Here is a 115,343-nt window from a genome sequence, read left to right on the forward strand (position 1 = left end):
TTCATAGTGCTGGTGCCAGGGGGCAGCTATCAATACTGCGTCAATATCTTTGCGATCAAGTAATGTTTTGTAAGTATCAGTGTATACGTCCGGACGACTATAACCCGCGTTGCTGAATAATTCCAGACCTTTGCGGACAGCTACCGGATCATTATCACAAATCGCTCTCACATCGAGATCTCTATGTTGTAAAGCATGTGTCAGATATTGTAGTCCCCAGGGGCCAACACCTATAAACGCTATACGTAATCGGGAACCTGTTCCAGCCGACAGATATGAAGGCATTAAAGATAAAACAGGGGCAAGTATTGCGGCATTCTTTAAGAAATGCCTTCTGCTTGATAAATGCATACTAATTAATTCCTAAAGTTGGTATAAGAAAGAAAAGTAGGCTCCAAAAAACAGATAAAATTAGATGAGGTTTTCTCTAAAGATTAGGGTAAAATTGAATACGGGATCAAAGATATATTATCTTTTCATCAAAAAAAGAGCATTTGAGATATGTAGTATTATTACTACATGCTTTATTCTCAAATAAAGAATCTGGAGAACCTTTGCTTGTTAATAAAGTATTGATATACATTAAAAGGCTCCAGGTGGAGCCTTTTAATGTATATCAAGTATTGTCCGGGTAAGCGGGTTTAAAATTGTGGAATTAATAATTAAACGTTAGTAAAACATCCTACGACCTTAAATACCCATCCACAAAAAAATAAAATCTATTTGATTTTTTTAATACCCAACTCTGCTTATTACCAACAGTAGATTTATTTTCGATCAACTTACTATAGTTAACAAAGTTTGAATCGCTAAGACTGGTCCCTTTCTTCGTTACAATAATATTAACATTGTAACCTGTATTCACAAAACCCGCTATATCTACATGGAAATATTGCTTGTCTTTACGCTTAATTATAGAACTTACCGATGACTTAAATAATAGAGACAGATGATTTGAAGGTTCCCTTACAATAGGATCAAAGAAGCCCTGCCCCCTATAATTTGTGTCAATATAATTATAGAAAACACTATTATCCTTTAATCTATACTGATAGAGGAAGCTACAATCAGTCTTTATATTATTATCAATCCAATCAACTAAATCAACAATAGAATTGCCATATGCATCATAATAATCATCCATCTTTTTAGTTAAATCCTCTTTTTCAATAATTGAATGACAGGAAATTAAAAATGTAAAACAACATATTATACCCAGTCTCTTCATCTTGTTCTAATTTAATTTAGTTACTTGTATTCTGACTATTAACTGATGTGTTTTTAATTGTACCTGGTTGATCGTTCCAAAAAATTCATCAATTTAAAAAGAATTACCTTTTTATTTAAGGAAATCCAATTTTCCGCCAAAAATGCCAGTTCTATAAACAATTGATTAAGGGCAATCTCTGCAAGCGGTGTAGAATACCGCTGGATTCAGGTGGGTAATTGCGGGCCTTAGCCATTTGACACACGATGGATATCGCTCAATATATATTCTAAAGCCTATACGCTTGATAATGTCAGATAGAATTAATACCAAATGGGTACAGACCGCAATCCCACCTGAATCCAAAGTAAAGAAAAGAATAAAAAAAATATGTGTAACGAAAAATTTCATTACACATATTCTATGAGGTAAAGTTCTGATAAAATCATCTACTGCACATCCCACCAAATCCTATCCGTTAGTTTAGCGGTTTGCTGCGGCTGTTCATTTGTTAAGATCTCACTCTGCGGGTATAACAGTCTGCGGGGAATTTCAGAGATAGCTCCGTCAACTTTTGTAAGCGTAGGGAACCCTGTTCTCCGCCAGTCAACAAAATTCTCTGCATTCAGGAAATCTGCCACATTCTTCTCTTCCATAATCAATTGCAATGCATTCCCTGTAGTTAAGGTACCACGTGTTGTAAGATAGGTATTGATATTTGCCTGCGTGACTGAGAGCTTTTGCATATGTGAAATAATACCCTCCTGATAAAAAGGTTGCGCGGAAGTTGCACCGGATTTCATAAGGGTAGCTTCTGCTTTTAGGAAAAGTGCTTCTGAATAATTTACAAGGTAATTATCTGCAGATGCACCAGCATAAAAAGCAGTGGGATAAGAATAATCATGCAGGATGCCGGTAGGTGTACCAATTGTGCGACCAGTATATAAACCGGTGCTATCGGCAGGCTTCACTATCTTACTTAAACGCGGATCATTCCTATCCTTTAACCAGTCTACAAACGTTGCATTCATTACGTAAGTAGTTACCTGGCCAAATGTTGTAAACCAGGGATTCTCTGCACCGGATGTACCTTTATATTTAAAAGCAAAATCATCATCATTGGATTCCATACCATTATTCAATGCTTCTAAAACACTGTCTGCCGCCACGCTACCTTGTACTTTGGAAAGATGCATAAAATAACGGGCCTTTAATACATATGCCAGCTTCGTCCATTTACTCATATCTCCTTCATAGAAGAAATCATCTGTACCTGGTACGATTATACTATTCTTTGCAATATCCGCGATCCCTGCAGATAAGAGGGACTGTATCGTTTTATAAATGTCTTCCTGTTTATCATATGCAGGAGTCAGATTATCTATACCGGTAAAGCCCTTTGAATAAGGAATATCTCCCCAAAGGTCTGTAGCAGTACCTAATGTATAAGCAGAAAGGATTTTAGCAATACCTGCGTAATTGTAACTACTGTCTTTTTCACCTTTGTTACTCAGAATACGAAGGTTGTTCAGACAGGTTACATAAACATTAAACCAGTCGCCATCCAGATCTATATTAAACAACTGATAATTCCCAATATTAGGGTTGGGCTGATTGGCAGCAATTGCCTGCACATAGTTCTGTGTAATGATTGGTGCATTACCCGCAGATATAAAGTCGGAAATAGCTACTTCCACCGGCGAAAGGATGAGTGATTCCTGTACATCCTCAGGATTATTTGGATTTTTATTTACATCCAGAAATTTCTTACAGCCACTGCCTGTAAAAAGTATCACAGCAAATAAGCCCCATATATAGTTTTTCATCGTTTATCTTTTTTGTTTAATTAAACATACCCTTATCAGAAACTCAGTTTCAGAGAAAAGGTATAAGAACGGCTGGTAGGTGTTGAGAATGCATAAATTCCCTGATTACCATTCGCACTGCCATAAGAACTTACTTCAGGATCTGCCCCTGTAAAATGCGGACTGTAAATCCAGAGATTACGTCCTGTCACTGATACCAGTGCTGATTTGAAAAAGGTATGCTGCAGGAACTTCGACTTAAGATCATAAGCCAGGCTTACATTCCTCAATTTGATATAAGTACCATCCTGTATAGTAGATTCATACTGTCTGCTCTGGTAATATTTCTGTGCATCCACTACTACCGTATTCGGCTTGTTGTCTACCACACTGATCCCTTTAATCACCATCGGTTGTCTGTTCTCCGTTACTTTGGCGGTGCCATAGAATAATGCCCCTGCTTCCACATCATTCTGTACATCTCCTCCCTTTTTCATATCGAAGAAGAAACTAAGGCTTAATTGTTTGTAACGGAAAGTATTATTTATACCTGCCAGCCAGTCGGGATTCACATTACCTACTATTCCCTGTTTGTCCGCTACTACAGGCATTCCATTGGCATCAATCATCAACTCTCCTTTGTCATTACGCTCGTAACGGGCACCAAAGAATACATTGTAAGGTTGCCCTATTATTAACCGGCCTAATTGATCCAATCCTGGATATAATGCCAGTACTTTGTTGCGGATACGGGTATAATTGAAGGAGAGATCCCAACTGAAATTTTTTGTTCTTACCGGCGATGCATCTAGTAATAATTCAATTCCCCTGTTTTCTACTTTTGCCGTATTAACGGTAGTACCACCAAAACCAGTGGCATTGGAGATAGATACACCAGGAATAATACCATCGTGCAGCTTCTTATAAAAATAAGAACCTTCAAAGCTGATCCTGTTATGGAGGAATTTCATTTCCAGTCCTATTTCCGTTTCATTCAGCCGCTCATTTTTCAGGTGTGGGTTACCCAGTGTTGAATTTAACAGGAAGCCTGACTGATCCTGGAAGGGATAATTCAATCCGTTACGTTGTGCCAGGATGTAAGGAGTGGTTAAGGCATATGGCCCTACCTGTTCATTACCCACATTTGCATAAGAGATTCTTACTTTACCAAAACTGAACTTGTCCGACAATTCTGGTGAGAAAAATTCTGAGAACACAAATCCCATTGCGGCAGATCCATAAGGATAAAAACGTTTGCTGGATTCGAGTACAGAACTACCATCATAACGGCCTGTCAGTGACAGAATCAGGAACCTGTTGTAATCAATATTCGCCTGTGCATAAAAACCTACTTTCCTGTTCTGATAATGAGCTTCACCAGCTACGACATTACCTGTGGCTGATACGTTACCAAAGTCGTCTATTTTTACACCGCTGCCCGTAATATTATGCGTCTGACTATACGTAGATAATAAGTTATTACCCAGCAGGAGGCTTACATCAAATTTATTAAACTCTTTATGGGCATTCACAATCAGATCATGATTGAACTGCCGGAAGCCTGTTGTCTGATCAATGATCTTTCCTTGCAGACTAATGGCTTTACTGGGAGCTTCCGTATATTTAGTCTGCTCGGAATAAATATCAGCTCCTACCCTTTCCGTCACAGTGAGCCATGGAGTGGCTGTATAATTAGCAGTAAATACGGGCAGGAACCTGTTCACCGTTGAATGGTTATTCATATTCTCTACTCCCCATAACGGTGCATTCCTGGAATAGCGGAATAAACGCTGACTACCATCTGGATTCAGATAAGGATAAGGATTCCATGAAACCGGTTGTACCAGCAAAACGAACAAAGGACCATTACTGGCACCTTCAGGCAACCTGTTCTGGTTGGAATTGCTATACTCTATCTGGAAAGTAGTAGTAAGTTGTTTGTAAACCTTTGTTGTATACTTGAAGAAAATAGAATGACGTTTGAATTCATTCTTTGGCACAATCCCTTTCTGATCAAAATAAGAGTACGACATAAAATAACTGGAAGCTCCATTGCCTCCACTTATGCTTAAATTGTTATTAGTACCCACTCCTGTTTTAAAAAAATCGTACGGATTATATTTGGGGGCAGGTTTACCATTTATCTTCAGCGTATCCATTCTTACGCCCCATGATGCATTTGTTTTCTGTGTTTCACCATCAAAGAAAACGCCCTTCTCTCCTTGTGAGTAAGCTGTTTGTTTCTCCGGGAATAATCCTTTGTCAAAAGAAAGATCGGTAGACATTGTGATGACAGGCTGCTTGTTCATACCACCACTTTTTGTAGTGATAATCACCACACCCCTTGCGCCTGCAGAGCCATACAACGCAGTAGCTGCCGCCCCTTTCAACACGTTCATACTTTCTATGATGGAAGGATCTATATCGACCAGCCTGTTACTACCTGAACCCGCAGCGCCTCCGGGCACATTACTGGTTTCGTCATTATTGATAGGTACTCCATCTACTACGAACAAAGCCTGGTTATCTCCTAAAGGAGAGATAGCACCGCGAATCACAATGCGGGAAGATGCTCCCGGTGTTCCGGAAGAACTGGTGATCTGCACCCCGGAAACTTTACCTGCTAAGGCATTGACTAGATTCGGTTCCTTAGTACGGAGCAGGTCTTCTCCTTTTATTTCCTGTGAGCTGAATGTAAGATCCCGCTTGGCTCTTTTAACACCCAGTGCTGTTACAACAACCTCTCCCAATGCTTTCTTTGAGGTTACCACCGTATCTGTTACCGGCACTGAATCTTTCTTTTCCTGCGCATACACTGCTATTCCTCCCACCACGAAGAATAGGGATAATAATGATTTTCTAAATACGGTAAAGCTCGTTAAACCTGTATGCAACGGCTTAACGACGTATTTCTTATATACAATCGAATCCATAAGGGAAATTTTAAATGAGAGCTTAAAAAAGTTTGCTGCTACCAGACTGGTTGATACTTCCTTCGCAATTAAATCATAACGCTGAATTATAGGTTAATTAAAACTATTCAAAAATGGGTTATTTCTTTTTACCAATTTTATGATTTAGTTACCGGATTTTATCCTGATATAATGCGTGTCTTTTAATCGTAATACATTTACAGAATATGGTGCCAGCGAAAGATGAAATGAACCGGATGTGACTGATACCTGTTGCTGAACAGGTGTATATGCTACAGGCTTTTCAAAAGAGTTCTCCGCCGTTTCCTTATCTGACGCCAGCGTGATGAGTGTTGCTGTTTTATTAATCATTGCATTGCCGTCCAGTTCGATATTTGAATTACAGGTTGTTGCTCCTGCATTTACTATCTTCACAATGATATCTCCTGTATTTTCCTCTCTTCCGGAAATGGCAAACACTTTGGCAGGTTCGCGGTAACTCATCAGCATTTCATTATCCAGATAACAATCTACCTGGTCTGCTTTTACTTCCAGACGAATCTCATACCAACGGTCTTTTTCTATTGGATGTTTCAACCGTTTCTGATCACTTACATCCGATACATCATATCCTCCGGTCACTCTTTCAAACACACAATTCTGATTCACATAAGAACCTATATGCGCCCTTAAACAGGTGTTGCTGTCCTTTACTGCAAAAGGAATAATAAATGCGTTAAAGCCGTCCTTTTTGCGCGCCTTTAAAGTGAGCGTGTATGTATCAAATGTTTTCCCTTTCAGGATAGCCATCAGCTGTGCTCCTTCTGCAGTTTGCGCTAATGCGCTGTCCTGTACATTCCATTTGCCTCTCAGCAATTGCCATTCTTCAGGTTTGTGAACAAAGTCACTTTTATATAATAGCTGATCGCCATTACGTACTTCGATATCTTTATATTCGCTTTGTGTATCCCAGGTGCTTAACCCTATTCCGCCTGTAAATGCAGGCGCTGCCGATGGGGTTGCAACCACCGTTGTGGCAAGATTTACATCCGGTCTGTTCTCATTGAACATTTTGATGGTATAATAAGAGATCCTGGCAAAACTATTTGCTGCATCAAAATTAATGAGGTTCACCGGCCAGTCTACATCATGTACATTTACCAGTAAAGGTGCATAACTGGACATCTTCACCAGGTCTGCATTCCTTTCCATAGCCATCATATATACCGCATCACTTAGTGTAGCGGTCATATTACCCGTGCCCACACCGGCATTAGTGGCATACTCTCCCACGTACATTGTCCAGTTTCCTCTTTTGTATTTATCAAAATGATTGTCATGGTTAAATGACCAGTATGCTCCCTTATAAGCGTGTTCATCTGCCATCTCCACATGCTGCATACTGTCCAGTGTTGTTCTGTTCACATCGCCAATTCCCATACTGGCAATAACACTAATATCCGGGTATTGTTTTTTGATGGCATCATAAAAACGGTTGTAACGGAGTGCATACCGTGGGCCATGCTGTTCATTGCCTACCTCTACATATTTAAGCGGAAACGGGGCAGGATGACCGCTGGCGGCTCTTACTTTTCCCCACCGGGAGGTTACGGGTCCTATTGCATATTCTATAGCATCCAGTGCATTTTGAATCACACTGTCCAGTCCTTCGTCCGGAATAAATGTACCACTTCTGTAATCACAGGATACTCCCACATTAAATACATACAATGCCGCCGCTCCTATATCTTCACAATATTGCAGGTATTCATGATAACCGAACCCATCGCCCGACCAGTAACCCCAGGGACTGTAGGTACCCGGACGCTTTTCTATTGGTCCCAATGTGCGCTTCCAGTCGGGCGCACTTTCTATATTAATCCCTTCTACATAACAACCTCCCGGCCAGCGGATGAATGCAGGTTTCAGATCGGCGATGTAATTCGCCAGGTCTGCCCTTAATCCATTAGAACGTTGCTTAAATGTTTGTTGAGGGAAAAGGGAAACAAAATCGAGATACACTATTCCTTTGTTACTGAATGACAATACAAACCTTGCTGCCGGATCGGACTTCGTAGCAGTAAGTGTACCACTATATTTTTTCCAGCCGGTATTCTGTACTCTATTGAAAGTATAACTGGCCAGGATCTCCCCCTTGGCCGATTGCAGGGAAGCTGTAATACTTCCTTTATAATTCCTTGCATAAAATTGCAGGTTATATTTATTTCCGGCAACTGTATTTATCCCCCAGAAGCCTTCATTAATCAGGTCTGCTTTGCCGCTGATATTTACTTCCAGCGAATGCGGTGTAGCACTGTTTAAAGGTTGTTTGTCTGTTAATGCCAGTGTAATACCGGCCGTAGCAGACCAGGCAGGCCAATCACTTTTAATAGGCCATTCCATCTTCCAGTCACTTACCTGACCGGGAGGCATGGAGAAATGCGGCGTTCTTTCCGGTACAATAAATCCATCTTCCAGTTTAGTTCCCTGCGGCAGTTGACTTTCTTCAAACCCTCGGTTCTGAATCAGTTCCGCATATAATCCTCCTTCACCAGCATGACTGATCTCTTCAAAAAATATCCCATGTAAGGTGGGGGCAATCCTTGCACCCTGTTGTTGTGTATTGATATGGATCACCGCCCGATCCTGCGCTTTTGCTGTACTTATACCGAGTATGAAAAGGAAAATATATCTGGTCATGGTATTAATTTTATCAGCATCACGCCATGCGGTGCTATCTGTTTAGTAAAAGATGACTGCAGCGGACCAATGTTCTGCTGACGCCATACATCACGCATCTGCCGGTAATTATTTAATCCCAGTTCTTTCCAGTTCACAGTTATATTACGGTAAGTGGTATCCATATTAAAAATACCTACAGCCCTGCTGCCATCTGCCAGTTCCTTTACCCATACATTTGCAGAAATGCGTTTTGCCTGTTTTCCCAGTTCATCCTGATCAATAGCCAGCACTTCATCATTCGTCAGCAGACTAAGCGTAAAGTCATCTAATTTATCCAGATCACAACCTATAAGCAAAGGAGCGGCCAGCAAACACCATAAACTCACATGGGTATATTGCTCGTCCGGTGTTAATCTGGTAGGATGCAAATTCTCTCCCCAGCCCACTTTACCAACGATCATCATATCGGGATCATTCCAGTGACCGGGACTAACATACTGCTGTAATTTATCCTGACTGAAACCTATATGTTCCAGACTCTCCCAGGTATCTTCTATATCTTCTGTTGTTCTCCAGGATTGTCCACCTACTTCTCCGCCCCATTTCCACACATCTTTCAGTCCGTACTGGCAGATACTGTAAATGATATCTCTCTGTTGCGCACGCAAAGCATGCTGCATGATACGGAAGGGTTCTATATATGCATTCAGCGAAGTATCTTTTCCCACAATAGATTCATAACTGCACCAATCGTATTTAAGATAATCTACTCCCCAGCCGGCATAGGTGCGCGCGTCTTTTTCCTCCGCCTGGTAAGAACCCAGGAAACCGCCACAGGTCAAAGGACCAGGCGATGAATAAATGCCGAACTTTAGTCCATGCAGATGCAACCAGTTGCCCAATCCCTGCATATCCGGGAACTTACTGTTAGTAAGAATACTGCTGTCCGCTGCTCTTGCCGGTGCTTCCCAGCCATCATCCACATTAATATAATTCCAGCCATGATCTGCCAGTCCTTTTTCCAGCATTGCCTTTGCCGAACTTTGTACTTTCGCTGCACTTACATTTATCCCCCAACAATTCCAGCTGTTCCATCCCATTGTAGGTGTAAATGCCAGCGTATCTCCCACTTTAATAGTAAAAGTTTGAGTTGCCGTTCCAATAGCATTACTCACATGGATTACCGTAGCATAATTTCCTTTTTTATTCAGCTGACCGGTAATGATACCTGTTTGTTCATCTAACAGTAATCCTTCGGGAAGCTGATCTATCTTGTATTTCAGCGGTTTTATCCCGGTAGCTGCTATCTTAAATAAAAATGGAGAGCCGGGTTTTACCCCATATACTTTTGCTGTATTAATGCGTGGATGATCGGACACCCGAGGCGTAAGGATATATGGAAATGTTTGTTGCTGTTGTAACTGTAAACCGCTTGATTTTTCTGTAAAACTGTACTTACAGGTTATTCCTTCACGGTTAGGTAAGTCCAGGATAAATGACTGCCGCCCATATGGGGCTAATTGTAATTCTATTTTACGATGGATGAGATCGTTGTGATTATCTGTAACAGTATATGCAAGTGTACCAGTGATGGAAGTATTAAACCCGTTAGATACCATTAAGGGCTGGGTAGCCTTACCATTGGACAAATATTTGATTTCATCCGCAGGCATGCTGATAGTAAGTCCGTCTGTTTTTTCCAGCATATCTATATAGGGCTCACCCATAAAAATACCACCACTACCACCACCATCATAATCACGGATGGCGATTACATTTTCTTCATCCCAATGGATAGCGGGGCTATTGACAGCTACATGATATTCGCGCACAGCCGGCCACTTGCTTACGTAGCCTTCTTTATCATCCGGGAAGTTACCTGTCTGGCCAATCTTTACACCGTTCAGATAAGTAGCATCCACATCATTTACGTGTGCAAGGAAAATTCTCAGGCTGTCTTTCCAGAAGCCCTTATTACGCAGTGCTGAAGGGATCTTTATGTGAATGCGGTACCAGGCATAGCCATGGTAACTGTCGTATCCCTGCTCCTGCCATACTTTCCCTGTCCGGATCTCTTTCCAGCTTTGATCATCAAACGACATTGATGACCAGGCAGGCTGATCACCAGTGATAAAACGGGCAACAGGTAAGGGAATAAAATTTTTGTGTTGCGCGAAGGAAGGCAGGCAAATTGCCAGCGTAATTACTATCAGCCATGGTTTAGTCCACATGATGTAATATTCGAAATCTTATGGCAGAATCCATTAACAGATATTACCCGGCTTTGCTTACATTTTATCATTTACAGCATAGGCACGAATACTCTTTTCCTCTTTGAACAAAATCGCAATCTCTAATCCTTTGTTATTTGTGATATTGAGAGCACCTTCGAGCTGTTCACTCAGTGTTTCTATCAGTGTCATACCCAGAGATCCCTTTTTCTTCAGATCAAAATCTTCCGGCAGGCTTGTTCCATTATCTGCAACACTGAGCAGGATCTCTTTCGTTTCTGTATACAATAATTTAATGGTGATGATACCCGCCTTATTATCCGGGAAAGCGTATTTAATGGCATTGGTAATGGATTCATTCAGGATAAGACCAACAGGGGCCGCCTGTACTGCTTCCAGTTCAATATCATCAATATGCAGATCAAAATGAATGCGGGATCCTGTAACCAGGCTATCTCTCAGATAACTTACCAGTTCACAGACATACTTTCCCATATCAATAAAAGCTATCTCGTCCGACTGATATAATTTCTGATGGATGAGCGACATGGTATACATCCGTCTCTGGCTTTCGCGGATAGCCAGTATTGCAGCATCATTATCCAGGTAGGCAGACTGGATATTGAGCAGGCTGATAATAAATTGCAGGTTATTTTTTACACGATGATGAATTTCTTTCAGTAACCATTCCTTTTCTCTCAGCAGAATATTTTTACCGTCTATTAAGCTTTTTAATGAGAAGTTCTGCCGGTTAATCTCGTCCTGCTGCACCTGGAGTTTAATATTGCTTCGTTGTTTCAAACGGTAACGGTTATATCCCAATCCCAGCATTAATACCAGCATAACCGATCCTCCAATTATTGCATTCCTGGTGGTTCTTTCTTTGTCAAGGAATGTTTGCTGCAGTTCCCCTTTTTTTGTAAGCAGTTGAATGCTCTGTTCCTTTATTCTTATATCCTGATCTTTCTGCTCTGTTTCATAACGTACTTTTAACTGGGAAAGCTGACGGCTTTTTGTCTCACTAAATAATGAATCATTCAGTTTTCTCGTTATCAGGAGATGATCAATAGCAGATAAATATTTACCCTGGGCCGAATCCATTTTATACCAGAGCAAATGGTTCTCCGCAAGGTCTATCGGTGTATTCTGCTTAATACAATATGCCTCATTGATAACAAGATATTTATGGGCCAGATTATACTGCCGGGTATCAAGAAAAAGTGGGATCACTGCTTTATAAACGAAATATTGCACTGCCGCATTCTGAGATTTCAAAGCAGACATTGTCAATACATGATCACAATATCGTTGTGCTTCCGGAAAACGTTTCATTTTCCGGTAAATACCTAAAAAAGTGATCTCTCTTAATATTAGTTGCTGTACATCTTTTGTAGGATATTTTTCTGCTATGGATTTCTCAACAGTAAGTGCCTCCTGCAGCCTGTTTAACCTGGTCAGGGCATTTACTATATTTGCATAAATGATCAGTATGGAAGAGGTATCTTTATATCTTTCTGCAATAGGAAGGGCCAGCCTGTAACAATTCAGGGCATCTTCATACTGGGTCAGCTTTAAATAAGTAAGCCCGAGCCGGTTATAAATGGTGGATAATACCAGGGACGAATCCTTATTTTCTTTTGATGTTTTTACAGCCAGCAATCCATATGTAAGTCCTTCCTGGTAGTCGCCCATCATACTGGCTACAATGCCCATCAGGTCATATAATCCTTCCATAGAAATATCAAACCCAATGCTTTTATAAGCATTCAGTGCTTTTTTAAGATGGATAGATGCCTCCGGGTATTTCCCTAACATACCATAATAGTCTCCTATGCCCTTTTCAACATCTCCCACCCGTCTTCTGTTCCCCGCCTGTTCAAAAAAAGCCACCGCTTTTTCTTTATACTGTATCCTGTTAATAACTCCTTCATCTGTTTCCTGGTCATAATAAGAGGCAGTCTCTTCATATGCTTCGCCTATTCTGTCCTTATAATTATACTTTGTAAACAGGTCCATTGCTTTTTTCAGGTACTGCTTTCCCTTTTCCTGTTGTTGCTGAACACGAAGTATACCAGAAGCCAGCAGTGCTGCATTGCCCTCTCCCAATGGGTAATGCAGTGAAATGCTCAACGCCTCAGCCTCCAGGGCATAAATCCGGCCGCTGTCCAGTTGAGCGGGCGTTCTATCAGACTTACTGAAATAATACTGGCTAAGGTCCAGCAGCAAATGAACACGGGAAGTATCCTTTTTGCTCTTCTGCAGAAGAGAAAGTTGTTGCTGTTGCGAAACAGTTGTTAACGGGAAAAATAAAATGATGAGAGCAAACCTGAACATAGTTGTATTATATAGGAGATGACTCTAAAAATACATTTTTTGATGTCAATATTACAACGAACAATTTTCGTGATAGTTGATCAGTTCTATTGGAGTTTGTGCTATTTCAAAGCCTTTATATGCCACCAGCAGCTCGTCCAGCACCGCTTCTACTTCCAACGGATCATCAGTTGAAACAAGCCTTCTTCTGAATTCCTTAAATTCCGGCAATCCTTTCAGGTAACTGATATAATGCCGGCGCATAGCATACACACCTGATTCAGGACCGCGCCATTCCAGTGATTTACGGAGTTGTTTTTTGCAAACGTCTACCCTCTCTGCCAATGTAGGGGCAGGCAGGAGCTCGCCTGTCTGAATATAATGTTTTACTTCGCGGAAAATCCAGGGATAACCAATAGCTGCACGCCCTATCATAATACCATCTACACCATACCGGTTTTTATATTCCAGCGCTTTCTGCGGACTGTCAATATCTCCATTCCCGAAAACGGGAATATGAATGCGGGGGTTATTTTTCACTCTGGCAATCAGTTCCCAGTCGGCTTCTCCTTTATACATCTGGCAGCGGGTACGGCCATGAATGGCCAGTGCTTTAATACCTGCATCCTGCAGGCGTTCTGCCACTTCTTCTATATTTTTGGTATCATCATCCCACCCTAATCTCGTCTTTACCGTAACGGGCAAATTTGTGGCCTTTACACAGGCTGCCGTGAGCCGAACCATCAGGTCTATATCTTTCAGTACTCCGGAACCGGCACCTTTGCTTACTATACCTTTAATCGGACAACCGAAATTGATATCCAGCAAATCAGGCTGAATCATATCAACAATCGTAGCTGCCATCCCGAGCTTTCCCTCATCACCCCCAAAGATCTGGATCCCTACCGGACGTTCTTCATCAAAAATATCCAGCCTTTTACGGCATTTGGCAGTATCATTTATCAAGCCTTCACTGGAAATAAATTCTGTATATAACAGGTCGGCCCCATTATCCTTACACACCACCCGGAAAGGAGGATCACTTACATCTTCCATTGGCGCAAGCAACAAGGGAAAGTCAGGCAGCACGATGTTTTCTATCTTGATCAAAACGAGTATTTTATGTTATCCCGGAGCTATAAAAAGCTTAAATCCGGGACACAAAAATATCAGTTTTTATCTACAAACTTTAAGTTTGCCTCATTATAGCGGTCGCCCGTATTGGGATATTTAGCCAGCAATGCTTCAATAGCCTGCAGATCTGTGGTATTTAACACCACGTCTACCGCGCCGGCATTATCCAGCAGGTATTTCCGGCGTTTGGTACCGGGAATGGGTATAATGTCATCTCCCTGCGCCAGTACCCAGGCCAGTGCCAGCTGAGCAGGTGTACAATTCTTGCCCGCAGCGATGGCAGCAAAACCTTCGGACAGTTTCCGGTTGTTCTCTGCGTATTCTTCCTGGTAACGGGGTAATGATCTTCTGAAATCATTCGCTGCCAGCTCTGATATGTTGAGTGAATTGGTCACTAACCCACGGGCCAGCGGACTGAAAGGCACAAAAGAGATCCCCAGTTCTTTACATACTGGCAATACATCGGCCTCTACCTCTCTTGTTAACAGGGAATATTCACTCTGTAATGCACTGATTGGATGTACCGCATGCGCTTTACGCAAAGAGGTAGCAGACGCTTCAGACAATCCGATATAACGTACTTTTCCTTCCTTAACAAGATCGGCCATAGCACCCACCATCTCTTCCACCGGCACATTAGGGTCTATACGGTGTGCATAATACAAATCAATCACATCTGTCTGCAAACGTTTTAAACTGGCCTCTACAGCCGTTTTCATATATGCAGGAGAACCGTCAAATGTTGTCAGTTTACCATCTGAGCTGGCACGGAAACCAAACTTGGTAGCAATAAATATCTTATTCCTGTTAGGTTTCAACACTTTAGCTACCAGTTCCTCATTCTTTCCATTAGCGTACACATCTGCTGTGTCCCAGAAATTAATACCCAGTTCCAGCGCTTTTTCCAGTGTGGCAACGGATTCTACATCATCCGGTTCGCCATAGGCATGGCTCATTCCCATACATCCCAGTCCTATAGCAGACAATTCAACTTCTGTAACTCCTAATCTTCTATACTTCATATTTTATATTTTACTTATAAAGATCGGACATTCTGTATTAAAATGACCCGGCGTGGGTACTATCTAAAAAGGAAGGTTGAAAAAGTAACGTGAAAATGTTGGGAATCAAATAGAAGTGGGGGTGTCTCTGCGCGATTGCTTAATGATCATAAATACACCTTGGCTGCCGTGATGCTTAGGTGAAGTTTAATAAAGATCTGATCTAAAATCTTATCCTAAAGCCCAATTAACAAACAAAACAGGCAGGCGCAGTGTATTTACGATCATTAGCAATCTATGAAAATTTATATTTTACTTATAAAGATCGCACATACACCTTGGCTGCCGTAATGCTTAGGTGAAGTTTAATAAAGATCTGATCTAAAATCTTATCCCAAAGCCCAATTAACAAACAAAACAGGCAGGCGCAGTGTATTTACGATCATTAGCAATCTATGAAAACTCAGTTAGAATAACAGTTCTTCCCGTTTGTTCACCACATGGGTAATATCATATTCGATCATCTTTTCAAGTAGTTCATATCCGCCATTGGCTTTACGATGGGCAAACCCCAGTTCAAGCGGAGTGATGGGGCTGGTCCAGTAGAGATTTACTTTATCGCCATATATTTCCGGCAGCGTGATACCTTCTCCGTTATACAAGGCGGCAGACAATACCAGGCTTTCAAAAGGAGCCGGCAGTTTGGAGGAGCCTACGGTATGTCCTTCTCCCAGCCAGCTGATATGCCTCCAGGGGATATCTGCAAGCACAGATAATCCTTCAGCCATCTTCATGATCTCTTCTTCCGAAAAGTCCTTTTTATTGATCGCAATTGCCAGTTCCATCCTCCGGAAAGCAGGTGCACTTTCATTATACAGGTAAGCCACCCAGGGCATAGGACGGATACTTACGCCCATGGTCAGGAAATAGATAACATCATCCTTTTCAAATTTACCCATCGCCATTGGTGGCCATTCATTATTATCGATGGCATAATACTGCTGCATTTTACCGAAATGTTCTTCATATGCATTAATGAACTGCTCCTGGATCACCGGCCACCTTGGTTCTTCCACACTTTCCCAGTCGGTCCGGAAATTAACGGCTTCAGCTACACGCTCATGTTGTACATTTGCTCCCGGTTTTCCCAGCGGGAATACCAGTTGCTGATCATCCACATCAATACAATCGGCAGCATAGGCCGCTGGTTCATCCACATACAGGCTCCATCCGGGAATTACACCCAGTGTTTCTCCATTATACAGTACAGCAGCACCATCATCTTCGGGCATCCATACAATTGACAGCAATTCTGCCTGTAAAGGTTCTTTACCTTCCGGGTGATTACATAATCTGGCAGGTAGCATGGGTGCCATTCCATTCTCCATAGCCGCACTATCCCTGTCCGCAGGCCCCGGTTTAAGGTTGCGTAACCAGCAGGCACGCATGCGGTATTTCTTGCTGATCAGTTCTGCAGTATACAGGTAAAAATAAGCGGTACGGTCGTCCTGCTCTACCGCCGCATACAAGGTATGGCGGCCATTAGGCTGTTCTATCAGTGTTATTGGTTCCTGGCTCATAGTGGAATGCAAGATACTGACTAATCGTTAAACGTGTTATCTTTGAATACACGAAAAAAACATCTATGTCCTCTTTCTATATTTCAGATGATAAAACAAAACTGGATCTTGCCCTGATACATGATTTTCTCAGCAACCGGTCTTACTGGGCCCAGGGCAGAACAATGGAAACAGTAGAAAAATCTATTGCCCACTCAATCTGCCTGGGGGTATACAACCAGGAACACAAACAGGTAGGATTTGCAAGGATAGCAACTGATTATGCCATCTTTGCCTGGCTGATGGATGTATTTATACTGGAAGATTACAGGGGACAGGGACTCAGTAAATTATTGATAAAAGAAGTTATGGCACATCCTGATCTGCAGGGCTTAAAGCGCTGGGGACTGGTAACAGCTGATGCACATTCATTATATCAGCAATTCGGATTTACGCCGCTGGAGAAGCCTGAAAGAATGATGGAAAAACTCTTATGAGGCTTATATCAATTATTTAAGTTACATTTGCATAACTTTTATTCTCTCTCCTCACCAACTTTTGTAGTTACCCTCCAAAAAATGTGCAGGCTTGCGAGTAAGGCAGGTAAAGTATCAACTGCATTTGATAGCCTTACCATATTTTTTCATTAAAAAATCAAATAATTTGTCATTTGAACAATTAGGGCTCATCGAGCCAGTGCTGAAGGCTTTGAAAGATGAAGGATATACGAATCCTACACCTATCCAACAGCAATCAATCCCCTTAGTCCTTGAAAAACGTGACTTACTGGGATGTGCACAAACAGGTACAGGTAAAACAGCTGCTTTTGCTATTCCCCTGCTACAGTTACTCCAACAGGATCAACAGACTGCACCCCGCAAAGGACAACGCACGATCAAAGCACTCATATTAACGCCTACACGTGAACTGGCGATACAGATACAGGAAAGCTTTGCTGCCTATGGTAAATATCTCGATCTTAAACATCTCGTTATTTTCGGAGGCGTGTCCCAGCATGGGCAAACAGAAGCGCTGAGAAGAGGTGTCGATATCCTGGTAGCTACTCCCGGCCGTTTGCTGGATCTTATAAACCAGGCACATATAAGCCTGAAAGACATCAAATTCTTTGTGCTGGACGAAGCAGACAGAATGTTGGACATGGGCTTTGTACATGACGTAAAACGCGTTATTACCAAGTTACCGGACAACAGGCAGACATTATTCTTCTCGGCTACCATGCCACCGGAAATTCAGACCCTGGCAAATGCCATTCTGCGTAATCCGTCTAAAGTAGAAGTAACACCAGTGTCTTCCACTGCCGATACCATCACACAATCTGTTTACTTCGTAGGTAAACAGGATAAACGTGGCCTGCTCCTGCATCTGCTGAAAGAACATGACATTAAAACTGTCCTGGTATTTACCCGTACCAAACACGGTGCGGATAAAGTAGTAAAGGATCTGCAAAAAGTGAATATCACAGCAGAAGCCATTCATGGTAACAAGTCACAGAATGCCCGTCAGCGCGCACTCTCTAACTTCAAGTCCCAGCAAACAAGGGTACTTGTAGCCACTGACATTGCAGCAAGAGGTATTGACATAGATCAACTCACACACGTGATCAACTATGAATTACCAAACGTACCTGAAACCTATGTACACCGTATTGGCCGTACAGGCCGTGCCGGTGCCGATGGTGCAGCGTTCTCCTTCTGCGATGCCGAAGAAAAAACATACCTGCGTGACATTCATAAACTGATAGCACGTAATATCCCTGTAGTGGACTCACATCCATTCCATGACAGCGAAGTTGCTGCTCCTACTTTCCGTGGTATTCCACCAAAACCACAAGGTGGTGGAGGCAGAAGCAACGGTGGTTTCTCTAATAACCGTCCGGGACGCAACAATCAGCAACGCAATAGTAGTAGCGGTCAACAGCGTAGCAGTCAGCCACGTAACAGACAGACTTCTTCAAGATACGAGAACTAAATTACTATTAGGTTCTATTTTCGAAACCGGCTTCTTTAACAGAGGCCGGTTTTTTATTTTTACAATTTCATAACATATAACCAGCAATCCGGAATATATCTTTACACCCGTCATGGAAAGAAGAACACTCCTTAAAGGCCTGGGGCTGGGCGGCCTTGTACTTACATCCCCTTTTTCATTTGCTGCAGAAAAAGAAAAGCCAGTTTTACGGGTAGCACATCTCACAGATATCCATTTAAAAAATAAATTGAATGCACCCACGCATTTTGCAGACTGTCTGCATCATGTACAGCAACAATCTCCCAAAGTAGATATGATCCTTAATGGGGGTGATATAGTCTTCGATATGAATAAGGAAAACCTGGCTACTATTGATGAACAGTGGAAACTGGTAAAAACTATCGCTAAAGCAGAATGTAGTCTTCCTGTTCATTATGCAATAGGTAATCATGATATCTGGTGGGCAGAAAACAATAAAGGACAGGCCGTTTATGGAAAACAATATTCCATGGACCAGCTGCAATTATCTTCTCCTTATTACAGCTTTGTAAAGAATGGCTGGAAGTTTATTATACTCGACAGTGTACACCTGGATATTGATAATACCTGGTACATCGGAAAATTAGGTGATGAGCAATTCAGCTGGCTGGAAAATGAATTGAAAACAACAGAGATGCCTGTATGTGTTATGTCTCACATTCCTATCCTTACAGCCACTCTCATGGTACAAGATAATATCGTAAACAAGTGGGAGATGCTGGGAGGAGAAATGCATACCGATACAGCAAAAATCATCAGCCTGTTTTACCGGCATCCTAATGTAAAATTATGTTTAAGCGGCCATATCCACCTGCGGGATAAAGTGGTGTACAATAATGTTACCTACATCTGCAATGGAGCTGTAAGTGGTGCCTGGTGGGAAGGAAACCTGAGAGAAACAGCACCTGGTTATGGTTTGATAGATTTATTTGCCGATGGAAGTTTCTCAGAGAAATATGTAAACTACTAGAAGTACTCCTATTTTACCGCTCTTCAAATTACATGGTATACTGACAAAAAACTATATACTATCTATCCATCCGCTTTCTATTTTGTAAGTCAAATTAACTTACGATGCGAAAGATTGTATTTATACTGGCGCTGGTCCAGTTAACAGGTCTCAGCCTGCTTGCACAACAGGCGTATGTTTTTAAGGATGGATTGATCAGCGGTCCCTGCCACCAGTACGGCAGAACAGCATTATTTACCGACCAGTTGGCGGGCCTCCTATGTGAGGGGCAGCTGAAAACACCAGTGAATGGTGCAGCTTCTTTTACAGATGATAAAGGCAAAGCCGGTACCTGGCAACCTATTCAGGCAAATAACGAAGGTGCTTTTGCCGGCCGGACTATCAACAACGGATACTTATATGTATCCTATAATTCACCTAAAGAGCAAACGGTAATCTTAAATATTGCCGGTCACCAAATGGTATATGTGAACGGCACACCACATGCCGGCGATATGTACCGCTACGGATGGATGTATATACCGGTAGCACTACATAAAGGGATAAACGATTTTTATATCAGAACCGGCCGCAGTTATGGTAACATGGGGATCAAAGCACAACTCATGTTCCCGAAAAAACCAGTATATATCAGTACTGCAGATTCTACTCTGCCCTTTGTTGTATCCAACAAAAACAATAGTGAACTCTGGGGAGCTGTAGTGATTATCAATACCACTGCCCAGCCACTTAAAAACCTGCAATTACAAGCTACTATTGCAGGTAAAACACTTACGACTACCCTTCCGGACATTGCAGCACAAACCACCCGGAAAGTAGGTTTTAAAATGGATGCTTCCGGTATGCAGGACGGTAACTGCTCCCTCTCCCTACTCAATGCAAAAACTACGCTGGATAATAAAACAATCACGTTAAAACCAGTTAGCGATACCCTTCATTACAGCAATACTTTCATTAGTGATATCGATGGCAGTGTTCAATACTATAGTGTATCTCCACAAGCCAATCCTGATGGGAAAGCCCCTGCCCTGTTCCTCTCCGTACATGGTGCGGAAGTACAGGCTATCAACCAGGCCAGCGCTTACCGTTATAAAGACTGGGGCGTGCTGGTAGCTCCTACTAACCGCCGCCCGCGTGGGTTTAACTGGGAAGACTGGGGCCGCCTGGATGCACTGGAAGTACTCAGCATTGCTACCGAAAAATTCAAGCCTAATCCTGAAAGGATTTATCTGACTGGTCACTCTATGGGAGGCCACGGTACCTGGTACCTGGGGGCCACTTATCCAGGCAAATGGGCTGCAATTGCTCCCTGCTCCGGTTATCCTACATTAATGGGTTATGGCTCTGCCGACGGACTTATTCCGGACTCACCACGAAACAACACTGAGAAAGTATTATTAAGAGCCAGCAATCCAAGCAACGTTTTCAAACTGGCTAATAACTATAAAGCATCCGGTGTTTATATTCTGCATGGCGATAGCGACAAAGTAGTATCTGTAGATTATGCACGGCAGATGAAACAGATCCTGGCCGGCTTCCATGCCGACTACAGCTATTACGAATACCCTGGCGGAGAACACTGGTATGGCGATAAATGTGTAGACTGGGATCCGCTGTTCCAGTTTTTTAAATGGCATACCATCCCGGCAAACAGTGGCGTGAACGTGATAGATTTCTCTACCGCCAATCCTGCTATCTCATCTTCTTATCACTGGGCCCATATTCTGCAACAGCAACATTCACTTGAATACAGCCGCCTGCAGTTGTTCAGAAACAACAATACCATTACCGGTACTACCACCAACATACAAACTCTGGCCTTTGATGTAAAAGAAATTCCCACAGGTACAACTACCAGCATTATACTGGATCATCAACCTGCTATTTCGTATACCCGTAAGGCAGGCGATACTGTGATTTACTTCCACAATGGTACACAATGGGTACAGGGAGCAGCACCGCTTGCCACAGAAAAAGGTATTGCCCGTTATGGTACTTTCAAAGAAGTATTTAAACACCGGATGGTATTTGTATACAGTACCGGCGGACAACCAGCAGAAAATGAATGGTCGTTGAATAAAGCCCGTTATGATGCTGAAACCTGGTATTACAGGGGAAATGGCGCAGTAGATCTCATTGCAGATAAAGATTTTGACGCAACCCAATATCCGGACCGTGGCATTATCATTTACGGAAATGCCAGTACGAATAAAGCATGGAAACAGCTGTTGCAAAACAGTCCAATACAGATAACACGAGGTAAAGTAACCGTAGGTACACAGGAATATACCGGCAATAAACTGGCAGCTTATTTTATGTGGCCAAGAGCTGACAGCAGGATTGCATCTGTTGCAGTAATAGGCGGTACTGGCTTAGCTGGTATGCGTGCTGCCGATGCCAACCAGTACTTTGCCGGTGGCAGTGGATTCCCTGATTATATGATCTTTAGTACGGACTTATTGAAAGGGAATATGAGTGCTGTAAAAACAGCAGGTTTCTATAATAATGAATGGAAGCTGGATAACACAGAAAGTATTCAGAATTAATATTATTCTTTAGTTGTAAACGGCTCCCCGGAAGGAGACTTACGGAGGAGCCGTTTTTATTTTACCACTAAACGAAAAAGCCCGTCCAGGTAAATACCGGACGGGCTTTTTAATACAATATAATTGCTTAGTTATACCAGATAAGATTGATAGTTTTACCGCTCTTTAATTTTAACACACCTTTGTTGTCACCACCGTAGGTGATAGTACCTGAGTAACTGAAGGTCTTACCAGTTATTGATGTACCAGTGTAATTTATAGCAGCAGTACCAGATATGATCTTGCCGGTTTCTTTATTTACCTTCACATCAGTAGCTACATAAGAGAATGTAGTTGCGTAAGAACGGGTGTTGATGATGTCAGTTGAATTAGTGAAAGCCAAAGTACCTGTACGGTTGAAAGTCTGGTTGAATAGCAGATTGCTGCTGTCAGGTTCCAGACCGCTAACACTGAATGATGCTACAGAGCTATCATTAACAGACATTCCTGATGTAATAATCTTTATTCTACCAGCAGCAGAGAAAGACAGCGCCTTTGGTTCCAGAGAATCGGTGCAGGTCAGCTTCCACTTCCAGGCATATGAAAACCTGAGACTGTCGTTTACTCCAAACGAAACGTTTTCTGTTTTTTCAACACCACATTCATCACTTGCTTTTGCTCCTATTCTGGCGCCATATCCATTTGCAATGCCCACAGCACCACTGGTCTGCACCATTACCCCTCCCTGAGAAGTGATAGCTTGTGAAATAACATTTCCTGCTTCATCCTCGGTTACTCCGCCACTTTCAGTAGTACTATCTTTTTTACATGCTGGAATTGCCAGTGAAATACCGCCGGCTATAAGTACCAACAGAATTGCAGATTTACTGCGCAAAATGGGGCTCATTAATTTCTTCATAGAAAGACAATTTAATTGATTAGTGATATAATTGATGCTGATTTAAGAATTTTTCATAAACTTCCACGACAATGCTACGCATGCAAAGCTATAATAATATGTTTTAAAATCATAATATAAACGTGAAATAATTAATTGTATTGTATTGAAAACATAACCCCTTGAAAATAAATACTCCCGGTAGAGAGTTATTTCCTGCCGGGAGCAATTATCTTAAAAAATCATTACCATTCTATGGTATAGGTACCTCCACCTGTTACAACAAGTGTTGCTTTCTCATTGCCCAGGAATGTAATAGTACCTGTATAACTGAATGATTTACCTCCAGAACCGGTACCTGTAATAGTAACTGTTCCGGTACCTGATATAATCTTCAAAGTACTTTTACTGATCCTGATGTCTGAAGAAACAATGCTGATCAAACTGGTGAAAGAGCGTTTCAGATTCACTTTGGAAGTTTGACTCCCATTACGTGTATAGCTCTGGTTAAATACATAATAAGCGCTGTCTGCACCCAGGCCAGTTACCGTAACATTTGCCTTTGAACTGTCGCTGGATGACATTCTTGGAGCATCGTAAGCGGCCTTACCGGCATAGTTAAATACAAACGTCTGAGGCATAACGTTGTTACAGCTAAGCAACCAGTTCCAGCTAAAATTATAGCTGTATGTAATAGCGGCTCCATCAACACTGGCCCCTGCAAAAGTAGTATCGTGCATTATACCGCATTCATCGCTGAGTTTTGCTCCTATCCGTGAAGATGCATTGGTTGATATTATTACAGCAGAAGCAGTAGTTTGAGATACAAGACCACCACTCTCAGTAGAAACTGACTGACTTACCGCTTCTGCCACATCATCCTCAGATACGGCTGTTGTAGTGGAGTCATCATCTTTCTTACATGAAGAGATTGTAAATAACAAACCCGCAGATAAACATAATAATAACAATGCAACTTTACTGCGCAGGAAAATAGTGCTTCCTCCTTTCATAGAATGACAATTTAAATTGGTGATAAATAATTTTACTGCTAGTTAGATCATTAATTGGGGCAGGAGTTCGCGTTTTCCGGTGAAGCAGTAAATATGGGGGGTGAACTCATTATAAATAATACTCACAGACAATTATGCGTTCATCCACTGTTTAAATTCAGGAACACGGGCTTTACTAATCAGAATTTGTTCTTTTGCTGGGGGATCAATTTTAACAGATAACCGCCCGTTAAAATAAAAATCTACTTCCAGTATTGCTTTCCGTTGTATAATAAATTGCCGGTTGGCCCTGAAAAAGATAGCAGGATCCAGTTGCTGCTGCAATTGTTCCATCGTGCCATCTATAACGTACTGTTTATAATCTGTTGTACCTGCGTATACAATCTCATTGGCCGTATAGAACCAGGATATCTGTGCTACTGTTACTGGAATCAGTTTATCCCGTGTATGAACCAGGAAAGATTGTTTGTACGAAGCAGGATTTCCTTTCAGGCTCTCTGCTATCTTTAGTAACTGTGCATAACCATCTGCACCACCAGATTGATTACGAAGCCGGTTAAACTTTACCAGCGCCTGTTTCAGTTCTCCATCATCAAAAGGTTTCAGGATATAATCAATCCCATTTGCTTTAAATGCCTGCAAAGCGTAATCATCAAAAGCAGTAATAAATACTACCGGTAAGGTAATATGTACCTGGCTGAAAATTTCGAATGAAAGTCCGTCGCTTAACCTGATATCCATGAACAAAAGATCACACTGCTGCGCGTTTTGCTGTAACCAGCTTACCGCTTCCGCTACTCCGGGTAAGATCACCAGCACTTCTGCCTCAGGTGCTGCATCCAGTAACATATGTTGCAGGTTCCGGGCTGTAGCCGGTTCATCTTCTATAATTGCTACGCGTAAAGACATACTCATTTTAATGGCAGTTTTACAATAAATTTTCCATCCTCTTTTATAATGATAATCTCCTTCTGCATCAAGATCTTATAACGTTCATTCAGGTTCGCCAATCCTATTCCTGTTCCCGGTTCCGGGAAGGTGACCGGTTGCAGATTATTTTCTATCAACAGCCATCCATCTTTCACCCCGATCCTGATCTGTAAAGGACGGCTAACCGTTATTATATTATGCTTGGATGCATTTTCAATTAATGGTTGCAGAGACATATGTGGTAAAAGAAAATGCAGCTCTTCTTCCTTAACTGCAACATCCATCTGAAATCCTTTTTCATGACGCATCTTCAATAATGCAACATACGACTGTACTGCATTTAATTCCTCTTTCAGGCTCACAAGGTTATTATCATTCTTTTGCAGTGAATAACGGTATACTTTTGATAACTGGTTGATATAGTATTGCGCCTGGGTAGGATCTTCCCTTACCACACCCGATAAACTACTTAATGCATTAAAAAAGAAATGCGGCTGCAACTGCCCTTTAAGTAATCCCAGCTCAGCTTTCAGGTGTGCATTCCGTAACCGGGCATTTTCCATTTCTTTAGACCGGGCATGCCGCAGTATATCCACAATCTTCAGCTCTATGGCTATCAGCAATGTACTGATCAGGAACTTTATACCGATGCCTTTTCCTGGCAATAACCCGATAGTAGTAAATAACCGTCTTTGAATTTTCACCGTAATAAAGGTGAACAGGAGTAGTAAAATAAGGTTGAATAACAGGGCCAGTCCCTCCTGCTTTAAGCGCCAGAGGTTAACCGGTGCACGGAAATATTTCCTGTTTATATAAAAAATGCAGAGACAGAATAAGAAGTTGATACCTGTCTGGAAAATAAGTTCAGACACATCAAAACGTACGTATTGCGACATCACCCCATCGTGCCTGAGTGCCAATAACTTGGGCAGGTTGAGCGCAAACGAGATAAACAGTGAACTGTATATGTAAAACATTTTCCCCATCGCAGCATTCATAAGTACAAAGTAGCGTACTTCTTTACTTAAATGTAGAAAAAATACGGCTGAAGCAGTAAAATAAGGGGATCAAATTAAAAAGGAGCCGTTGGGGGAAGTTATTCAACTCCATCAGGAGTTCTTTATTTATACAAAATTTGAGGCCGGCTAAAAAGTATCCCTCAGAGAGCTAATGGAGGCAAAACAGCTTTTTTGCGGTTCGTAATGCCTTCATTTTACTTTTTAGTCGGCCTCTCCTGTTCTTATAATTTAACAGGGGACTTTTACAGAGTCAGATGATATAGACAGGTTATAATTCCCTGATCCAGATATTTCTAAAGCTAAGAGGTTCACTCTTATCTCCATGTGCCTGCAGTTTAATCGGAGAGGCGCCATGTGCTTTTTCATAAGATGCCTTGCCTATATACTTGGTAGGTCCCTTTAATTCTGTATTATTCTGCACCAGTACACCGTTGAAGAATACAGTTACTATTGCAGGCGATTGCAAAGAACCATCTGAATTAAAGCGGGGGGCTGTCCAGGCAATATCATATGTTTGCCATTCTCCTGGTTTTTTATTCGCATTTACCAATGGCGCAGTTTGTTTATAGATACTACCTGCCTGACCGTTCACATAGGTCTTATTATTATAGTTGTCCAGGATCTGCAGTTCATAACCTTCATCGCCAGGACCGGTAGAAGCAAGGAACAGACCACTGTTACCTCTACCCTGTCCGGTACCGGTAATATTTTTAGGTACACGCCACTCAATATGCAGCTGGTAGTTTGTAAAGGATTTTTTCGTCTGTATGTTTCCGGTAGTTTTATCTACGGTAATTGCTTTGTCTCCCACTTTCCAGCCTGCAGGCTTAGAAGGATCATTCACAGATACCCATTGATCGAGATTTTTCCCGTCAAACAGGATAATAGCATCAGAAGGCGCATCTGTATTGATTTTACCGGGCGTAACTACTGTTGGAACGGGTTCCCATACCTCTGTTTCTTCGGGTTTTGTCTGAGCAAATAACGCGGCTGAAAAAACAACGGCAGTGGCCGTTGCAAGTGTTTTCTTATACATGATCACTTAAATTTAATTCCCTAAGTTAAAAATAGATCCCACAATTAACAATCCGGCCATCATATTTATTCACTATTTTGGTACAACTATATTCAGTTGCCTGCTTTAGAATAATTCTTCTGTTATATATCTGAATCCTATTTCTATACAACTGTACTCAGTTGCCGGCCTGGATCAAGCGGAGAACACGATAGATTGTCCGGTAAAATGCAAACTCAATAAAGAACTGATTTAAGGCAAAGTCGGGCAAGCAGTCTGAGAATAAGAAGAAATACCAGAATAGCGGAGGATTCAGGTGGGCTATTGCGGGCCTTAGCCATTTGCCCCACGATTGATACCGTTCAATAAAGAACTAAACCCCACACGCTTGATAATGTCAAATAGAATTACTACCAAATGGGTACAGCTCGCAATTGTCCACCTGAATCCCAAGTAAATCTCTACGCGCTTATAACAGGTTCAAAAACAATGAACTGGCAAACTCCTTAATTTAGGCTTTTCTTAACACCCCTATTTTCCTCAAAACTGATCATTATCCGGCGATTCTGACGTAAATTTGATATCGCGGTCACCTGCCTATACGCACAGTCCGCTTATAACATCATTCACTTCTTAAATCCCGGAACGATGGACAAAAAACTTATCCGCGAATCATATAAAAACTACTGGCTGGAAAACGGCAAAAGACCCGTTTCTATATATGCTTTCTGTCAACAGCTGGAAATAACTGAAATATCATTTTATGACAGCTATTCTTCTTTTGATGCTGTTGAAAAAGATCTCTGGCTATCCTACTTCCAGGATACCGTTGAAAAGTTGAAAGAAGACGAAATTTACCGTAATTATTCCGCCCAGGAAAAGCTGCTCACCTTCTACTTTATGTGGGTACAGAAACTGAAAGAAAACAGGAGTTATATCCTTCAGCAGAAAGACAATTACAGGATACCAGGCGTTCACCTGGATAAACTGGAAACCTTCCGCACTGCTTTTTATGATTATATAAGAGAACTGGTGAAAGAAGGATATACCAGCAACGAAATCAAAGAACGCAAATTCATTTCAGACCAATATGTACACGGGTTCTGGATGCAGGCATTATTTGTTCTCCGCTACTGGACAAAAGATGACAGCAAGCAGTTTGAAATGACGGATGCCGCTATTGAAAAGGCTGTTAATCTGAGCTTCCAGCTTATCAGTTCCAATACACTTGATAGTTTAGTAGACTTTGGGAAATTTATGTTTACGAAAAAGTAAGCATTATTAAAACGTGCGATGAAAGAACAGACTAATATTCCTACCGGTAAAGTAGAAAGGGCCAGCCGCTTTGTTACAACAGGACTGAAAGTAGGAACTAACTACCTAAAACACTATACGAAGAAATTATTGGATCCTTCCATTACTAAGGAAGAATTACATGCAGACAATGCCGAAGATATTTATGATACTCTGAGCGACTTAAAAGGCAGCGCCCTGAAAGTAACCCAGATGTTAAGTATGGACAAAGGTATGCTGCCTAAAGCCTATACAGACAAGTTTGCCATGTCGCAATACAGCGCCCCTCCCCTTTCCGGTCCGCTGGTGATCAATACCTTCGTTAAAACACTGGGAAAAACTCCTTCGCAGCTATACGATAAATTCGAAATGAAAGCGACAAATGCCGCTTCTATCGGTCAGGTACACAGAGCATGGAAATGGGATAAACCTCTGGCTGTCAAAATCCAGTATCCCGGGGTAGCAAACAGTGTGAAATCCGACCTCCGCATCGTGAAGCCTTTCGCCATCCGCATTGTAGGTATGAACGAAGTGGATATGGATAAGTACTTTGATGAGATAGAGAGCAAATTGCTTGAAGAAACTGACTATAAACTGGAACTACGCCGCTCCGTAGAGTTATCTGCCCTTTGTGCACATATTCCTAACCTGGTATTCCCTTCTTATTACCCGGAACTGTCCAGCGAAAGGATTATTACGATGGACTGGCTGGATGGCTTTCATATGAAAGAGTTCCTGGAACGGAATCCCAGCCAGGAAGTAAGAAATAAAATAGGACAGGCACTGTGGGACTTCTATCAATTCCAGGTACATGAACTGAAAACAGTACATGCAGATCCGCATCCCGGTAACTTCCTCATGCGTGATGATGGTACCGTAGGCATCTTTGATTTCGGTTGTGTCAAAGAAATTCCGGAAGATTTCTACATTAACTACTTCCTCCTGGTAGATAAAAATATATTGCAGGACGAAGTGAAACGCAGACAGATCTATACCAATCTGGAAATGATCCACACATCGGATACAGAAAAAGAGATCCTTTTCTTTTCCGGTCTCTTTCAGAAAATGATAGATATGCTCACGCTTCCTTTTACAAGAGATAGTTTTGATTTCGGAGATGAATCTTACTTTAATGAGATCTACGCCTATATGGACTATATCTCTAATCTCAAAGAAGTACGGGACTCTAAAGTAGCGCGTGGTTCACGTCATTCGTTGTACGTAAACCGTACCTACTTTGGCCTTTATTCTATCCTCAGTGATCTGAAGGCTAATATTAAAACCGGTTACCCTGCAAAGGCAATAGTTTCCAGTGCGCAATAACCAGATTCTGACTTACCTTTGCGTATTCGAAATTATTAAGACATGACACTATCAGAAAGGGATCAACAGGTGATCTGGCATCCGTACACACAGATGCAAACGGCACCGGCACCTGTAGGTATTGTAAGAGGAGAAGGTGCATTATTATTTGATGAGGAAGATAATAGTTACATTGATGCTACTTCCAGCTGGTGGGTAAACATTCACGGGCATGCCCACCCCCATATAGCCAAACAACTGGCAGCACAGGCTACAGAACTTCAGCACTGCATCTTTGCCGGTTATACCCACTCTCCCGCCGTGAACCTGGCAGAAAGGTTATTACCCATACTTCCCGGCAAACAGCAACGGGTGTTTTATTCGGATAACGGTTCTACAGCGGTCGAAGTAGCATTGAAAATGTGCATCCAGTACTGGCATAACAAAGGAGAAAAAAGAACAAAGATCCTGGCATTCAGCAATTCCTATCACGGTGATACTTTCGGTGCCATGAGTGTGAGCAGCAGAAGCGTGTTCACCCGGGTTTTTGACGATTTCCTGTTTGATGTACATTTCATTGATACACCAACAAAAGAAAATATTGCGGCACTAAAAGCCACTATCGATACACTGAATCCCGCTGATATTGCTGCTTTTATCTTTGAACCGCTAATTCAGGGTGCTGGTGGAATGCTGATGTATGAAGCAGGGGTATTTGATGAACTCCTTCAGCATTGCCGGCAACATCAGATCATGCTGATAGCAGATGAGATCATGACCGGCTTTGGCAGAACCGGCCGTAACTTTGCCACGGAAAATGTAAGCTCCCCACCGGATATTATCTGTTTATCCAAAGGACTTACAGGCGGCAGTATAGCATTGGGCATTACTACCTGTACCAGTGAAATCTATGAAGCTTTCCTTTCTGACAGTAAACTGAAAACTCTCTTTCATGGACATTCCTTTACAGCAAATCCGCTGGCTTGTGTAATTGCGCTGGCCAGTCTGGACCTGTTCCTGCTGCCTTCCTGCACGGAACAACGGGTAAGGGTGGAAACAAAGCACCGGCAGTTTTCACAGCAGCTGTATAAAATGGAGAAGGTCAAGAATGTGAGAATCCAGGGCACCATTATCGCATTCGAAATAATTACAGATACGGAAGACAGTTATACGAATCAGCTGGCAGATTATTTAAGCCGTTTCTTCCGCGAAAAGAGAATTATGCTGCGGCCACTAGGTAATACATTATACATCATGCCGCCTTACTGTATCACTGATGAACAGCTGGATACAGTGTATAAAAGTATTGTAGACTGTGTGGAGGGATTATAAAAAGAATTAATACAAGCTTAAGAATAGTATTATTATAGGCTTACTAAACGTTTGTGTTTAGCAAGCCTATAATAATACTATTCTAATAATTAAAATTCCACATTTTTAGAATACTATCAACATCTCTCCGGGAAAGCGTATCTTCTTTATCATATCCTGGAGCAATATAAGTATAACACCAGTGTTGGATACTATCATAATTATAACCTATGGACAAGGTTGCATACCCGCTATTAAGTGTTTTTGCTATATGGTCTTCTTCATATTGTATATGATCATTATTCACCCTTACCAATTTCATGCTTCTGACTACTCCTTCATGCATTTCAGCAGGAGGAGGAAACCAGATTTTTGTTTCATTTGCAAAATCCCTTGTAGTCCAATTAATTGGTAAAGGCAAAATACCACGTTGTTTTCTTTCTACATTATATTTTACGCCATATTTATCAGCCTTTGGAAAAAATCTATAATAGAGGCTTTTCCTGGTATAAAGAAGAAAAAGAAGGCTAATAAAAATAATAATACCTGTTTTCTTTACTATTCTCATATTGTATATGATTAAAAAATTTATTGCCACCATCCAAATACTGCATCAAATAGCATATTACAAAAAAAAGGAAGGCTGCATCATATGGTGCAGCCTTCCTTTTTTAAAATCTTTTCCGGTTTACTTTACAGGTACTTCTACATGTGTTTGATCCCACTCCACTACCAGTTTATCACCAGGTACTGTGATGGTCAGTTTTTCTACCGGAGCAGCGGCTTTAGTTGCAGCTGCTTTTACTTCCAGTACATTTTTAGCTTTGATCTTTTCATACTCATAAGCACCCCATTGTTTCAGTTCGGAGTTCAGTATGAAAGTCCAGCTGCTTGCTTCAGGAATTGTAAATAATGTATAAGTTCCAGCCTTTACAGGTTTGCCACCGAAGCTGCCATCTTTCGCGAAAGTGATTTCTGTAGCTTCGTTAGCACCTAAACGCCATACTTTACCGTAAGGTACCAGTTCGCCGAAAATAACCCTTCCTTTCTTGGATGGTTGTCCGTAAGCAATTTTTACATTTTTTCCTTCAGCAGTTACACGTGGGCTTGCAGGAGCTTTTTTCTCTTGTGCAGAAACGAAGCTACTGGTACCAGCCAGCAGTGCAAAAAATAGGAGAATGTGTTTCATAAATGGTTTTTTTAACAGAATTTAGCAAAAATTACGCCTTTCGCAGACAACAATAATTACCACTCATATAGAATTCTTACTATTTAACTTCTCCTTCACAAATACTTTTCAGCTTGGTTAGTCCGTCTTCCAATTGTGGGCCGGTAAGGCGGTCTGCCAGGAAACCACGGAATTTCCACCAGGGCAGATAACCCAATTGTGTTTCAAGCCGCCACATGATCACAGTCCCCTTACCATCTGAAGAAGGCTTGAAATTGAATGTGCCTTTCACGGACTTCATCCCTTCAAAATCCATGTTATAATAAACACCTTTATCCGGTTCACTATTCGTGATCGTTACTTTGCTGGCTATACGCTTTTCTGCCTGGGTAACCGTCCAGGTACCATAAGCACCTTGTCCGGCAGTAGCAGCATAATTGATTTTTTGTCCGGCCATCCAGGGATTCCATGCCTGCCAGCCTTTGAGATCATTTACCTGGGAATATACAGTGGCAACAGGTGCATCAATCACACCGGAACGTTCTACGATGGCACGGGAAGGAAGCAACAGCGATAAAAGAAAGAGTAGTACCGCAAAAAAGAAAACACTTAATAAAAACAGTTTGATAAATCGCATAAGATTAAATAACAGGCGCAAATTTCGCCTATTTTATGAATTATTTACAGAGTCCGTTTAAACTTCTAAATTACGGGTACATGCCCTTTTCAGGTTTTCCAGTCCTCTTTCAAAATCTTTCCCTACCCATTTATCCATCATCATCCCCATCAGCCTGCGTCCCGGATGCTGCCCCATTTCTGCAAAAAGCCCCCAGGTAACCAATGTGCCATTTCTGGCAGGTTCAAAACGGAAATACCCTTTAACCTTACGTTGCTCCATGAACTGCATGTCGAGCCCAATGTATTCGTACAAACGGATTTCTGTAATAGAAAGCATCCCCTTCCGTACCTGCGGGTGTTTGCTTTTCCAGCGAAAATGAGCACCCACACCGCTTTCAACGTCACTATAGGTAAGCTGCATACCCGGATCCAGCTGATGCCAGGGAGACCATCCTTCCCAGTTTTTTAAGATATTAACTTGTTGAAAAACAGCAGTAACGGAAGCAGGTACTACCCTGGTCCTAACCACTTTTACGGTAGAGGGCAAAAACATGCTGATCACAAACAGGCCGGGAATGAGCACAGCCATTGCCCCCAGAATGATATATAGCGCTTGCATACCCAAAAGTTAGGAAAAAATCCGCTTATTCCCAGCGGAATACCTTTGCCGCCACAATATATACTATAATCCCCCAGAGGGTAATCACCCCCAGTTCAAGACCTACATTCCATAAATGCAGCCCCTCAAAGGCGATTTTCCTGAAAGCATCATTCAGATAAGTAAGTGGCATAATCCTGCAAACAGGCTGTAACCAGGAAGGAAATGCGTCTACAGGAACAAAAGTACCAGCCAGCAGGAACTGCGGCAGGGTGATCACATTGGCTATTGGAGGAATGGTACTTTCGCTGGTAGCAATGCCACTTACCACGAAACCGAAACCCATAAATACTGCTACACCAAAAGCAGTCAGAATCAGCATTTCCAGAAACGTGCTCCAGCCATGTACCAGGGTAAAGCCGAAAGCAAAATAGCCGATTCCAATGATCAGGATTGCACCTGCTACCTGGAATACCAGCCGGGCCAGTGCTTCTCCCAATACTATATAAATACGCCGGATGGGCGTAGCAAAGAAACGTTTTAAAACCAGCGTCTGCCGCAGGTTATAAAAAAGGAACGCGGTACTGAACACAGCTGCACTGAGCAGGGAAAAACTCAGCAGTCCGGGCAGAATAAAATCAATCGTTTTATAACGGCGGCCAGGTAGTACTATCATAGGCTCCACTTTGGCAATGGACGCACGTGGATAAAAATTATCATCTGCCTGATAGATAACGCCTCTGAGAATAGAATTAAATAACTGGATTTTGTCAACTGAAGCAGTGGAAGTACTCACTTTTACATTGCAGGAAGGTGCTGCGCCCTGCCGGGGCAGGCTTGTAATACTGATAATCGCGGTGAGATGTCCTTTTTTCAGATCGTCCTGCATTTCGGTAGTAGACTTATCTGTAATCAGCTTCAGGCTTTTTTCTTTCTTCAGGGCCTGAAACACGTAACTGGAAGTATCGGTTCCTTTTTCTACGCCCACTTTGATGGATATGCCATTGTCTCCTATAAAACCGAATACCAGGATAAATACCAGTGGAAAACCCAGACTGAAGATCACTGCCGAGGGACTTCTTAATATCGCTTTCAAACTTGCTTTCGCCATGGCCAGCAAAGCTGTCCATTGGTTATATTTCACCGCCATACTACTAGATCTGTTGCTTAAAAAATCGCGTAAAACTACTATTTGTTTGGGCATTTCCATAAAAAAACCTGCCGGTGGCGGCAGGTTTAAGTAGATTTTAAGTCGGATGAGCCTATTTAATCTCCACATCGTACGGGATTCTTGCCTGTACTTCCCCGCTCATGTTCTGGATCCTTTTCACCTGCTGATACAGGTCATAATTTGTACCCAGTTCTTTTTTAACAGCTTCCATGCTGGCGTCGTCACTGAAACGCTTCATCAGCTTCTCCATCTTGTTCTTTGGTTCAGGATATTCGCGCAAACGGTAAGAAGATACTTTTGCCATCCTTGCGGCGCAGGCAATCGCGTCTTCTATCCCCCCGATTTTATCTACCAGACCAAGTTCTTTTGCCTGGATACCACTCCATACACGGCCCTGGGCAATACTGTCTACCAATGCTCCATTCAGTTTACGTCCATCCACCACACGGCCTTTAAAAGAACGGTAAATGCTATCCACAGAATTCTGCATGAATTTCTTCTCTGCTTCTGTCAGCGGACGGGAAGCTGTTCCCAGATCGGCATACTGTGCTGTTTTCACACCATCAAACGTTATCCCCAGTTTATTCTTAAAGAAACTTTCCATGTTCGGAACAATGGCAAATACACCAATAGAACCGGTAAGCGTATTCGGCTGTGCAAAAATAGAATCTGCCATGCAGGAGATATAATAACCACCGGAAGCAGCATAATCGCCCATCGATACCACTACAGGTTTAGCTCTCTTAGCCAGTTCCAGTTCCCTCCAGATGGTTTCAGATGCCAGTGCACTACCACCGGGAGAGTTCACCCTGAATACAATTGCTTTAATGGATTTATCCTGCCGTGCCTTGCGGATCAGTTTCAGATAATTACCACTGCTGATAGTAGTTTCGTCATCATCATCACCTCCTTTAATATCTCCCTGCGCATAGATCAGCGCTATTTTACTGTCGCCATCCTTATATTCGGAAGAACCGGTGTTATCATAATCTTTCAGCGAAATAAAGTTCACTTTGTCATCTCCATTCAGTCCCAGCTTTCCTTTTATCTCATCCATTACCTGGTCGTCGTATTTCACTCCGTCTACCAGTTTGTATGTAGCAGCATCATTTGCCGTCTGGATTAATCCCTCATTGGCATAACGGTGTAAGGTAGCCGTATCAATTTTACGGGATGCGCCGATCCCATTCAGGAAGTTGCTGTACAGTTCACTCAGGTAAGCGGTTGTCTGGATACGGTTGGCCACCGTCATCTGTGTTTCACGCAGAGGTTCAGTAGCACTTTTGAAACGGCCATCGTAAAAGATCTGTGGCTGGATCTCCAGTTTTTCCAGTGTTCCCTTCAGGAACATCAGCTGGCTGTAGAAACCACCAAAGTCTATACCTCCTTTTGGATGTACATATACTTTATTTCCGAGAGAAGCCATATAGTAAGCCTGCTGGCTCATTACCTCTCCGTAGGCATAAATGAATTTGCCGGATTCTTTGAATTTCAGCAATGCATTACGTAACTCTTCATTGGTAGCAAAACCATTTACATTGTTATCTGCCTTCAGGTAAATACCCTTTATATTATCATCTTTTGCCGCTTTTTCCAATAAACGGATAACATCAAATAATCCGGGTATTGACTGGGGACCACCACTTAGCAGAGCTATCGGATTCTCACTCTTTACTTCATGATATGGCTGACTGGTTTCAACTACCAGCACCGTATTCGGTTCTATGGTCAGTTGCGGCGTTGTAAGTGCCTTACCTATTAGTGCGGATAAAACAATGAATCCTATAACTATCAGTACAATAAAAGCCAGTAATGTGGCAAAGAATATTTTAAAAAAACTACGCATTGGTTACATATAAATTTAATAGTCAATCAGATAGTAGATAAAAATAAGCAGACTTAGATACCCGTAAAAGGCGATTGTCCACTCACTTTTCCCAAAAATAAAGAATATGTCTACTTTTGGGCTGTTGAAGATACATGAATAAAGCAATATTACTTATAGGCGGTAACCTTGGCGACCGTACCAATCACCTGAAACAGGCGGTAGAACAAATAAATATGCTGGTGGGGAAGGTAGAAAATATTTCTGCTTTGTACGAAACTGCGGCATGGGGTGTTGTGAAACAACCGGATTATCTGAACCAGGGATTATTGGTATCGACAGAAATGGATGCACTCACCCTGTTGCATACCGTATTGGAGATAGAACGCAAAATAGGACGTATCCGTCAGCAGAAATGGGGAGCCCGCGTTATTGATATAGACATCATCTTCTATAATGACGATGTTATGAATCTGCCGGAATTGAAAATTCCACATCCTCAACTGCAGTACAGGCAATTTGTATTGATTCCTTTGCTCGAAATCATACCCGACTGGCAGCATCCGGTGTTACATAAAACCATCCGTACATTATTGGAACAGTGTACAGATCCATTGCCTGCAAAGAAATATACTCCGGAAAAAGTGCATTAAAAGAAAGAATGAACTACAGATACATTACGATAGAAGGGAATATTGGTGCAGGTAAAACTACACTGGCAAACAAGCTGGCGAAACATTACAATGCAAAGATTATACTGGAAGAATTTGCAGAGAATCCCTTTCTGCCCAAGTTCTACGAAAAGCCACAACAATATGCTTTTCCGTTAGAGTTATTCTTCATGGCAGAACGTTATAAACAATTGAAAGATCTGTTACAATCGCAGGATATGTTCCGCAATCTTGTTGTATCTGATTACCTGTTTATTAAAAGCCTGTTATTTGCTAAAATAAATCTGAAGGAAGAAGAATACAGCCTGTACCAGAAATTATTTGAGATCATCAATCCGCAGTTAATGCAGCCGGACCTGCTGATTTTCCTGAATGCTCCAATTAATAAGTTACAACAGAATATCAAAACACGCAACCGCTCCTACGAACAGCAAATTGCCGATGAGTATCTCGTAAGTGTGCATGAAATGTATATGCAGTACATCAGGCAACATCCAATTCGTACATTAATGGTAGATATGACGAAAACAGATTTCCTGAAGAATCCCGGCGATTTTGATTTATTACTCCAGGCACTGGAAAAAGATTATGAACCGGGTATTCACTATCTATAAGGTTTATCTCATTTGGCATGGGCGTAGCGCACGAATCAGGCGTAAATGTAAAAATGGGAGCAAATGCTAATAAATTATATAAGAAAAGGAGCATAAAGGGCGTTTTGTTATTAATATAAAGTAACAAAATGCCCTTTCCCCTATTAACCCTGTTTAGAGCTGATACTATTAGCAGCAATCCACCCGCTGGTCCACGCATGTTGAAAATTAAACCCGCCGGTAATACCATCCACATCCATCACCTCCCCCGCAAAATAAAGGTTTGGAGCCAGTTTGCTTTCCATCGTGGCAGGATCTATCTCCGATAACAGAATACCTCCACAGGTTACAAATTCTTCTTTATAGGTGGTTTTCCCTTTTACGGAGCATTCCATTGCTACCAACTGTTTTACAAGGCGATTCTGTTCTTTTGCCGGCGCATCTGCCCAACGGGTATCTTCTGTAAGACCGGATTGCAGCAACAGGAACTGCCAGAGCCGCTGTGGAAGTCCAAACGGATTCCTGGTGGACATTTTTTGTCCACCCAAAGAGAAGCGCAATTCCTGCATATCTTCCCGCAGGCTGTTCTCATTATAGGTGGGCAGCCAGTTCACCACCACTGTGAAATTATATTGCAATGCCGCCAGTTCTCTAGCGCCCCAGGCTGAGAGTCGCAAAATTCCCGGACCGCTCATACCCCAGTGTGTAATTAGTAATGGGCCACGCTCCTGCAGTTTGGTACCGGCAATTTTTACATGCGCTTCGCCCACACTTACCCCCATCAGTTCTGTAATGGGATTACCAGGCATATTAAAGGTGAACAGCGAAGGCAACGGCGGTACTATCTGATGGCCTGTAGCCTGCAGCCAGGAAAATTTGTCCGCCTGAGCGTATCCACCGGCAGCCACACATACGTAGTCGGTTTCCAGTGTTCTGCCATCCTGCAGATTGATGATCCAACCGGCACTGGTCTGACTCAATGCTGTAACGGCTGTGCTCATCTCGATTTTAACGCGATACCTGTCGGCTTCCCGTAGCAGGCAGTCTATGATGGTTTGGGAGCTATCGGTATCGGGGAACATGCGGCCATCCGGCTCAGCTTTCAGGGTAACTCCTCTTTCTTTGAACCATTCTATGGTATCGGGCACAAAAAAGCGATTAAATGCCTTTTTCACAAAATGCTGCCCTCTGGGATAATGTTTGGACATATATGATATATCCGGGGCATTATGCGTTACATTACAACGCCCTCCACCTGAAATTTTGACTTTAGAGAGTAGTTTGTTGCTTTTCTCTATCAATTTGATTTCCAATGCAGGAAATAATTTTGCAGCATTAATTGCGCAAAAAAAACCGGCTGCGCCACCCCCAATTACAACTAATTTCTTGTTTATCATCGTTTTAACTTCATCAACGCATTCCTGCTATTGCGTAACTCGCATTTTTTCTGTAAAATAATTCAAAGATTTCACACGCTAATTTGTTAATAATTAATAACATTATTTGCATATATTATTTTTTCATACTATTTTGCATATTATATTTTTTGATACTATATTGTCGAAAATAATTGTTCCACATGCAATCTGTGAAATCAAAGAAAAGAAACCGTTTAAAGTGGCTGCTCCCAGTCTGTCTGATGGGTATAACAGCTGCCCTTGCATTTTATCCGGCCGATGAATGGCAGGATAAGATAACTCAAACCCTGGAGCAGTATAGCAAACGCTTCCCCCAGGAGAAAGTTTATCTGCAACTGGACAAGGATTATTATGCCGCCGGAGAGACCTTGTGGTTCAAAGCCTATGTTATGTTACAAGGCCAGCCTTCCCTCTCAGCTACAAATCTGTATGTTGAGCTGGTAGACAAATCTGGAAACGTAGCGTTAAAGAAAATATTGTCTATTGGCGGCGGTACTGCTTCCGGCGCATTCGAAATTCCGGAATTAGTAAAAGCAGGACAATACCAGGTTCGTGCCTACACTGCATGGATGCTGAACTTCGATGCCGAATTTCTGTACTACAAAAACATTGAGATTTTTGATCCGTCAAAAAACGCCGTGCAACCAGGTGGATCTAAAACAGGCAACGACTTTGCCGTACAATTCTTCCCTGAAGGTGGTAACCTCATATCCGGCATAGCTGGCCGTGTGGCATTCAAAGCAATCGATCAGAACGGTTTTCCGCAGGATGTGAACGGTATCGTTCAGAACCTGAAAGGCGAAACTGTAGCACTCGTTAAAACAACACATGATGGCATGGGTATGTTTGACCTGACTCCTATAGCCGGGGAAACATACAAAGCACTTGTACAGACTTCTAAGGGACAAAAAACTGTATTGTTACCGCTGGTAAAAACTGCGGGGGTGGGACTAAAAATATTTAACAAAGGAACACGCGTATTCTATCAGACTATTCCTGCAACTAAAGATAATCCTGTATATAATAACATGATGATTGTTGCACAAATGCAACAGCACATTGTATACAAAGCTAAACTGAATGCCGCTGAAGGCCAGATGAGTGGTTTCGTTCCAACAAAAGATCTTCCTTCCGGTATTATTCAGTTCACCATCTTCAACAGTGAAGGTTTGCCAATGGCTGAAAGGCTGGCATTCGTGAGAAAAGCAGATGCACTTCCGCTTGTTATTCAGAACACTACTATCAACAATCAGCCAAGACAAAGGAATGTACTGGAACTGAAAGTACCTGATACTTTACTTACCAGTTTATCAGTTTCCATTACAGATGCTGACCAGGTAGTAAAAGATGAAGATGAAAACAACATTCTTTCCAACCTGTTACTGACTTCCGATATCAAGGGTTACATTGCGAATCCTTCACAATATTTCAAGGATATGGAACCGGCTACTTTAAGTAACCTGGATCTGATCATGATGACTAACGGATGGAGAAGGTTCAGCTGGGAAAAAATCCTGCATAACTACTTACCGGATATCAAATACCACTACGAACAGGGTCTGTTGCTTAAAGGTGTTGCTACTATCAACAAAGGAACTACACCAATGGCAAACGGTAAAATCGACTTTATCCTGAAACAGCCGATAGATACTTCTACCGCGTTCTCTTCTGTTACTACCAACGATAAAGGTGAGTTTGCTGTAGACCGTCTGCAATTTGTAGATACTATCAACGTATTCTACCGTGCAAATGATCCAAACAAAACATGGAAAGATGTGGATGTGAAGTTTGATCCTCATTTCTTTGATAAGAATACTCCGGTTACACTGCCTTATCCATTCAGGGAGCCAGCTGTGATCGATAATACTGTACTGCGCAGCTTCCTTTCTACTGTAGCAGAAAGCAATGCAGTGAACAAATCTATCGCACAGAAACCTATCTTCCTGCAAGAGGTAAACGTACGTGAAAAACGCCTTAGAAGAGCACAGAACACTCAGGACCGTTATACTACTGGTATGTTCGCTGCGGGTGATGGTTATGGATTTGACCTTACCCACGATGAACCAAGTGCATTCACAATCTTCCAGTACCTGCAGTCAAAAGTTGCCGGCCTGACCATCAATACTACCGACGTAAGCAAACCAGCCCTGCTGTGGCGCGGTGGTTCACCGGTATTATTCCTGAATGAAATGCCTTCAGATATCAATATGCTGAATAACATCAGCATCAGTGATGTGGCTTACATTAAGGTACTCCGTCCTACATTCGTAGGTGGTTTCGGAGGAAGCAGCGGTGCGATAGCGGTTTATTTAAGACGTGGTGGCGACAGCAAAGCTGACGTAGATACCCGCGGCTTCGATAAATACAGAAAGAACGGTTATAACATCGTGAAAGAATTCTATGCACCTGATTACACAGTGCGTAAAGACATTCACATCCTCCAGGATAAAAGGCTTACCCTTTACTGGAATCCAAACCTGATAGCAGATACTCTGACACATACGGCTAAGATCTCCTTCTACAACAATGACTTCACAAGACGTTTCCGCGTAGTGATCGAAGGCATGGGTGAAGATGGTACACTGGGGCATGTAGAACAGCTTTACTAGTTTCACAGACAATAGTAAACACAGATAAGTCCATAGTTAATAGATGTTCATTCAGTATTTTAATTACTGAGCCATCTATCAGCTATGGACTTTTTCTATTGAGCAATTCCTGATAATTAATACCCCGGATCAATCAAACTCCACCATATCCCCGCTTACGCTCCCATCAATATTATATCTTCCTGCCATTATAATGAAAGATTCCGTTATGATGAAAAAACATCTTCATCTTTTATATGTGTGAACCATAAAGTTTAGCAGAAGTCCTTTATAAATATCACGGTTATAACGTTGTCATCTATACGTTTTATTATAATATAGGCCTATAAAAAAAAGCAGGGTCTTTAACATCGGATTAACAATAAAAACATTTTTTACAACTAAGTTTGTATTGATAAAAGCAAAAGCACGTTGTCCTTAACTTCCAGGCCTCTCACAGCATACGTAGGTTGTGAGAGCTTGGGGGTCAGGGTTTTTAATGAACGGGATTTGTTATTTATTTCCTTACCTACAGAAGAAAAATATTCAAGGGGACAGTATTCAAATTCATCAAAACAATCAAAAACCAACCACAAAAAAAGGGCTCTGATTAATATCAGAACCCTTTTTACTTTTCATTTGTTTTTAGTCTTTCAGCTTATGTAGATACGTAGATAACTTAAATAATAATTCATCCTGCAAACCTGCACGCAGTTTAGCTTCTTCCTCTGAGATACCCAGACGGCGCAAACGCTGATAAGAGCCGTAAGAGCTACCTATCAGTTCAAGACACTCCTGGATCTTTTGTTTCACTTCCACTTCTTTACTTCTCTTCTCAAATTCTTTCTTTGAAAGAATCTTTTCTACAAAGAATAAATTGTCTTTATCCTCTACCCATTTCTGTCCATGCCTGTGCTGTGGTTTATATATTTCCAGGTAACAATTATCCAATGTTAGCTGTTGTCCAAACTCTACGCGTAAATCAATTACCGTAGGTTTTTCCCTTCCGGTATCTGCCAGTTTCTTTTTAATGAAATTACTGATCTCTGTTCCCAGTTCGCCTGCACTCATCAATACCTGATTCAGTTCAGAAAATTCAAGGATCACGGTAATATTGTTATATCGTGAGCCTGCTTTTAACTTACCTATCAGGCTGGGAGTATCCTGTTCATCAAACACAATATCTTCTACCTGGATCTTCGTAACCGAACGGAAGTTTGGTGTATACCCTTCAGATGCTGGCGTTGCTTTCTTATTAGGTGCTTTGGAAGCATCCTGCCGGCGGGTATATTGTACAAACTCGTCTACAAAACGGAGATCCTGATCTTTCACCTCCCTATACAGTTCATGCGTGGTGTAATGAATGATCTTACTGAGCAGCAGCACATCGTTCCAGCTATCGGCGTGCTGTACCTTTTTCAGTTCTTCCAGTACATCTGCCGCAGGCATGTTACGGCGGTACAATAATTCACCTACCAGGAAAATGGAATACTCATTAACCGGGTAGCCTAATTCAGGAAGCAGGTCGTACGGACTCCGTTTTTGGTCCCTTGCCTGACCCAATTGGTCTATATCAGACACAACAGGCGCCAACAGGTACTTCCGGGCCGCTTCCTTTAACTTTTTACTTACATAATCCAGCAGATGATCATTTACCTGGCTGTGACTCACAAAATCATGTAAAATCTGCACAAACCGTTTGGATGTTGGCAAGCCAAACTGTAGCAGAATATCATTCTCCATCTCTGGCGCAGCCGCTCTGCCTGCAGCTTTTCTGCCGGTTTTGGTGCGCGTTTCCTGCTGCTGGCAGTGCTGATAGTATTCCTGTAATTTCAGTTTAAGCTTATCCATATATTTATCTGATTAAATTCAACATAGTTACCCCTGCCCCTTTGCAGAGCACGCCAGAGAATTCCATAGAAATCAATGCATGCGCCCGCTTAGCAGATACAATTGCTTGTTTTACAATAAGTTATTTAATGGGAGTAATGTTAGTAATCTAATGGGAAGAATGCAAATCTACACATTTTCGGATAAGGAGCCAAAGGAAAATGCAAAAGATGGGTTTCAGGGCTAAATAAGCTATAAAGGAACAGTCCGGTCGGATTATACCGCCGGACTGTTGTTCTCAATGCATCAGGGCATTATATTCTTTTAACGTCATTACCTTTTTTATCACATACGCAGTATCAAGAAAGAACACACGCTGAGATACTGTCATCTCTCCTGCCTTATTCTTTTCGCGGTATAAATGACTGATATGATAAGGATACCCGGAAATGCTGTCCTTTTCTATCTTCTCAAATTCAATGCCCTCATAAGTATGTGGATTGATTGAATTTGCAAGCATATATGCTTTCACATTGTTCTCTGCTTTTTCCTGTGGTGTAATACCCGTACAGGAGAATAAAGTTGCCAGCAGTAATCCTGAAAAAACCTTTTTCACATGGAAATTTTAGCTGTTACGGTAATTACCATTTTATTTTCTGATCTATAAAGCGGATCAGATCTTTTGCCATGGCAGCCTGTTCGGCTGCACTGGGGTGCCCACCTGTATTTTTATATCCGAAAGAATGGGTATAAATGCGCTTATCCTTTAACCCGGCCACCGCTTTCTCAATATATCCAAACCAGGGGGCTTCTTTCCGGGCTGCATCCATACTGCCCAGCGCACAAATGATCGATGCCTTCGGGTACTTTGCCCGGATGGATTCCACGAGTTTACGGTATGCAGCTATAATCTGGTCCGGTCCGGGGGCCTTATCCCCAAAACGGGCTTTAAATTCAGCATGCTCTGGCTTTAAAACAATCCAGGAGTCATTCTGAAAAAGATTAATAACCACCACATCCGGCGTATATTTCGAAAAGTCCCATTTACTGCTGGAATCCATCGGGTCCAGCCGGTCGTACATCTCAGGCATAATCAGCGGAAACCAGCTCACCAACACCCCGATTCCGCTTTTTGAGATGGAGGAAAATTCTGCATCATAATGCCTTGCTGTAATAGCGGCATAACTAATATACCCATTTTCGTAAGGAGCAGTTCCCCGGTCTTGTCCGGTAGTATCCTCCACTGCATAACCACAGGTAATGGAATTGCCGTAGAATTCAATTTTCCTCTTTTTCACAGCGGGAGCCGGCAGTATCCTGCTATTATCATCCAGGGAAAACTGATAGAACCATGTTTTCCCCATCCCCCATTCAGTACGTTTATACAGTTCCAGGCTGTGTTTACCTGCCGGTAATCCTTTCACCAGCGTATACACCTGTGTGGTAGTATCCGGATGAATAATACCTACCACCTTATTATCGACAATCACATTATATGAATTCTCGCCCCTTTCATCCTTTAGCGTGGCTTTAACACCGGTTCCGCTAAAGTTGATCTTTACAGATGTTCCTGACCAGGAAAGCTCCGCTGCTGCTGCTTTTAATGCCACCCTTCCCATATAATGAATATGCGGATCATCACTTTTTATAACAGGTTGCTGTGCCTTACAGGTTACAACCGCAAATAACAAGAAAATAAAATAAAGCCTTTGCATAATATGAACTTACAAAATTTATCGGGATAATGGTCTCGTTTTTGTGCTAAAAATAATATGGTAAGAGTTTATTTCAACCCTGATTATACACTGGCCTCTCCAATGACAAACGGGGAAGTAAAGATGGAAAATCTACAGCACATTGCTGATGTGGATGCATCAGACCTGAGAACAGCTTTCGAGATCTGCCAGAATACCGATACTCCCTGGACGGAGCAACAGGAAGTAAATCCAGAACCTGCTGTGGCAGAAGGCACCCGTTCAATCGCTCCGGGCGATGTACTGGAACTGGATGGGGAATGGTACCTGGTGGGTGCTAATGACTTCCAGAAGATCTGACCGGGATCATTAATTGAATAGAGAAAAAGTCATCCTTCGTTCATCCTTCGTCTTTTAACGAAGGATGAACGAAGGATGACTTTTTCCCGTCTCCTTTAACGATGATGTTTTTTAAAAAACCTGGCATATCTCTACCAAACAAAAAGAGGCCAACCTGATTACAGGCGACCTCTTCTTTATGCTATAGTTGATATTAATTAATAGTTGACAGCTTTTCCTGCATTTACCTGTCCGTTTCCGAAATAGGCATCTTTACCATGAACTCCATAATCTGTAGATGATTGTTTTAATATCAGATCTACCAATACCGGATGGATCTTATGATGTTTACCATATATCAATGCTATTACACCGCTAGCTGCGGGTGCGGCCATACTGGTTCCTGCAGCCCAGCCATAATAGTATGTATTGGAAGCCTCATCCCAGTAACCGATATTGAAAACGAAATCGAACACATATTCATAGTTTACGATACCTCCTACATCTACAATCGTAGTATTTGGAGGAAGCGCATAATTACCACCGGGAGCACCATAAGAAATGAATGCCTTACCGTAGTTGGTAAAGATAGATGGTATATATAAAGTAGTATCCTGGTTAATACCCCAGCCCAGCGGACCATTAGATGCGATAGATAATACACCGAGAGCGGCAGCAGGGTAAGTAATAAACCTTTTCTCTGTATCATAATTATAACCATCATTACCGGCAGCAGCTACCACGGTGGTACCACGCAATGTAGCATACAGGGTGGTCCTGTTTAAAGCCAGCACCAGGTCTTTTATGTCCCTGTCATATTCTACTACATAATCATCAGAAGGATCATCAGGTGTACCATTATCATCAGTATAAGTTTTGCGTGGTAATTCTCCACCCAAACTCATATTAATAACATCTGCACCGTGATTAACAGCATAGAAAATCCCGTCAATAATACCGCTGAAAGGGCCATTACCTGCATCAGACAATACTTTCACCAGTATTAACTTCGCTTCGGGAGCTATCCCTACTACCCCACGTGCATCATCCAGTGCGGCAATAGTTCCGGCAACATGTGAACCATGACTGAAGCCTGCAGCGCCATGATACTGCGCTTCTTCTCCTTCAATAAAACTGTGGCTCAGAATAATGTTAGGAGCAATATTGGGTTCGTTCAGTAAAAAACCACCATCCAGTACTGCTACTGTGGCACCTTTACCCTTATATCCTTTCTGCCAGGCCTGTGGTGCCTTTACCGAATTAAGCCCCCACTGCAGGAAACTGTAAGGATTATTAACTGCCACAGCTGCTGATTTAGCAGATAAAGGAGTCGTCGTACCAGGGGTATACCGTACGTCTGAACGGTAGGTTTTGCCTGGCAGCCGCCAGTTCATTTTTACATCTACTACTACTGACTGCACACCTGCAACCAGCCTTGCCTTTGCAGGGAAAGTAGGATCCGGGGTCTGTACACGGATTAAACCTAATTCCTGAATGGCTTCTTTAAACTTGAATTTTTTAACGCCTAACTGAGTGAGGCTCTCTGAAATACTCTCCAGTTTAACACCTTCTTTGGCAATAATAACAAATCCTCTGTCCGGGGGCTTGTTCAAAAGAGTGCTTTTTCCTGTAATAGTTCTTGGTTCCTTGCTACAGGATACTAAAATCAGCAGCATCACCAACGGCAACGCGAAGTGGAATAGTCGATTTTTCTTCATAGCGATTCGTATTAAATGATTAACAAAATGAATTATGAAACGGGGTATTATTATTTTACACAGATTGCTTGCTAAGGGTCTTAATAATTCTGTTCTATTGCTACATAAGGGTCAATGAATTTACTCAAATAATTCAGATTTTTCAATATTTTATCAAATACGACAAAAAAAAAGGTCGTCTCTTATGCTTTAAACATAAGAGACGACCTTTCAAGAAACAATAAATTAAATTAATTAACAGCTATTGCCAGCAGGTACCATGCAGCATGCGGTAACCACTGTTCTGCCCAACGCCAGTCGTAGTCTTTTCCAGTACTGGCATATGAGAGATTGAAATCAATATCATCTTCGTTTGCCAGTCCGGAGGTAATACCATTAACAATACCACCTGGTGCATTAGTATATTCAAATGTTCCAAAGAACCCATAGGCGGGATTGTTATGCCCTGTGCCCTGTAACATACAGGCATCATAAGGATTAAGCCCAAGAATCCAGTTCAGTTGGTTCAGCGCAAAATTGTCCAGTTTATCATGCAGCACTTTATCTTCCTTAAATAATTGAGAGGCCATTCTTGCAGCAACGGCTACTGATCCAAGCCTTGCATTCTCTCCCTGCCACCAGGGCGATGCTTCACTGCCATGAGGAAAGAAAAAGGTACTTTTCCTGTTGCCAGCAGTATCTTCTGTGTATTGCCTGCTGTATCCAAACGGGTTATTTACTTCTGCAGTAAGAGCAAGTTCATACTGCATGCTCTTTCTCACAGTCTCCTTTACTTTCAGTTGCAGATCCGCAGATGCTATTGTATAAAAATTCAAAAGGCTGATGACAGGTAAACCGGCATCTGATGGATGAAAGAATGGCCTGTCTTTGTCATCTGCCCTGAAGTAACCCCTCACAGTAAGTCTACCCATCAGTTGATTGGCTCGCTTATTAGCGGCCTTCAGATATTCACTTTTTTTTGTGGCTTTATACAATTCTGTAGCAGCACTCAAAGCACAATAATCATCTACAATATTCTCTTTTTTATCATTCGTCATCAGCACATTTTCTTTTTCAAGGAAAACAAAGGCTTCTTCCGCTGCTTTCAGATAAGCAGCATTACTGAATTCACCGGATGTATCATAGGTGGAAGCAATAGCCAGTGCGGCAATAGAAAGCCCTGCACCGGAACGGTAGCTGGACTGGTAACTTCTCCAGTTGTTTGCCTCATCCCTGCCACTATAAGATTGATCTTTTGATTGTTTAATCCTGTAACCTTTATCTTCTGCACGGATCACACGGTCCTTAGCCATTTTTCCCGGTCCGGGAGCAGAAACAGAGCGATAAAATGATCCATTGGGTGCTTTGAGGCGAACAAGATAATCAGCGCCATACATCGCTTCATCCTGTACACGTCTTAAATATTGTCGGTAGTCTGTTCCCGGCTTTTGTTTTAAGAGATCATAAGTATGCAGTAAACTCCATACCGTAAGTGAAATCTGCTGAGGATTAAAATAGGTAGAAAAAGAAAGATGCGAAAGGTGTTTTCCATAATCTCCGGTTGCATCATACCAGCCACCATGTGCATCTATAGTATCTGTTGTTTTGCCGGAGAGTAAAAGGTGATGATCTGCCTGATCAAGCAAACCAGAACTTCTTTGTCCTTTAAAATAATAAATAACATCTGAAATTGTAGCCTGTTCCAGCAGATTTTTATTAATACTGAAAGGATAAGAAATAACCTGTTTCCCGGCTACTACCACACTCAGGTAATAATTGCCAAACGTTTTATAATCACTGAAATCAATAGTCCAGAAAAGCCAGTGTTTCCATTTATCTACCGGACCGCTATACGCAACTTTTCCGGTATATACTTTCTTACCTGTTACAGCATCCACTAACTCAAAATTACCAATAGCCTGTTTAGACTCGGCCATCACAATGGCCTGTTTGGATTTGCTGTATTCATACCCCACATGGTTGGTAATTACCTTCACCGATTGGGCTATAAGCATACCCGGTAGTAACAACAGTAAAATTAAGGTCAGCCTTATCGAAAAGTTCATAGTTTGTAATTTTTCCGGTAGACAATAAATATGTACCCTAAAATAAACCAATGAACTGAATGTTTTTAAAATAATGATGAGCGGTCTGTTGAATTAATGTCAACATATCGTCTGGAATACCGGAGGACTCAGGTGGGTAATTGCGGACCGCAGACAATACCCAATGGGTACAGTCCGCAATCCCACCTGAATCTAAAGTGACAACATTCCACTATAAATCTTTCACATAATCTTTCCCGCATTCTTTAATGGCCGTGAGAATATGCCGGATATCATCAATGGTCGTTAATGGATTCAGTATAGTAAACTTCAGGTAGAATGCCTGGTTTACTTTTGTGCTGGCAAGTAAAATTTCGCCACTGAAGAATAACGCCTTTTTGATATACTGATTCACCTCACAGGGATTAGCCGTCATATCAGCCGGATAATAACGGAATACAAGTACTCCAAGGTCTGAATGACTTAACAGCTTAAATGCACCATCCTCTTCTATCATACAGGCGGCTTTCTCCGCAGTTTCTATGATCGTATCGGTATAAGCACCCAGTTGCTGCTTACCCATCAACCGCAAAGTAAACCATAGTTTCAACGCATCAAATCTGCGTGTACTCTGCGTAACGGATTTATTGATCTGCGCTGGCAGCTCGTCATAATCCTGTTCTTTAGGATTCAGATAATCAGCATGATGCTTAATAAGGTTCAGATGCAGTTTATTCTTTACCAGGAAAGCACTGCTGCTGATAGGCTGGAAAAAAGACTTATGATAATCAACCGTCACAGAATCCGCCAGCTCTATCCCATTTAGCAGGTAACGGTATTTATCGGATAACAGCAACCCACAGCCATAAGCGGCATCTATGTGGAACCATAATTTATACTTACCTGCAAGACGGCCAATTTCCTGTAATGGATCCATATTCCCAAAGTCTGTAGTACCAGCAGTAGCAACGATAGCAATAGGAATATTTCCCAACTCCAGCTCTTTTTTAATAGCTGCTTCAAGCTTCACCGCATTCATACGGAAACGGTTATCTGTATCAATCTTTATAATGGCTTGTTCACCCAGTCCCAGTAAAGAAGCATTCTTCTGATTACTGAAATGCGCCTTATCCGACACAAAGATCCTGAACCGGGAAGCCTCTGCCGGGCAGCCATCCATCTTGATATTATGCCCCAGGAATTCGAGTGCATAATAATCCCTTGCCAGCAATAAGCCCATCATATTACTTTGAGATCCACCGCCGGTAAACACGCCATCACAGGCAGTATCAAACCCAATCTGCGCACCTGTCCAGTCAATCAGTTTACGCTCCATAAACGTACCTCCGGCACTCTGATCGTAAGTGTCCTGCGAAGAATTGATTGCACTGATAATTACTTCCGCAGCCAGCGCAGGTATCACTACAGGGCAGTTCAGATGTGCAATGTATTGTGGCAAATGAAAGGCAGTAGCATGTTTGATATAGAGCGTATTCACTTCCTCAAGAAGGCTCTCGTAATCGGGCAGCGGTGTATCAAAATCAATGGTATTAAATTGTGCCAGCAGCGCTGCAGGTGTTATACCACTAAAAGGTTTTTTATTGTTTTGCAGAAAAGATGATACACTTTCTCCCGCAGCAGTAATAGCCGCACGGTACTCCTGTTCTGTTCCTGCGTAAAAGAGATCCTTATAAAAAGTATCATCTGTCTTATCCTGTAAGACTGCCAAAGTTTGTTGTTCTTGCATATTATTTATTTTTTAAACAGGCTACCGTAATGTTCTTCCATAATCAGGTAAGGATCATCTGTATGGGCAACAGACTGTATGTTAATAAGGCTGGTTTTACTCATCATCCTTAACATCATTCTTCTTTCACATTTTACCATTACCCCGTTCTCCTTTCTGAATCCGGCTAAAAAGGCATTGCGGCCATGTGCACATAAATGATTATTGACAAAAATCAGATCTCCTGCATCTGGTACATAATCGTTATAAATCAGCGGTTGAGCTTCTTCCCAGAAGTTAACAAGATGCTCCATCGCTTCAGGCGACTGATCTGCCTGTTCGTTATAGATCTGTTCTGCTGCATCAAATCGTATAAAAGGTCTTGCTTCATTGCCATATAAAACCGATGTAGTCACATCTTCTCCCTGGAAATCTTCCAGCGCATAGTTTGCATCCTTAGGACATTTATAAATAGGTTTGAACAATGCTTTCAGGTTATCATTCATCTCACCGTGAGAACGGATAGAATACAATGAAGAGGGTACTCCTTCTTCATTCCGCAGGAAAAGAAAACTCAAAAAATCTGCCTGGTTAAACAAAAAAGCATCTTCTGTATGTACAAACAGATCTGTTTTTGAACCAGAACCTGTTTGCGTATAACTCATTTTCTCATCCGGGATCACGGCATGTATTAACCCGCCTCCTTTGCGTTGGGCAAAATACTGCACTGGTTTCGATGGCACTACCCCATGCAATAAGGAACTGATAAAGCCATACCGGTATAATTTAGCAGGATCCATCTGCTGCCATGAAGAAGGTGTAGGACCAAGATCTTCCTGATCTACATGGATCAATCCCTTAAAGATGATAGCACCATATTGCGCAGCAGAAAAATCTGTTCCAAAATTACTTAGGATCTTCACTATCCGTTCAGGTAATAACTGAAAAGCATTCAAATGTAATTCCGAAATATAAGCGGGGTTTTCACAGCTGCCAAATTCACGCACCAGCATATCGCCAACAACATTTATTCTATTAGCTTCTCTGGGGGTGATCTGAATAACTAAAGGGCTCAAAGGAGGTGGCACGATCGTATTGACGGCGTGGCCATTCATCTCCATATAAATGGGTTTCATATATCACTATTTTAATGGGGGGATTAATAATTAAATTACATAGTGGCAACCGGCCGGCTGACTTTCTTTTTTAATTTATACTCTTTCCAGGCATCGAATCTATATGCACTTGCCATTTTTCCACCATCAATATGATTCCAGCCCGGGGGCATAATCACATACTTTAATTTATCAGCTAATGTGGGCGCATTTACGATATCCTTCCAGAGATCTTTCCAGAGTTGCACCTGGATCTGCCAGATATTTTTACTATTGATGTTATCATTAAGAATACCATAAACGGGCTTTACATCGTCCAGCTCCGACTGGAAAGTACCGAAGATCTTATCCCAGATAGAAAATGTTTCACCATAGTTCCTGTCCAGGTAAATGAAATTCTTTGCATGATGTACCCTGTGTACTGAAGGCGTTATAAACAACCGCTCCATGAAGGTTTGTTTTCCAACAAGCGTATCGAAATTATCATTGACATGCTCATACAATCCATACAATCTTGCGATGGCCTCCGCAATGAAAATCATGAATGGATCGAACCCTAAAATGGGTAACCAGATCACCGTGAGCGGAATGTGCAGGATCCCAAAGAAGGATCCCCGCACAGCCACTGTCAGCTTCATTTCTTCAGCAGTATGATGTACACCGTGAATGCACCAGAAGAACCGTACTTTATGTCCTAAAAAATGCACAAGCCAGAACATAAAGTCGTACACCAGGTAAGCCAGTATCCATATATACCAGGCATTTCCGAGCGTGAAGAAACGATGTTCATACATCCACATCATGGTTCCGAATATCACTACCTTACTTAAAAAGAAATAGGGAACGCTCTCTAATACGTAACACAAAACATTTACCCATCCTTCTTTATTGCTTTCCATTTTCTTCGTAACCACTAACACGATCCATTCTATAATGACCAATCCAAGTACGATATATCCGAATACGCCCTGTAATTTGCCAAGCAACATCACTAAAGCATTGTTCATTGTTTCCGGTTTATCTTTAATGAATTGGGGTTGGCTTATATACTGCAACCGGGTTCTTTAACGTACCCGCTAATTGCAGGCTACCGGCAGGATCTGCCAGATCTACCATCTGTTTATTATTTCTTAGCTGCAACCTGTTCAAACAGGAAAGTGTAAACTCAGGAGCAAAAAGATCATACTGTTCAAACTTCTCTGCAAGCTGAGGATGATCCTGCTGATAATCCTGGATACATGCTGCCACTAATTCCCAGAATTGCTCATCACTATAGTCGCAATGTTCTTCAAGAATCTCTGTCAAAAATCTAAAGAAACAATCAAACACATCGATGAACAGGGACAGTATCCGTAGTTCCTCCGGAACATCTACACAAATACGCCTTGCTTTTTCGGGCAATTCCAGTTCTGTATTAAACACCGCGATCTCTTCAGTGATATCTTTCATAATCGCTTTCACGGGAATGTTTCCCTCCATCACCAGGATCAGGTTTTCACCATGCGGCATAAATACCAGGTCATGCTGATAGAAACAATGCAACAGCGGTGTTAAATAACATTGTAGGTATTGCTGCAGCCATACACTTGTACTTTTTCCGGAAGCGGCTATTAATGCAGGTAACAGGGCATCTCCGTTATTATCTACGTGCAGCAGGGCAGCCATTGTCATGAGTTGTTGGCCGGGTGCTAAAACAGTTGCCGGACTTTCGCGCCACAATGCAGCAAGCATTTTATTATATGCAGAGTTTCTGCCAAATTCTTCATAATAAAAATTGCGATACCCTACTGTTGCTACTTCACATAACAAAGTGAATCCTAACTGTTTGATATAAGGGTCCTCTCCTATGGCCTGTTTGATCCAGTTGGTGATTGGCGGTGTACTATCCATGTAATAAGGCGTTAATCCGCGCACAAATCCCATATTCAATACAGACAAGGCAGTTTTGGTATAAAACTTTTCCGGGTTACTGATATTATAAAACGTACGAATGGACTGCTGTGGCTTAAATTCATCGGGACCATAACCAAGACACAACAGATTATTAGCTGCAATATCCGGCGCAAATATGATGGACAGTTTATTATACCACTGCCACGGATGTACCGGAATAAAAAAGTAATCCTTCGGACTTAGCCCTTTCTTTTCTATTATCTGATTAAATAAAGAAAGGGTCTGCGGATCCAGTTCTTTTTCCAGTAGTGTTTGATAAGACAACTCATCGATTGCACTATAAGAGGTGTGACTTTTATGTCCCGCCAGCCATATCAGCTGAATTGCCTGATCTGCTTCAGGTGCAAACTCCTGGTAATCGTCCGAATCAAATCCGATACGGCCGTTATTCGCTACGAAACAGGGATGCCCGCTTGTCATGGCATGTTCAAATGTCTGGTAGTCTGCCTGAGCAAGTTCTTTTGCGGTAAGACTTTTCTTCGACAACATATAAGTGCTGCCATAAAGTGTACTCGCAATTTCCTCCATATAACCGGGTAATTGCTCTTTGCTGATATTCAGTCCATCACTAAATTCAAGGATGAAATAAAGACTATCCAGGTCCGTGGTTTTCCTATCAATGCGCTTAGTAACAGTCTGCTTGTCAATATACCAATGGTTAAGGCTTAACTTTTTCGCTTTAAACAGGTATTCAATACCCGGTTTGCCAGGCGGCACCAGGCTATAATGACCCCATCCGTTTTCTTCACTCTGTAATACAGGCTGCAGCAGCAATTCATGTGCAAATTCACTGATGATCTTAGCAACATGTAACCTGTTGGCCTTTGCCCATAATTCGGGCTTTAAATGCGCAATTCCTTGCTGAGGTATTTTCATATTATTTTCTTTGTTTAATGCTTTATAATATTGTGCCCGGGTACAAAATGCCAGACTTGCTATTTTGTTAGGTAATTGAATGTTTCGCTGATATTCGAATCCGGCACGCTTATTCAGTTCATGAATTTTGGTATTGTTCATATCGGGTTCAACAACAATCCTGTTGATACTGCTGTCACTGAACATAAAATCCATGATCGTTGTAAAAACATACCATGTAAAATGAGGAATACGTTTTTCAGGAGGCCCCACCAGAACATGCATCCCCATATCTCCTGGCAATGCTTCGTAATGTTCGCCAACAGGATCTTTAGCAGGATCATAACACTCGCATAAAAAGGAAAACTTTCCATTTAAAATCCCCACAAAGGCATTTGAGTGGCTGGAAGAAATGATACCTTCATACTCCGCGCGAACCTGCTCTATAGATTTGTTATTACATCCCCAGTACTTTGCATATTCCTGGGTTACCCAATTGTAAATAACCGGCAGATCTTTTTCAAGATCCATGTAACGGATGTCTATTCTTCCCAGTCCTGCTATTGCTTTGGAATACACCGTTGTACTATTTTCCATACGCTGGTCTTTTAATTTTACCTGCTGTAATCTGTTCTCTGAATGCATAGTAGTAAAGAGATACCACTATGAAATATCCTCCCAGGGCTACCATAAATGGTATATTAAGCGACCACGCATCTACCAGTATACCGGCAAAAAACGAAGCCATTAATACACCCATGTTCTGAAAGAAATGGATCTTACTATACTCAATAGCATAAGATTCCGGTGCGCTCACATTAAACAGGAGTACATCAAACCGTACAGCTGCCTGGAAAAATGCCCATCCATAAATGAACCTTCCTAATACAACCACTCCGGCCACGGGATATCCCTGCAGGATCAGCCCTGCTAATCCCAGCAATAAAGCAGACACAATGCCCTGATAAACGTTTCCCGAACTTTTTTGCCGTTTATTGATCCATAAAGCAAACACGGCTACTAAAGCAGGTATGGCATAGATACAGCCTGAGATCACTTTACTGTTATATACCGATACAGATTCCCAGTACCGAACAAAAAACGGCCGGGTAATGAAATCACTGAAATAAAGTACAAGTGTGATAATCCCCAGTCTTAATACATTCCCCCTGGGAATCAGGCTCACTTTAGGAGCATTTTCCTTTTTGTATTCCTTATCATGAGATACCCAGTTACTGTTAACCAGGTAAAGGCTCATTCCTGCCTGAATAAAGTCGCCTGCTGCCATACCAAGGAAAATGTATGCAGGGTTTGCCAGATCGATCACAATGCCTCCAAAAACGGCTCCTAATACACTTCCGAAATGTATAATCACAGATAAGAGACCAATTACATTGGTATGATCTTCCTTTTTTGTAATCCGGAGTATGTAAGGATATACCAACAGATAACTTCCCTTGAAAACAATAATGGAAAGCGATACTATCCAGAAGTGGACATAAGATGTAATGAAGAAACAGCATATTGCCAGCATTCCGGCAATCACCTGTGTATACACCAGTATCTTTAATTCAGATCTTCTTTTTGAAATGAGCGCCCATATGGGAAAAGCAATCATCACTGTTCCACATACAGCACTGAAATAAAAACCTACTTCTCTTGGGTCTGTTATTCCAAATCTCGATTCAAAAAAGTGAGGATAAAATGGCATCAGCAGATAATCACTCAGCACTGCTACCATTGTCATAAAAATCAGGAAAAATCGCAGCTTCATCTTACAACAGTTCAGGTATTGTTAGAAAAACCTGTTCTTCCTGCGATACTGAGAATTGCTGAAAAGCAATTCTTTTCTCAATAGCGTAGACATCTTTACCGGTCATTTCTTTAATGATGTATGAATTCCGGTAACATCCCATGCCAAGATCCGGTGTTGAAATTCCATGTGTATGCAATTCCGCATTCTGCACAAATATTTCGTTGCCTTTTGTATCAATAGTATAATTCCGGTTTACATCCAGTCTACCTTTTTCATCCCATTTGATTCGGGATGCAATGCCTTCCATAAAGTCCGGAATCTTGTAATAATAACCAGTTGACATGATCACTCCTTCTGTAGTATGCCTGTAGTATTTCTCCTCTTCCTCCTGATATAACTCAAGTTCAAAACAACCATCATCATATTTTAACTTCTTCATTTCTGAATTAGTACGCAGGGATACTTTAATGTCATGCTGCAATCGCTTTGTATACAACAGGTCGAAGATGTTACCTATGAGATCATTATTGATTCCTTTATAAAGATGCCGCTGGTTTTTAGAGAGAATATCACGTTTAGCCGGAGGCAGGTTAAAGAAATAATCTACATACTCAGGAGATGTCATTTCCAGTGTGAGTTTGCTATACTCCAATGGAAAGAACCTTGGCGATCTTGTTATCCAGTGCAATTCATAACCATATACGTCGATGTCCTGCAACAGGTCATAATATATTTCGGCAGCACTTTGTCCGCTCCCCACAATCGTGATAGATTTCTTAGCCTGCAAGCTTCTCTTATGATCGAGATAAGCAGAAGAATGAACCACTTTATCGGTATGTTCCTTACAGGAAGCAGGCATATAAGGTACGGTACCTGTACCCAGTACCAGTTTACGCGCCTTTACTACTCCAACTTTTCCACTGCATTTCAGCACGTAATATTTACCTTCCTCATCGTATTCGATTTGTTCTACTGCTGTATTGAAATGAATACAGCCCAATTTCTCTATTACCCACTGGCAATATTGATTGTACTCATTTCTCAGGATCTTAAAATTCTCTCTGATATAGAATGAATATATCCGTCCCTGTTCCTTCATATAATTTAAAAAACTGAAGGGACTTGTAGGGTCTGCAAGAGTAACATGATCGGCAAGAAAAGGTACCTGCAAAGTAGTGTCCTGTAACAACATACCTGGATGCCAGTTAAAGTTTGCACGTTTTTCCAGGAAGATGCCGTTTAAATCAGTAAGTGGTTTTGTCAGACAGGCCAATCCAATATTAAAGGGCCCTGCTCCAATAGCAGCAAAGTCATACACTTTGTTATTATCCATAATTATAATTATTCAGTTATTGTCGGGTTGTGGTTTCACCGGATTAATTGTGTCAGTTGGGTTTTCGTTACGAACATTTACAATTGACGGTTTGATTTTACTGATGCCTAAAATTACGCGCGGAAAAAAGAATTAACAATCGCCTATCAATGGTAAAATAAAGGTAGATGGTAACGTGGTATGCTTACCACATTTATGGTAGAAGATTTTCTGTGCACGATTATACAACATGCACATATGAAAACTTAATTAAAAGTTCACATGTAAAAGGTAATAAATAACAACATACTTTGCAGTAATGTTCATTAAAAATGCAAGTTCAATAAACAATTGACTAAAGGAAATGTTAGCAGGCAGTATGGAATGTAGCAGGATTCATGTGGACAATTGCCCACATGAATCCTCCGGTTAGATCATACCATTCTTAACGGCAAAACTATATAGTTCAACAGCAGAATGAAGTTGGAGTTTCTTCATGATATTCCGTCTGTGCGTGTGTATGGTGTGGGGGCTTAGATGCAGCTCATCTGCAATCTCCTTATTGGCTTTACCGGATGCAACGAGCCGGATAATTTCTATTTCGCGCCCTGTCAATCCGTTCGTTAAATCGGGGGGAATAACGGCTGCAGGCTCCGGTGGTCGTTTCCTGTCTTCCAGTAAAATATCAACTATAAATGTACAGAAGAACTTCTCTCCATGAAGAGCAGCGCCGATGGCTTTTTGAATATCAGTTTTCGGACTTTCTTTGGTAAGATAGCAATGCACATTCAGCTCCAGAGATCTCAGGATGTGCCTTTTTTTTTTCTGACTTGAAATAATAATGACTTTACACGAGGGAATCAGTGACAGTATACTGTGTAACTGCGCGTGTTCAAAGAAAGTAGGGTTATAATCAAGAATGAGTATATCGGGTTTAAAAGATATCAATACAGGACTTAGTTCCCTCGTATTTCCTGCCTCCCGGATAATGTAAGGATTTCCCTTACTGGTTAATATACTTTTGATTCCTTCTCTGAAAACAGGTTGTGCATCCGCCAGTATGATGCGGATTTTTTCTGCTTTGTTCATTATTTTGATATACTTAAATAATGACCCGTTTAAAAAGGTTGATCAATCGATAGTCTGGAATGGATATTTAGTTCTATAAATATTTCTCCGATCACACCTTTACGTTCTCTATTACAAGCTTCTTTCTTGCAGGCGTACTTTGTTTTGGTTTGGCTTTCGCAGTTTTTTTATTCTTCCTTCCCCACCAGATATAAAATCCTGTAAGTGGTAGTGAAGCGGCAATAAGAGATGCGAAAAAAACAAGGATTTTACCGGGTAGTCCCAGCACACTTCCTACATGCAAATCATAATTTAAAGCGTGGGCCTTTTCACCATTGTTCATGGTAGCAAAAGAGGTTGTGCTCAATAATCTGGCTGTATGCTGATCGTATTGGCTACGCGTATTGGTATAAAGTGGTTTTTTATCTTTACGCCCAAATACAAACACTGCACTTTTATTATCCTTTGGAATACTGATGAATAACGTATTTGCATGGGGATCCTGTTGTACAGCGGCCTGTAGTATTTTATCAGGCGCGAAAGCATTGGTATTAGTCGTATCTGAAAAAACAGGGGCTGGCTGTTCCATACTTTTCCCGCCATTAGCCATCCACTGCACAGATTTATTCAACCATTCAAAACACCAGATGAGTCCCGTGAATGAAACCACCAGCAGAAGAATCATTGCATAAAAGCCAAGGATATTATGCAGGTCGTAATTCTTCCGTTTCCATTGTGTAGTATCCTTCCACTTAAACGAGAACCTTTGTTTTGCAGCTGCTTTATTCTTAGGCCACCAGAGGATAATGCCGGAGATCAATAATATTACAAATATTACAACGCTCCAGGTAACGATTTGTCCTCCTACTTTAGGGCCAAGCATTAAGCTTACATGCAGGGTAACAACCATCTGGAAAAACTCCCATTTTGTGTTTTCTACTTTTACCACTTTACCTGTATACGGGTTCACATATATACGGTAATAGTATTCCATGTACCTGGAATATAAGATGGCTTCCGGATTCACTTTCAGCGCACGGAAAGAAACTGTACGGTTAGCCCCCAGATTTACTTCAGCCACCTGCACCGGATGATTTTCACCCACTGCAATCTGTGCATTTGCTCTAAGTACATCTAACGGCAATCGTTTGGCAGCAGCAGGTACTTCCACAAACATTCTGTCCCTGTAAACAAGTGGCTTTATTTCTTCTATAAAAGAATACAAACAACCTGTGAGACCCAATATAAAAACCACCAGCCCGGACGAAAGTCCGAGCCAGAGGTGCATTTTTCCTATCAGTTTTTTAGCAGCCATGCAGCTTATTACTTTTCAACGTCCATACAATAAGTTACACAATGCCAAACGCCGGTATATTCTGCGCCTTCATGTTTGCCACTTTCTTTTTCTGCGAAAGTGCCTTCCAGCATATAACGACCTGGCCAGAAAGGAGAGAATGTAACAACTCCGTTTTTGTCCGCAGTAAATTTCTTAGACCATCCTGCCGGAGATTGTACTGTAACAGCACTTTCAGCAGGTTTAGCCTTATTATACAGCAGCTGTACATTTTCAGGTATATTGATTTTGTGAGCTTTGTCTGGAGCAGTTAGCAGTACCAGACCAGCATGCTGTTTCATATTATCTATACCTGTCAGTGAATTACTTACTTTCACCACACCCAAAGCATAATAGCGGATTTTGTTGCCATCATATATATTCTTTATGGTATGATCAATAGAAAGAGTGTAAGTACCGGCAACTTCAGGTGTGAAAGTGGCCTTAAAGTTATTACCGTTCTCAACACAATCCAGCTTCTTTTTGCTTCCATCGGGAGCAATCAGGAATAAGGTAAATTCTTTTGTATTACTAAACCAATGTTGTAATGAGTCTCTCTGGTTATCGCCATATTCGCCCAGGAAAACCTTCACTTCCTGTGCCTGACCTATTTTACCGGTGGTGCTTGTTTCAAGCCAGATAGCATGTGCTGACAGGGTATGAACGCAAAGCATAAGAACGGCTGCAAACAAATATTTTTTCAGTGTCATTTTCTATTATTTAGTGATGATGGGTTATTACTTCAGTTAAAAATCTCCAGCCAGAAAGTATGTTCTGGCTGGAGGTATATTATACCTTCTACTAAAACTTATATCCTACACTCATACGCACATTGCGTCCTGGTTCTGCCTGCCAGTAGTACAATCCACCTGAAGGAGCTCCGGTAAACAGGTATTTATTCAAAACATTGTTCACAGTCAGATTAAGACTTAATTTATTTGTGCTATAACCGATACCACCATCCAGTCTAAAGTAATCCGGTAATGCATTTTCACTCTTATCATACACAAGACCGGCTATACGTCCCACCTGATACTGATAACCAGCGGAGAATCTTAAACCATTCAATGCCCCTTTACTGATCTTGTATGTTAACCAGGTATTCTGAATATGTTTACTGGTTCCTGGTACTTTGTTTCCTACAAATTTCGGATCACTGTCTTTTGATATTTTAGCATCTGTATAAGCATAGTTTATTACCACACCAAGATTATTAACGACATCACCTCTTACATCTACTTCAACTCCTTTTATTTCCTGTTGTCCTGTCTGCTTGCTGTAAGTATACTGGCCATTAGCAGGGTTAGGATGTTCATTATCAGTAGTCAGTACATTATTCTTAGTGATCTGGTAAAGTGAAACGGTAGAATTCCATTTGTCATTTAACCAATTCTTCTTAAATCCGAGCTCAAGATTATCTCCTGTTAAAGGCTTAAAGTCATTTCCTAAATAGTCTCTTCCGGGATTCTGAAGGAAGGCCTGATCATAAATAAAATACAGGGATGTATTTTTATCAACAGAATAACTCAAACCTAAGCGGGGAGTCACTTTATTGTCAGTATAACTACCTTCGTAAGGATTCACGTATTTATTAACAGTATAACGACCCGCAAGTGTAAGACGAAGCGCATTATTAAAGAATCCTAATTCATCCTGAACATACACAGCATTGTAACCGTAGGTGTATTGTACTCCTCTTTCACGTATATCCTTCGATCTGTCCCACTGTGGCACTGCAATATTTCCGTATGTAGGTTTATAAATATTAAAGGTAGTATCTCCTAATTCTGACCACTGATTCCAGTCCGCATAATAATCACTATGTTTCATATCTACTCCCGCCAGTATTGAATGATTAATACTTCCAGTCGTCACTTTCCCATTCAGAAACATCTGCCCTGTTTTATTGATACCTAATGCATCCCAGTTGTTTATTCCCCGTTGTAGCAGACTATCATTACTTGTTGTAAAACCTGAAGGCCACATACTCTGACCAACCTGGTTATAATTGAAATAAGCGCCCTGTGCCGTAAATTTCCATTGAGAATTAAACTGATGTTCAAAAATGACTAAAACGCTTTTGTCATTGATTTTAGTAGGGGCAAGATTGGGTTCTGCAGTAGTAAAATTGATTGGCAGATCTCCATATTTACGCTTGGAAAAAGCATAGTTACTGCCAATCACGTTCATCTCCATATATTGATGCGTGTATTCTACAGTCAATGAGCTTTTATCATCTATTAAATATTTAAGAACCGGTGCAATTGAATAACGGTTATTAAATTCATAGTCCCTGTGAGATCCTCTCAATTCGCCCATCAGGTTTAGACGATACAACAGTTTTCCATTTTTGGATAATTTGCCATCTAAATCTAAAGTAGACCGATAGGTTTCAAAACTACCTAATGAAATGGTCACTTCTTTCTGATCAATCCCGGTAGGCTTTTTTGTTACCACATTATAAATACCGGCAGGTTCACCGTTAGACATCATAAAACCTGCAGGGCCTTTCACAAATTCGATCCTGTCTACCATACTCATATCTTCAGACAGAGGGCTCCATGGACTTATCTGAACATTCATTCCATTCCTGAAGGCTGTTAGCTGAGAACCTCTTGCATTAATCCTTGCATAAATATCCCAGTGTCCAATTCGTTGAGCACCACTGATATTCCTTGTAACACCCTCCATAATATCATAGATCTGCTGATCATTCAACACATCTTTGGTTACCACCTGGATATTCTGAGGTATTTCTACCAAAGGACTCTGGATACGGAGTGATGAGGAAGGACCATTCACCATATATTTATTCTTACCGCCTACTACAATGATTTCCTTCATCTGATTTTGTGAAGCAGTCAGTTGTATGGATATAGCCGTAATTTTGTCTGTTTCAACATCTATCTCTTTCTCTGTTGTTTCATAACCCACCAGTGAAACCTGCAGGGTATAATGACCCGCTTTAATCTTTTTAAAGACAAATTCTCCGTTCTGGTCGGTTAATGTACCGTGATTAGTATTCTTAATCTGCACGGTTACATATGCCGCTGGCTGTCCATCAGAAGTGAGTACTTTTCCCTTAATAGCTGATAATATCTCAGTTGCATTGGAAACACGACCTATTGACAACAATAAAACTGTGAGTAGAAAGATTTTTTTAAACACAGGAAATGTAGAAAATTTCATCATTGAGTCTTTTAATTAGGCCAGCAAAATTAGACCGCTTACAACATATCTGTTTATCAAAAAAGGAAATTGATTTACGCAATCGGGAAAATTGCGTTCCTAATATTCTTAACATCGGATTAACCCTTTCCAATAAACGTTAATGATTATTAAAGAGACTGACTATAAATGAGTAGGAAGTTTTGTCTTTAACAAGGAGACTGTGGTATTGAAAAACAGAGAAAAGGATGTTATGCCTTCTGCTGTATAAAAACAATAAAGTTAAAAGAGCCTGTACCAAAAATTTGATACAGGCTCTTTTAACTTTATACGTTCGGACTTTTCTAAATGATCTTACCGCTGTAATACAAATTTCTTTGAATGACTTCCGTCAGAAATAAGATATACACCATCTTTCAGTGAAGCCGGCAAAACAATTTCCAGTCTGTTATATCCGGCAATTAGCCTGTGTTGTTGTTTATATACCACCTTACCACTTATGTCAGTGACGATGATATATTGCATCTTATTACTTTGACTGGTCAGTTCTGTATACACTTTATCCCTGGCAGGTACAGGATACACATTCATGCCTTTGATTGCAGCTTTACTACTCTTCATGGCAATGGCAGTAGCATTTTTAGGCGTACTACTGATACCAGCTACCAGGTTGTAACATTTTGTAGTACTGAAGGCTCCGTTATACCCCAAAACCTGTATATAATAGGTTCCTACCGTTGCATTATTAAGCACAATCCTTTCTCTGGTTGTATCGCCATTCTCCGAGCTGGCCACTTCCGTACCACTTGCATTGTACAGCACCAAATCGTAATCTCCTGCCAGGTTACCCAACAGGATCTCAATATGTGGCTGACTGCTGGTATTGGAGAAGGAGTACCAGTCTACATCTGTGGAGCTGGCAATTTGAGCTGTTATAGTAGTATTAGTACTAATAGCTGCCGCCGCTGTTCTTGACCCATTAGGTTCATATGCATCCGCACAGGCAGTGACAGGTGTAAGCGAAGTACTTAACCGGTAACATTTTGTAGCACTGAAAGCACCGTTATATCCATACACCTGAATAGAGTAGGTACCTGCAGCTGCGGCACTGTAAGTAATAACTTCTGCCGTGGTACTGCTGTTCTGTGAAACGGCTAACTGGGTACCTGCAGAAGAAAATAGTTTCACATCATAATCTGCCACCAGGCTATCCAGACGAATGGTAATGGTATTAGTACCGGTAGTAGTAAACTTGTAATAATCCACATCTGAAGATGAGGAGATCTGGGCACGGATACTGGTCCCTGTAGAGATGCCTGCGGCTGTCGCCAGTGTATTATTCGGCTCCATCTGATCCGTACAGCCACCAATAGTTGTTACGGCCGCATTCAGCCTGTAACAGATGCTATCGTAAATGGCACCATTGTTACCATATACCTGGATATAATAAGTACCTGCGGGACTGATATAGGTAATGGAATCTGTAGCTGTACCTGTATTTTGAGAAATAGCTACCTGGGCGCCGTTCGCACTCAGCAACCGGAGGTTGAAGTTAGCAGCAAGATTATCCAGATCTATATGAATTCTGCCGCTATCCGTTAACTGTATTTTGAAATAATCGGTATCACTTGCAGTGGCTATCGTAGCCCGGATATCTGTACCGGCAATAATCGTATATGCAGTTGCAAGCGTATTGTTAGGCTCATATGGATCCGGACAAACAGTTGGACCAGTTGTGTCTCCGCATGGATAATTGGTACCGTTTAACTGTAAGATACCTGTATTATCAGGATCGAGCCAGGGTTTCAGTTGATGTAATACATCCGTACCGTTACTCGTCCAGTTCATAGCCATTTTACCATATTGATCATATTTGTTGGCACTGGTAGCAGTACAACTGGAAGGACCACCGGATAGTTGTCCTACAATTTGTCCCACATTATTAAACAATGGAGAACCGGACGAACCACCTTCTGTAATGCTCCAGTTGGTTTGTGTCTGCACCCACACAGCCCTCCAATGGGTATAAGGGCTTGTACCGGTATTGAAATTATCGTTTGTAAGTGGCGCAGTATAGGTAGAAATCTTCTTGATATCACCAGCGGGATGATGAATACCTACTCCACTCGGACTCGCCGTAGTAGCTGCACTCCAGCCGGAATAGAATACATTGTAAGAAGATGGAATTGCCTGGCTGAATTCCAGTAACTGAAAATCTGAACCGTCAACATCTCCACTATCACCCGACCTTGCACGTTGTACGCAACCAGTGATAGTATTACTTGCCGGTTCACTGCTAGGATTACTGCATGAAGGCGATTCATAATTAAAGTAGAAAATCCACTGATTAAAATCAGAAGCGGAAGCATTAGATCCGCAATGGTTTGCAGTCAGGAAGTAAGGTTTACAATCGCTACGGGCGTTGTTTACCACAGCACCTGTGCAGAGATAAGAACTGCTTCCCAGTCTTAATACAATTCTTGCAACAGCCCTTTTCTGATTCTGCCAGTTAGCACCTTCGGGACAGTTTACATTTACATTGCAACTACCGGAAGCGCCTACAGTTTTTACCGTTTTTGATTCGGGGATTTTATCGCTGTAAATATTGTTTACCCCGCTGATAGTAAAACGGCCCTGCCCTTTTACAGCAACAGGTTCATAATATTCTATCACACTAACATTTCCCTTAAGAATTTCCGTGGCAAACAAACCCGTTTCCTGGTTATTAGCACTGGTAAAGCTACCAATCAACTGGGAATGATCTTCATTGTAAACGAACAGCGTTGCTCCTGCCGGCAGGTGAAAATCCTGATAATAAAGAGAGGTAGCAAGGGCGCCTTGTACGTTAATTTTCAGGCGCCAGATGCGATCTCCATTAGGCAGGGTTGTCCAGGTACCTGTATTGTTCAGCGCGTAGGAAACAGGAGATATAATACCAATGCGCAATGGTAATCCCTGTTTTTCATTGAGTTCATCTTCCTGCCTCAACCGGGCCATAGATAATGCAGGAAGTGTTTTTGTACTGATGTCTTGTGTGAGGTTAGCCGCATAACTATAGGGTTTTCCGCCTTTACTTATCTGGGCTTTCAATAGTGGGCATGCGAGTAATAGCCCTAAAAAAAGGAATAACATTTTCTTCATAGTAAACAGATTTGAGTTTTGGGTTTAAAAAAAGGATAACAAGTTTTAAGGGTTACGGATACGATATGGGTTTAATAATCTACGATATAGGTTTTGAGGTAGATACTGAAGTTACGATTATTCTCTTAAAATTAGATTATCAGAGTGAACAATGAAATAAATTAGCTACTAATGACAAGTATTTATAAATAGTAATGTCTGCCTGGAATTAATCAATAATTGGTTTTCAATAAATTAGAAATCAATTGCTGAGAGGAACATTCCAATCTGATCTTGACGACTCCTTAAAATCATGGCTGATGGCATTAAAGATGGAAGCGGAGAATTGAAAATCATCTACGGAAAAAGGCGACTCATAGCTGAATCGCCTTTTTCCGTAAGTGTGTACTTATATCCGGACCTTAAAGTATCCGGACTTACGGAGCTAACAATATTTTAATCCTAACCGGGTAAAGAGCTCGTCAAATTTGTTTACTTGAAAAAGCGCTTGCTAGTAGTTATTTGATTTAATTAAAGATAAGATTTAATCCTGGTAAATACCAGGATTAATAATGTTTTTTATGATACTGGCAAACTGAACAATTACAATTGAATACCAGTAAAAATTAAGCCATTATAACAGGATCAAACTTTCATGATCCTATTATAATGGCTTAATTTCTGTACACAAATATTAATACCCTAAGTTCTGTATCAGGTTGCCATTTTTCTGTATTTCCGTTCTTGGTATAGGAAACAGTGTTCTGTTAATATTGTTTGTAGCAGCGTGAGATAACCATGATTTTGTAGAGAATGCTCCAAATCTGATCATATCTGTACGCCTGTGTCCTTCCTGTTCAAACTCCCATCCTAACTCATCTAAAAATCTGCCATATTGAATATCAGCCCCGCCTTCAGTAGTAAACTGATTGTTTACCGCATCTTTAAGGCCGTAAGCATAAGAGCTGCCCATCTGTAGCTGTGCACCCGTAACAACGGCCTTAGATGGATCTGATATAAAGTCCCGCTGTCTTACCTCAGTAACAATAAGGGCAGCGGCATCTGCCTGTCCTGTGCGAAGAAGACATTCAGCTTTCATCATCCGTACCTCCGCATAGCGAAAAATAGGATAGTCATTACTTAACCTGTTGGTAGCTCCCTTTTTTATTTCAAATTTACCCAAACGAAAACCATGCACGGATTCTCCTTTTTCAAGTCCGGGTAATTCATTGACAAAAGCCAATGGCTTACCTGTGAAATCACCCTGGGCAACATAGAGCATCTGACCTGATGAAGTATATTGCTGGCCTTTAATCCAGTTATTCTGGTACCTTATATCACTTACATCAAAGGTGCTTATAAATTGAGGAATACCGCAGATACCTCCCCAGGGAGTATTTTTAAGATTGTAAGTTGCCTGGTTTTCCTGCTGTAACGTTTGCATATGAAGATCAAATGCATTCCAGTTGTTTGTATAATCTTCATCCATCGGTATTGCAAAAATGATCTCCTTTGAACCCTGATTTTCAGTTACAAATACATTTTTTTGCACAGGTTCTAATATAAAGGCCCCTGATTTTTCAACAGAATCACAGGCAGCGATACATTCGGTCCATCTGGTGGTACCAGTATAAACACCGGCGTTCAGATACATTTTAGCAAGAAGCGTAAAAGCTGCCCATTTATTAAATTTCCCGTAAGTCTCAGTATTATTTTCAGCACTTAATAAAGGGATGTTATCAGTAAGTTCTTTAACAATAAAATCATAGACTTCCACACGGGTATTTTGTTTAGGCAAAAATCCGGATGGCAGATCAAATTGTGTTACAATGGGAACATTACCATAAAAGTCGCACAAAATTGCATAGTAGGAAGCGCGGAGAACTTTCAATTCAGCAAGGGTCGCTTCTTTTCCCTCGGTAATTGGAATCAGGCCGGATTCTATCTGATAAATAATCCTGTTGCAATTTGTAATACCTGCGTATGTTCTGCTCCAGGTTTGATTAACCACATCGTCATCTGTAGTCCAGGTATGTTTATGTAACCTTTGGTAAACACCATCGTCAAACCAGCCCCAGGGACGTTTCGGTATTACAAGTTGATCTCCCGTAACTTCCTGTGCCCGCCATAAACCATTCCAGTCAAGCAATATAAAACGCCATTGAGAATATCCTGCTCCTACCAATGCTACCAGATCGGATTTACCAGGATTAAATTCAGTAGATATAATAGCGGTATAAGGTGTATTCTTTAATTTGGTACAGGCGGATATTGTTATTACAGCAACAAATGCTGCAACAAATAAATGAATCTTTGCTAGCTTTTTCATCGTCTGATTTTTCAATTGTTAAAAATTCAAATTCATTCCTAAAGTAAATGAACGGGTAGTAGGATACTTATCACGATCATCCATACCCGGATTTAAGCCAAGCCTGTTTACTTCCGGATCTAATCCTTTGTATTTGGTAATAATAAACGTATTTAAGGTTGAGGCGTAGAAGCGTGCCCCTTTAATATATTTATTACTTATTTTATTGAATGTGTAACCCAGTGTTATATTATCTACTTTCCAGAAATTTCCATTCTCTACGTAATAACTGTTAAACTCCAGTGCATTTACTTTCAATGCTGTTTTACCAAAAACAGGGTCATAAGCAGATTTTAAAATATTATAGTTCTGAATAGCTGGGTTTTCCATATACATCCTTTGAGAGTTGATGATCTGATAATCAAATGCACCTCTCATGGTAATACTTAAATCAAATTTTTTGTAGGAAAAACTGTTATTCCAACCCGCATAATATTTTGGCAGGCCATTCCCAATTACCTTTTTGTCTTCAAAGCTATGTGCGAAGTCATCATAATTAACAGGCTTGCCATCTTTCCCTTCATAAATCCACTTACCATTGGCATCAATATCAATAACCTTATATCCGTAGAAATCTCCGACTCCCTTGCCAATTGTTACAATATTGGTAAAGGTTTGAATCGGTATACCTGCAAACCCGGTAGTGAAGTATGGAGTAGTTGTCTGGTATAGTTCGTTTGATAAACTAATTAGTTTGTTTGAATTGGTGGAGAAGTTAACACTTGTAGTCCATACAAAATCCTTTGATTTTACCGGTACAAAATTTAACATTATCTCTATGCCTTTATTCTCCATCTTACCCACATTGGCTGTTGTACTGGGGTATAAATTCGGAGGACTTGGTACCGCATAGTTATAAAGTAGTCCTGTGATCCGTCGATTGTAAACATCAACACTACCACTTATTCGGCCTGTTAATAAACTAAAGTCAAGTCCAATATTTGCTTCCGCTTTTTCTTCCCACCTGATATAAGGATTCGCATTTGTAGCAGGAACAAGGATTCTTGTCCATTGGCCATTAGAATATACATAGTCTCCATAGTTTATCAACGGCTTACTGAGAAATCCCGCTAATGGAGGATTTCCTGTTATACCATAACCTGCGCGTAGTTTTATATCATCAAACAATTTCTGATCTTTCATGAAGTTTTCGTTGGAAATTCTCCAACCTCCGGAAACAGCCCAGAAATTACCCCAGGGATTAACAGCTCCATACAACTGACTGGCTCCTTCTCTCCTTAAACTTGCCAACAGCAGATATCTGTCTTTATAGCTATAATTTAATCTTCCGAAAAAACTAATCAGGTTTGTTTCTGTTTTATAGCTACTTACATTGGCCAGTTTATTCTTTATCCCTTCACCTAATCCTATGTTGTTATAACTAAAGAGATCAGTAGGAAAATCCTGGTTATCAGCATACGCACCTGAAGAAACATTTTCCTGGTAAGCATACCCTCCTAAAATTACAAAGTGGTGATCTTTTAAGGATTTAGAATATTCAGCAGTCCATTCTGTAAGCCTGTCAATAGACAGGCTGGAGCTTACGGATGCAAACCCATTCAAACCGCTTTTAATGGTAGAAATATGTTTTTTGCTTTCTGAATACCCTTTATTTTCATTATATCTGGAATACGAAAAAAGGGCAGACAGTTTTAAATTATTAACAGGTTTGTAAGTAAGCGTAGCATTCATACGGGAGTTTACATTTTTTGACTCCCCATCACTTTCAAACAACAGTGCCATAGGATTTTCGTAATCAAAATTCCCCTTTTGTTCGTAGAAATTACCAGCAGAATCGCGTACAGGCTCTGTAGGATTGCGTATTATTGTTTGTCTGTATATCCAGCCATTAAAGCTGTTATCGCCATTATTATTCCTTGTATAATTATTGGTTTGATTAAGTATTCCGATATTAAGCTTTAGCTTATTATCCCACATACTATGGTTCACATCTATTCTTCCTGTAAATGTGTTGTTATCACTCTTTTTAAAGATACCTTCCATTGCACGGTAATTTCCGGAAGCCAGGTAGTTTGTTGTATTGTTTCCACCTCTTATAGTCAGGTTATGCACATGTGTTAACGGTGTGCGGGTTGTTTCTTTCAACCAGTCGGTATTACTTCCTGCATCCCATGAGGCTAGTCTCGTTCCCGCCTTAATCTGGTCGCGATAATCCTGCGCAGTAAGCATATCCAGCTTTTTCGCAATAACCTGGGTAGTTGCATAAACGCTATAATCAACACTGTTAGTCGTCGTTCCTTTTGCTCTCTTGGTGGTTATGATGATTACGCCATTAGAACCTCTCACTCCATAAATAGCGGCAGATGAACCATCCTTCAACACATCTACTGATTCTATGTCTTCAGGAGATACTGTTTTAAGGTCGCCGGGAATCCCGTCAATGATTACTAAGGGATTAGAATTAGCTCCATATAAAGTTGTGTTTCCGCGGAGCAAAATTTGCGATCCGCCAGTAGGGTTACCACTAGGATTTGCAATGGTTAAACCGGCAACTTTACCTTGCAACAACTGACCCGCATCCACTACAGGCCCTTTAACAAAATTCTCTGCCTTTACGGATGCAACGGCACTGGTTACATCAGCCCTTCTTTGTGTTCCATAACCGATCACCACAGCTTCCCGGAGATTTTCTACTGTTACTTTCATCACAACATCCATAGATGATTTGCCTGATGAAGGCACCTCCTGATCCTGAAATCCTATATAAGAAAATATGAGTACTGCAGCTCCATCATTAACAGTAATTGTATATTGTCCGGCAGCATCCGTAGAGGTTCCGGTATGTCCCCCCTTTACTTTAACACTTACACCAATTAATGGTGTCCCATTTTCATCAGTTACTTTACCTTTTATGGTAATTTGCTCAAAGAATTCATTGGAGGTATTGGAGTTTTGAGAAGCAGGTTTTGCTTTCTTTTCAACTATAATGATCAGATTATCTTTTTCCAGGTAATCCAGATTAGTGTCCTTCAGGATCTTATCCAGGATAGTGGTAACAGATTGTTTACTGGCTGAAATAGATACATTCTTGTAATTAGATACCAATTTATCATTGTAAACAAATCCTAAGCCGCTCTTTTTTTGCATTCCGGTTAAAACATCCTGCAAGGTCCTGCTTTCGAATTGCATGTCAATCTTTATATCTTTGGCAGTTTGTCCTATTGAAGAACCTGCAAATAATATCTGGGTTCCTAACGTGATGAATAAAAATATCTTACAACTAATACTTATTGTTTTCTGGAAGGCATAGAGATTATACCAAATGAATTTTTTCATAACATTTGCGTGGTTTGGTTAAATAAATGGCCGTATTTCTTCTAAAATTGGCTGATCAGATCACATGGAAGTGATGCTTGTTTTCATTGTTAATACAGATTATGATGGTTAATTTTCGTGGTTTTCAGTGCATACTTATTTTTATTTGGTTGATAAATGCTTTGTATCAGAATAGAACAATCTTATCTTTAATTGAATAGGTTAGTCCATTTGCTTTAGCAATAGCAAAAAGGATCTTCTCTAATGAATCGGTTGAATCAAAATTTGCGGTGAAACGTATCTCTTTCGTTGCTTCTTTTTTAAATTCTATTTTAACATTATAGCTATTCTGCAAAATCAATGCAACGTTCATCAGTGTTTCATTTCTGAATAGGAATTTTCCCTGAATCCAGCCTATGCTTTCATTTGCATTTATGTGCGTTTTTGCCTGGTATCCGGTAGCTGTATTTACTGTAACCTGCTCATCGGGTAATAGCAGAACAGGAGTTTGCCCCCCTGATACAGCTTCTTTTACAGCCACTTTACCACGTATTACGGTAACCTTTACCTCTTTAAATTCCTTGTACGCCTGTACATTAAAAGCAGTTCCCAATACTTCTGTCTGTGTTCCCGGAGTTTCTACCACGAAAGGTTTTTCATCATTATGCTTCACATCAAAAAAAGCTTCTCCTTCCAATAATGTTACACTCCTTGTGTCCAGGTTAAATTTCTCCGGGTACCGGATCCGGGAGCCGGCATTTAACATTGCTGTAGATCCATCACTCAAAGTCAGTTTCATTTTCTGCCCCTTTGGAACTGTTGTAATTACATATTGCGCAGGGTCTATCCTATTGCTTTTGTAATAAAAGAATGCTGCAACAGATGCTATCAGGAATATAGCAGCAGCAACCCTCAATATAACAGGAAGCCTGATGAGTCTTTCTCTCCTGATCTGCAAATCTATTCGTTCTTTTAACCTTTGCATAACAGCCTCTTTATCAACTATTTTTTCATCAAACTCTCCTTCTGTGGAAAGCTGATCAAATATTGATTCGAGGTACTGTTTTTCATCAACAGTACATTCACCTTTTAAATAAAGGTCCAGCAGATTTTTAAAGTCTTTTTCTTTCATTAGAGCTGACTTGAGTTGTGGAACATCAGACAAGCGGCAATTATACTTTTCATATCAGTTTCACGTGGCTAATAATGAAGTGTATAAAAACAGCGCCTGGTAGTAGATGGAAATAAAATATTTTCCAATTGATTGAACATCAATTGGAAAATATTTTATTTAAGGAGGAATTGGATTCAGGTGGGATTGCGGTCTGTATCCATTTGGTAGTAATCCTTGTTTATTAAGCTTGCATCTTACAGATTCATAGTGATAACAAATATCACTATGGTCGAAATAACTTAATGAGGATAAATACAGAGAGGAATGCTTTCCCGTTTAGCTTTAAGTGTAAATACTTTAAAGCATTATTAATTTGTTTCTTAACCGTTTTATCAGAGATATTAAGTTTATGAGCAATTTCTTTATATGAAAGCTCTCCTTTTCTGCTTAAAATAAAAACTTCCCGCATTTTAACTGGCAGCTTATCAATTTCCTTATTTAACAGCCTTGACAAATCATTTGCGGCGAGTTGCATTTCAAATAAATCATCTTCCTCACGGAAAAGGAAGTTCCATGATTTCCTGAAATCATTCTTTTTAATTTCATTACGAATATATCTGAAGCCACTGTATCGTGCACAGGAGAAAAGATAGGCAGAGAGAGATTCAATACCATCCAGGTTATTACGCCGTTTCCAAAATGAAACAAAGACCTCCTGAAGGATATCTTCTGCTTCTTCGGCATCCTTAATTGCTTTTACAAGATAAAAGTACAACCGCTCCCAGTACCTCATATAAATAACATCAAATGCCTCCTTATTGTCCTCTTTAAGCAAATTTAAAAGGACATCGTCTGCATACTGTTGAAGATGCGCATCATTCATATGTGGAAGTTGACATAAACATGAAATCAAACCTGGAGCCGAATTATTCAAGCTTTCGAACCAATGGCCGATCCTGCCAAGCGATATCTATTATTTACCCTCTTTTGATTTTATCCTGATTACAGATAACGAATGAGGTGCCATACTGTATTTGAATTGTTTTTCCGGCTTCAAAACAGTCGTTACCGGAACTACATTATCTTTTGCCTCATTCTGGCCATTTAAAAAGGTAAGTGTGGCATTACTACTTAAGGACCTGAAGCTGGAAAGATCAGCTTTAGCCAGCACTGTGGCCTCACTGGCATTTACCAGTTTAAGAATAAGATCTCCTGTTTTACTATCCTTCACAAATGATGATGCTACACCGGTATCTTTTTTAAATGAAACGATATCCGGATAATAAACATCCCCCTGATTATTTGAAAACATTTGCTGTACATAATAATTCGGGGTAAGATGAATCTCAGCACCGGTAAAATAAATAAGGTTGGGATTCCAGGATGTATGCCCGATCCTTGCTAAAAGAGGGGCATAAGAAGCCATTCGTACCACATCACCATTACGTTCAAGTGAAGTCATGTAAACAGCCTCAGCAAGCGCATTATAGAATGTATTGCCTCTGGAAGCATACTCCCCTAAGTATATCTTGGATTTTTCGCGGTCATAAGTGTCATACCGACTTGTATTAGCAAGGAACCATTCCGGCTTTTCGTAATAATGTTCATCTACTATCGGCACAGCATTTTCGTTGGCAAATTTCCAGCCCAGTTCGTAATCTTCCCCTGCCGGGAATGGTCCTACTGTTCCTATTACAGTGATTTCAGGATGTTTACTTTTAACAACGTCATAAATCAGTTTGAAACGTTCCCGGAATTCCGGTGTTTGCTTGTCTTCATTGCCAATACCCAGGTATTCCAGGTTAAAGGAAGCTGGATGGCCTGCCGCGGCTCTTTTGGCGCCCCAGGTGGAGGTTACAGGGCCGTTGGCATATTCAATCAGGTCCAGTACTTCCGCAATATAATCAGCCATTTCATCTATAGGTAATCCCCGCTGTCCTGTTCCTCCTATTTGCCAGGTACCTCCGGAATTCTGGCAACTAACAGCAGCTGGAAGAACAGGTAAAGGTTTGGCTCCTATATCTTCGCAAAACTGGAAGTATTCGAAATACCCAAGTCCTGCAGACTGATTATAATTCCAGATATTTCTTTGCTCTTTACGCTGTTCAACTGGTCCAATGGTATTTTTCCAACGATACATATTATCTAACCCATCGCCGTGAACCAGGCAACCACCTGGAAAACGCATGAACTTAGGCTTCAAATCTGCAATTACCTGACCAAGGTCAGACCGTAGTCCATTTACCCTACCATGAAAGGTTTTGTCCGGAATCAACGAAACCATATCAATTGCAAGGGTCCCTTTATTTTTAGCAGTAATGGCTAAAACAGCACTGTCATCGTTATGTGTGGCTTCAATTACAGCTGTATACTTATTCCATTCTTTTGCATTTGCAGTAACAGTAGCCTCTCCATAAACATCTCCCTTTTTACTTCGCAACTGTATGGATAATGGTATGGGATCCGCCGAAACCAGGCGGGTAAAAATTGAAAAATTATACTTCTCACCAGCCCTGATCACTATTCCATCAAAGCCCTTATTAATTAAACCTACACCCTCCTGCCCCACATCTTCTACTTTCAAAACAATATAATGGGGATTGTTTGGATGGATGGGCGTCGTGGTTTCCACAGAAATGGTTCCATACCCATAACCTTTGGTCAGGTATTCCCATGCAGTAAATGGTTGCCAGTCTTTCCTGTCGTTCGGATTATATTCAAAAGACCGGTTCTGAACCAATTCGGCGTAGAGTCCCCCATCTGCCGCATAACTGATATCTTCAAAGAAGATCCCAAACAGGTCCGGGGAAATATGTTTAATTCCAGCCACTATCTTCTGAGCTGAGGACGTGCCTGCAAATAATAAGCAGAGGAGAATTAACAGGGATGCAGTAACCCTGCAAAATGAACTAAGCCTGGCGTATTTAATAAAACCCATTTTAAAATAAGTTTAAACAAAGTATTGCCATAACATACCCTGGCAATGAACTTCAGTTTTGAAATTGGATTGATAAATGTTTTTGCTTTGAAGTCGTGCTATTTTTATATAAGAAAAAATCACAACGTTATATTATCTGTTATCTATACTGTTCTGCTTAAGTTGGCATTCCTTGCGATTTCATGTCCCTGAATTAAGAAAAGTACCTATTGGCAAAAAAGGGAGCCTCTTAGTTTACATAAATATTACCCATGCTTCTGTACATTTCATAACCTGGAATACGATCTTATTATTATGTGGAATGTTTCTGAGGACGAAAACTAAGAAATTTTTTTTATTAATCGTCATTTTGACATCTATTTTAAGAATAAATGATTAAAAATAAGGTGCAACAAGTGTTCGGAGGGTATTTAAAGCCCGTTAAATAGTACTGAAGCAACAAAAAATAAATATTAATTTAATAATTGTTAATTTGACGCTTAATTTAGTATTCCACTTATGATTACAAGCCATAGCGCTTTATAAAGTTCAACGCGATGAAAAAACAAGTCATGTTAAATGTAAAAAGCACATCACTACTTTCCGGGCTTTTGCTGTTTACGATGAGTGCCTGGTCTCAGCAATACCAGCGGACAGATGGGGGGATAAAAGCTACCATCAACTCAATAAACATTGAAATCCGCTTTTTTAATGCAGATATTGTACGGGTACTAAAATATCCCGCAGGTGTTACTGATGAGAAGAAAAGTCTGTCAGTAATAAAAACACCCGTAAGCACTCCATTAAGTGTACATCAAAATGGAAATGTATTATCTGTAAACAGCACTTCACTGAAAACTACCATCAACCTGAAAACAGGACAGATCAGTTTTTACAATGCTGCTGCAGTGGCATTGCTGGAAGAAAAAGAAGCCGGACTTCAATTCACACCAACAAAAGATGGGGCAGAAAATAGCTACCGGGTAAATCAGTCTTTCCTGCTAAAAGAAGAAGAAGCTATTTATGGTCTGGGGCAACATCAGAAAGGGCTGATGAATCAACGCAACCAACAACTGGAACTGAAGCAGCAAAACATGCAGATTGCGGTGCCTTTCTTTCAATCTGTTAAAGGATATGGGTTGTTCTGGGATAACTATTCAACCACTATTTTCAATGATACCTTAAATGTTGCTTCTTTTGCATCTGAAATTGGTAACTGCGCTGATTATTATTTTATTAATGGCGGCAATGCAGATAAGGTAATTGCTCAAATGCGCTGGCTTACCGGTGAGGCTCCTATGTATGCCAGGTGGTTATATGGATTCACCCAAAGCCGGGAACGTTACAAGAGCCAATATGAGCTGATGGAGGTAGTGAAGAAATACCGGGCATTAAAAATACCGCTGGATGGAATTGTGCAGGACTGGCAATACTGGGGTGTCCATGATAATGAATGGAATGCTATGGAATTTGGTAATCCTGCATTTCCAGACCCCAAAGCCATGATTGACAGCGTACATCAGGCAAATGCGCATATTATTATTTCCATATGGCCTTCTTTTGGGAATAAGACGAAGATCTACCAGGAATTAAAAGAGCAGCATATGCTCTATGATTTAACTACCTGGCCAGCGGTTCCGGACGTGCAGGTGTACGACGCATTTAATCCCAAAGCGAGGGATATTTACTGGAAATATCTGAGCAAAAATATCTTTTCTCTCGGCATGGATGGCTGGTGGATGGATGCCACCGAGCCCGACCAGATAGTACCTAAACCTGGTGATGATGATAACCGTACTTACCTGGGCAGCTTCAGAAAAGTTCGTAATGCTTTTCCGCTGATTACTACCGGAGGTGTATATGGACACCAACGGCAGGTAAACGTTGATAAGCGCGTATTTATCCTTACCCGCTCGGCATTTGCTGGTCAGCAACGTAATGCCGCCACTAACTGGTCAGGGGATATTGTATCCGGGTGGGATGTTTTCCACAAACAGATTTCCGGCGGACTTAACCTTTCTTTAAGTGGCATTCCATATTGGAATACCGATATTGGCGGCTTCTTCTCCTGGCGTAATTATCCCAAAGGCGTTAAGGATGCTGCTTTCCAGGAATTATATGTACGCTGGTTACAATTTGCTGCATTTACGCCTATGTTCCGGTCGCATGGTACCGATACACCCAGGGAGATTTATCAGTTTGGGGAGAAAGGTTACTGGGCTTACGATGCGATAGAAAAATTCATTCATCTTCGTTATCGTTTGCTTCCTTATAACTATTCCAATGCCTGGGAGGTAACCTCAAAATCCGGTACCCTGATGCGTGCATTAATAATGGATTTTGCTGCTGATAAAAAAGCCAGGGAAATAAATAATGAATACCTCTTCGGTAAAAATATTCTAGTAGCTCCTGTTACCGATTCCCTTTATACCAGCAGGATTAATGGTGAAACAATTACTGATTTCAGCAAAACAAAAACTCATAAAGTTTATTTGCCTGAAGGTACTGATTGGTTTGACTTCTGGACAGGTGAGAAAACAAAAGGAGGACAGGAAATTGAAAAAGAAGTACCAGTAGACATAATGCCTTTATATGTGAAAGCCGGTTCTATTTTGCCAATGGGCCCCTTTCAGCAATACACAGGTGAAAAAGATGCCAGCAACCTGGAGTTAAGAGTATATGAGGGAGCCAATGGGATCTTTACATTGTATGAGGATGAAAACGATAATTATAATTACGAGCGTAATATTTATTCAACTATTACGATAAAGTGGAATGATCAAACAAAAACACTTACTATAGAAGATCGTAAAGGTAGTTATCCCGGGATGCTTTTGCATAGAACCTTTAATACTATACTTGTAAAGAAGGACCACGGAAATGGAGTTGAGATCGTTGAAAAGGCAGACAAGATTATTAAATATTCAGGTAAAAAGATAGAGGTGCGTTTTTAATGTGAGTATATGATATTGAAGGCCCGGTTACCTGGAATTCTACAAAATGATAAAACCCGTCGACTGACGGGTTTTATCATTTAAAAAAAATCTGAAGTACTAAATCTTTTTACTTTGAAACGGTATTGTTATCCGGCTTGTTCGTCAACAGTTCAATATTATTAATTTTCTCGGGGAACCAGACCATCATTTCACCTTTCCCCCTGTTTGCCCAGGCATAATAAGGGATAGCAGTAAACTTCCTTTGTACAGTGGAAACAGTTTGCCCATTGTCATCAACTACCACAACCGGTACACTGCTATTAATTACCTCTACGCCATTTAACATGCCTGGTTCATATGTTGATGTAAAAACGGCATCGGAAGGGATGATGATATTACTTGCCTTACCATTATTATCCATCCATTCAGCACAATACATAATCGGGCCACGCTGCAATGCCACTTTACCGATGTCATCTTTTATCATTTCATTCGCCTTTACCTTGCGGACTTCCATTGGAAGCTCTACTTCTACCCTATCGTTCTTCTTCCAGGTTCGTGAAAGGGATGCATATCCTTTTTTCATCTCGTATTCCACTGGTTGTCCATTCACTTTTATGACAGGCTTTTTATCAGAATTTGTGGCAAACCTGTACAGATCTGAAGGAACTGCTTCATTTTGTGCCCATCCCGGTATGCGTATCAGGAAATTAAATGCAAGCGGCGCTTTTTCAGGTGAAATGTTGAAGACTAAATCTCCATTCCAGGGATAGCGGTTTTGCTGTTCAATGGTTACAGCCTTGTTTAACAAGGTAAGTGTAGCATTACTGGCAATAAATAGATTTACATATACATTATTATCCTTCTGAGCATATGCATAACCTGGAATGGAAGGTATAAGTCTTGTAAGATTGGTAGGACAACAGGAGCAATCAAACCAGCCAGAGCGTTCAGGCTCCAGGCTCTTATGTGAGAATGAATTTTTGACCTCCATCGCATTGGTATAAAAGAATGATTTCCCATCCAGTCCTAGTCCGGAAATCAGTCCATTATACAATGTCTTTTCAAGGATATCAATATACTTTGAATCACCATGTAACAGGAACATCCGGTAATTCCAATATACACTTGCAATGGAAGCACAGGTTTCATTATAAGCGGTGCCGTTTGGCAATTCATAATTATCTCCAAAACGTTCTCCTGATGGGATAGCGCCTAATCCTCCCTGTACATACATTTTTTTGCTTACCATATTCAGCCAGATGGTATCAATAGCGTGCAGCAGGCTTTCATCTCCTGTCAATGCCGCTACGTCGGCCATGGCAGCATACAGATAACCTGCACGGACTGCGTGGCCCTCTGCTTCATATTGCTCTGTTACCGGTATATTATCCTGCCAGTAAGCCCCGTTCTTCCAGGGATCTGTACTTTTGGTGTCATAATCCGCATAATGACCGCGTTCGTTTATAAAAAACTTTGCTGTTTCCAGGTATTCTTTCTTTCCCGTAATTCGATACAACTTTACCAGGCCCATCTCAACGATTTCGTGACCTGGAGCTACATGCTTTTTACCAGGACCAAACACAGAGCAAACAAGGTCTGCATTTTTTAGTGCGATATCAAGCAGGGACCTTTTACCTGTAGCATAGTAATGGGCAAAAGCAGCTTCATACAAATGTCCTGCATTATATAGTTCATGACTTAATTCCCGCTCTTTTATCCATCTTTCCGTTCCAGCCCATTCATGCGGCAATGCTGGATTGATAGTTCTTGCTGTATACAGGTAGCCGTCCGGCTCCTGGGCTTTCCCGACCTTAATAATGAGCGAGTCAATGTATGCTGACAGCTTCTTATCGGGAAAAAGGCTTAATGAAAAAGAAGCACCTTCGATGGTTTTGTAAATATCTGTATCATCGAACGGGTAAGTGGTGCAAAACTTGCCCGAATGGGCGGCGGCCATTTCAAAATTACTTACTCTGCCAGTGCTTTCGCAACGTGCAAATGAAGCCGGAATAGTAACCAGGTGATTAGTACGCAAACGAGGTAACCAGAAACTGTCTGTTACCCGTACTGCAGTAAAGCTGACTGATTTAACGGGATAATCTTTTACCTGTCCCAATGCAGTAGCCGCCACACAAACCCCCAATAATAAAAGTATTTTTTTCATGTGGAAAAGTTATAATGTTTATTTTTTTTGTTATCAGTAGGCTGTCTTGTGGTCATTTATACAGCCACATACTTGAAAAGTGGAGCCGTTGCTTAGTTCACGGCAAATAATAACCATGTTCCTGAGCATTTCATAACCGGGAATTTGTCTTCTGTTACGTAGATCTTAAATTGTATTAAGATCTTTTCCAGGTGAAAACTAAGAAATTTTTTCCTATTAATCGTCAATATGACATTTATTTTTAGAAGAGATATTATTAGGGGAATGACAACCGGGGAAAAGATTATCCGTCATTGGGGATTCAGGTGAGTAATGGCAGGTTGTACCCATTTGGCACAATTCTATCGCGCTTTATCAGGCGTCAGTATGGAGGGTTTATAGTGGCTCTGTAGTGGCGGGCCTTTTATTCAGACTCTGGTGTTCGCTGTAAATTATATGGCCGGTAACATAAGAGACTAAATTTTTCTTAATTTACCAATACAAACCTGGTAACCCATGGATAGCAAAAATCACAATACTACACCTAAGGAGGATGAAAAGGAAAACCCACGGCGAACCTTTTTAAAGCAGACCTCCCTGCTCACAGCTATTGCAATGGCACCATCTGCCCTGGTGAAAGCCGCTGAAAATCATGTGGATGATAAGATTGCAGATGTTTTTGAGAAGATGCCTTTAAAGATGGAAGTGAACGGTCAGTTGCAAAGTCTGTCTGTTGAGCCAAGAGCTACGCTACTGGATATTTTGCGTGAGCAGCTGGATCTTACCGGTAGCAAAAAAGGCTGTGATTATGGACAATGCGGCGCCTGTACCGTACATATAGACGGGCAACGGGTATTATCCTGCCTTACATTGGGGGTGATGGTAAACGGGAAGAAAGTCACCACTATTGAAGGATTGGCAAAAGGGGATCAACTGCATCCCATGCAGGAAGCATTTATCAAACATGACGGATTTCAATGTGGTTACTGTACACCGGGACAGATCATGTCGGCAGTGGCATGCGTCCGGGAAGGACATGCTGATTCGGAAGCTGAGATCCGTGAGTTTATGAGTGGTAATATCTGCCGCTGCGGGGCTTATCCCAATATTGTAAAAGCAATTCAGGATGTAAAAGAAGGAGGGCTTACAGTATGAAACAGTTTGAATATGTAAAGGCCGGTTCCACTCAGGGCGTTATTAATGCACTGGCACAACCTGGTACTAAAATAATTGCCGGCGGCACAAACCTTGTAGACCTGATGAAACGGGGTGTAACGGCACCGGATAAACTGGTAGATATTACCCATTTGCCATTAAAGGATATTACCGCTACTTCCGGCAGGCTACATATCGGCACTCTTGCTTTAAACAGTATTGTATCTGAGAATAGTCTTGTCCAGAAAAAGCAGCCTTTGCTGTCAATGGCATTGAAAGCAGGTGCATCTCCACAATTACGCAATATGGCCACCGTGGGAGGCAATATGATGCAACGCACCCGTTGCGGATATTTTTATGATACTACTCTGCCATGTAACAAACGCCAACCTGAAAGCGGATGCGGTGCCAAAGAAGGGTATAACCGCATGCATGCTATATTCGGTACCAGCGAAAAATGTATAGCAGTACATCCCAGTGATATGTGCGTAGCCTTAGCAGCGTTGGATACTACTGTTATTATTGCCGGTAAAAAAGGTGAACGGAAACTAGCCTTTACAGATTTCCACAAGCTTCCGGGCGATACACCTGAACTGGATAACCATCTTGCAAAAGACGAAATTATATTGGGTATTGAGATCCCGGACAACAATTTTGCTGATCACAGTTATTATCTGAAAATACGTGACCGGCAGTCGTACGCTTTCGCACTGGTGTCTGTAGCCGTTGCGCTTGATATCAGCAATGGAGTGATCAGGAGTGCAAGGCTGGCTATGGGAGGTGTAGCGCATAAACCGTGGCGCCTGTATGATGCAGAGAAAGCCTTAGCGGGTAAGCAACCATCAGTACCCCTATTTGAACAGATAGCACGGGGAGCCATGCAAGGAGCCAAAGCTTACCAGCATAATGAATTCAAAATAAATCTTGCTTCAAATGCAGTTATACAGGCCCTGAAGGTAGCTTCCGGCTTAGTACCTGCCTGATCAGCATAAATAACATTGTTATGAATAAAGATTTTATCGGAGAATCACTCGACAGAGTTGACGGCAGATTGAAAGTAACCGGGGCAGCCAAATATTCCGGAGAGTATAAACCAGCCGGATTAACCTATGGTGTATTGGTACCGGCAACTATAACCAGTGGTATATTAAACGCTATAGATACCAAAGCTGCATTGCGGGCTTCCGGTGTAATAGCCGTCATTACTCCTTTTAATGCTCCTAAGGTACCAGGATATCAGCCCGATGCCCCAAGGCCTATGAAAGGACTGAAACTATTCAATGATAATAAAATCCATTTTAACGGACAACCTGTAGCATTAGTGATAGCTGATACATTTGAAAGAGCGACACATGCTGCCAGTCTGATTAAATGCAAATACGAACGCCAATCGTTTGCCACCAATTTCCATGAGAATATGGAGACTAATTCCAAACCGGCAGGCGAACAGCATAAGGAGTATGTACGCGGAGAAGCAAATGCATATAAGTCTGCTCCCTTTATAGTGGAGGAATCATACACACTTCCATCAGAGATGCATAATCCTATGGAGCTGCATGTAACGACTGCTATCTGGGACGGGGATGATAAAGTAACCCTTTATACCAAATCCCAGGGTGTAATTAGTTCTCAGAGGGCAATAGCCACTGCGTTTAATCTTGAACAGAAGAATGTACAGATCAATTCACATTTTGTAGGCGGCGCCTTCGGTTCATCGCTCCGTACCTGGCCACATGAGATAGCTGCCGTACAGGCTGCCAGAATGGTAAAACGTCCTGTAAGGGTAACCCTTACCCGTGAACAGATGTTTCTGCTGGTAGGTTACAGACCTTTAACTGTTCAAAAGATAGGGATAGGTGCTACTGCGGATGGTAAACTGGTAGGCATCACACATGAGTCTTTTTCCCAGACAGCTACTTATGAAGATTTCACAGAACGGTCTGTGAATGTATCAAGGTTCCTGTATGCAAGTCCGAATGCCAATACCCGCTATAAGATTGTGCCGCTGAATGTCGGGGTACCTGCACCTATGCGTGGCCCCGGTGAAGCTACCGGCGCTTATGCACTTGAATCAGCACTGGATGAATTATCTTATAAACTGAATATAGATCCCATTGAACTAAGGTTAAAAAATTATGCAGATGTAAACCCGGAAACAAACCTGCCATGGTCCAGTAAGTACCTGAAAGAATGTTATCAGCAGGGAGCTGCACGGATAGGCTGGGATAAACGGGCACAAAAGCCCGGCACCAACCGGGATGGGGAATGGTTGGTAGGATATGGAATGGGAGGAGGCGCATTCGGTGCATACCGGGGTAAAACACAAGCCAGGATTATTCTCTCTGCAGATGGCACTGTTGTGATCAAAAGTGCCACCAGTGATATTGGACCAGGAACAGCAACTGCTATGGTGGTAATCGCCGCAGACAGATTAGGACTTTCTGCCGATAAAATAACTTTTGAACTGGGAAATTCGGCACTTCCGGTTGCACCAACACAAGGAGGTTCATCGACTGTATCTTCTGTAGGATCGGCAGTGAATGATGTATGTGTGGCATTAAAACAAAAACTCTACAACCTATCCGGAAAACCGGAGAATAGCACTGACCCTATTGATTATACCAACGTCTTACAACAGCATAACCTTCCTTCTTTAGAATTAACAACAGAATCTGATGTTAATCCGGATGCGAAAAAATATGCGATGTATTCCTTCTCTGCTCATTTTGTGCAGGTGTATGTACATCCTGTAACAGGTGTTGTAAAAATAAAAAAGGTAGTAGCCGTAGTAGATGGAGGTAAAATCATCAATATGAAAACTGCCAGTAGTCAGATGATCGGCGGTGCTGTAGGTGGTATTGGTATGGCAATGACCGAGGAAGCTGTCATAGACGATCGTTATGGCAAGTATATAAACAGTAATTTCGCAGACTATCATGTTCCTGTAAATGCTGACATCCCACAGATTGAAGCCATCTTCATAGACAAACCTGATCCAGTATTGAATCCTCTGGGAACAAAGGGAATCGGGGAAATTTCACTGATTGGGGTGGCACCGGCAGTAGCTAATGCAGTCTATAATGCTACCGGGAGAAGGATCAGGGAAATGCCTATTACACCCGATAAAATATTAAAAGGTTAAAGACGGTTACAGTAATTGTGACCATCCTTTACCGGTAAGATCTCTGTCAACTTACGCCATATAGCAAATATCTATACAAAGATAAACTGTATCGATTTGCTCTATGTATGTTTTTAGTACATCTTTACGATCCTAAAAACTACATATCAAATGATGAGAAGAAATCAACTGCTCCTATTCCTTTGTTTACTGAACGGATTAGCGATGGCTCAACAGAAACAGTTAACCACTAATACCGGGGCTCCTGTTGGAGACAACCAGGATTCCAAGACTGTGGGGCAAAATGGTCCTGTATTACTGGAAGATATTCACCTGGTAGAAAAACTTGCTGCATTTGACCGTGAAAGGATTCCGGAAAGAGTAGTACATGCAAGAGGTGCTGGCGCTTATGGAGAATTTGTAGCTGCAAATGATTTCTCTCAGTACACCGCAGCCTCTCTCTTCTCAAAAAAAGGAAAAACAACACCTGTATTTGTACGGTTTTCCACTGTGGTACACGGTAATGGCTCACCTGAAACACTCAGAGATCCCAGGGGCTTTGCCACAAAATTTTATACAGATCAGGGTAATTATGACCTGGTAGGCAATAATCTACCGGTATTCTTTATCCGGGATGCCATGAAGTTTCCGGATATGGTACATGCATTCAAGCCCTCTCCTATTTATAATAAACAAGACCCTAACCGGGTATTCAACTTTTTCAGTCACATACCTGAAGCAACACATATGCTTACCAGGGTGTACTCCGATTATGGCATTCCTGCCAACTATCGCCAGATGAACGGATCAGGCGTGCATGCGTTCAAGTGGGTAAATACAAAAGGTGAAGTTACCTATGTAAAATATAGCTGGAAAACCCTGCAGGGAGAAAAAAACCTTACTGCAGAAGAAGCCGCAGCTTTGCAGGCAAAAGACTTCCAACATGCTACTGTAGATCTGTATGATAATATTAAAAAGGGTAATTATCCTTCCTGGGAATTATATGTGCAAATGTTGAAACCGGAAGACCTGGATAAATATGATTTTAATCCACTGGACCCTACTAAAATATGGCCGGAAGCTATCGCCAAACCGGTATTGGTAGGAAAGATGACATTGAATAAAGTGCCTGGAAATTTCTTCGAAGAAGTGGAACAATCAGCCTTCTCACCTGCTACGTTGGTACCGGGAATAGCTCCTTCTGAAGATAAACTGCTTCAGGGACGTTTGTTCTCTTATTTTGATACACAACGTTATCGTATTGGCGCCAACTTCCAGCAACTTCCTGTGAATGCACCTAAAGCAGCTGTAAATAGTTATAGCCAGGATGGTGCCTTCAGCAACCGTGGCAAAAATTCCGATATTAATTTCCAGCCAAATACAGATGAAAACAGTAGCGTAGATAATGCAAAATACGATTATCCCACAACTACGTTTGCTAATGTAAATACTGTACAGGCTAAAATCACAAAACCAAATGACTTTAAACAGGCGGGTGAATTTTATCGCTCTTTAAGTGAAAAAGATAAAGCTGATCTAATCAGTAATCTGAGCGGAGATCTTGCCCAGGTAACCGATAAGGACGTGATGAGGAAAATGGTAGGTTACTTCTATATGGCTGATAGTGATTTCGGGAAGCAGTTAGCTGCAAAATTAAACGTAACGCGTGAAGAAGTAGAACGCCTGTTCATTCACTAATTATGAAAGCACTATTATACATCCTTATGCCACTCGTTTTTCACCTGCATGCAATTGCAGCTGATAACATTTTCGATGCGGCAAGGAACAACGATACCATCTTTATCCGGCAATATATAATCGGGAGGAAGAATATTGATACTACGGATAATAAAGGATTCAGCCCATTAATCCTGGCTTGCTATAATGGAAACATTACCGCGGTAGAACAATTATTGCAGGCAGGTGCCAATACCAATATACAGGATCGTAACGGTAATACTGCCCTGATGGGAGTGGCTTTTAAAGGTTATACGGCTATTGCTGATCTGTTAATAAAGTATAAGGCCGATATCAATCAGCAGAACTATAATCAGGCTACCGCCCTGATGTTTGCTGCCACTTTCGGTCAGGAAGACATCGTGAAATTACTGCTGGTTAATAACACTGATAAAAACATTAAAGACAGATTTGGTAATACAGCATTGGCACAAGCTACCCTTCAGGGAAATGAGAACATCATTAAGCTATTACAGCCATAGTAATGTAATATGACTTACTTTATAGTGCAGTGAATAATGTGAGAAAGGGGGCCTTATGCCCCTTTTCTTATAAATAGCTTTTTTTAGAGCAGTATATAAAATGGAAATTATATACTAATTTCAGGATATTACTAAAACAGTTACCTATGTTATGGACTCTTATAATCGGTGGCATTGCAGGTTGGGCTGCAGGCAAACTTATGCGTGGTGAAGGATATGGTGTGATAATAGATATTATTATTGGTATAGTTGGCGGTTGGCTTGGGGGCTGGGTGCTTGGCCAGTTGGGTGTCCATATAGGACATGGACTTCTGGGGTCGCTGGTCGTTGCCATCATCGGATCAGTAATACTAATCTGGCTTATCAGGTTAATTAATCGAGGGTGACAAGTATTCTATAGAGATTCACAGAATTTATTGTCGTCAGCGGGCGTTGGGAATTACTACCCAACGCCCGTTTCTATAATACAGAAACAGATTGTATTAAAAAGGAAATAAAGTACCTGACAAACATATAAATGATTACATCCGTCTCCATCAGGAGCCCGCATAAAAAAAGGCGTATCAAAGTATGATACGCCCCTATTAGTATTTTATTGAGATACGATATTTAAACCAATACTTCTTTGTCACTCACAATTTTCACTTTTTCTTTCCTTAACATTCTCGAATAAAGCGACAGTTTCGGATTGAAAATAAAACTAAGAAATAGTTTTGTCCACGATTGATGCGATAATAACGAATCATAATAAGCAGGTGCTTTGCTTTTTATCTGTGGTAATTTATTCCATGGAATGGATGGAAAATCATGATGTTCATTATGGAATCCTACATTAAAAGCTACTTTATTAAGTGGACCATAATAACTATAAGTTTCCTGTACAGGATCAAGAGTAAGATAATGTTCCTGAATCCATCTGGCTCCAAGTGGATGAAGTCCAACAGAGAAAAAGAAGCTTGCGAGCATATATACAAAGGCCTTTGGACCAATGAAAACAAAAAGAGCCACATTAAAGCTCAACTGGATTATCCAATTGAGTAAAATCCACCGGTCAAAAAGGGCAATATTCAGTCTGGCGGTTCTTGTTACCTGGAATACCGGGAAAAAGAGAAACCAGATCATTTTGCCTAATGGATTGTTGCTTACAAGTCTAGCTTCCCAGAAATCTGGCAGATCCGCATCAAGATCATGTTCTCCCTGATGAGCATGATGTTTCAGATGATACCGCTGAAAAGAAACGGAACTTGCAAAAATATGTGGAAGATTGGCGAGTATTCCAGCCATCAGGTTAGGGACTTTACCACGAAATATAAGACCATGACTACTTTCATGTATCATTACCCATAAAGCATGACTTATGAAAGCGCCTACAGCATAAGCAACCAGAAAAACCAGCCACCAGGAGGTATCTTTAAGAAAATATGAAATACCAACCTGAGCGGCTACCAGGCCAATAATCATAAATATTGTATACGGATTTTTACCGATCAACTCCTTCATTTCAGGATGTTGTTTCAGTATTTGTCTTACCCGGACATGGTGAGGGTTGGGCTCCTTACTCCACGTAAAGTCAGTTGGTTTAGTTCGCATCTACAAATATATTATTTTCTTTCAATGTTAATGTATCTCAAATTGTTAATTTTAGCGGATAAGTCATTGCTTCAGGTTTGCAAAGTACACACCTGCGCCTATAAACTTCACAATAAACATATTAAGGTCAATTAATTACGCAGAGATGGCATTAGGTACTCCTACTACTATCTGTTTCACCTGAGCATCGAAAATACAAAGTAGTTGGTATTTTCCCACCATAATATTATATCTAAATTACTTCTTATTTTATATTACAAGCGAAACACCCATTTAAGACATATGGTTAATAAAGAAGGTATAAAACATGATACATAACTCTTACGTGACCATTTATATGTGGCAAATGACCCCAAAATACAAATGATGAAAATACTATCATACATCTATTGGCTTGGCTTTGCAGTTGTACTTTATTGTTTTTCGGTCCAATCCTACACTTTATGGACTGAATACCACATAATCCTTCCCATCGTCCGGATTGAACTTAGTCATGCAGTGGAAGGTCGCTGTCTGTTTGCGCAATTATCAGCCACCCCTGTAGGAAGTCATACCATGCTGGATGAGGTTTTATATAATACGCGGGTAGACTGTTTTTTCATTATCTGTTATGTGATACTATTAATGCGTCTGACTTACGGACGTATGCAAAAAGAACCCTCACTATATTTGAATATGCTACTCAGGATTAACATCGTCCTGGCTGTAATAGCAGGATTACTGGATTATGTAGAAAACAACCTGATATTTTACAATCTTGCCCATGCTCTTACTGACAAGAGTTATCTTTCACCGCACTGGTATGCGCTAATCAAATTTATCCTCCTCGTATGGATCCTGCTTGTCTGGTTATTTTCAAAATCAGGTGTATATCCAGGTAAGAAGCGTTCTTAGTTATTTTTCATCTAGTCCTCTGTTACCTGATTAACAGATGCACCCCTAATGCAGATAAGTGCAAAGCGGTAACAGCTCCATTGGTCGCTACTACATTTAAGAGGGGATATTTCTTCTATTGCTATCCGCAATTTGTCAAGCCATCGCTGTATTATAAATCCATTCTTTTTCTTTTCTATCATATTTTCGATAGATACCTGAATGACTTTTTCCACTTCTACATTACCTTTTGCCGCCTGAATCTGTCCAATTATCATAATTACATATTCATCCATTGTCATGTCTCAAATATTTATTTTATGAATTCAGTTGCATCATTTTCCAGATTATAAACTGCTCCAATCACTTTTAATTCCTTCTCCCACAATTACAATCCATTGCTATTTCTTTTTGTAAGGGCTTCAAGTGTTTCTATATTTTATGAGCTATTACTATAACCCAAAGAGAGACTTAAATGTTCGATGTTATGTTGAATGTTATTAAAATTTAAATGATTTTCAGGAGTGTGAATACGCACATCTCTACCCTTACATACAGAAACAGCCATAATATAATAAAGGGGAATTAAATTCTGGATAGTGAGCTAAGAAAGATAGATCTTCTGTTTTTAAAAATGAGACATTTTACTTTACTGATTTAAGTATATAATTTTCTTGCAATTACCTCTTCCAGTTCATTGGGAATAGTAGATGAATCATCTCCTATCGGCAGGAACCTCAGAGCTTCTTCATCCCAGGCAAAAATATATTCGGGACTGTCATTATATCTAACCCGGAAGCGGGGTTCCTGATTGAATGTAAACGGTTCTGCGGTGACGAAGTATGGAACACCTTCAAGCAAAAAATCAAATTTAGTTTTATCCATTGGTTACTGTTTTCTGGTTGTTATCACAAAAACCAGACCTTAAAGTGCAGGCTCTGCAAGAGAAATATTGTACCTGTTTTTTCACAACGAGTTCCTCACATTGTGACGTTTTATATCCGTTAGGTTGAGAACATAATCGCTTATTCGTATAAGAAGTGGCTGGTATGAAAATTGTAGCAAAAGAGATATTGAAAAACCAGAATCCTTGATTGTCGGGTAGTGATATAATTCCTAATTATTAAAAAATAAAACCATCTTCCACATGAAAAATCTTCTCTTTCCTTTTTTCGGAATGCTTACTGTTGCGTCTTTTATGTTTTCAGGTTGCTCCAAGCAGGATTCTAAGTCTGCAGAGACTCCCCAAAATGCAGCCACAGTAGCCTACAACATGACTGCAGTCAATCCCTCAGGTACTGTTACTACAGATGCTGCAGGAGCGGGTCGTCTGAGCACAATCATGAACAACCCATCCATTGCATCAATTCCTTCATTAAGGTTTGATCTCACCTGGGACTCAATACTGGTCAGATTCAGGGAACTGAAGTTCATGGCAAAGAGTGGACCGGACGAGATAAACCTCAGTATTAAAACAGACCGCGTTATCGACATTCTGGACAGCGTTTCTCTTGGCAGTATTATGCTGCCAACTGGCAATTTTGAAAAGGTGAAGGTATATGTCCGTGCAGAAGGTGACTCAATCGTTCCGGCAGTATGGATGAAGGGACGGATAACCTGGCAGGGTACTGATATTCCCCTTGAAATTGTTATGATTGGAAAAATTGAACTATGGGCTAAAGGAACCGATGTGGCAATAAGCCAAACCGGTATCAGCCTGAATGGGGATTTGAAGATAGACCTCAACGTTGTATTAACCAAGCTGCAGATCGGCGACTTTGAAGGCACTTTCGACAAGGGTAAGCTGAAATTAACTATTAACCTGGATAAGGATGGCGACAACCAGATAAAGACGGCATTTGAAAGTAGTATGTCAGTTGAACATAAGAGAAAATAACTGATAAAAAGAACGGCTGGATAACGGCCGTTCTTTTTATGAAATTACTTCAAACATAACTGATGCAGTGGGAGAAAATTCCCGTTTAAGCATGAGCCATTTCAGAGAAAAACATCAATCATCATCTTTATCATCTTTCTTCAATAAATTCACAAAGGCTGCCCGTTTCGGTGCAGGAAAGGGTGTTCCTTTCAATCCACTCCATAATACAATATTGAACTCCAGATCAGGTACGTTATCTTCTTTCGAAAGATCAAACTGCTCTGAACGACGTTGCCACTCATTTACAACAATATTCTTGTCGTGGAGATCCACTTGCGCCGGAACTGACTGAAATGCCGGGTGACTGGCAGTTGCCGAGAAACAATTCCACATAGGTACAGCTGCTGCATCATACTGGCTCATCGGCGGGATTCCTAGTATGAGTTCTATTGTACGAAGCATAGAGGAAGTAGAATACATCGTGTGGTCCACATACCCCTGTTTCACAAAACCTCCTGCCACATACGCGGTGCTACGGTGAGCATCCACATGATCAGCACCATTTTGTGCATCATCTTCAATAATAAATACGGCACTTTCCTTCCATATCGGACTCTTACTCAGGTAGTCCACGAACAAGCCTACTGCCAGGTCATTATCTGCTACATGTGCTTTAGGTGACGACCGGCCTTTGCGCAGCCCTTCCGTATGATCATTTCCCATTCTCAGGGAGTTAAAGTGTGGCACCTCATTTATGATCAGTAACGAATCAAATTCATGTTTCCATTGACTAAAACGGGTGGTGTCACGGATGTTCAGGTCCCAGCCACTGTAATATGGACAAACATGTCCTTTCAACACAGGAATATTCGGCTTGGAATCATCCGCAAATTCTCCGTAAGTACGGTAAGATACTCCTGCCCGCTGACAATGATCCCATATAAAACCTTTAGGTGCATTGGCAATGGCGCGATTCCCTTCTCCGTCATAATCACCTCCACGCCCGCCATAACTGGTAGGCCATGTCTTTTCAAGGTAATCAGTAGCATAAGCTGCAGTGCTCCAGTTGTGACCATCTGCACTCACTTCTGCATCCACATAAAAATTATCCAACAATACAAATTCCCTTGAGAGTTTATGCAAGTTTGGCGTTACCTGCTCACCAAAGAGAACAAGACTGGAATCACCATTCCCTTCTTTCATATCTCCCAACACCTGATCATAAGTACGGTTCTCCTTGATAATATAAAATACATATTTGATAGGAGAAGCTGCTCCCGTTTTCATAGGAATAGGATTCCCGGGTTCTCCTTCTGTAATACTTTCTTTTTCTTTGGTATAAGGCGTATTTTTATACACCTGCTGTGAAAATATTGCCAGCTGTTTTTCAGTTGGTTCGCTCACAATACTAAGTGTGCCTTTAAACAACCCTCCTATATATTGCACTTCCTTTGGCCTGTTGCGATCTCCTGCCTGATATTCCACATCTTCCTTTTTCCGTAAAGGATTAGGACCGTAAGGATTGGCCATGGATGAGAATCCCTTGCCATTAGCTACATATATCTTCTTACCAATCACTTTCACATTTGTAGGATACCATCCCACGGGAATAAATCCTTTACTCCTGCTGAAACCTGGTTTGCTTACATCAAATACTGCCAGACAGTTGTTGTCTGCATTTGCAATGTACAACGTCTTCTGATCCATACTCAATGCCACCCCATTTGTAGTAGATCCATTAGGTGCATTGGGATAAAGTGCAGTATTTAATGTTTCAATTACCTTCTTTTGCGGAAGATCTATCACAGAGACAGAATTATCATTTGCGTTGGCAACATACAGATATTTCCCATTCTTTGACAGGCATAAATCATTAGGATTATCACCCACTTTAATTTCCCCACTGAAACTATTATGCTGAGTGTCGAAGATCATTATCTTATCGCATCCCCAGCAGGTGATATAGAGAGACTTTTTGTCGGATGACAACAAACAATTATATCCTTCTCCGCCCAAAGGCAGTTGTTGCCTGATGTTTTTTGTAACAAGGTCAATGATATAAAGGGTATTGTTCTCCTTTGTCAGTACATACATAATCTGTTTCTTATCATCGATCTCAATACCAGCAGGAGAGATTTTTACCGGCCATTTTTCACCCAGTTTTATACTATCTTTCAATACCAACTTATTCTGCTGCACTGAATATTGCAAGATCCGGTTATCATTGCCTCCGGAAACATAAAGGAATTTTTCATCTGCACTGAACTTTAGCCCGAACCAACTTTTCGGGATCACCACTTCATCTACTACCTGCTGAGTTTTCACATCAATGAGCTGGATACTTTGTACACTTTGCCCGTTATTGGTTACAGCAATATATCTTTTGGAAGATGAAACAGCAATATTCAATGGGAGATCCCCAAGCGGCAGATGTTCACCTGCAGGCGTCAGCGACCATCCATTAGGTAAATGAATACGGCTGGCATCCAACTGTATTGCCGTTTGGGCAAAACTATCAGCAACAGCTAACAATACAATAAGAATAATAAGAATGCTTCTCATAAGTCTTTAATTATCAGTATCCGCAAGTATATAATAAAATAGCGGGTTTCTGTGTTAAATTAATACTATATAGTTAAAGACATAACAATCCAGGGAGTAAAAGTTACTCCAGGATCATATTTTCAGGATATTTTTCTGTTATTACATCAATTATTTTATTAACCCAATCAGGATCATTGCCTAAAACAATCTACTTGATAGAGAAAGAATTACCCTTCGTATTATAGGGTGTTTTAAGATCAGGAGAAAGTGAAATGTGCTCAACAGGAACGGTTCCTCATATTTGCTAAAACAGGGCGGAACATCGGCAAAACCAGCGTCCGCCCCGGTATATAGATCAGATTTCAGGCGCCATTATAATTATGATAAAAGAGACTACTGATTATTGCCCGACAGGGCCGTTTTTCCAGTATTTTACATTTTTCCAGCGGGTTTCAGATTTAGATCCGGATATATTATACACACCGCATTTGAAATAATGTGTGGCATTGCCGCGATCTGCATAGGTTCCTTTAAGTGTCCCGTCCAGGTAAACATAGATCTTACCATTGTCAGCATCATGCTGTACATTTACGTGTATCCATTTATTATAAGCATTTGTCATCAACGTTTCATTATCATATCTTTTTATAGTACCACTGCCGGTCGAATGAATTTTAAGCATGATAGCCGTTGCATTTGTTGCTCCTCCGAATACCTGCATAATATCTGTTCCCGCTGAACCGGAAACAATGTATACATCCCCTTCAAACTGGTGTTTCCCGGAAGTATAGTTATTATTCATACGCAATTCACAACGAGGCCCTGTAGTACAACCTTCAAATTGACAAGCATCGCCCGGGTATATCCAGAAGCGATGTTCTCCTCCGGAATAGCTGTAACGACTAGCCTGGGAAAGATTCCACGGAGATTGAATGTTATAGGTATAAGATGTCTGTGTCCATCCACTGGTGGGATCTACGGCAGCAGCACTTATCAGAGCTGTTTGGTTATCTGAAGCAACTAGTCCGTTTCTCTCCGTTTCTATTGAAGTTTTCCTGCAAGCGCTTAGTAAAAGCACAGAGAGCATAAAAACACATAAAATTCCTTTTGGCTGCAAAACACTGAAGCCGCCTTGGGGAGGTAAGATTTTCATTTGGGAAGTTTTAATGATTAATAAATAATGATTCGCGCAATGCCAGAAACAGCTGATATGGCAGGAAGTCATTAACCGGGCGCCACGGTTGTATTCCTGAGTAGTTGTTTAGGGCTGAAACATCATAATTTAAGGATTCACCAGTGTAAAGGCTCCGCACTTTGGTGTTTTGTCCATTTTAATTACCCTGTTACACCATAATTCAGGATATACATCTTTGTTGTTTACTCTCGTAATACTGCAGTAAGAAAATGAGATCAGTTAATAATCCTGAGTTACAAAACTGTTCGTATCTGAACACACCTGTATCAAAACTGCACACCAGGAATCATTAAAATGGCAATAAATTATTAACTACCAATACATTAAAAATTGGCAACGTATTGGATTGCCTTTTGAATACCGATTAAATATTAATATGAAAAAGATCAGGTGTATAATACTTTCCCTAAGCACATTGATGATGTTCAAGCTAAATTTATCTGCTCAAACTACCACACAAAGACTTGACAGCCTTTTCTCAGCGTTGGATCACGATCATGCTTTCAACGGAAATGTACTTATAGCCGAAAATGGGAAAATCGTATACAAACGTTCTATGGGGTTTGCCAATTTTGAGCAACAAAAACTGAATAATGATTCATCCTGTTTTCAGATTGGCTCAGTCTCCAAAACATTTACTGCTGTCGCTGTTCTTCAGCTTCAGGAAAAAGGGAAACTAAAACTGGAGGACACTTTTGTTAAATATTTTCCCGGTTTCCCTTATCCTGCCGTTACTATTTACCAGTTACTGACTCATACCTCCGGTATCCCGGATAAGGAAGAGTTGTTCTTTCCCATCATCGAAAAGCAACCGGACACTATTTTTAGCAATCAGGACATTATCCCAGCCATAAAAGCCTTAAAAAAGCCCGGTGCCTTTACTGCAGGTACTCAATGGCGCTACTGTAATATGGGTTATGCGCTATTAGCCTTACTGGTTGAAAAAGTAAGTAAAGAATCCTTTCATGATTATCTGAAACAACATATTTTTTTACCGGCAAAAATGGAACACACCTATTTACTTCATCCGCAGATACCTTCCACAAACCAGGTCACCGGGTATTTGGTCCGCGCTCACTATCTTGGCGATCTTGAGACTATAAACAACAGTAAAAAGGTACACCATTGGAGCTATAATATGCGCGGGTTTGAAGGACCTACCAATATTGTCAGTACTACCGGAGATCTATTCAATTATGACAAGGCTTTGCAGAATAACATGTTATTAAAGCCTGCGACTATTTCAAAAATGCTCACACCATCACACTTGTTAAACGAATTACCGACCCAGGCTGATGGTGAGTTTGGACGCGCTTCCTATGGTATCGGCTGGTTCCTTCTGAATGATTCGAGTGCCGGAAAAATTGTAATGCATACGGGAAGAGAACCTGGATTTTTCAGCTTCTATTTACGCGATCTTACCCATCATAGAACCATAATCCTTATCGATAATGCCGAGAGTAGCGGTTTTGGAAAAGCCTGTAAGGAAAGCTTTAATATTTTGAGCCAAACCAACTATTTTCCTGAAATCAGATATAAACAATCTCTTTTTCTCCTTTATGCTAAAACCTTATATACAAAAGGCGCTGATCCTGCCATCACACGTTTTAACCTGTTAAAGTCAGACACTGCTCATTATTTTACGGATGAACGGGAACTCAACGAATTAGGTTTGGAATTGCTGAGTGACAACCATACCGAAGCAGCATTAGAAGCTTTAAAACTATGTACTATCCTGTATCCGGAAAGTTGGAATACTTATGACAGTTATGGCAAGGCCCTTTTACAAAACGGTAAAAAGGAGGAAGCTATCCTGATGTATCAAAAGTCAATTGAAATGAATTCTAATAACGAGCCGGCAAAAAAAATATTAGAAAGAATAATGCATAATCTCAATTTATAGTATTTCCAGATACCCGTCCGTTCCATTCACGCGAATTCGTTGTCCGTCTTTTATCAATTTAGTGGCATTCTCCACTCCTACAACTGCTGGTAAGCCATATTCACGCGCGATGACTGCTCCATGGGTCATCAGTCCGCCAACTTCGGTAACCAGCCCCTTTATGGATACAAACAATGGTGTCCAGCTGGGATCAGTAAAGGAGGTGACTAATATATCTCCCTCTTCCAGATCTGCTTCTTCCATGTTTAAAATAACGCGTGCCCGTCCCTCTGCAACTCCGGAAGAAACAGGCAGACCTATAATAGCTTCGGTCGGGAGATTTCCCCGTTTGTATTCACCAGCAATGATTTCACCATCAGACGTGATAACACGCGGGGGAGTTAGTTTTTCATATAATTTGTATTCGTCTTTTCGTTTGCTGATGATCTCATAATCCAGTTTATTTGTGCGTACGACTTCATGAAGTTCTTCAAAAGTGAGATAGTATATATCCTCGTTTTCATGAATAACGTTGGCTTGTACGAGTTGTTCAGCTTCTTTCAGTAAAGCCTGCTTATAAAAGAAGTAGCGACTGATGATGCTGTATTTGGGATATTCGCGATAACCGGCGAAATTGCGGATCAGGTTGATCATTCGTTTTGTTTCTCTGGTTTTTTGTTCACCATCTGGCAATTGCTTCAACCGATCCAATAATGCTTGTTCTTGTTTCAAAGCCTCCTGTAGTCCCTGCTCAAATTTCCGATTGCTGGCATTCGGCTCAAAGTTTTTGATATTACTAAGAATCAGAGGAACCAGGATAGTTGGTTTTTCGCTCCAACGGGTTTTAGTAATATCGATTTCTCCGGCACATCGCATTCCGTATTTGTTGAGAAAAGCATCAATAGCGTCCCGGGTTTCCCGGCCACCATCAAATTGAACCAGTTCATTCAAAAAGTTATCATCTTTTACCTGTTGCAAATATTCAATTACTTCCGGATAAGGACGAATCACATCTGCAACATCTAATAGCTCCAGTCCCATTTCCGAAGTAATATTGTTTGGTGCAGATTGAGAAAGCACGTCTGCGGCATTTTTCTCACCTAACCATTCGTACATTTTTTCATTGACCCATGAGGAGGCATTCATACCAGTCATAATCACACCAAAACTTTGTGGGTTAGATAAGATCTTCTTTAACTGCCGGATATCTTCCAGGATAAAATCCAACAGATCCGATCCTGATTTCGTCTGGATGTTATATTTTAACGCTTCTATCGATGTCTGACTACTTTTGATCAAATCAGAAACGATTGCCGGATCGTATTCGTTTAGTGTTTGATAATTCCGAAGCGACACACTTTTATTGCTTTTACCGGGACCTGGTTCTTCTTTATTATCCGGTATAAAATCTCCCCGCTCTATGATGGTTGTAAGTGCGTCTTTTATGAGCGGATCGGATTTTCCCAGTGTGACATTTACTACAGTTTCTCTACCGGCAGGTGAAGCCAGCAGAGGTGTAATATCAACAAACAACCTTCCACCAGCTTTATGCATGGATGCTGAGGTTACTAACAGGAAAAAAGACAATCCCAATGGTTTCATGGCATCGGTCATCATTTGCTGATGACCAACAGATACATAGACGTGATTTTCCTGATCATTCGCTTCAGGGATCGGGTATAATGTAGTGATAGGCCTACTCTGGACAATATAAAATGTGTCATCAACCAAACACCATTCGATGTCCTGGGGACTGCCGAAATGTTCTTCGATCTTTCTGGCCATACGCTCAAGCTGTAAAATCTGCTCATCCGTCAGCACTTGCATATTCTGCCTCTCCGGCTCAATCTTCTCTTCTTTTGTACCGCCATCTTTTAAAGCATAAATAGCCAACTTCTTGGTGGATATCTTCTTATCTATCACCCTGCCATTACAGACTTTATAAAGATCCGCATTTACCAGACCGGAGACCATGGCCTCACCAAGTCCGAAGCTGGCATCAATGGATAACACTTTCCTGTTGGAAGTGATAGGATCGGCCGTAAACAAAATTCCTGCCGCCTGCGGGAAGACCATCTTCTGAACAACCACAGACAGGAGAACTTTACGGTGGTCAAAGCCATTCTGCAGGCGGTAAAAGACGGCCCTTTCGGTAAACAGCGATGCCCAGCACCTGCTGATATGCTTTAAGACTTCCGTTTTCCCGATAATGTTCAAATACGTGTCCTGCTGGCCTGCAAAGGACGCCGTCGGCAGATCTTCCGCCGTAGCACTGGACCGTACAGCAAAGGCATCTTTTTCACCAAACTTTGCGAGATACCCCATAATCTCTGCTGCTATATCCTTAGAGATGGGTATTCTTTCAATGACCATACGGATTTTTGCACTTATCTCCCTGATATTTCCCCTCTCTTCCAGCTTAAGACGCGTTAATTCATCCAACAAACTGTTAAGCTCCTGATTACTTCCGGTTACTTTTTTATATGCTTCGGTGGTAACGCAAAAACCCTCTGGCACTTGTATATCCTTGATTCCGGACAGTTCGCCCAGATTAGCGCCCTTCCCTCCTACTGCCATAAACTTTGATATGTCGATCTCCTGAAAACAAATTACATATGTGTTCATTCTTTTTCTTTTTATCGATACAAAATTTCGCGAAGAAATGCGAAGCATTCAGGGTACAAAAATTCCCGCTATCATATTGATGGCTTTTTTAGAGATGTACAAAGCCAAAAATACAAGGTATGACGTATCAAAACACCGTTTTTCAACTATATTTTTTTTGCACAATAATGATGGAAGCAGGGACGTTTTCCATACAACCAGAGGGCTTGAGGGGCAATAAGAACTACATCATCAAATTGTTGGCGGTTTGATGTAAACACTTTAACGTCCTGGATATAACACTTATTATTACTGAAGAATTCTACAATAGTTGTTTACCTGGTTTTAACAGATTTAAAATATTATTTAATATTTCTTGCGCAGCATTTATCTCCTCTTTCTTGATTGAAATACTTTCTACGTTAAACCCTACAGGTATATTTTTTTTATTTGCGTAGTTAAGAATTTCGATTGCTATGTTAGTTGAGGTATTTATTGAAGCTTCAAGGATATCTTTGGAATGCTTCAAATCGTTATAAAGCCATCCAGGTACCTCAATCCCTAGCCACTCCATAAACTGGAGTGTTTTAAGGGAGCCGCAAGGGGCTAACGTAAAAATAATTGGTGCAATATTACACTCCCGTTCTAAAGAATTGTAAAAATAATCTGATAATAGGTTTTTTGTGTCATTTATATTATAAACACACTGGGAAACAAAGAAACTACACCCGTATTCTATTTTGTTAAAAATTCTAAGATGCTCATCCTTTTTTTTACTATGCCGCTCAGGTATTGTAATGCCTCCAAGTAATGTATTGGGGGAATATTTTTTCTTTAAGTTATAAGCATCTGATAAGGAAAAATTTGTGGCTTCAATCTGTTGATGTGAAGAAGCTCCAACAAAAACAGTATACTCTAAATCTTCATTTTGCTTTAGCCAATTCTCAAACTCCTCTCTTGTTTGATTTGCAATACTTTTGTATATGATCTTGGGAATAGATAATTCAGAAATAAAATTTCTCCCATAAAGTTCCGGTGTAATAGTAGGAATGAATGAAAAAGTTCTTTCCTTTTCTGTTCTTAAAGTTTCATCCTGAATATCGTATAAGATCAATGCATCAATATTGAGATTTTTGAGTCGCTCAATTTGATTATTGGCTATCGTTAGAACCTTTGCCTCTTCAGTTGTAATTTTTGGAGGTGTTAAACTATAAAAAACCAGTCCTGCGTTTCCTTCTAAAATTTTACTCCTAAGACTACTATTCATTCTTCTACTTTTATGATACTCAGTTTTATTTTCTTAATATTTGTAAAATTATAGTTTTTTAACCTAATTATAGACAAATATTCTTAATTTCCATTCTATTTCAGCTTATACATCAGAATATTCTCCGGCGTATCAATAGGAATTATAGATAAGTCTACAGATAGGACATCGTTTAGTATCGCAACTACGCTATTTTTCAGGGAGAGTATATCAACGTTAACCTCAGGATTGTCCAATTGCCCCCTTAACCTGTCCACTTCACGAAATCCATCCTATGCAACCGGGTAAGTTCAACGCAACTTTGTGTCATCACAATCACAAAACACAAAAAACTAAATGTTATGAACTCACAGACTTCAAAAGCAATTTACTGGACAGGCGCAATATTAATTTCCTTATGGTTTGGCGCTAGTGGATTTTTCGAGCTCACCACCAATCCTATCGTATGGGGTATTACACAACAACTCGGTTATCCTGCTCATTTTATATATATCCTGGGTATTTTCAAACTCTCCGGTATTGCCGTATTACTCATCCCGAACAAACTACTTCGTTTAAAAGAATGGGTATTTGCAGGGATCTTCTTCGACATCTTGTTTGCATTCTTCTCTAAGATCGCAGTGCTGGGATTTGCAGCCACCATTGATGCCATCATTGCATTTACCATTATCACGGTAACGTACGTAATGTTCAGGAAATTATATCCTGCTACTTATGTACCTGTCAGTGCAGGAGAAAACAGATAAAACCGTTTACGTGTAGAATGCATAGTAACGACCTGTTAATATGATAGCCATGAAGACTTTACCTTCCTCTGTCGGACAATCTCCTGAAAACGAAAAAGGGACAAATCATACTTGTGATGATTTGTCCCTTTCGAGCGGGCCGGATGGAACAATATTCGAACCGAATCATAAATGATCTTAATGTAATTCAGCTCCTAATGAAGAATTAACCTCAGAAGCGGTAAGCTACAGTCATACGGAAGTTGCGACGGGCTTCCACGATGTAGCTATAGTAACCTGCAGAGAAAGATGCAGCTGTCAGCAGTTTACGGTTATCTGCCAGGTTATTCACCAGGAAAGAGATATTGTATTTGCCTTTTGAATAGTTCAGACCAGCATCAGTACGGAAGTAGTTAGGCATGTTAAAGGTTCTGGTAGTACCGTATGTGCGATCTGCCAGCCACTGCATACCTGCTGAAGCGCCGAAACCAGTCAGCGGACCTTTACCTATGCGGTATGATAACCATGCGTTGGTAACGTGTGCAGCAGTATTGGGTGTCAGGTTACCTACAGTAGTATTTGCTTCTGTTTTGTTAGACGCATCTCTGGCCACTTTAGAGTACGTGTATGCGTAGTTAACGTTCACATTCAGACCAGGTAGGATCTCACCACTGATGTCAGCTTCGATACCTTTACTTTCAGTTTGTCCCAGTGCTTCCACTACGTCTGCACCACGGCTGTCTTTGATACCCAGGCTCACTTTTGCGTTCTCACGCAGGATGCGATAAGCAGTCAATGATGATACCCAGCGGCCACCGAACCATTCTTTTTTGATACCAGCTTCGATGTCATTACCTTTTACAGGTTGGAATGCCTGCAGGTTAGAATCCAGTCCGGTCTGAGGAACGAATGACTGATCATACAAAGCATAAACGGAAGTAGACTTATTGATAGAGTAGCTCAGACCAATTCTTGGTGTTACAGTATTGTTCACCAGGCTGGCAGCTTTTGTCTGACCAACAGTTTCAGAATGAGTGAAACGTACGGCCATTGTCAGTCGCAGTCTGTCATTGAAGAATGCCAGTTCATCCTGTGCATATGCGGAAGTATAGTTCACTGAAGAGATATAGGCACTTGCACCAGCTCGTGTTCTGACGCTCCTGGAACGGTCGATAGTTGGAATGGAGTCAAAAGGAATACCGTAAACTGGATTGTACACATTGAATTTCTGACCACCTCTCAGTCCCAGGCTTTGATCCAATGTTCGGAAGTCACCCCAGAATTTCTTGTTACCCATATCAATACCTGCGAGAATTCTGTGACGAACATTACCAGTGTATTCTTCACCTGACAGGGATACCTGTCCAAATTTGTTTTCACCCGCTTCATCGCCAATACTGAAGTAACGGTCCATATCGCCGCTTTGGGTTACGCTGTTAGCCCATACGCTGTTAGCTACCATGCTAAAGTTGAAGTAAGCAACCTGCGCATGCGCATCCCATCTGTCATTCAGTTTGTGATCCAGGTATACATATACGCTGTGATCTTTCAGACGACCTGGTTCCAGGGAAGGGTCACCATAGAAGAAATCATTGGAGATATCTTCGTCTGCCAGTTTCTTAGCGGAGAACTGGTAGTTACCGTTACCCAGGTATCTGGAACCCTGGAAAGTATATTCCAGTGTAATGGAAGTTTTATCATCTACCAGGTATTTCAACACCGGAGCAATCATATAACGGTTGCTATAGTTGTATTTGGTGTAGAAGTCTTTCTGCTGACCAGCCATGTTCAGTCTATACAGCAGTTTACCGTCTTTGCTCAGTTTACCGTCAAAGTCCAATGCTGCGCGATAAGTGCTGAAGCTACCCATGCTCAGATTTACTGAACCCTGTGTAACACCGGTAGGTTTTTTGGTTACTACGTTGTAAAAGCCACCTGGCTCACCTGCAGAAAGCATGAAACCTGCCGGGCCTTTTACGAATTCAATACGATCGATCATTGCAGCGTCTTCTGCGGTTGGCCCCCAGCTGGCTTCAATGTTCATACCATTACGGAAAGCAGGGATTTTAGAACCTCTCATACGGATCTGAGCGTATTGGTTATCCCAGTGACCTACGCGGGTAGCACCACTCACGTTACGGGTGATACCGTCCACGATGTCGAAAGTCTGCTGATCAGCGATCAGTGAAGAAGAAATCACCTGGATATTCTGTGGAATGTCCAGCAGACGGGTTTTCAGACGCAGCGTACTGGATACACCGTCTGTTTTATACTTATTTCTGTTGCTGCTAACAATGATTTCCTGCAGTTGCTGGTTGGTTGCTTCCAGCTGTATACTTACATTCAATATCTGATCGTCAGTCAAGTCTACTTCTTTCGTAACACTCTGATATCCCATTAATATCACCTGCAGGGTATAATGGCCTGCATGCAGTCTTTTGAAAACGAATTCCCCATTTTCATTCGTCATTGTTCCTTTGTTCTTTTCTTTGATTTGTACAGCTACATAGGCTACAGGAGTTCCCTCGCCTGTAAGTACTTTACCTTTGATTGCAGAAAGTGGCTCATCGTTGGAAAAAGCTGGCATAGCCATGAACATAGCACACAGGACACATAACAGTCCAGAAAGTCGGTTAAATTTGAAATGCATATAAGTTGATTAGCTGATGAATTGTAAACGCGGCGCAAACCTACGAACAAGTGTTCCGGGGTTGTTTATCGAATTAGGAAAACAGTTTACGCATTACGGAAAAAATGCCGTTCCATAATTAATTATGTGTAAAAATAGCAGACTGTTTACGTAGCACCTGACGCGTGAGGGCGCTATTTATTTTGCCCGGTTCCCGGATAATAGCCAGTAATTTCGAAGAGGTACTAAAAAAAGAACAATTACAAAAACTAATCTTCCTGAAGGAATAGGGGGAAAAGGGAATTTTAGAACCCTTAAAATGAATCTGGGTTTTTCAGCTAATTGCCCACCAATTGGGCAATTTCGCTTATAATAGAAAAGGGACTTACTATTGCTTTAATGTTTACAAAAATTTTACATTCCAATTTACAATTTTTTACAATTAGTTTCTGGGTTTAAAAATCAGGTAGATTAGGTTTGTTTTATTAAAATTATTTTAAGCATTAACTTATGATCAGAAAATTATTTTCGTCCAGCCTCTACCTTGATAGATGGCTCATTATTCTCAGGGCGATTCTAGGGGAAAATAAAATATTATGGGCAAGGTGCTGTCCGAGACTGTGGTCTCGAAAAAGACTAAAAATGAGGACACTTTTAATTATATTTTTCCTAACTGTGACATTTGTTTCTTTTTCGCAAACAATCTTTCCTAGTCTAAGTCCGAAAGGAAGAATTGAGCAAAATATTGGACTAACGAACATTTCAGTAGACTACGAGAGACCAGCAGCTCGGGGACGCAAAGTATTTGGCGAATTAGTTCAGTACGACAAATTGTGGAGAACTGGTGCAGGAAATTGTACAAAGATTGGATTCAGTAAGGCTGTTGTTATCGGCAATAAAAACATAAGCAAAGGGACTTACTCCATCTTTACTATTCCAGGCACCAGCGAATGGACTGTGATATTGAATAAGGACACGACTCTTTACGGAGTAACTTTGTACAACGCGACAAAGGATATAATTCGATTCAAAGTAAAGGCGCACCCGACAAATCGATACTACGAATCACTAACCATAGACATCGACATAGTACCAAACAATGCCATCGTCTACCTTTCGTGGGAGAATACCCAGATTTCATTCCAGGTAAAAACAGAATCAGACAAACTAGTCAATGATTTTATTCAACAATATCTGTTGACAGATAAGTCACGAAATTCAGACGAATACGCGGCAGCGGCAGAGTACTATTACTACCTAAACAAGGATTTAGATCGAGCGGCGGTACTCATTGACAAAGCAATTGCAATGAAAAGCGAATCCTGGTACTACAGACAAAAAGTTGACATTCTGGAAATGCAAAAGAAATATGAAGAGGCGATTGACTGTGCTACTTTGGCTATTTCAATAGATCAAAAGAGAACAAATTGGGACTCCAGGGCAAAGCAACAAAGTGAAACGGAGTATAAGAAACGAATTGAGTTTTTTAAACGTCAAAAAAATAGAAAAGGTTAGAACCAGGCCCCCAATATAGGTTTTATCTCAAGTGAGGGCAGAGACGCATACTTTAGCTGTAAATCTCGGTTTAGATTGCACATTTTTAATAAAGGGCGGTTTCTATACAGAAATGATCCCGAAGTATATCGGCGAAAATGTTAAATTGCGTTAGCGTGGTTATTAGCTAAAAGTAAATTAACAAAAATGGCAATAAACAAAAACAGATTAGAAGCCTTTAGCGATGGCGTTTTGGCAATCATTATTACTATAATGGTATTAGAAATAAAAATACCCCATAATAGTGAATGGTCAGCATTGCAATCACTTATTCCTTTTTTAATAAGTTATTTAATGAGTTTTCTTTTTATCGGAATTTATTGGGGAAATCATCATCATTTAATATACTCACTAAAAACAGTAACGTCAGGTATCATTTGGGCAAATTTAAATTTATTATTCTGGCTGTCTTTAATTCCAATCGCAACAGGTTGGATGGGAGAAAATAATTTTGCATCAAATACAATATTAGTTTACGCCATTCTATTATTAATTTCCGGAATTGCTTTTGTAATTTTACAGAAAGCTGTAGAGAAAAACACTCACGATTTAGCTGCATTTAAAATCGCATTTAAAAACCTTAACAGGAAAGGATTGGTATCAATAGTTGGCTATTCATTAGCGGTAATTTTTGCTTACATCAGTCCATTGGTATCAGGCATATTACTTTTCGTAATGGCAATTATGTGGATAGTCCCAGACAAGAGTATTGAGAAAGCCTTAAAAAGCTAGTAGCACGCAATTAATTAAAACTAGCAGACAGGGTCATAGATAAATTAAAGTACCTTAATTTATCTATGACCCTGTCTGCTAGTAATCCGGTATATCAGGATTCATATTACCTCCCCGTTGGGCAGGGTACCTGCCTTTCTGAACACGGCAGCAGTCTGGTCCTTTTCAGGATCGCTTCACTCCATACATCGCTGATATCATTCCCAAAACCACCGGAAAGCTAACGTTTACAAAGTCCCAAGCCTCAAAACCCCTCCATTTTTATCCTCTTTAGCTGTAATTTCTTTCATATTCCGGAAAAACAAAGTACCTGAAACTCTCTGGCATCATACAATCTAGAGAGATAAAGCATATATAAAGCATATGTAAAGCATATATAAAGCATAAATGAAGCATACTTTAAGAGATATGCTTTATATATGCTTCATTTTGGTTTTCCCTATGAAATTATTCTAAATCTCCTATCTACACCACACTTACAGGCATAAAAAAGGCACCCTTTTACAGATACCCTTTCTCGTTTCAGATAAAATACTTTGAAACCCTAATGCTAAATTATTTCTTCTTGCCTGTAAATCTGACCAGCTACTAGATAAATGAATCCAGCCGGATTCCAACTGTATTTGCCCTCGCAAGTTTATTATAAAATAGCGGTTTCTTGTGTTGAAACGTGTACTTTCCCATATTGCTGAATCAGGTAGTTAACCCTGGCTAATAAATTCCAGAAATGGCGCAATATATGCATACCTTACAGTTCATATTACAGATGAACCCCTCCATTTTTTTATAAATGATCTACCCATAAACAAGATGAGCATAACCATCACAAAACAAGAGCTTGCTTTTCAAGATGAAGAAAAAGAAAAACGAGCCGCAGAGTTAGCTCTTGCGAACAAAGAAATTGCGTTACTCCTTGAAGAAAAAGAAAAGCTGGCGGCAGAATTAATTATTGTTAAAGATGAGCTTGTTTTCCAAAATAAAAAAATTACAGCGAAGTTACAAAAGAGCCTTAAAGAGTCCATTGATTACAAATACGCATTGGAAGAATCTTCCATTGTTGCCATTACAGACCAGAAAGGAATTATTAAGTATGCAAATGATAATTTCTGCAAAATTTCTAAATACGACCGACAGGAATTAATTGGTCAGGATCATCGAATTATCAACTCAGGTTTCCACCCGAAAGAATTTATCCGCGAATTATGGGTAACCATTGCTAATGGAAAAATATGGAAGGGTGAATTAAAAAACAAAGCAAAGGATGGAACCATTTACTGGGTGGATACTACCATTGTTCCTTTTCTGAATGAGCAAGGCAAACCATATCAATATGTTGCAATAAGGGCTGATATTACTGAAAGAAAAAGGGCTGAAGAAAATTTAGTACAAAGTTTGAAAGAAGTTTCTGATTACAAATACGCACTGGAAGAATCTTCCATTGTTGCCATTACTGACCAGAAAGGAATTATTAAGTATGCCAATGATAATTTCTGTAAAATTTCTAAATACGACCGACAGGAATTAATTGGTCAGGATCATCGAATTATCAACTCAGGTTTCCACCCGAAAGAATTTATCCGTGATTTATGGGTAACCATTGCTAATGGAAAAATATGGAAGGGTGAATTAAAAAACAAAGCAAAGGATGGAACCATTTACTGGGTGGATACTACCATTGTTCCTTTTCTGAATGAGCAAGACAAGCCATATCAATATGTTGCAATAAGGGCTGATATTACTGAAAGAAAAAGAGTTGAAGAGAATTTAGTGCAGAGTTTGAAAGAAGTTTCTGATTACAAATACGCACTGGAAGAATCTTCCATTGTTGCCATCACAGACCAGAAAGGAATTATTAAGTATGCCAATGACAATTTCTGTAAAATTTCTAAATACGACCGACAGGAATTAATTGACCAGGATCATCGAATTATCAACTCAGGCTTTCATCCGAAAGAATTTATCCGCGGCCTATGGGTAACCATTGCAAATGGAAAAATCTGGAAAGGTGAATTAAAAAACAAAGCAAAGGATGGAACCATTTACTGGGTGGATACTACCATTGTTCCTTTTCTGAATGAAGAGAACAAACCTTACCAATACATTGCCATAAGAGCAGATATTACCGAACGTAAAAGAGTTGATGAGTTAATCATTGCTAATAAGGAACTTGCTATTCAAAACACAGAGAGGGAAAACCGGGCAGCGGAATTGACCATTATCAACAATGAACTTGCTTTTCAAAGCGAAGAAAAAGAAAAAAAGGCCACAGAATTAATGAATACCAATAAAGTGCTTGAGCAATTTGCCTATGTAGCTTCACATGACCTACAGGAACCGCTTCGCACAGTTTCTAATTACATGAAGGTATTTGAGGAAGATTATTCAGAGCTGTTAGATGAGAATGCTATGAGATATCTTCATTCCATAAACAATGCTACAAAAAGAATGAAAAGTTTGATCAAATCGCTTTTAGACTTTTCACGATTAGGTCGTAATACAAAACTCGTTTATCAGGATTGCAAAAAAATAATTGAAGATGTACTTGCCGATCTTGAGACTATGATAAAATCCTCCAACGCGGTAATTGAAGTGTTAGAAATGCCTAAGTTGAATGTATTTGAAATTGAAATTAGTCAGGTGTTTCAAAATCTTATTACTAATGCGATTAAATTTCAAAAAGAAAACACTCAACCCAAAATTCAAATATCTTCTGAAAAAATAAAAAATGCGTGGAAATTCACAGTAAGTGATAATGGAATAGGAATTGACCCTGCCCATTTCCAAAGGATATTTGACATCTTTCAGCGTTTAGAAACCAAAGAAAAATATGAAGGGAGCGGAATTGGCCTTGCCAATTGCAAAAAAATAGTTCAATTACATCAGGGGGAAATCTGGGTTGAATCAACTCCTGACCAAGGAACCAAATTTCATTTCACCATATCAAATCTAACTTTATGAATAAGAAATTAAACTGCATAATGTTGGTTGATGATAGCTCAGATGACAATTTCTTTCATGAAAGAGAGATCAAAAAATCTGATTTGGCAACTATCGTTATTACTAAAAACTCAGGAAAAACGGCATTAGAATATTTAAAATCAAAGAAAGATCCACGCTCTGACCTGATTTTTTTGGATATCAATATGCCAGGAATGAATGGTTGGGAATTTCTGAATGAATATAATCAGCTTGACAAAGAATTACAGAGCCAGGCAATAATTATTATGCTCACCACTTCTGATAATTCTGACGATCTGGAAAGAGTTAAAATGTGGAAAATTGTCTCGCATTATATAACAAAACCTCTGACTAAAGAAACGATGAAAGATATTATTGATAGATATTTCTAATAATATGGATAAAATATCTGGAAATATCCCCCTGTTATTTTAGTACTGAACCAAATACATTCGAGACCTCAGATATTATAATATTACGAAAGTACTTCCAAATTTCGCCCATTCTGCACGGGCAATGACAGAGACAACACAAGAGCCCAAACACTAGCCTGAAAAATTGGCTGGTTAGTGTTTCGTTTGACAGTTTAATTTATTTAAAAGGTGAAGCCAAGAGACGTATCTCTGGATCTCTTTCATCCATTTGCACCTATATTCTTTAAATCGTTGTGCAGATTTAAGAACTAATTATTAATTTAAGGTTCCACCAAAAGACTTACTCCTTTTACACAAATCCGGCAAATATTTAATAACCCACTCCGGTATTTCCTCGAATGATAGGTTAAACTTCATTTGCCCCTCCTTCCAAATAGCAATCTGGGTAACAAGCTCTTCAGAAGAATCAAGAATAATAAGTTCATCTAACAATTCAAAATACTCATTCAGTTTATACAGATTGCCATAATAATTCTTGTCTACTTCATAAGGAGGAACATTATGCCCACCATTCAAAGCACGCTTAAAAACCCTATCTAGAGATACCTCTACAGATTCCAGCCCCATGAAAATCATACTAACTTTATAACCCCTATCCTTGAAAATTCTGATAAGATTCCAACTATAATCTTCCGTAAAATGCCCTTCATAAACGAAATCTTCATTATTATCCAAGGCAAATTTATACTGCTCTTCAAAAGCCTGATCAACATATTCATCGGCCATACGACCAGCTTCTTTATAGGAGCCTACCTGCTTACGAAATTCTAGTTGTTTGGAAGATTTTAGCTTATCGCCATCAAAAGGAGGATGCTTTTGAATAACAGCATCTGGTAACAAACCTGGACCGGTAGAAGATTTACCCGCCCCATTGGATCCTGCAATAATATACAATGTAGACACTACCTATACTTAGAATTAATTCGATTTCTTATCAAATCAGCCTGTCTAGGTTTTACATCCTCTTCAACTACAAAATCATTTAATTGACGGGAAACAGTAACAACCTTCATCTCACCATCAGGATACTCCATATAATACTTTCCTTTAGGAAGTGTTTTATTGTAAATCATAAAAGGCTCACCTTTCTGTAAAGTTTCTTTACGAAGTTTACTTACAGCCACCTGCGCTTTTTTTTCTATTTCCGTTAGTTGTCTCATGGATTTTAGTATTTTATCCTCTTATCTAAATTAAAATAAAAATTAGATATAACGAAGTAAATAAACCCAACTTCATCAATGCTTTGATTACTAACAAATAAAAAAGACGATTCAATTGAACCGTCTTTTTTTTGGGTGATCGAAGGGTTTCGAACCCTCGACCCTCAGAACCACAATCTGATGCTCTAACCAACTGAGCTACGACCACCGTTTGTTTGGGAGTGCAAAGATAAATAAATTCATTTTCAATTTCCAAATTTTTTCGCATTTCTTTGCTTACTTTTTTAACAGATCTATCATGGGCCTTTATTTTATACCTCTTATCGCAGCTTTTATTGGGTGGTTTACAAACTGGTTAACTATCAAATTGCTATTCCATCCCCGGAAGCCTGTAAACCTGGGATTCTTTAAGTTGCAAGGTATTTTCCCTAAACGACAGCAACAACTGGCCAGTCAGCTCGCACAACAGATAGAAGCACAATTCAGCAATATGAGCGATCCTGAGAACCTCAGGAACATTATCCCGATAGTAGAAACTTATATGGATACTTTCCTACGGGAGAAGCTCCCTGAAGCCATGCCTGTGTTTAAAATGTTCATTGGCGACAGCACTATTCAACAGGTGAAGAAAGTGTTGATGGCTGAACTGGATAATATGCTGCCGGTCATTATCGACCAATACCTGAAAAACAGTACGTTCGACTTTGAGAGAATGATTACTCAAAAACTAGACGCCCATAAGCTGGAAAAACTGCTTAATAAGGAACTCCGCCTGGTACAGCTGGCCGGCGCCGGATTTGGCCTGATTATGGGCTTCCTGGAGCTGCTTATACTCCTTTCCGGCCATTCATCATGAAATAACCACTTATTAGGATATGGAGTAATACTTTTATAGCAGGTCTCAACAATAAAACCCATTATGCGGAATCGTCTGTTACTGGTATCAGCGCTCCTTAGCCTATGCTATGTATCTGTGGCTCAATCAGTTAAACTGGCAGGAAAAACAACGGATGCTAATACCGGCAAACCGGTAGAATACGCTTCCGTGGTATTACTCCACCCTGAAGATTCTTCTGTTATTACCGGGATGTACACCCAACCAGATGGCGGTTTTTCTTTCAATGGCATTAATCCCGGCAACTATCTCCTGCGCATTACCTTTCTGGGATACAACAATTTAATAAAACACGTAAATATTACTGCCGATAAACAATATACATTAAAGCTACAGCCCGCAGGTAAAGTGCTGTCGACTGTAGAAATTAAAGCTGAAAAACCAGCCTTTTCCATGCAGATCGACAGGCAGGTATTTGATGCAGGAGCCATCCTTACTGCAGATGGTGGTACCGGTACCGATGTACTAAAGAATATTCCCAGTGTGGATGTAGATATCGATGATAATATCACTTTAAGGGGTAAAAGTGTGACGATCTACGTAGATGGTAAGCCCTCCCCTTTCGGAGATGCTAAAACAGCCCTGCAAATGATCCCCGCAGAAACGATCGACCGTGTGGAAGTGATCAACAACCCCTCTGCTAAATTCGATGCCAATGGTGGCGGTGGTATTATCAACATCGTTTTAAAGAGAGATAAAGCAATTGGTTATAATGTAATGTTCAATGCGGGCGTTGCTACCAGGGGTCAACTAAACGGCTCTGCTAATGCAAGCTTAAGAATCCGCAAATTCAACTTCTTCGGGAACTATAATGGCAGGTATGAAAGTCAGACCGGCAGCGGATACAGTTACCGTCAAAATCTGATAGCAGATACTTCAGATACATATTTCTTCAGCCAGGATAGTCATAACAAAAACAGCAGTCACTCGAATGGCGGACGATTGGGCCTCGATTATTATTTGGATGATTATAATACATTCACCTTATCCGAAGGACTTGCCAGCAACACTGGCAATAGTGCAGATCAGATCATTCTTGATTACCTTGATCAGAACAAGCTGTCCCTGAAATCAGGACTGCGTAACAATGGAAGCAATTATAATAATCCTAATAATAACACCAGCTTCAACTTCCGGCATACAACAGACCGGCCTAATGAAGAATGGACAGCCTATGTAAGCTATAGTAATAACAAAGGCAACAGTAACAGTCATTACAATACGAAATACAACACAGATACAAACCCTGCACAACAACAAAATAAAAGCATTTCTCAGAACCGCTTCTGGAATATCCAAACGGATTACACTACTCCCGTGGGGAAAAAAGGAAAGTTTGAAGCAGGTGCAAAAGCGACGTTAAGGAATAATAACAACGACTATAACGCACAGGTATATAACTGGGATACACAACTGTTTGAAAAGAGTAATACCCTCTCCAATACCTACTCCTATAAAGAAAATATTTATGGGGGATATCTGAACTTTTCCAACGCAATAGGTAACCTGGGTTACCAGGTGGGTGTAAGGGCAGAACAAGCTATGCTGAATGGCTTCTCCTACACAAAAGATACACCCGTGAAGAACAACTTTTTTAACGTGTTCCCAAGTCTGTTTTTAAAGTATAATCTTCCGCATAATGAAAATCAAAGTCTGATTTTCAATTACTCTACCCGGGTAGACAGGCCAGGCTTCGACCAACTACTACCATATATCAATAATTCTGATCCGCAGAATATCCGTACCGGCAACCCGGACCTGAAGCCTTCACTGACGCATAAGTTTGAAGTGAATTACTCCCGGTATTTCCCGCATACTAAAGATTATCTGAACACCGGTGTATACTACTCCCAGGCAAACGATGATATAGCCCGTATCAGCATACTGGATACTATTACCGGGGTTACTACCACCAAGCCTATGAACCTGGCAACGGATCAGGACTGGGGCGCTAATTTCACATACAATCTCCATATTGTGGCGCGATGGAATATTTCCACCAACCTCAACCTGGAATATAGCAGACTTACAAGTCCTGCCATTACCAATGAAAACTTCAATTACGGGATCACAGTCAACAGCACGGTACGCCTGCCTAAGAAATTAAGTATCCAGATGAACGGACATTACCGTTCCCCCCGGGTACAGCCCCAGGGTACTTTCAAAGCAATGAACGGCGTAGACTTAGGCATACGCAAGGAACTGCTCAAAGACAATAAACTGGCTATCTCTCTGAACATTTCCGACGTCTTAAATACACAAAACTTCAGCACCCATTACGAAACAGAGTCTTTTATTCAAGACTACTCCCGTAAAAGGACTACCCGCTTTATCAGGCTTAATATCCGCTATCGCTTTGGG

The 115,343-nt window shown here is 40.8% G+C and carries 82 protein-coding genes and 1 tRNA gene (2 of these 83 running past the window's edge); 28 read left to right on the plus strand and 55 right to left on the minus strand.

The genetic code is table 11. The features are described 5' to 3' along the window. From BM176_RS11470 to BM176_RS11515, 10 genes are all read right to left on the minus strand, one after another. On the minus strand, nt 1-351 hold the 5' end (the start) of the coding sequence (locus tag BM176_RS11470) for a Gfo/Idh/MocA family protein (RefSeq protein ID WP_090102966.1). The gene continues 801 nt to the left of window position 1, outside the view; the window shows 351 of its 1,152 coding nt (coding positions 1-351); it begins with the start codon at nt 349-351; the stop codon falls past the left edge of the window. A 331-nt stretch (nt 352-682) separates the two neighbouring features. After that, nucleotides 683-1,228, minus strand: coding sequence for a hypothetical protein (locus BM176_RS11475; protein ID WP_090102968.1), 546 nt, complete (start codon nt 1,226-1,228; stop codon nt 683-685). Nucleotides 1,229-1,656: 428 nt separating this feature from the next. Further along, a complete protein-coding gene (locus BM176_RS11480) occupies nt 1,657-3,033 on the minus strand; it encodes a SusD/RagB family nutrient-binding outer membrane lipoprotein (protein ID WP_090102970.1) in 1,377 nt (458 codons plus the stop codon). Between the two features lie 35 nt (nt 3,034-3,068). Beyond that, nucleotides 3,069-5,945 carry a SusC/RagA family TonB-linked outer membrane protein gene (locus BM176_RS11485; protein ID WP_090102972.1) on the minus strand — a complete coding sequence of 959 codons (2,877 nt, stop codon included), beginning with the start codon at nt 5,943-5,945 and terminating at the stop codon, nt 3,069-3,071. 144 nt (nt 5,946-6,089) lie between these two features. Beyond that, a complete protein-coding gene (locus tag BM176_RS11490) occupies nt 6,090-8,624 on the minus strand; it encodes an alpha-L-arabinofuranosidase C-terminal domain-containing protein (RefSeq protein WP_090102974.1) in 2,535 nt (844 codons plus the stop codon). Beyond that, nucleotides 8,621-10,837: a putative Ig domain-containing protein gene (locus BM176_RS11495; protein ID WP_090102976.1), complete on the minus strand. Its 2,217-nt coding sequence runs from the start codon at nt 10,835-10,837 to the stop codon at nt 8,621-8,623. Before BM176_RS11495 ends, BM176_RS11490 begins: the two co-directional genes overlap by 4 nt. Nucleotides 10,838-10,894: 57 nt before the next feature. Continuing rightward, nucleotides 10,895-13,171 carry a tetratricopeptide repeat-containing sensor histidine kinase gene (locus BM176_RS11500; protein ID WP_090102978.1) on the minus strand — a complete coding sequence of 759 codons (2,277 nt, stop codon included), beginning with the start codon at nt 13,169-13,171 and terminating at the stop codon, nt 10,895-10,897. Between the two features lie 51 nt (nt 13,172-13,222). Continuing rightward, a complete protein-coding gene (gene dusB / locus BM176_RS11505) occupies nt 13,223-14,260 on the minus strand; it encodes a tRNA dihydrouridine synthase DusB (protein ID WP_090102980.1) in 1,038 nt (345 codons plus the stop codon). 59 nt (nt 14,261-14,319) lie between these two features. Continuing rightward, the gene (locus BM176_RS11510) at nt 14,320-15,306 is read right to left on the minus strand and encodes an aldo/keto reductase (protein WP_090102982.1); all 987 of its coding nucleotides are present in this window, start codon (nt 15,304-15,306) and stop codon (nt 14,320-14,322) included. A gap of 446 nt (nt 15,307-15,752) precedes the next feature. Next, the gene (locus tag BM176_RS11515) at nt 15,753-16,865 is read right to left on the minus strand and encodes a suppressor of fused domain protein (protein WP_090102984.1); all 1,113 of its coding nucleotides are present in this window, start codon (nt 16,863-16,865) and stop codon (nt 15,753-15,755) included. A gap of 65 nt (nt 16,866-16,930) precedes the next feature. Between BM176_RS11515 and BM176_RS11520 the strand changes: the two genes are divergently transcribed. From BM176_RS11520 to BM176_RS11535, 4 genes are all read left to right on the plus strand, one after another. Beyond that, on the plus strand, nt 16,931-17,341 hold the full coding sequence (locus BM176_RS11520) for a GNAT family N-acetyltransferase (RefSeq protein ID WP_090102986.1): 411 nt from the start codon (nt 16,931-16,933) through the stop codon (nt 17,339-17,341). Nucleotides 17,342-17,507: 166 nt separating this feature from the next. Beyond that, nucleotides 17,508-18,833 carry a DEAD/DEAH box helicase gene (locus BM176_RS11525; RefSeq protein WP_090102989.1) on the plus strand — a complete coding sequence of 442 codons (1,326 nt, stop codon included), beginning with the start codon at nt 17,508-17,510 and terminating at the stop codon, nt 18,831-18,833. A 112-nt stretch (nt 18,834-18,945) separates the two neighbouring features. Continuing rightward, the gene (locus tag BM176_RS11530; RefSeq protein WP_090102991.1) at nt 18,946-19,842 is read left to right on the plus strand and encodes a metallophosphoesterase family protein; all 897 of its coding nucleotides are present in this window, start codon (nt 18,946-18,948) and stop codon (nt 19,840-19,842) included. Nucleotides 19,843-19,946: 104 nt separating this feature from the next. Next, nucleotides 19,947-22,388 (plus strand): carboxylesterase family protein, encoded by a 2,442-nt coding sequence (locus BM176_RS11535; RefSeq protein ID WP_090102992.1) that lies wholly within the window; start codon nt 19,947-19,949, stop codon nt 22,386-22,388. Between the two features lie 127 nt (nt 22,389-22,515). On the opposite strand, the gene BM176_RS11540 is transcribed toward BM176_RS11535, so the two are convergent. The 5 genes from BM176_RS11540 to BM176_RS11560 all read right to left on the minus strand — a co-directional run bounded on the left by BM176_RS11540 (nt 22,516) and on the right by BM176_RS11560 (nt 27,263). Further along, the gene (locus tag BM176_RS11540) at nt 22,516-23,286 is read right to left on the minus strand and encodes a hypothetical protein (protein WP_143097785.1); all 771 of its coding nucleotides are present in this window, start codon (nt 23,284-23,286) and stop codon (nt 22,516-22,518) included. Nucleotides 23,287-23,510: 224 nt separating this feature from the next. Further along, complete coding sequence (locus tag BM176_RS11545) at nt 23,511-24,278, minus strand: hypothetical protein (RefSeq protein WP_090102996.1); 768 nt, start codon at nt 24,276-24,278, stop codon at nt 23,511-23,513. Nucleotides 24,279-24,410: 132 nt separating this feature from the next. Then, nucleotides 24,411-25,193: a LytR/AlgR family response regulator transcription factor gene (locus BM176_RS11550; protein WP_255373494.1), complete on the minus strand. Its 783-nt coding sequence runs from the start codon at nt 25,191-25,193 to the stop codon at nt 24,411-24,413. After that, complete coding sequence (locus tag BM176_RS11555) at nt 25,190-26,206, minus strand: sensor histidine kinase (RefSeq protein WP_090103000.1); 1,017 nt, start codon at nt 26,204-26,206, stop codon at nt 25,190-25,192. Before BM176_RS11555 ends, BM176_RS11550 begins: the two co-directional genes overlap by 4 nt. A 289-nt stretch (nt 26,207-26,495) precedes the next feature. Beyond that, on the minus strand, nt 26,496-27,263 hold the full coding sequence (locus tag BM176_RS11560) for a 3-keto-disaccharide hydrolase (protein WP_090103002.1): 768 nt from the start codon (nt 27,261-27,263) through the stop codon (nt 26,496-26,498). A 627-nt stretch (nt 27,264-27,890) separates the two neighbouring features. Between BM176_RS11560 and BM176_RS11565 the strand changes: the two genes are divergently transcribed. Genes BM176_RS11565 through bioA form a run of 3 tightly spaced genes read left to right on the plus strand, consistent with a single transcriptional unit; the run spans nt 27,891 to nt 31,169 of the window. Then, on the plus strand, nt 27,891-28,517 hold the full coding sequence (locus tag BM176_RS11565; protein WP_090103004.1) for a TetR family transcriptional regulator C-terminal domain-containing protein: 627 nt from the start codon (nt 27,891-27,893) through the stop codon (nt 28,515-28,517). A gap of 18 nt (nt 28,518-28,535) precedes the next feature. Beyond that, complete coding sequence (locus tag BM176_RS11570; RefSeq protein ID WP_090103005.1) at nt 28,536-29,858, plus strand: ABC1 kinase family protein; 1,323 nt, start codon at nt 28,536-28,538, stop codon at nt 29,856-29,858. Nucleotides 29,859-29,900: 42 nt separating this feature from the next. Further along, nucleotides 29,901-31,169 carry an adenosylmethionine--8-amino-7-oxononanoate transaminase gene (bioA, locus tag BM176_RS11575; RefSeq protein ID WP_090103008.1) on the plus strand — a complete coding sequence of 423 codons (1,269 nt, stop codon included), beginning with the start codon at nt 29,901-29,903 and terminating at the stop codon, nt 31,167-31,169. Nucleotides 31,170-31,251: 82 nt separating this feature from the next. Here the strand turns inward: bioA and BM176_RS11580 are convergent, their stop codons facing one another. The 6 genes from BM176_RS11580 to sppA form a co-directional block, all read right to left on the minus strand. Next, complete coding sequence (locus BM176_RS11580; RefSeq protein ID WP_143097786.1) at nt 31,252-31,716, minus strand: hypothetical protein; 465 nt, start codon at nt 31,714-31,716, stop codon at nt 31,252-31,254. Between the two features lie 120 nt (nt 31,717-31,836). Next, nucleotides 31,837-32,337, minus strand: a complete 501-nt coding sequence (locus tag BM176_RS11585) for a DUF2911 domain-containing protein (protein WP_090103011.1) — start codon at nt 32,335-32,337, stop codon at nt 31,837-31,839. A gap of 79 nt (nt 32,338-32,416) precedes the next feature. Continuing rightward, on the minus strand, nt 32,417-32,953 hold the full coding sequence (locus tag BM176_RS11590) for an SRPBCC family protein (protein ID WP_090103014.1): 537 nt from the start codon (nt 32,951-32,953) through the stop codon (nt 32,417-32,419). 57 nt (nt 32,954-33,010) lie between these two features. Further along, entirely contained in the window at nt 33,011-33,553 is a 543-nt protein-coding gene (locus BM176_RS11595; protein ID WP_090103015.1) for an SRPBCC family protein, read from the minus strand. A 25-nt stretch (nt 33,554-33,578) separates the two neighbouring features. After that, complete coding sequence (locus tag BM176_RS11600) at nt 33,579-34,682, minus strand: ABC transporter permease (RefSeq protein ID WP_090103017.1); 1,104 nt, start codon at nt 34,680-34,682, stop codon at nt 33,579-33,581. 112 nt (nt 34,683-34,794) lie between these two features. Next, complete coding sequence (gene sppA, locus BM176_RS11605; protein WP_090103019.1) at nt 34,795-36,549, minus strand: signal peptide peptidase SppA; 1,755 nt, start codon at nt 36,547-36,549, stop codon at nt 34,795-34,797. 134 nt (nt 36,550-36,683) lie between these two features. On the opposite strand from sppA, the gene folK reads away from it, so the two are divergent. Further along, a complete protein-coding gene (folK, locus tag BM176_RS11610) occupies nt 36,684-37,181 on the plus strand; it encodes a 2-amino-4-hydroxy-6-hydroxymethyldihydropteridine diphosphokinase (protein WP_090103021.1) in 498 nt (165 codons plus the stop codon). Between the two features lie 8 nt (nt 37,182-37,189). After that, nucleotides 37,190-37,813: a deoxynucleoside kinase gene (locus BM176_RS11615; RefSeq protein ID WP_090103023.1), complete on the plus strand. Its 624-nt coding sequence runs from the start codon at nt 37,190-37,192 to the stop codon at nt 37,811-37,813. Nucleotides 37,814-37,956: 143 nt separating this feature from the next. Here the strand turns inward: BM176_RS11615 and BM176_RS11620 are convergent, their stop codons facing one another. After that, nucleotides 37,957-39,189 carry a BaiN/RdsA family NAD(P)/FAD-dependent oxidoreductase gene (locus BM176_RS11620; RefSeq protein WP_090103025.1) on the minus strand — a complete coding sequence of 411 codons (1,233 nt, stop codon included), beginning with the start codon at nt 39,187-39,189 and terminating at the stop codon, nt 37,957-37,959. A 182-nt stretch (nt 39,190-39,371) separates the two neighbouring features. On the opposite strand from BM176_RS11620, the gene BM176_RS11625 reads away from it, so the two are divergent. Next, nucleotides 39,372-41,819: an MG2 domain-containing protein gene (locus BM176_RS11625; protein ID WP_090103027.1), complete on the plus strand. Its 2,448-nt coding sequence runs from the start codon at nt 39,372-39,374 to the stop codon at nt 41,817-41,819. 624 nt (nt 41,820-42,443) lie between these two features. Here the strand turns inward: BM176_RS11625 and BM176_RS11630 are convergent. From BM176_RS11630 to BM176_RS11640, 3 genes are all read right to left on the minus strand, one after another. Beyond that, on the minus strand, nt 42,444-43,649 hold the full coding sequence (locus BM176_RS11630; protein ID WP_090103030.1) for a hypothetical protein: 1,206 nt from the start codon (nt 43,647-43,649) through the stop codon (nt 42,444-42,446). Between the two features lie 277 nt (nt 43,650-43,926). Next, on the minus strand, nt 43,927-44,244 hold the full coding sequence (locus BM176_RS11635; RefSeq protein ID WP_090103031.1) for a hypothetical protein: 318 nt from the start codon (nt 44,242-44,244) through the stop codon (nt 43,927-43,929). 25 nt (nt 44,245-44,269) lie between these two features. After that, entirely contained in the window at nt 44,270-45,343 is a 1,074-nt protein-coding gene (locus BM176_RS11640; RefSeq protein ID WP_090103034.1) for an SGNH/GDSL hydrolase family protein, read from the minus strand. 57 nt (nt 45,344-45,400) lie between these two features. Here BM176_RS11640 and BM176_RS11645 point away from each other — a divergent pair, with 57 nt between their 5' ends. After that, nucleotides 45,401-45,682 carry a hypothetical protein gene (locus BM176_RS11645; protein ID WP_090103036.1) on the plus strand — a complete coding sequence of 94 codons (282 nt, stop codon included), beginning with the start codon at nt 45,401-45,403 and terminating at the stop codon, nt 45,680-45,682. A 197-nt stretch (nt 45,683-45,879) separates the two neighbouring features. Here BM176_RS11645 and BM176_RS11650 read toward each other — a convergent pair whose 3' ends face one another. The 18 genes from BM176_RS11650 to BM176_RS11735 all read right to left on the minus strand — a co-directional run bounded on the left by BM176_RS11650 (nt 45,880) and on the right by BM176_RS11735 (nt 76,505). Then, nucleotides 45,880-47,379, minus strand: a complete 1,500-nt coding sequence (locus tag BM176_RS11650) for a S8 family peptidase (protein ID WP_090103038.1) — start codon at nt 47,377-47,379, stop codon at nt 45,880-45,882. 230 nt (nt 47,380-47,609) lie between these two features. Then, nucleotides 47,610-49,424, minus strand: a complete 1,815-nt coding sequence (locus tag BM176_RS11655; protein WP_090103040.1) for a glycoside hydrolase family 9 protein — start codon at nt 49,422-49,424, stop codon at nt 47,610-47,612. A gap of 211 nt (nt 49,425-49,635) precedes the next feature. Continuing rightward, nucleotides 49,636-51,150, minus strand: a complete 1,515-nt coding sequence (locus BM176_RS11660; protein WP_090103042.1) for a pyridoxal phosphate-dependent decarboxylase family protein — start codon at nt 51,148-51,150, stop codon at nt 49,636-49,638. A 5-nt stretch (nt 51,151-51,155) separates the two neighbouring features. Continuing rightward, a complete protein-coding gene (locus BM176_RS11665) occupies nt 51,156-52,265 on the minus strand; it encodes a Fe(II)-2OG oxygenase family protein (RefSeq protein WP_090103044.1) in 1,110 nt (369 codons plus the stop codon). A 35-nt stretch (nt 52,266-52,300) separates the two neighbouring features. Beyond that, entirely contained in the window at nt 52,301-53,251 is a 951-nt protein-coding gene (locus BM176_RS11670) for a sterol desaturase family protein (RefSeq protein WP_218162185.1), read from the minus strand. A 16-nt stretch (nt 53,252-53,267) separates the two neighbouring features. Further along, nucleotides 53,268-55,649, minus strand: coding sequence for a GNAT family N-acetyltransferase (locus BM176_RS11675; protein ID WP_090103388.1), 2,382 nt, complete (start codon nt 55,647-55,649; stop codon nt 53,268-53,270). Next, a complete protein-coding gene (locus tag BM176_RS11680) occupies nt 55,639-56,826 on the minus strand; it encodes an MFS transporter (protein ID WP_218162186.1) in 1,188 nt (395 codons plus the stop codon). The genes BM176_RS11675 and BM176_RS11680 overlap by 11 nt, the downstream gene beginning before the upstream one ends. Before the next feature lies 1 nt (nt 56,827). Further along, the gene (locus BM176_RS11685) at nt 56,828-58,141 is read right to left on the minus strand and encodes a lysine N(6)-hydroxylase/L-ornithine N(5)-oxygenase family protein (protein WP_177230372.1); all 1,314 of its coding nucleotides are present in this window, start codon (nt 58,139-58,141) and stop codon (nt 56,828-56,830) included. A 408-nt stretch (nt 58,142-58,549) separates the two neighbouring features. Further along, nucleotides 58,550-59,209, minus strand: a complete 660-nt coding sequence (locus tag BM176_RS11690) for a response regulator transcription factor (protein ID WP_090103048.1) — start codon at nt 59,207-59,209, stop codon at nt 58,550-58,552. 91 nt (nt 59,210-59,300) lie between these two features. After that, a complete protein-coding gene (locus tag BM176_RS11695) occupies nt 59,301-60,503 on the minus strand; it encodes a PepSY-associated TM helix domain-containing protein (protein WP_090103050.1) in 1,203 nt (400 codons plus the stop codon). A gap of 8 nt (nt 60,504-60,511) precedes the next feature. Further along, on the minus strand, nt 60,512-61,231 hold the full coding sequence (locus tag BM176_RS11700) for a DUF4198 domain-containing protein (protein WP_090103052.1): 720 nt from the start codon (nt 61,229-61,231) through the stop codon (nt 60,512-60,514). Between the two features lie 91 nt (nt 61,232-61,322). Beyond that, nucleotides 61,323-63,713: a TonB-dependent receptor gene (locus BM176_RS11705; protein WP_218162187.1), complete on the minus strand. Its 2,391-nt coding sequence runs from the start codon at nt 63,711-63,713 to the stop codon at nt 61,323-61,325. A gap of 330 nt (nt 63,714-64,043) precedes the next feature. Next, complete coding sequence (locus BM176_RS11710) at nt 64,044-66,830, minus strand: pre-peptidase C-terminal domain-containing protein (RefSeq protein ID WP_090103054.1); 2,787 nt, start codon at nt 66,828-66,830, stop codon at nt 64,044-64,046. A gap of 673 nt (nt 66,831-67,503) precedes the next feature. Next, a complete protein-coding gene (locus tag BM176_RS11715) occupies nt 67,504-69,138 on the minus strand; it encodes a RagB/SusD family nutrient uptake outer membrane protein (protein WP_090103056.1) in 1,635 nt (544 codons plus the stop codon). An 18-nt stretch (nt 69,139-69,156) separates the two neighbouring features. Beyond that, nucleotides 69,157-72,474, minus strand: coding sequence for a TonB-dependent receptor (locus BM176_RS11720; protein WP_090103058.1), 3,318 nt, complete (start codon nt 72,472-72,474; stop codon nt 69,157-69,159). Between the two features lie 166 nt (nt 72,475-72,640). Further along, nucleotides 72,641-73,585 (minus strand): FecR family protein, encoded by a 945-nt coding sequence (locus BM176_RS11725; protein ID WP_090103060.1) that lies wholly within the window; start codon nt 73,583-73,585, stop codon nt 72,641-72,643. Between the two features lie 265 nt (nt 73,586-73,850). After that, the gene (locus BM176_RS11730; protein ID WP_143097787.1) at nt 73,851-74,501 is read right to left on the minus strand and encodes an RNA polymerase sigma-70 factor; all 651 of its coding nucleotides are present in this window, start codon (nt 74,499-74,501) and stop codon (nt 73,851-73,853) included. Nucleotides 74,502-74,540: 39 nt separating this feature from the next. Continuing rightward, the gene (locus tag BM176_RS11735; protein WP_090103063.1) at nt 74,541-76,505 is read right to left on the minus strand and encodes an alpha-L-arabinofuranosidase C-terminal domain-containing protein; all 1,965 of its coding nucleotides are present in this window, start codon (nt 76,503-76,505) and stop codon (nt 74,541-74,543) included. 536 nt (nt 76,506-77,041) lie between these two features. Between BM176_RS11735 and BM176_RS11740 the strand changes: the two genes are divergently transcribed. After that, nucleotides 77,042-79,438, plus strand: a complete 2,397-nt coding sequence (locus BM176_RS11740) for a glycoside hydrolase family 31 protein (RefSeq protein ID WP_090103065.1) — start codon at nt 77,042-77,044, stop codon at nt 79,436-79,438. A gap of 109 nt (nt 79,439-79,547) precedes the next feature. Here BM176_RS11740 and BM176_RS11745 read toward each other — a convergent pair whose 3' ends face one another. Continuing rightward, on the minus strand, nt 79,548-81,587 hold the full coding sequence (locus tag BM176_RS11745) for a glycoside hydrolase family 127 protein (RefSeq protein WP_090103066.1): 2,040 nt from the start codon (nt 81,585-81,587) through the stop codon (nt 79,548-79,550). 495 nt (nt 81,588-82,082) lie between these two features. On the opposite strand from BM176_RS11745, the gene BM176_RS11750 reads away from it, so the two are divergent. From BM176_RS11750 to BM176_RS11775, 6 genes are all read left to right on the plus strand, one after another. After that, on the plus strand, nt 82,083-82,721 hold the full coding sequence (locus BM176_RS11750; RefSeq protein WP_090103068.1) for a (2Fe-2S)-binding protein: 639 nt from the start codon (nt 82,083-82,085) through the stop codon (nt 82,719-82,721). Continuing rightward, entirely contained in the window at nt 82,718-83,704 is a 987-nt protein-coding gene (locus BM176_RS11755; protein WP_090103070.1) for an FAD binding domain-containing protein, read from the plus strand. The genes BM176_RS11750 and BM176_RS11755 overlap by 4 nt, the downstream gene beginning before the upstream one ends. 20 nt (nt 83,705-83,724) lie before the next feature. After that, a complete protein-coding gene (locus tag BM176_RS11760) occupies nt 83,725-85,863 on the plus strand; it encodes a xanthine dehydrogenase family protein molybdopterin-binding subunit (protein WP_090103072.1) in 2,139 nt (712 codons plus the stop codon). 150 nt (nt 85,864-86,013) lie between these two features. After that, the gene (locus BM176_RS11765; RefSeq protein ID WP_304441487.1) at nt 86,014-87,540 is read left to right on the plus strand and encodes a catalase; all 1,527 of its coding nucleotides are present in this window, start codon (nt 86,014-86,016) and stop codon (nt 87,538-87,540) included. A 2-nt stretch (nt 87,541-87,542) separates the two neighbouring features. Next, nucleotides 87,543-88,061 carry an ankyrin repeat domain-containing protein gene (locus BM176_RS11770; RefSeq protein WP_090103076.1) on the plus strand — a complete coding sequence of 173 codons (519 nt, stop codon included), beginning with the start codon at nt 87,543-87,545 and terminating at the stop codon, nt 88,059-88,061. A gap of 200 nt (nt 88,062-88,261) precedes the next feature. Then, nucleotides 88,262-88,447 (plus strand): GlsB/YeaQ/YmgE family stress response membrane protein, encoded by a 186-nt coding sequence (locus tag BM176_RS11775; protein WP_255373501.1) that lies wholly within the window; start codon nt 88,262-88,264, stop codon nt 88,445-88,447. A gap of 223 nt (nt 88,448-88,670) precedes the next feature. Here BM176_RS11775 and BM176_RS11780 read toward each other — a convergent pair whose 3' ends face one another. Next, entirely contained in the window at nt 88,671-89,651 is a 981-nt protein-coding gene (locus tag BM176_RS11780; RefSeq protein ID WP_090103079.1) for a fatty acid desaturase, read from the minus strand. 363 nt (nt 89,652-90,014) lie between these two features. Here BM176_RS11780 and BM176_RS32155 point away from each other — a divergent pair, with 363 nt between their 5' ends. Continuing rightward, complete coding sequence (locus BM176_RS32155; protein WP_177230373.1) at nt 90,015-90,545, plus strand: hypothetical protein; 531 nt, start codon at nt 90,015-90,017, stop codon at nt 90,543-90,545. 11 nt (nt 90,546-90,556) lie between these two features. Here BM176_RS32155 and BM176_RS11790 read toward each other — a convergent pair whose 3' ends face one another. Together BM176_RS11790 and BM176_RS11795 are read right to left on the minus strand one after the other, a co-directional pair. Then, complete coding sequence (locus tag BM176_RS11790; RefSeq protein WP_090103083.1) at nt 90,557-90,826, minus strand: hypothetical protein; 270 nt, start codon at nt 90,824-90,826, stop codon at nt 90,557-90,559. Nucleotides 90,827-91,181: 355 nt separating this feature from the next. Beyond that, nucleotides 91,182-91,409 (minus strand): hypothetical protein, encoded by a 228-nt coding sequence (locus BM176_RS11795; RefSeq protein WP_090103085.1) that lies wholly within the window; start codon nt 91,407-91,409, stop codon nt 91,182-91,184. A 262-nt stretch (nt 91,410-91,671) separates the two neighbouring features. On the opposite strand from BM176_RS11795, the gene BM176_RS11800 reads away from it, so the two are divergent. After that, entirely contained in the window at nt 91,672-92,421 is a 750-nt protein-coding gene (locus BM176_RS11800; protein ID WP_143097789.1) for a hypothetical protein, read from the plus strand. Between the two features lie 114 nt (nt 92,422-92,535). Here BM176_RS11800 and BM176_RS11805 read toward each other — a convergent pair whose 3' ends face one another. Further along, entirely contained in the window at nt 92,536-94,965 is a 2,430-nt protein-coding gene (locus BM176_RS11805; RefSeq protein WP_090103089.1) for a bifunctional YncE family protein/alkaline phosphatase family protein, read from the minus strand. 382 nt (nt 94,966-95,347) lie between these two features. Continuing rightward, complete coding sequence (locus BM176_RS11810; RefSeq protein ID WP_218162188.1) at nt 95,348-96,100, minus strand: polysaccharide lyase family 7 protein; 753 nt, start codon at nt 96,098-96,100, stop codon at nt 95,348-95,350. Between the two features lie 418 nt (nt 96,101-96,518). Here BM176_RS11810 and BM176_RS11815 point away from each other — a divergent pair, with 418 nt between their 5' ends. Next, nucleotides 96,519-98,045 (plus strand): serine hydrolase domain-containing protein, encoded by a 1,527-nt coding sequence (locus BM176_RS11815; RefSeq protein ID WP_090103092.1) that lies wholly within the window; start codon nt 96,519-96,521, stop codon nt 98,043-98,045. Here BM176_RS11815 and ppsA read toward each other — a convergent pair. Continuing rightward, nucleotides 98,040-100,649: a phosphoenolpyruvate synthase gene (ppsA, locus tag BM176_RS11820; RefSeq protein ID WP_090103094.1), complete on the minus strand. Its 2,610-nt coding sequence runs from the start codon at nt 100,647-100,649 to the stop codon at nt 98,040-98,042. The genes BM176_RS11815 and ppsA overlap by 6 nt on opposite strands. Nucleotides 100,650-100,950: 301 nt before the next feature. Then, entirely contained in the window at nt 100,951-101,895 is a 945-nt protein-coding gene (locus tag BM176_RS11830) for a methylenetetrahydrofolate reductase (RefSeq protein ID WP_090103098.1), read from the minus strand. Between the two features lie 341 nt (nt 101,896-102,236). On the opposite strand from BM176_RS11830, the gene BM176_RS11835 reads away from it, so the two are divergent. After that, on the plus strand, nt 102,237-102,641 hold the full coding sequence (locus tag BM176_RS11835; RefSeq protein WP_090103099.1) for a DoxX family protein: 405 nt from the start codon (nt 102,237-102,239) through the stop codon (nt 102,639-102,641). A 211-nt stretch (nt 102,642-102,852) separates the two neighbouring features. Here BM176_RS11835 and BM176_RS11840 read toward each other — a convergent pair whose 3' ends face one another. Then, nucleotides 102,853-105,270, minus strand: coding sequence for a TonB-dependent receptor (locus BM176_RS11840; protein WP_090103100.1), 2,418 nt, complete (start codon nt 105,268-105,270; stop codon nt 102,853-102,855). A gap of 621 nt (nt 105,271-105,891) precedes the next feature. Between BM176_RS11840 and BM176_RS11845 the strand changes: the two genes are divergently transcribed. The 4 genes from BM176_RS11845 to BM176_RS11860 all read left to right on the plus strand — a co-directional run bounded on the left by BM176_RS11845 (nt 105,892) and on the right by BM176_RS11860 (nt 110,885). Next, a complete protein-coding gene (locus tag BM176_RS11845; protein ID WP_177230374.1) occupies nt 105,892-106,764 on the plus strand; it encodes a DUF2911 domain-containing protein in 873 nt (290 codons plus the stop codon). A 186-nt stretch (nt 106,765-106,950) separates the two neighbouring features. Then, nucleotides 106,951-107,535: a TMEM175 family protein gene (locus BM176_RS11850; protein WP_255373495.1), complete on the plus strand. Its 585-nt coding sequence runs from the start codon at nt 106,951-106,953 to the stop codon at nt 107,533-107,535. Between the two features lie 810 nt (nt 107,536-108,345). Continuing rightward, nucleotides 108,346-110,493: a PAS domain-containing protein gene (locus BM176_RS11855; protein WP_090103112.1), complete on the plus strand. Its 2,148-nt coding sequence runs from the start codon at nt 108,346-108,348 to the stop codon at nt 110,491-110,493. Next, a complete protein-coding gene (locus BM176_RS11860; protein WP_090103114.1) occupies nt 110,490-110,885 on the plus strand; it encodes a response regulator in 396 nt (131 codons plus the stop codon). The genes BM176_RS11855 and BM176_RS11860 overlap by 4 nt, the downstream gene beginning before the upstream one ends. Before the next feature lie 297 nt (nt 110,886-111,182). Here BM176_RS11860 and BM176_RS11865 read toward each other — a convergent pair whose 3' ends face one another. The 3 genes from BM176_RS11865 to BM176_RS11875 all read right to left on the minus strand — a co-directional run bounded on the left by BM176_RS11865 (nt 111,183) and on the right by BM176_RS11875 (nt 112,295). Continuing rightward, nucleotides 111,183-111,830, minus strand: coding sequence for a zeta toxin family protein (locus tag BM176_RS11865; protein ID WP_090103115.1), 648 nt, complete (start codon nt 111,828-111,830; stop codon nt 111,183-111,185). Then, nucleotides 111,830-112,087, minus strand: coding sequence for a hypothetical protein (locus BM176_RS11870; protein WP_090103117.1), 258 nt, complete (start codon nt 112,085-112,087; stop codon nt 111,830-111,832). Before BM176_RS11870 ends, BM176_RS11865 begins: the two co-directional genes overlap by 1 nt. Before the next feature lie 134 nt (nt 112,088-112,221). Then, nucleotides 112,222-112,295: transfer RNA gene (locus BM176_RS11875), tRNA-His, on the minus strand. A 90-nt stretch (nt 112,296-112,385) separates the two neighbouring features. Between BM176_RS11875 and BM176_RS11880 the strand changes: the two genes are divergently transcribed. Continuing rightward, entirely contained in the window at nt 112,386-112,943 is a 558-nt protein-coding gene (locus BM176_RS11880; protein WP_090103118.1) for a DUF445 domain-containing protein, read from the plus strand. Between the two features lie 63 nt (nt 112,944-113,006). After that, nucleotides 113,007-115,343 carry the 5' portion of a TonB-dependent receptor gene (locus BM176_RS11885; RefSeq protein ID WP_090103121.1) on the plus strand. Its footprint extends 99 nt past the window's final position, so 2,337 of the gene's 2,436 nt are visible here — the first part of the coding sequence; its start codon is at nt 113,007-113,009; its stop codon lies off the right edge, out of view.

The organism is Chitinophaga sp. CF118, assembly GCF_900112615.1.
Taxonomy (GTDB): domain Bacteria; phylum Bacteroidota; class Bacteroidia; order Chitinophagales; family Chitinophagaceae; genus Chitinophaga.

Excerpts from the sequence above, each read along its gene's own strand:
- BM176_RS11815 (WP_090103092.1), top strand. The coding sequence starts at position 96,519 with ATGAAAAAGATCAGGTGTATAATACTTTCCCTAAGCACATTGATGATG.
- BM176_RS11665 (WP_090103044.1), bottom strand. The coding sequence starts at position 52,265 with ATGAAACCCATTTATATGGAGATGAATGGCCACGCCGTCAATACGATC.
- BM176_RS11675 (WP_090103388.1), bottom strand. The coding sequence starts at position 55,649 with ATGGAAAATAGTACAACGGTGTATTCCAAAGCAATAGCAGGACTGGGA.
- BM176_RS11550 (WP_255373494.1), bottom strand. The coding sequence starts at position 25,193 with ATGAGTATGTCTTTACGCGTAGCAATTATAGAAGATGAACCGGCTACA.
- ppsA (WP_090103094.1), bottom strand. The coding sequence starts at position 100,649 with ATGAACACATATGTAATTTGTTTTCAGGAGATCGACATATCAAAGTTT.
- BM176_RS11810 (WP_218162188.1), bottom strand. The coding sequence starts at position 96,100 with ATGAAAATCTTACCTCCCCAAGGCGGCTTCAGTGTTTTGCAGCCAAAA.
- folK (WP_090103021.1), top strand. The coding sequence starts at position 36,684 with ATGAATAAAGCAATATTACTTATAGGCGGTAACCTTGGCGACCGTACC.
- BM176_RS11840 (WP_090103100.1), bottom strand. The coding sequence starts at position 105,270 with ATGCATTTCAAATTTAACCGACTTTCTGGACTGTTATGTGTCCTGTGT.
- BM176_RS11795 (WP_090103085.1), bottom strand. The coding sequence starts at position 91,409 with ATGGATAAAACTAAATTTGATTTTTTGCTTGAAGGTGTTCCATACTTC.
- BM176_RS11520 (WP_090102986.1), top strand. The coding sequence starts at position 16,931 with ATGTCCTCTTTCTATATTTCAGATGATAAAACAAAACTGGATCTTGCC.
- BM176_RS11485 (WP_090102972.1), bottom strand. The coding sequence starts at position 5,945 with ATGGATTCGATTGTATATAAGAAATACGTCGTTAAGCCGTTGCATACA.
- BM176_RS11765 (WP_304441487.1), top strand. The coding sequence starts at position 86,014 with ATGATGAGAAGAAATCAACTGCTCCTATTCCTTTGTTTACTGAACGGA.
- BM176_RS11680 (WP_218162186.1), bottom strand. The coding sequence starts at position 56,826 with ATGAAGCTGCGATTTTTCCTGATTTTTATGACAATGGTAGCAGTGCTG.
- BM176_RS11580 (WP_143097786.1), bottom strand. The coding sequence starts at position 31,716 with ATGAGAATAGTAAAGAAAACAGGTATTATTATTTTTATTAGCCTTCTT.
- BM176_RS11835 (WP_090103099.1), top strand. The coding sequence starts at position 102,237 with ATGAACTCACAGACTTCAAAAGCAATTTACTGGACAGGCGCAATATTA.
- BM176_RS11800 (WP_143097789.1), top strand. The coding sequence starts at position 91,672 with ATGAAAAATCTTCTCTTTCCTTTTTTCGGAATGCTTACTGTTGCGTCT.
- BM176_RS11480 (WP_090102970.1), bottom strand. The coding sequence starts at position 3,033 with ATGAAAAACTATATATGGGGCTTATTTGCTGTGATACTTTTTACAGGC.
- BM176_RS11645 (WP_090103036.1), top strand. The coding sequence starts at position 45,401 with ATGGTAAGAGTTTATTTCAACCCTGATTATACACTGGCCTCTCCAATG.
- BM176_RS11805 (WP_090103089.1), bottom strand. The coding sequence starts at position 94,965 with ATGAGAAGCATTCTTATTATTCTTATTGTATTGTTAGCTGTTGCTGAT.
- BM176_RS11630 (WP_090103030.1), bottom strand. The coding sequence starts at position 43,649 with ATGGATAAGCTTAAACTGAAATTACAGGAATACTATCAGCACTGCCAG.
- BM176_RS11755 (WP_090103070.1), top strand. The coding sequence starts at position 82,718 with ATGAAACAGTTTGAATATGTAAAGGCCGGTTCCACTCAGGGCGTTATT.
- BM176_RS11590 (WP_090103014.1), bottom strand. The coding sequence starts at position 32,953 with ATGCGATTTATCAAACTGTTTTTATTAAGTGTTTTCTTTTTTGCGGTA.
- BM176_RS11655 (WP_090103040.1), bottom strand. The coding sequence starts at position 49,424 with ATGAACTTTTCGATAAGGCTGACCTTAATTTTACTGTTGTTACTACCG.
- BM176_RS11770 (WP_090103076.1), top strand. The coding sequence starts at position 87,543 with ATGAAAGCACTATTATACATCCTTATGCCACTCGTTTTTCACCTGCAT.
- BM176_RS11620 (WP_090103025.1), bottom strand. The coding sequence starts at position 39,189 with ATGATAAACAAGAAATTAGTTGTAATTGGGGGTGGCGCAGCCGGTTTT.
- BM176_RS11685 (WP_177230372.1), bottom strand. The coding sequence starts at position 58,141 with ATGGATAATAACAAAGTGTATGACTTTGCTGCTATTGGAGCAGGGCCC.
- BM176_RS11490 (WP_090102974.1), bottom strand. The coding sequence starts at position 8,624 with ATGACCAGATATATTTTCCTTTTCATACTCGGTATAAGTACAGCAAAA.
- BM176_RS11650 (WP_090103038.1), bottom strand. The coding sequence starts at position 47,379 with ATGAAGAAAAATCGACTATTCCACTTCGCGTTGCCGTTGGTGATGCTG.
- BM176_RS11855 (WP_090103112.1), top strand. The coding sequence starts at position 108,346 with ATGAGCATAACCATCACAAAACAAGAGCTTGCTTTTCAAGATGAAGAA.
- BM176_RS11860 (WP_090103114.1), top strand. The coding sequence starts at position 110,490 with ATGAATAAGAAATTAAACTGCATAATGTTGGTTGATGATAGCTCAGAT.
- BM176_RS11615 (WP_090103023.1), top strand. The coding sequence starts at position 37,190 with ATGAACTACAGATACATTACGATAGAAGGGAATATTGGTGCAGGTAAA.
- BM176_RS32155 (WP_177230373.1), top strand. The coding sequence starts at position 90,015 with ATGATGAAAATACTATCATACATCTATTGGCTTGGCTTTGCAGTTGTA.
- BM176_RS11500 (WP_090102978.1), bottom strand. The coding sequence starts at position 13,171 with ATGTTCAGGTTTGCTCTCATCATTTTATTTTTCCCGTTAACAACTGTT.
- bioA (WP_090103008.1), top strand. The coding sequence starts at position 29,901 with ATGACACTATCAGAAAGGGATCAACAGGTGATCTGGCATCCGTACACA.
- BM176_RS11705 (WP_218162187.1), bottom strand. The coding sequence starts at position 63,713 with ATGATGAAATTTTCTACATTTCCTGTGTTTAAAAAAATCTTTCTACTC.
- BM176_RS11625 (WP_090103027.1), top strand. The coding sequence starts at position 39,372 with ATGCAATCTGTGAAATCAAAGAAAAGAAACCGTTTAAAGTGGCTGCTC.
- BM176_RS11515 (WP_090102984.1), bottom strand. The coding sequence starts at position 16,865 with ATGAGCCAGGAACCAATAACACTGATAGAACAGCCTAATGGCCGCCAT.
- BM176_RS11870 (WP_090103117.1), bottom strand. The coding sequence starts at position 112,087 with ATGAGACAACTAACGGAAATAGAAAAAAAAGCGCAGGTGGCTGTAAGT.
- BM176_RS11740 (WP_090103065.1), top strand. The coding sequence starts at position 77,042 with ATGAAAAAACAAGTCATGTTAAATGTAAAAAGCACATCACTACTTTCC.
- BM176_RS11735 (WP_090103063.1), bottom strand. The coding sequence starts at position 76,505 with ATGGGTTTTATTAAATACGCCAGGCTTAGTTCATTTTGCAGGGTTACT.
- BM176_RS11700 (WP_090103052.1), bottom strand. The coding sequence starts at position 61,231 with ATGACACTGAAAAAATATTTGTTTGCAGCCGTTCTTATGCTTTGCGTT.
- BM176_RS11845 (WP_177230374.1), top strand. The coding sequence starts at position 105,892 with ATGAGGACACTTTTAATTATATTTTTCCTAACTGTGACATTTGTTTCT.
- BM176_RS11570 (WP_090103005.1), top strand. The coding sequence starts at position 28,536 with ATGAAAGAACAGACTAATATTCCTACCGGTAAAGTAGAAAGGGCCAGC.
- BM176_RS11585 (WP_090103011.1), bottom strand. The coding sequence starts at position 32,337 with ATGAAACACATTCTCCTATTTTTTGCACTGCTGGCTGGTACCAGTAGC.
- BM176_RS11830 (WP_090103098.1), bottom strand. The coding sequence starts at position 101,895 with ATGAATAGTAGTCTTAGGAGTAAAATTTTAGAAGGAAACGCAGGACTG.
- BM176_RS11760 (WP_090103072.1), top strand. The coding sequence starts at position 83,725 with ATGAATAAAGATTTTATCGGAGAATCACTCGACAGAGTTGACGGCAGA.
- BM176_RS11555 (WP_090103000.1), bottom strand. The coding sequence starts at position 26,206 with ATGAATGCTGCGATGGGGAAAATGTTTTACATATACAGTTCACTGTTT.
- BM176_RS11530 (WP_090102991.1), top strand. The coding sequence starts at position 18,946 with ATGGAAAGAAGAACACTCCTTAAAGGCCTGGGGCTGGGCGGCCTTGTA.
- BM176_RS11565 (WP_090103004.1), top strand. The coding sequence starts at position 27,891 with ATGGACAAAAAACTTATCCGCGAATCATATAAAAACTACTGGCTGGAA.
- BM176_RS11720 (WP_090103058.1), bottom strand. The coding sequence starts at position 72,474 with ATGAAAAAATTCATTTGGTATAATCTCTATGCCTTCCAGAAAACAATA.
- BM176_RS11690 (WP_090103048.1), bottom strand. The coding sequence starts at position 59,209 with ATGAACAAAGCAGAAAAAATCCGCATCATACTGGCGGATGCACAACCT.
- BM176_RS11775 (WP_255373501.1), top strand. The coding sequence starts at position 88,262 with ATGCGTGGTGAAGGATATGGTGTGATAATAGATATTATTATTGGTATA.
- BM176_RS11660 (WP_090103042.1), bottom strand. The coding sequence starts at position 51,150 with ATGCAAGAACAACAAACTTTGGCAGTCTTACAGGATAAGACAGATGAT.
- BM176_RS11535 (WP_090102992.1), top strand. The coding sequence starts at position 19,947 with ATGCGAAAGATTGTATTTATACTGGCGCTGGTCCAGTTAACAGGTCTC.
- sppA (WP_090103019.1), bottom strand. The coding sequence starts at position 36,549 with ATGCGTAGTTTTTTTAAAATATTCTTTGCCACATTACTGGCTTTTATT.
- BM176_RS11750 (WP_090103068.1), top strand. The coding sequence starts at position 82,083 with ATGGATAGCAAAAATCACAATACTACACCTAAGGAGGATGAAAAGGAA.
- BM176_RS11540 (WP_143097785.1), bottom strand. The coding sequence starts at position 23,286 with ATGAAGAAATTAATGAGCCCCATTTTGCGCAGTAAATCTGCAATTCTG.
- BM176_RS11695 (WP_090103050.1), bottom strand. The coding sequence starts at position 60,503 with ATGGCTGCTAAAAAACTGATAGGAAAAATGCACCTCTGGCTCGGACTT.
- BM176_RS11710 (WP_090103054.1), bottom strand. The coding sequence starts at position 66,830 with ATGAAGAAAATGTTATTCCTTTTTTTAGGGCTATTACTCGCATGCCCA.
- BM176_RS11880 (WP_090103118.1), top strand. The coding sequence starts at position 112,386 with ATGGGCCTTTATTTTATACCTCTTATCGCAGCTTTTATTGGGTGGTTT.
- BM176_RS11745 (WP_090103066.1), bottom strand. The coding sequence starts at position 81,587 with ATGAAAAAAATACTTTTATTATTGGGGGTTTGTGTGGCGGCTACTGCA.
- BM176_RS11780 (WP_090103079.1), bottom strand. The coding sequence starts at position 89,651 with ATGCGAACTAAACCAACTGACTTTACGTGGAGTAAGGAGCCCAACCCT.
- BM176_RS11725 (WP_090103060.1), bottom strand. The coding sequence starts at position 73,585 with ATGAAAGAAAAAGACTTTAAAAATCTGCTGGACCTTTATTTAAAAGGT.
- BM176_RS11475 (WP_090102968.1), bottom strand. The coding sequence starts at position 1,228 with ATGAAGAGACTGGGTATAATATGTTGTTTTACATTTTTAATTTCCTGT.
- BM176_RS11790 (WP_090103083.1), bottom strand. The coding sequence starts at position 90,826 with ATGACAATGGATGAATATGTAATTATGATAATTGGACAGATTCAGGCG.
- BM176_RS11715 (WP_090103056.1), bottom strand. The coding sequence starts at position 69,138 with ATGAAAAAGCTAGCAAAGATTCATTTATTTGTTGCAGCATTTGTTGCT.
- BM176_RS11850 (WP_255373495.1), top strand. The coding sequence starts at position 106,951 with ATGGCAATAAACAAAAACAGATTAGAAGCCTTTAGCGATGGCGTTTTG.
- BM176_RS11600 (WP_090103017.1), bottom strand. The coding sequence starts at position 34,682 with ATGGCGGTGAAATATAACCAATGGACAGCTTTGCTGGCCATGGCGAAA.
- BM176_RS11495 (WP_090102976.1), bottom strand. The coding sequence starts at position 10,837 with ATGTGGACTAAACCATGGCTGATAGTAATTACGCTGGCAATTTGCCTG.
- BM176_RS11670 (WP_218162185.1), bottom strand. The coding sequence starts at position 53,251 with ATGAACAATGCTTTAGTGATGTTGCTTGGCAAATTACAGGGCGTATTC.
- BM176_RS11595 (WP_090103015.1), bottom strand. The coding sequence starts at position 33,553 with ATGCAAGCGCTATATATCATTCTGGGGGCAATGGCTGTGCTCATTCCC.
- BM176_RS11510 (WP_090102982.1), bottom strand. The coding sequence starts at position 15,306 with ATGAAGTATAGAAGATTAGGAGTTACAGAAGTTGAATTGTCTGCTATA.
- BM176_RS11560 (WP_090103002.1), bottom strand. The coding sequence starts at position 27,263 with ATGTATAAGAAAACACTTGCAACGGCCACTGCCGTTGTTTTTTCAGCC.
- BM176_RS11640 (WP_090103034.1), bottom strand. The coding sequence starts at position 45,343 with ATGCAAAGGCTTTATTTTATTTTCTTGTTATTTGCGGTTGTAACCTGT.
- BM176_RS11545 (WP_090102996.1), bottom strand. The coding sequence starts at position 24,278 with ATGAAAGGAGGAAGCACTATTTTCCTGCGCAGTAAAGTTGCATTGTTA.